The following is a 95,459-nucleotide window of genomic DNA, read 5'->3' on the forward strand; positions in this document are numbered from 1 at the left end:
CATGCGGCCGCCCCCGCGGCGCGAAGCGCCGCCTCGTCGGCGCGGGAGCGCCGGCGCGAGCACGCGAGCGGCACGGCGAAGCCGTGCCCGAGCGCGCGCAGACTCGAAAAAGCTAGTCTTCGATCAGCTCCGGGCGGAAGCCCGCGTCGCGCAGCGCCTGCAGCACGAGCTCGCGGTGCTCGGTGCCGCGCAGCTCGACCGACACCTGCAGGTTCACCTCGCTGATCTGCAGCCCCTGCCCGTGGCGCGTGTGCAACACCTCGATGACGTTGCCCCCGGCCTCGGCGATCACCTGCGAGACCTGCACGAGCTGGCCGGGGCGGTCGGGCAGCGGCACCCGCACGGTCATGTAGCGGCCCGACGCGGCCAGGCCGTGCGCGATCACCCGCTGCATGAGCAGCGGATCGATGTTCCCGCCGGTCAGCACCGCGACGGTGTGGCCCTGCGCGCGCACCTTGCCGGCCATGATGGCCGCGACGCCGACGGCCCCCGCCGGCTCCACGACGACCTTGGCGCGCTCGAGCAGGGCCAGCAGGGCGCGGGCGATGTCGTCGTCGCTGACGGTGACGACCTCGTCCACGAGCTCCCGGATGATCTCGAAGGGCACGTCGCCGGGGCGCGCGACGAGGATGCCGTCGGCGATCGTCGGCCGCGTCTCCACCGCGACCGGGCGGCCGGCCGCGAGGGACTCCGGCACGGGGGCGGCGCTCTCGGACTGCACGCCGACGATCCGCACCGTGCGCCCGGCGGCCGCCGCGCGGGCCTTCGCGGCCGCCGCGACGCCCGCGATCAGGCCTCCCCCGCCGATCCCCAGCACGATCGTCTCGACGTCGGGCGCCTCGTCCATCACCTCGAGGCCGAGCGTGGCCTGCCCCGTGACGATGTCCCGGTGGTCGAAGGGGTGGATGAGCACGGCGCCGGTGCGCTCGGCGTGCTCGGCGGCGAGGCGCAGCGGCTCGGTGACCGTCTCGCCCCTCAGCACGACCTCGGCGCCGTAGCCGCGGGTGGCCAGCAACTTGGGCACGGGCACACCGAGCGGCATGTAGATCGTGGCGTGGATGCCCAGCTCGCGCGCGGCCAGGGCCACGCCCTGCGCGTGGTTGCCGGCTGAGGCGGCGACGACCCCGCGGGCGCGCTCCTCGGGCGTGAGGCGCGAGAGCCGGTAGGTGGCGCCGCGCACCTTGAACGATCCCGTCCGCTGCAGGTTCTCGAGCTTGAGGCTCACGGGGTGGCCGAGCACCTCGGTCAGGTGCTGCGAGGGCTGCAGTGGCGTGCGCTCGATGACACCGGCGAGGCTCGCCGCGGCGGCCTCGATCTCGGCGAGCCCGGGCGTCGCGGACGTCCCCCGGGTCTGCTCGGCCATGGTCATGCCCGACTCCCTTCGTCGCCGGCCGGCGGCGCCGGCTCCGCCTCGTCGTCGGGGGCGTCGGCCTTCGGGCCGTCGTCCTTGGCCCCGTCGCCGCGGACCGATCTGGGCACGGTGCTCCAGATCACATCCGCGTCGGGCGGCGCGCCGGTGCGCCACGATCCGCTCGCCAGGGTGACGGCGACGACGTTCACGAACGCCGCCACGGGCACCGCGAACAGCGCTCCCGCGATGCCGCCGATCATCGATCCGCCCGCCACGACGAGCACGACGGCGAGCGGGTGCACCTTGACGGCCGACCCCATCAGCAGCGGCTGCAGCAGGTGGCTCTCGACCTGCTGCACGAGCAGCACGACCGCGAGCATCGCCACGGCGATCCAGATGCCGTTGTAGGCGAGCGCGATCACGACCGCGATGGCTCCCGTGACGATCGCGCCGACGAAGGGCACGAACGCGCCGAGGAACACGAGCACCGCGATGGGGATCGCCAGCGGCACGCCGAGCAGCACGGCGCCGATGCCGATGCCGACCGCGTCGATCGTGGCGACGATGATCTGCGTGCGCGCGTAGTTGATGAGGGTGCGCCAGCCGTTGCGGGCCGAGGCGTCGACCGCGGGGCGCGAGGAGCGCGGGAACAGCCGCAGCGTCCAGCGCCAGATCGAGGCGCCGTCGGCGAGCAGGCAGATGAGGATGAACAGGGCCAGCAGCAGCCCCGCACCGAGGTGGCCGACGGTGGTGCCGACGGTCAGCGCGCCGCTGAGCAGCGTCTCGGCCTGCTCGCTGAGGAAGCGGAAGCCGGTGTCGAACGCGTCGCTGATCTGGCGCTCCGTCAGCAGCCCGCTCGAGATCGCCCAGTCGCGCAGATCGACGATGCCCTGCGCGGCGCGGTCGCGCACCTCCCCCGCCTCGCGGCTCACCTGCCACACGACGAGCCAGATGAGGCCGATGACGATCGCGAGGGTGCCGAGCACCGAGACGACGATCGCGAGCACGCGCGGGACCCGCAGTCGCAGCATGAGCGTGAACCCCGGGTACAGCAGCGCCGTGATGAGGATCGCGACGAGCAGCGGGATGACGAGCAACTTGAACTGGATGACCAGCCAGACGCCCACGCCCACGGCCGCGGCGATGATCAGGAGCCGCCACGCGTAGGCCGTCGCGACGCGCAGTCCCGTCGGGACCTCCACGCCGTCCACCCCCGACGGGCTCGGCGCGGCCGCCCGCGGTCGCAGGAAGTCCCAGAACCCCCGGTTCGAATCGAGCGAGGGGCGGTTCTCGTCGCTCATCTGGCCAAGTCTAGGACCACGCCGTATGCCCGCACCGTGATGCGCGGTCTCAGCCGTCCAGGAAGTCGGCCATGAGCGGACCGGCCGTGCTCGCGCCGCCGTCGCCGCGCTCCACGAACACCGCCACGGCCAGGTCGCCGTGGAACGCGATCATCCACGCGTGGCTCGCGAGATCGCCGTTCTCGTCGGGCTCGCCGAACTCCGCCGTGCCGGTCTTGGCTCCCACGCCCGCACCCAGCCCCGCGAGGGCGCTTCCCGAGCCCTCGGTGACGACCGCCTCCATGAGGCCCCGCAGCGTCTCGGCCTCCTCGGCCGTGAGCGAGGACTCCGCCTGCTCGCCGGGGGCGACGAGGTACGGCGACACGGTGCGCCCCGCGGCGACCGAGGCGGCGACCGTCGCCATGCCGAGCGGCGTCTCGGTGACGATGCCCTGGCCGATCATGTTGGCCGCGTGCTGGGTCAGGGAGTCGGTGTCGTCCGGCCCCACGACGCCCAGGGAGGCCGCGGCGTCGCGCAGATCGGCGTCGGTCACGCGGTCGTTCAGGCCGACGAACGCCGTGTTGCAGGAGTTCGCGACGGCGGCGCGCAGGGTGATGCCGCCCAGCGCGGAGGCGGGGTACTCGCCGTAGTTGTGGAACGTGTAGCCGTCGACCGTGACCTCATCCGCGCATGCCACGGCGTCGTCCGGTGCCATTCCGGACCGCAGCAGGGCGAGCGTCGTCACGACCTTGAACGTGGAGCCCGGCGCGTACCGGCCGCTCGTGGCGGCGTCGAAGCCGCCGTTGCCGGGGCCGTTCGCGGCGGCCAGGATCTCGCCCGTGGACGGCCGGATCGCCACGAGCGCGCTCGCGGGCTCGACGCCCGCCAGCACCGCCTCGGCCCGCTGCTGCAGCGCGATGTCGAGCGTGGTCTGCAGCGGCTCGCCGTCCTCCGCCGGCCACTCGGCGAGCACGCGCGGATCCTCGTCGTCCTCGCCCGTCGACGCCGTGATGGTGACGGCCGGGGTGCCGCGCAGACGGTCGTTGTACTCGCCCTGCAGCCCCGACAGCCCGGTCTGCTCCCCGGGGGCGATCGCGCCGTCCGAGTTCTCGATGATCTCGGCCGTCGCCTCGCCGACCGTGCCGAGGATCTCGCGGGCGAACGTGCGGGTCGGCGCGAGCTGCATGGTCGTCTCGACGGCGCTCGCGCCGGGGATCTCGGCGAAGTCCGCCGGAACACGCGTGGCCGCGTCCTCGGGGCGCAGCACGATCGCCTCGACGAAGGCGAGCTCGCCCATCGCCGCGGCCCGCGCCGCGAACTCGTCGGCGTCGACCTGCAGTGCCGCGGCGATGTCGCGCGCGCTCTGGTCGACCTGGCCCGCGTCGATCCAGCTCTTGTCGAGGCCGTACCGCGTGACGGGCCGCTCCGTGACGATGGGCTCGCCGCCCGCGCCCACGATCGGCGCGCGCGGCGGATAGGCCCGTTCGACGCCGACCGTCTCGCCCTCCTCCAGGCCGTCGGCGACGAGCGCGGGCGACCACGGAAGGGCCCATTCGCCCGTCTCGCCGTCGCGGGTGAGCTCGAGCGTCTGCTCGTACGTCCACTCCCGCCCGTCGACGTCCCACGTCCACTCCGCCGGCACGGTCGCGACGTCCCCGTCCCGCTCGACCTCGCCGAGTGCGACGTCCAGCTCGTATCCGGCGAGCGGCTCGACGAGCGACGCGAAGTCGTCGCCGCCCGTCGCGCTCTCGGGCAGCTCGTGCCGCTCGAGAGCGGACTCGACGGCGGTGAGGGCCTCGTCGAGACCGTCGTCGCCCGGCGCGCAGCCGACGAGCCCGAGGGTCGTGAGGAGGACGAGGGCGGAGGCGGCGGGGATCCGAGACATCGCGGCCAGTATGGCAGGCCCCTCCGACGCGCCGGGCGCGACCGGGCCGATGCGCCGACGCGCCGCCGACCGCGCGGCGTATCGGGACGGATGGATCGTCGGGAGGCATGTCGGAGCCCCGCAGTAGCGTGGAGCGATGACGACCACGCGGATCGAGACCCTCAGCGCGGCCCAGGCGCGGCGCATCGCCCTGGGCGCGCAGGGCTTCGGCGGCGCGCGGCCCGCCGCCGCGGGGCCCGCGCGGCTGCACTCGGCGATGGAGCGGATGGGCGCGCTGCAGATCGACTCGGTGAACGTGTTCGCGCGCTCGCACTATATGCCGCACTTCGCGCGCCTCGGCGCCTACGATCGCGACGCTCTCGACCGGATGCTCTTCGGGCGCCGCGCCCGCTACGTGGAGTACGTGGCGCACGAGGCGGCGCTCGTGCCCGCGGCGGACTGGTCGCTGTGGCGGTTCCGCATGGACGCCTTCCGCGCGCGCTACGACGACTGGGCGCGCGCGCACGCGCCGACGCTCGACCGCCTGCGCGCCGAGCTCGCCGAGCGCGGTGCGGTCCGGCCGGCCGACCTCCACGACGAGTCGCCCCGCGCGCCGCGCGGCCCCTGGTGGGACTGGGACGACGTCAAGCGGGGGCTCGAGCTGATGTGGCGCTTCGGCGAGGTCGCGATCGCGGGCCGGCGCGGATTCGAGCGCAGCTATGCCCTGGCCGAGCGCGTGATCCCCGCCGACGCGCTCGCCCGCGAGGTGCCGCGCGCGGAGGCGATCCGCGAGCTCGTGCGCCGCGCCGCCCGCGCGCACGGCATCGCCACCGCGCCCGACATCGCCGACTACTACCGCCTGAAGGCGCGCGACGTCGCCCCGGCCATCGCCGATCTCGCCGACGCGGGCGAGCTGCTTCCCGTGCGCGTGGCGGGCTGGGATCGCGGCGGCAGGCCGCTGCCCGCCTGGCTGCACCGCGACGCCGCCGTGCCCCGCCGCGTCGACCGCGTCGCGCTGCTCACGCCGTTCGACCCCGTGGTGTGGTTCCGCGACCGCGCCCTGCGGATGTTCGGCTTCGACTACCGGATCGAGATCTACGTGCCGGCGCACAAGCGGCGCTTCGGCTACTACTCCCTGCCGGTGCTCGTGGGCGACCGCCTGGCGGCCCGCGTCGACCTCAAGGCCGACCGCGCGGGTTCGACTCTGCTCGTGCAGTCCGCCTGGTGGGAGCGGGACGCCCCGGCCGACGCGGCCGCGCGGATCGCCGCGGAGCTGCAGCGCGCGGCGGCGTGGCAGGGCCTCGAACGGGTCTCGGTCTCGGGGTGGGGCGACGCGGCGCACGACATCGCCGACGCGCTGCCCGGCGCCGAGCGCCACGACCACCCGCGCGCGCCGCTGGCGCCGGCGATCCCGCTGCCGCGCGCGGAGCAGACGGAGCGGGCGTCGTGACGGCCCCCGGCGACGCGGCCGCGGCGCCGGGACGCGCGCGCCGCACGCGGGCCGTGCTCGTCGCCGCCGTGGTCGTGGCGCTGCTCGCCGGCGGGATCGGCGCGTGGTGGATCGCCTCGCGCGGATCGGACCCCCGCGACACGGCGGAGCGCTACCTCACCGCGCTCGTCCGGGGCGATGCCGAGGCGCTCGACGCCGTGACCGATGCGGACGACGACGCGCTCGCGCTGTTCGCACGGGCCCGCGCCCACGTCTCGGACGCCGCCCTCGGCGCCGTCGAGACCGACGGCGACCGCGCCGAGCTGCACGCCGAGGTCACGCTCGACGGCGAGCCGCGCGAGGTCGCCGTGCCCATGGCGCGCGCCGGTGATACGTGGATCGTGCGAGCGACCACTGCCCTCACCGTGACGCCGTCCCGCGGCGACGCCTTCGCCATCGGCGACCGCGCGTTCGCGGCCGACGACACCCCGATCCTGCTGCCCGGCGCGTACGAGGTGACCGCGCTGCCGGGCGACATCCTCGACGGCGCGGCCCGCGTCGCGATCCTGCCCGGCCAGGAGTCCGCCGACGTCGAGCTCGATGCGACCGTCGCCGACGGCGCGACCGAGATCGTGCAGGAGCGGCTCGAGGGGCACGCCGAGCGCTGCGCGGCGGCGACCGACGCCGTCCCGGCCGCGTGCGGGATCGTCGTCCCCTGGGCGGCCGATCTGCGCGAGCTCGAGCGGATCGCGTTCACGATCGAGCGCTTGCCCCGGGCGTCGCTGGATGCCGACGCGGGCACGTTCCAGGCCACGGGCGGCGCGCTCGTCGCGGAGGCCTCCGGCGTCGCGCACGACGGCTCCGCGCAGAGCTTCACGTATCGCACCGACGATTGGACGATGCGCGGAACGCTCACCTTCCGCGACGCGCAGCTGATCCTGTCGGTGTTCTGACCCGTCGCACGGCGTAACACGAATCGGGCGGCCGGCATCGCGGCGATAGCGTCGGAGCATCCGCATCCCGGCCGTCACGCACTCGGAGTCCACCATGCCGTTCCCCCGCCTGCTCCCCTCGCTCGCCGCCGCCGTCGTCGTCGCGCTCGCGCTGACGGGTTGCGGCGCCGCCGCCCCCGCCGACCAGCCGGAGGACGAGAAGACGACGCTCCGGTTCGGCTTCAACCCTGGCCCCTACCGCGAGATGTTCGAGCAGGGCATCCAGCCGATCCTCGAGGAGGACGGCTACACCGTGGAGATCAGCGAGTTCACCGACGGGATCATCACGAACGTCGCGCTCGCGGACGGCGAGGTCGACGCGATCATCATGCAGCACCCGGTGTTCCAGGAGTCGGTCAATGAGCAGGAGGGGCTGCACAACGCCTCCCTCGTCCAGGTGCCGGGGCCGCCGATGGCGCTGTTCGGCGGCCAGAGCGACGCCCTGGACGATGTCGAGCCCGGCGCGACCGTCGCGGTGCCGAACCAGCCCTCGAACATGTACCGCGCCTTCCAGGTGCTCGCCGATGTCGGCTGGATCGAGCTCAGCGACTCGATCGATCCGGCGACCGCCTCCCCGGCAGACATCTCCGAGCACGTCGCCGGCATTGAGATCGTCGCGATCGAGAACGCGCAGCAGGTCGCGTCGCTGTCCGACGTGGACTACTCGGTGATCCAGGGCAACTTCGTCGTCTCGGGCGGACTGGACCTGACCGACGCCCTCGCGCTCGAGGAGCTGACGGACGAGTTCTCCGTGGTCGTGACCGTGGACGAGCCGAACCTCGAGACCGCGTGGGCGAAGGACATCAAGGCCGCCTACGAGTCGGAGGAGTTCGCCGCATACATCGCCGGCGACCCGCAGTACGCCGGTTACAACATCCCCGACGCGCTGGAGGACTGAGCGCCGGTGACCGACACAGCCTCCACCTCGCCCGAGGTCGCGGCCCTCGTCGAGTTCGAGCGCGTCTCGCGCGTCTTCCCCGGGCGCCGTGGCGCGCGGGTCACCGCCCTCGACGAGGTGACGCTGCGGGTGCCGCGCGGGAGCATCTTCGGCGTCATCGGCCACAGCGGCGCCGGCAAGTCCACGCTCGTGCGCCTCGTCAACGCGCTCGAGCGCCCCACATCGGGCGTCGTGCGCCTCGACGGGGTGGATCTGGCCGCGCTCGACGGCCGCGAGCTCCGCGCGATGCAGAAGCGCACCGGCATGGTGTTCCAGCAGTTCCACCTGCTCGAGACGATCACCGTGCGCGAGAACGTCGCCCTCCCCCTTCGCCTGGACGGCGTGCCCGCAGGCCAGGCCCGCACGCGCGCCGACGAGGCCCTCGCCTTCGTCGGGCTCGCCGCGAAGGCCGACGCCCACCCCGGTGATCTCTCGGGCGGCCAGAAGCAGCGGGTCGGGATCGCGCGGGCGATCGTGCGCAATCCCGAGATCCTGCTCTGCGACGAGGCCACGAGCGCGCTCGACCCGACGACGACGGAGCAGATCCTCGGGCTGCTGCGCCGCATCAACCGCGAGTACGGCACGACGATCCTCGTCATCACCCACGAGATGGACGTCATCAAGGATCTCTGCCACGAGGTGGCGGTGATGGAGGCCGGTCGGGTCGTGGAACAGGGGTCTGTGCTCGACGTGTTCGTGCGCCCCCGCAGCGCCACCACGTCGGCGTTCGTCGAGTCGGTCGTGCCGCAGACGCTGCCGGCGCGCGTCGTCGAGCGGATCGGCGGCGACCATCTCTGGCGACTGCTCCTGCTGGACGAGCAGGTCACGGCGCCGATCGTCGCCACGCTGATCGCGGAGATCGGCGTGGGCGTGAACATCCTGCACGCCGACATGACCGAGATCCAGCAGCACACCGTCGGCCAGCTCATCATCCAGCTGGACGGCGATCCCTCCCGGATCCGGCGGGCGCGGCAGTACCTCGAGGATGCGGTGCTCACGGTGACGGAGGTGCGTGCGGCATGAGCGCGCCCTTCACCCTGATCACGACGGAGCAGTTCTTCTCCGAGCTGGTCATGACGCTGTACATGGTGGGCGTGTCGCTCGCCATCGGCGCGGCGCTCGGCATCGTCATCGGCACGATGCTCGCGGTCACCCGTCCCGGCGGCATCCTGCCGAATCGCCCGCTGTTCCTCGTGCTGGGCACGTTCGTGAACCTGGTGCGCTCGCTGCCGTTCATCATCCTGCTCGTCGCGATCCTGCCGTTCACCCGCTTCGTCGTCGGATCGTCCATCGGTCCGGAGGCGGCGATCGTGCCGCTGGTCGTCATGATCGCGCCGTACATCGGCCGCCTCGTCGAGAACTCGATGCTCGAGGTGCCCGGCGGCATCATCGAGGCGGCGCGGTCGATGGGCGCCACCCCATGGCAGATCTTCCGCCGCTTCCTGCTGCCGGAGGCGCGGGGATCGCTGATCCTCGCGCTCACCACGGCGACGATCGGCCTCATCGACGCATCGGCGATGGCCGGCACCGTCGGGGCGGGCGGCATCGGCGATCTCGCGATCTCGTACGGCTACCAGCGCTTCGACGGATTCGCCATGCTCGTGACCGTGATCGCACTCATCGTCATCGTGCAGCTCGTGCAGGCGGCGGGCAACGCGCTCGCCCGCCGGGTGCGGAGGCGCTGAGGTGGCCGTCTTCCGCGCCGCGCAGCGGGTCGCGTCGCTGCCGCCCGGCTTCTTCGGCGAGATGGATCGGCGCATCGCGCAGGCACGCGCCCGCGGCGTCGACGTCATCGACCTGTCCAAGGGCAACCCCGACCTGCCCACGCCGCCGGCGATCGTGCGGGCGATGCAGCGCGCGGTCGCCGACCCGGTGCACCACCGCTACCCCGCCGCCACGCCGCTGCCCTCGCTCGCGCGGGCCATCGCCGCCGCGTACGCCCGCGACCACGGCGTCACGGTGGATCCCGAGGCCGAGGTGGCGGCGTTCCACGGTTCGCACGAGGCGCTGCTGGCCGCCTTCCAGGGCCTCGTCGACCCGGGGGCCACCGTGGTGCTGCCCGACCCGGGGTACCCGGCCTACCGCTCGCTCGCCGCGCTGGCCGGTGCGGGCATCGCCGAGTTGCGGCTCGACGCCGCTCGCGGGTACCGGCCGGACGCGCGCGGTTTCGCGGGCGCGGACGAGGCGGCGCTCGTCGTGCTGAACTCGCCGCACAATCCCACGGGAGCACTGGTGGACGCCGCCGAGGTCGGGGAGGTGCTCGCGCTCGCGGAGCGTCTGGGCGCTGCGCTCGTCCACGATTTCGCGTACTCCTCGCTCGGCTTCTCGGGCCGGCCGCTGTCGGCGCTCGCCGTCGACGCGTCCGGGGAGCGCACGGTCGAGATCTCCACGCTCTCGAAGACATACAGCATGGCGGGCTGGCGCCTCGGCTTCGCGGCCGGGAACGCGTCGCTGATCGCCGCGATGCGGCGCTACCAGAGCCATGCGCTCAGCACGATCTTCGGGGCGACGCAGGAGGCGGCGGCCGCCACGCTGTCCGGCGACCAGGACGCGGCCGAGGCGCTCGTCGAGGTCTACCGCGCGCGCCGCGACGCCGTCGTCGCGGCGCTGCGCGAGTCGGGGTGGCGCGTCGAGGCCCCCGGCGGCACCTTCTTCGTGTGGCTGGCGGTCCCCGGCGACGACGGGGCCTTCGCCGCCCGCCTGCTCGAGGAGCACGGCGTCGCGGTCGCGCCGGGCAGCGGCTTCGGCCCCGGCGGTGCCGGGCACGTGCGCATCGGGCTCGTGCACGACGAGGCGACGCTGCGCGCGGCCATCGCGCGCTTCCCCGCACCGGAGGCGTCGGCGTGAGCGGCCTGCGCCATCCCGGCCCCGGCGTCGTCGCGAGCGGCGAGGGCGCGCTCGATGCGCTGCCCCGCGTCCTCGACCGGATCGGGGCGCGACGGGTGCTCTCGGTGCACGGCAGGCGTGCCCGGCGCGCCGTCGCTGCGCACCTGCCCGCGCTCGACCCCGTCGAGACCGTGGACGCGGCATTCGGCGGAGAGTGCAGCCCCGCCGAGATCGCGCGCCTGGGAGCGCTCGCCCGCGACGCGGACGCGGTGCTCGGCATCGGCGGCGGGAAGGCGCTGGACACCGCGAAGGCGGTCGCGGTCGAGGCCGGCGTCCCGGTCGTCCTCGTGCCGACGCTGGCGAGCACCTGCTCGGCGTGGTCGCGCGTGAGCGTGTTCTACGACGACGACCACCGCCATCTGGGCCACGCGGAGCACGAGACGCCGACCCATGCGCTCCTCATCGAGCCTCGTGCGGTGTTCGACTCCCCGCCCGAGTTCTTCGTGTCGGGCATCGCCGACACGCTCGCGAAGTGGTTCGAGGTGCGGCCCCTGCTCGAGCGCGGCGACGCCTCCGTGCTCACCGCGATCGGCCGCGATGCCGCGCGGCGCTGCCGGGACGCGGTCCTCGTGCACGGCGTCACCGCCGTGCACGACATGAGGGCGGGCCGGCTCAGCGACGCGTGGCGCGACGTCATGGAGGCCGCGATCGTGTCGGCCGGGATCGTCGGAGCGTTCGCGGGGCCCCACGGGCGCGCGACGGCGGCGCACCCCGTCTCGGACGGGCTGAGCGCCGTCGACGGCACCCGCGACCTGCTCCACGGCGTCAAGGTCGCGTACGGGATCCTCGTGCAGCTCGCACTCGAGGCGCACTGGAACGACATCGACGCCCTCGCCGGGCTCTATGCCGACCTGGGGCTGCCGCGCTCGCTGGCCGACCTCGGCATCGACGCCGGCGACCGCGCGTCGCTGCACGCCATCGCCGCCGTGGCGGCGGACGAGCGCTCGTCGCTGCACCTGCTCCGGTCCGGGCTGCGAGCCTCGGACGTGGTCGAGGCGATGTCCGCGCTCGAACGACATCAGCTCCCGCTGCCCCGCGTCGCCCTCACGGCGGCGCCCGTTCCATCCCTCTGATCGAATCCACCACCGAAGGAGAAACCCATGGCCGACGTCGAGAGCTTCCAGCTGGATCACACCGCCGTCCTCGCGCCGTATGTGCGGCTCATCGCCGTCGAGCGCGGGCCCCGCGGCGACGCGATCTCGAACTTCGATCTGCGCTTCGTGCAGCCCAACCAGGGCGAGATCCCGACGGCCGGGCTCCACACCATCGAGCACCTGCTGGCGAGCCTGCTGCGCGACCGGATGGACGGCGTCATCGACTGCTCGCCGTTCGGCTGCCGCACCGGCTTCCACCTGATCGTGTGGGGCGAGCGCACGCTGGAGGAGATCACGCCGGTCGTCGCCGACAGCCTGCGCGCGATCGCCGAGGACGTCACCTGGGACGACGTGCCGGGGGTGAGCGCGGTCGAGTGCGGCAACTACCGCGACCACAGCCTGCACAGCGCCCGCGAGTGGGCGGCCCACATCGTGGCGCAGGGGATCAGCACGGACCCGTTCCGCCGGGTGGTCGCGTGACCTTCCCCGAGCTGCGCGGCCGGGTGGTGCTCGTCACCGGCGGCGCGAGCGGCATCGGAGAGGCGACCGTCGCGGCCTTCGCCGCCGAGGGAGCGACGGTGGTGAGCGCCGACGTCGCCCACGCCTCCGCGACGCCGACGGTCGCGCCGGACGGCGGCTGGCAGATCCGCCTCGACGTGGCCGATGAGCCCGCCGTCGACGCGGCCGTCTCGGCGATCCGCGACCGGGTCGGGCCGGTGGACGTGCTCGTCCACGCGGCCGGCACATCGACGATGGCGTACACGACCGAGACGACCCTGCCCGACTGGAACCGCAACCTCGAGGTGAACGCCACCGGCTCGTTCCTCGTCGCCCGCGCGGTGGCGCGGCAGCTCGTCGCGACGGGGCGGCAGGGCCGGCTCGTCCTCATCGCGTCGCAGGCGGGGAAGAACGGCTACCGGGGCATGAGCGGCTACGTCGCCTCGAAGCACGCCGTGCTCGGCCTCGTGCGGACGATGGCGGTCGAGCTCGCGCCGCGCGGGATCCTCGTGAACGCCATCTGCCCTGGCATCATCGAGACCCCGATGAAGCACCGGGAGCGCGAGGAGGGAGCCGTCGTGCGCGGGATGACGGCCGCCGAGATCGAGGCCGAGGACAACGCGCAGGTGCCGCTCGGGCGGACCGGTCAGCCGTCCGACGTCGCCGGCGTCGCGCTGTTCCTCGCGAGCCGACTCTCGTCGTACATGACCGGCCAGGGCATCAACGTCACGGGCGGCATGACGATGCACTGAATCCCCGATGCAGCTTGTTCAGAACTGCAGGGTGTCGATCGGCAAGTGCAGTTCTTTCAGAACTGCACGCGCGGCGGCTCGGCGATGGCGGCGCCGTCGACCACCTCGAAGAACTCCCGCTCGTGGAAACCGAGCTGGCGGGCGAAGAGGTTGTTGGGGAAGACCTTGATCTTCGTGTTCAGCTCGCGCACGCCGCCGTTGTAGAAGCGGCGCGACGCCTGGATCTTGTCCTCGGTGTCGACGAGCGACTGCTGCAGCTGCAGGTAGTTCTGGCTCGCCTGCAGCTGCGGGTACGCCTCGGCGACGGCGAACAGGCTCTTGAGCGCCTGCTCCATGTGGCCCTCGGCCACACCCGCGGCGCGCGGCGTGGTCGCCTGCAGCGTCTCGGCCCGCGCGCGCGTGACGTTCTCGAACACCGCCTTCTCGTGGGCCGCGTATCCCTTCACCGTCTCGATGAGGTTCGGGATCAGATCCGCCCGACGCTTGAGCTGCACGGTGATGTCGCTCCACGCCTCGTCCACCCGGACGTTCAGCTGCACGAGCGAGTTGTACGTCGCCCACAGGTAGATGCCGACGATCACCGCAATGGCCACGATGATCCCGACCGGAATCAGCAACTCCATGGAGAACCCCCTGTTCGCGACCCCATCCTAGAGGCCGCCCATCCGCGCCGGCAGGGAATCCCCCGGATCCCGCCCGCGCCGGTTCGGGTAGCGTCATGGCGTGACCGCCGCACGCTCGTTCCGCGCCGCCGTCCCCGCCGATGTGCCCGCCATCGTCGCGCTCGTCCAGCGCGCCTACCGTGGCGAGGCCAGCCGCGCCGGATGGACGACCGAGGCCGACCTGCTCGACGGGCAGCGCACGGACGCCGAGCAGGTGCACGCGCTGCTGAGCACGGCCGGCTCCGTCGTGCTGCTGGCCGAGCGTGACGGAGCGCTCGCGGGCTGCTGCCACCTCGAGCGCCGCGAGGGCCACGCGTACTTCGGCATGTTCGCCGTCGACCCCACCGCGCAGGGCGGCGGGATCGGCGGGGCGCTGCTGGCCGAGGCCGAGCGCAGGGCGCGCGAGGAATGGGATCTTCCCGAGCAGCGGATGACCGTGATCACGGCACGCCCCGACCTCATCGCCTGGTACGAGCGCCGCGGCTACCGCCGCACCGGCGCGCGCAGCCCGTTCCCATACGGCGACGAGCGCTTCGGCATCCCGCGCCGCGACGACCTCGAGTTCGAGACGCTCGCCAAGTCGCTCGTCGTCACGCACGCGCCGGATCGAGCGCCAGCCCGCTCGTGAACACGCGGCGTTCGCCCGTGAAGGGATCGTCGAACGCGAGGCGCTGGGCGAGCAGCTGCAGCGCGTGGCGGAAGTCGTACGGGTCGGGACCGAGGTCCTCGGGGTAGACCGGATCGCCGAGGAGCGGCAGTCCGAGGCCGTTCATGTGCACGCGCAGCTGGTGGGTCTTGCCCGTGTGCGGCCGCAGCACGAACTCCCCGGCCCAGCGGCCGGCGTGCGCGAAGGTGCGCACGAGCCGCATGGTCGTGTGCGCGTTCGGCTCGCCCGGGATCACCCGTACCGGCCGCTCCCCGTCGACCTTGAGCAGCCGGCTGCGCACATCGCGGTCCTCGCCGGTCTCGAGCCCGAGCGGCAGCGGGTCGCCGGGCGACCACCCAGGTGGCAGCCACGCGAGCGCGCGGTACGTCTTGTCGATCTCGCGCCGCTGGAACAGCACCTGGTACGCGCCACGGGTGCGGGGCCGCCGCGACAGCACGAGCAGCCCCGCCGTGACCCGGTCGAGGCGGTGGATGGCGACGAGCTCGTCCTCGCCGCGGGCCGCGCGCAGCCGCGTCACGACGCACTCGCGCACGAAGACGCCGTTCGGCGTGGAGGCGAGGAAGTGCGGCTTGTCCACGACGAGCAGGTCGTCGTCCTCGTGCACGATGCGCACCTCGAACGGCACGCGGTCCTCATACGGGATCGGCTTGTGGAACCAGTAGAAGCCGCCGGGCTCCACGGGGTCGTCGAGGCCGACGGCCGCGCCGCGCGCGTCGACGAGCGAGCCCTCCCGCACGAAGTACTCGGGCTCCAGCGGGCTCGCGCCGAAGGCCTGCTCGCGCCCCATCGTCTTCGGGATCACGGTGCCCGCCAGCCACTCGCGCACGGTGGCCGGCACGGGCAGGTGCGCCGCGGCGTGCGTCTCGCGCCCGCCCGGGGCCCGCAGCCGTGCGGCGGAGATGCCCTCGCGCGGCGGCAGTACGCCGGTCCTTCCCGATGACCTCACGAGCATCGGAGTCTACGCGGGCCCGCGTGGGCGAACCCGGGGCGTCCGATCAGAACCGGGCGAGGATGTCGGCGACGCCCTCGCGGAAGCGCGGGCACGTCGAGATGTCGTGCGCGGTGCACCGGAAGGCGTGCTCGGTCATCTCGCGCGAGCGCCTCATCTCCTCCATGCGGCGGTCCAGATCCGCCAGGTGCGCCTGCAGCACCTCGTGGCGGCCGTGGCCGTCGCCCTCCAGCAGCACGGCGATCTGCTCGAGGCTCATGCCGGCGGCCTTGCTGCGCAGGATGATCGCGATGCGCGCCACGTCGTCCTCGCCGTAGCGCCGCCGTCCGGCGGTGTCGCGCCGCGGCCGCAGCAGCCCGACCGACTCCCAGTGGCGCAGCACGTGCGTGGGCAGCTCGAACCTCGAGGCCACCTCGCCGACCGCCCAGCGCGCGCCCCGATCCTCCGCATTTGACTTCATGTCGACATGAAGTCACACACTGGCTCACGACGCAAGTCCGACGGACGGAAGGATCGACATGTACGACGTGATCGTGATCGGGGCGGGGCCCGCGGGCCTGCAGGCGGCCCTCACCCTGGGGCGGATGCACCGCACCGTGCTGCTGCTCGACTCGGGCGAGTACCGCAACGGGACGGTCGCCCACATGCACAACGTGGTCACCCACGACGGCACGCCGCCCGCAGAGTTCCGCGCCACCGCCCGCGCCCAGCTCGCGGCCTACGCGGGCGTCGAGCTGCGCGAGGCGTCCGCGCGCGACGTCTCGGGCAGCGTCGACGACTTCGCCGTGGCGCTCGATGACGGCTCCACGGCGCGGGGGCGCCGCGTGATCCTGGCCACGGGCGTGGCCGACGAGCTGCCCGACGTGCCCGGGCTGGCGGAGCTGTGGGGGCGGCGCGCCTTCGCGTGCCCGTTCTGCGACGGCCACGAGCACGCCGGCCGGCCGATCGCGCTGCTGGGCACCGCCCGGGCGGCACACCTGGTCGCACTGCTGGGCGGGATCGCCGAGAGCATCACGGTCTTCCCCATCGGCCAGCCGGCGACCGAGGACGAGCACCGGGCGCTCGAGGCCGCCGGCGCCCGCGTCCACCCCGGCCCGGCGATCGCTGTGCGGGAGGAGGGCGACGGCGTGCGCGTCGACACCGCCGAGGGCGGGACCGTCGTGGCCGGCGTGTTCATCGCGGCGGGCGGGATGCGCCAGCGGGCGCCCTTCGCGGAGCGGCTCGGGCTGCGCACGCTCTCCTCGGGAGCCATCGAGATCGACGAGTTCGGCCGCACCTCGCTGCCGGGAGTCTCGGCCGCGGGCGACCTCGCGCACCGGGCCACCCTCCCGGGCCCCGTCGCATCGGTCGTCATGGCCGCGGCCGCGGGACAGATGGCGGCGGCCGGCATCGTCCAGGAGCTGACGGCGCACTGAGCCGGGGGCGCCCGCCGGCGTCACACCATGCGCGCGGAGACGGCGGTCACGATGGGAATGACGATCGCTCCGACCGCGAGCGGGAGCACGAGCGCGATCCACTCGAAGTCGGCAAGCGTATCGCCGCCGAGAACGCAGGATCAGGCCGGCCGGGCGCCGTCGCGCCGCGCGGCCCGCTCGCGCGGGTCGAGCACGCGCAGCGCGACGTGCACGAGCGGGCCGATCAGGATCGCGAAGAGCACCGTGCCGATCCCGACCGTGCCGCCCAGCAGCCAGCCGAGCGCGAGCACGGTGAGCTCGACCGTCGCCCGCCCGCGCCAGTGCGGCCAGCCGAGGCGCTGGTGCAGCCCTGTCATGAGGCCGTCGCGGGGGCCAGGGCCCAGGTGCGCGCCGATGTAGATGCCGCTGCCCACGGCGACCACGACGATGCCGCCGAGCAGGGCGAGCAGCTGCAGCGCAAGGTGATCGGGCCGCGGCACGAGGTCGACCGTCACCTGCATCACGGTGCCGACGAGCAGCACGTTCAGCACCGCGCCGATGCCCGGGCGCTGGCGCAGGGGGATCCACAGCAGCAGCACGAGCGCGCCCAGCAGGTTGGCGACCCAGCCGATCCCGATGCCCGTGCGGCGCGCGAGGCCGTCGGCGAGCACGGTCCACGGGTCCAGGCCCAGGCCCGCGATCACCGTGAGCCCCACGCCGATGCCGAACACCGCGAGGCCCACGACCAGGCGCAGGGTGCGCCGGGCGAGCGAGACGGATCGGGGGCGTGCGGCGAGGGTCATGCCCCCAGTCCAGCGCATCGGCCGCCGAGGCGCGCGGTCCAATCCCGGGTCCGTGGCCGCGGGGCACTCGCGGCTCAGACGAGCGCGTCGACGAGCGTCGACGCGGCCGGCGCGTCGCGGGATGCGGCGACCTCGCCCCACGCCTCCGCGAGAAGCGCGGCGGCGCGGACGAGCGTGGCGGGCGCGCCCGTGAACGGCACGCGCAGGTGCCGCTCCAGCCCGCCGCCCACCGAGAAGCGCGGTCCGGCGCTCAGGAGCACGCCGCGCCGGCGCGCGGCGAGCACGAGCGCCGAGCTGCGGGCGGCGCCGAGGCCCACCCAGAGCGCGACGCCGCCGGCGACGTCCGGCACCTGCCAGCCCTCGACGCGGCGCAGCTCGGCGGTGAGGGCATCGCGCCCCGCCCGCAGCTGCGCCCGGCGCTGCGCGATGATCTCCGGCATCATGCCCACCAGCCGCTCCGCGACCGCCTGCTCCACCTCGGGGGTGCCGAGATCCGCCGCGGGCCGCGCCACCGCCAGCCGCTGGATCGTCTCCCGGTCCGCGCGGACCCAGCCCACGCGGATCCCGCCCCACACCGTCTTGCCGAGCGAGCCGAGCGTGACGATGCCGGGGCCGTCGCCCACGTCGGCGGCGAACGGCGTGGCGGGCGCGGCGCCCGAGATGTCGAGCTCCGCCGTGGTCTCGTCGACGATCAGCACGGTGCCCGTCGAGGCCGCCGCGTCCGCGAGCGCGTGCCGCTGCGCGACCGGCATCGACGCGCCCGTCGGGTTCTGGAAGTCGGGCATCAGGTAGGCCGCGACCGGCGACGCCCGCCGCAGCGCGTGCTCCGCGCGGTCGAGGTCCCACCCCTCCCCCGGCGCCACCGGCACGCCGACCAGCCGCGCGCCGGCCCGGCGGAACGCCTCGGCCGCGTGCGGGTACGTGGGGGTCTCGGTGAGCACGCGGTCGCCGCGCGACACGAGCAGCGAGGCGCACAGGGCGATGGCGCTCTGGGCGCCGTTGGTCACCATGATCTGGGCGGGATCGGTGGGCAGACCGCGCTCCGCGTAGCGCCGGGCGATCGCCTCGCGCAGGCTCGGCGAGCCGAGCATCTCGTAGCCGTGACCGCTGAACAGCCCCGCGCCCCGGCCGACGACCTCCGCGTACACCGAGGGGAGGCCGGGCCAGGGGGCCGGGCTCGCCTGGCGCAGGTCGAGCACGTCGCCGGCGCCGCCGAGCGGCGTCACGTCGCGCGTGCCGACGGGCAGCGTCTCGCTTCCCGAGCCGCGCACGCTGCGGATGTGGCCGCTCTCGCGCAGGCTGCGGTACGCGGCGGCGACCGTGGTGCGGCTCACACCGAGACGCGCGGCGAGCTCGCGCTCCGCCGGCAGCGACGTGCGCGGCGCGATCCGGTCGTCGAGGCACAGCACCCGCACCGCCTCCGCCAGCGCCTCGTACGCCGGCTCCCGCGTGCGCCACGCGCCGAGCTTCTCGACGAGGGCCCGGGCCGACAGCCGCGAGTCCACCATCCGGGCAACCTACCGCATTGGACTGCTCGGAGGAGTCCAATCCGCCTCGTGGCGCACTTAGCAATCGGTCTCGGTGGCGTCAAGCTCTTTCCTGCGCCCCGCGGCGCTCGTACCGTATTGGAGTTTTCACGCCGGCGTGGTGCCCTCGCTCGAGCGCATCGGCGGCGCCCCACCCGCACAGGACCGGTGCCTCGCGGCACCGCGCAGTACCGAACGAGGACGACCCGATGACCAACGATGTCCGGCACGTCACGCACGTGCTGTACCCGAACACGACCGACGACGACCACGGCCCGTGGGAGAACCCCGAGGCGGCGGATGAGATCTCGCGCCTGCTCGACGAGGGCTTCCGCATCGTCGACACGAGCGTCGCGCCGCTCACGTCGCCCTGGGTCCGCGCCGCCCAGCTCGTCTCCGCCACGCGGCTCGTGCTCGTGACGACGCTCGTCCGCACGGCCTGAGCGCCGACCCGTCCCCCCGCTGGGATTCGAACCCAGACTGGGCCGAGTTTAAGTCGGCTGCCTCTGCCGGTTGGGCTACAGGGGGACGCCTTCGCCGGAACGACGAAGGGCGCCCATCCACGTTAGGGGATGGGCGCCCTTTCGTCGTGCGGCGGCTACTCCGCGGAGACCTTCTCGGCCGGCTTCTCGCCGGCGGGAGCCTCGGCCTGCTTCTCCTCCGCCGGAGCCGCGGCCGGAGCGTCGGCGGGCTTCTCGGCCGGGGCCGGTGCCTCCTCGGCCGGGGGCTTCGGGCGCGAGGCGAAGGCCTCGAAGAAGCCGCGCGGGTTGGTCAGCGCGCTCAGCTGCACCTGGTCGCGGCCCAGGAAGAAGTTGTGCCACCAGCCCCACAGCACGCGCCACTTGCGCTCCCACGTGGGCATCGCGAGGCCGTGGTAGCCGCGGTGCGCGACCCAGGCGAAGAAGCCCTTGATGGCGATCTTGCCCGACTGGAACACGCCGTCGTACAGGCCGAGGCCCGCGACCGCGCCGAGGTTCTTGTGGTAGTAGTCCACGGGCTGCTCGCCGCGCAGAACCGCGACGAGGTTCTTGGCGAGGCGCTTGGCCTGGCGCACGGCGTGCTGCGCGTTCGGCACGCACGTGCCGTCGGGCAGGCCGCCGGTCTTGTCGGGCACGGCGGCGACGTCGCCCGCGGCCCACGCGCCCTCGACCACGTTCTTGTCGGCGTCGACCACGCGCAGGTCTGCCTGCGTCGTGATGCGGCCGCGCGGCTCGGTCGGCAGGTCGCTGCCGCGCACCACCTGCGGGTTGGCCATGACGCCGGCCGTCCAGATGATGAGGTCGGTCGGGTACTCCTCGCCCGTGTTGGTCTTCACGACGCCGTCCGTGGCGTCGGCGACCTGCGTGTCGAGGTGGACGTACGCGCCCTTCTTGGCGAGGTCCTTGAGCACCCACTCGGACGTCTCGAGCGAGACCTCCGGCATGATGCGGCCCATCGCCTCGATGAGGTGGAACTGCGTCTCCTCGAACGAGATCTCGGGGAACTTCTCGAGCAGCGCCGAGGCCGCCGAGCGCAGCTCGGCGAACGTCTCGATGCCGGCGAAGCCGCCGCCGACCACGACGACCGTGAGCAGTCGCTTGCGCAGCTCGCTCTCCTTCGGCAGCGCCGCGGCCTTCTCGAAGTTGGAGATCATGCGGTCGCGCACGGCCGCCGCCTCCTCGATCGACTTCATGCCGATCGCGTTGTCGGCGATGCCGGGGATCGGGAAGGTGCGCGACACCGAGCCCGCCGTGACGACCACGTGGTCGTAGTCCAGCTCGTACGGCTCGCCGCCCTCGGGCGTGATGGTCGCGGTCTTGTTCGCGTGGTCGATGCCCGTGACCTTCGCGTTCACGATCTTCGTGCGCTTGAGGTGGCGCCGGTGCGAGACGACCGCGTGGCGTGGCTCGATGGATCCGGCGGCGACCTCCGGCAGGAACGGCAGGTAGGTCATGTAGGGAAGCGGGTCGACCATGACGACCTCGGCCTCTCCCTTGCGAAGGTGCTTCTCGAGCTTCCACGCGGTGTAGAAACCGGCGTATCCGCCGCCGACGATCAGGATCCTGGGCACGACTTCACGAACTCCTTGACTGTGGATTGCCGGGCAGGCGCCGGGGCGCCGTTCGAATGCGTCGGATGACAGCGACGAGACCGAGCGTTATCAGGATACTAGCCGCGCTGGCCGCGGCGAGCGGCAGCGTGCCCTCGCGAAGGGACGCCTCCGACGGCAGCCACGGCGAACCGGCCTCGCTCGGCGCCTCGGCCGGCGGCAGCGGCGGGATCGACACCTCGACCTCCTCCGGCACCGGCGCGGGCTCCGTGTCCCCCCGCCGGTACAGGCGGATCCACTCCGCCAGCTCGACGTCGACGAGCGGGTTGTCGGCCACGGCCGGCACGCTCGCCGACACGGCCTCGGCGGCGTCGACGAGGCCGTAGCCGTACTCGGGGTCGGGCACGCTCGTGCCCGGAACCCGATCGGCCGTCGCGATGATCCGGTTGATGACGTTGTCCGCATCGAGCTCCGGATGGGCGGATCGCACCAGCGCGGCGATCCCCGCGACGATCGGCGCCGCGCCGCTCGTCCCGTCCCACCGCATCAGCTGGCCGTCCGGCGCGACGCCGAGCAGGCCCTCGCTGGGCGCGACGACGCCGATCGTGATCCCCTGCGTCGAGGCCTCGACGCTGGCCTTGCCCTCCTGGTCGACGCCGCCGACCGCGAGCACGCCGGGGATCGTGGCGGGCGCGCCGACCACGTCGGTGCCGCTGCCGCGGTTGCCCGCGGCGACGACGATCACGACATCGTTCTCGAACGCGTGCAGGAACGCGTCGTCCCACGACTCGTCCCACGTGAGGGTGTTCGTCGTCCACGACAGGTTGATGATGTCGGCGCCCTGATCGACGGCCCACGTGATCGCCTCGGGCACCTGATCGACGAAGGGCACGGCGGCCGACGCACCGAACCCCACCGAGATGGACAGCAGCTCGGCCTCGGGGGCGACGCCGATGAACCCCGTGTCCGGCCCCGTTCCGCGGGCGGCCGCCATCGATCCGACCAGCGTGCCGTGGTTGCGGTCGCGGGCGCCGACCGGGGTGCGGCCGTCGGAGCTGCCGACGCCCGACACGTCCTTGCCGTCGACGACGACGCCGTTCAGCTCGGTCGGGCCGTTCGCGATGCCGGTGTCGATGACGGCGATGGTCGTGCCCGCGCCGCGCGTGGTCGCCCACGCGTCGGTGATGCCGTAGTCCTCCAGCCAGTACTCGGCCGCGCGCACCGGATCGGACGGGGTGGGCTCGGGACTGGGGGCGGGCGTGGGCGTCGCGGCGGCGCCCGTCACCAGCAGCACGGCCACGATCGCACCGGCGAGGGCGACCGGCACCCGCACGCGCGCTCGCCTAGCCGACATCCTCTGCCCCGTCCGCGTGCTCCCGCGCCGCGCCGGGGTGCGCGCACTCGCAGCGCTCGGGCGACCACGCCGACAGCGCCAGCGCCTCGTCACCGAGCGGGTTGACGCCCGGACCGGCGGCGAGCGCGTGCCCGACGAGGGCGTGCAGGCACTTCACGCGACGCGGCATGCCGCCCGCCGAGACGCCGGAGATCTCCGGCACGTCGCCGTACGGCGCGCGATCGGCCAGGTACGCCTCATGCGCGCGTGCGTATGCGGCGCGCAGATCGTCGTCCTCCGCCAGCCGCTCGTTCATGCCGACCATGACCTGGTCGGCCTCGAGCCGCGACATCTCGGCCGTGGCGGCCGGATGCGTGAGGTAGTAGAACGTGGGGAACGGCGTCCCGTCCGGCAGCCGCGGCGCGGTCGCCACGACGGTGGGGTTGCCGCAGGCGCAGCGCGCGGCGACGCCCACGACGCCGCGTGCGGGCCGGCCGAGCTGGTCCGAGACCACCCGGAGATCGGCATCGCGGACCGGTTCGAAGGGCGGGGTCGTCACGTGGCCAGGCTATAAGGGCTTCGCTGGCAATCGGCAGACACGCCCCGTCGCGACCGGACCGTTACGCTCAGCCTTCCGGCCCCACGGCCGTCTGCGTGAGCCCCGACGCGACCACCGAGCGCAGCAGCTGGCCCATCCAGTCGGCCCGCGCCTCCTCGACCTCGTCGCTGACGGGCTCCTCATCGCGCGGCAGCTCGGACTCGTCGAGGTCGTTGTCGATGATGTAGACGACCTCGCCGGGCCGCTCGTAGTAGAGCCGCTCGCGGGCCTGCGTCGTGATGTAGGCCGGGTCCTGCCAGCGCTCCTGCTCGGCCTCGAGGTCCGCGATCTCGTCGGCCGTGAGCTGCACGGCCTCCTCGAGCGCGGCGATCTTCTGCCGCTGCTCCACGAAGGTCCCCACCGTCGGCACGAGCACGAAGGCGCCCAGCACGACGAGCCCGAGCATGATGACGGTGAATCCGGAGACGCGCAGCCCGCCGAGCCAGTCGCGGGCGCTGGTCGCGCGGGGCGTCCGCCGCCGAACGCGGGAAGGGGGAGCCGATCCGGTCATCCGCTCCCCCTTCCGATCGTCGTGTGCGCTCAGCCCTTGAATCGGGGGTAGGCGCCGCGGCCCGCGAACACCGCCGCGTCGCCGAGCTCCTCCTCGATGCGCAGAAGCTGATTGTATTTCGCGACCCGGTCGCTGCGGGCGGGCGCGCCGGACTTGATCTGACCGCAGTTCACGGCGACCGAGAGGTCGGCGATCGTCGTGTCCTCGGTCTCGCCCGAGCGGTGCGACATCATCGCGGTGTAGCCCGCGTTGTGGGCCATCGCGACGGCGTCCAGCGTCTCGGTGAGGGTGCCGATCTGGTTCACCTTGACGAGCAGCGAGTTGGCCACGCCCTGGTCGATGCCGCGCTTCAGGCGCTCGGGGTTGGTGACGAACAGGTCGTCGCCCACGAGCTGCACCTTGCCGCCGATCGCGTCGGTGAGGGCCTTCCAGCCCTCCCAGTCGTCCTCGGCGAGCGCGTCCTCGATCGTCACGAGCGGGTAGTTCGCGAGCAGCTCCTCGTAGTAGCCGATGAGCTTCTCGCTCGACCACTGCTCGCCCTCGAACGTGTAGACGCCGTCCTGGAAGAACTCGGTGGCGGCCACGTCCAGGCCCACGGCGATGTCGGTGCCGGGAGTGAAGCCGGCCTTCTCGATCGCGCCGATGAGGAAGTCCAGGCCCTCGCGGTTGCTGGGCAGGTCGGGGGCGAAGCCGCCCTCGTCGCCGAGGCCCGTGGCGAAGCCGCCCGCGAGCAGCTCCTTCTTGAGCACGTGGTAGGTCTCGGCGCCCCAGCGCAGCGCCTCGGCGAACGACTCGGCGCCGTGCGGCACGAGGAAGAACTCCTGCATGTCGATGCCGTTGTCGGCGTGCTCGCCGCCGTTGATGACGTTGAGCGCCGGCACGGGCAGCACGTGCGCGTTCGGGCCGCCGAGGTAGCGGAACAGCGGCAGGTCGGCGCTGTCGGCCGCGGCCTTGGCGACGGCCAGGCTGACGCCCAGGATGGCGTTGGCGCCGACGCGCTTCTTGTTCGGGGTGCCGTCGACCTCCTTGAGCGTCGCGTCGATGACGCGCTGGTCGCTGGCGTCGAGGCCCTCGATGGCGGGGCCGAGCTCGTCGATCACGGCGTCGACGGCCTTCTGCACGCCCTTGCCGTTGTAGCGGTCCTTGTCGCCGTCGCGCAGCTCGTACGCCTCGAAGGCGCCGGTGGACGCGCCGGACGGGACGGCCGCGCGCTGCACGATCCCGTCGTCCAGCAGCACCTCCACCTCGACCGTGGGGTTGCCGCGAGAATCGAGAATCTCGCGAGCGCCAACTGCTTCGATCTGTGCCACGGGTGACTCCTCTGCACGTGGGGATGACCGGTTCCGATCCGCGTTTCAGCCTAGTCCCGCCCGGGGCGTGCCCGTGGCCGCCGCGACGGTATTCCGTTCGCATCAGACGACGAGGGCGACCGCGATGCCGTCCCAGCCCTTCGCGCCGACCGTCTGCAGCGCCGAGGCGTCGAAACGCGGGTCGGTGCCGAGCATCTCCAGCCCCTCTCGCGTGCCGCGCACGCGGGGATCGTCGGTGCCCGCGTCGACGATGTCCCCCGAGCGCCCGATGTTGTCGACGACGACGACCGTGCCGGGGTGCCCGAGCCGTGCCGCCCAGTCGAGGTAGAGCGTGTTGCGCTCCTTGTCGGCGTCGATGAAGACGAGGTCGAATCCGGGCACGAGCGTGGGCAGCACGTCGGCCGCGGCGCCGACACGGATGTCCACCCGCTCCCCCACGCCGGCGCGGTCGACGTTCTCGCGCGCGACGGCGGCGTGGGCCGGCTCGGCCTCGATCGTCACGACCTCGCCGTCATCGGGCAGGGCCCGCGCGAGCCAGATGGTCGAGTAGCCGCCGAGCGTGCCGATCTCGAGCACACGGCGCGCTCCCGCGATGCGGGCCAGCAGGTGCAGCAGCTTGCCGGCCGGGGGCGAGACCTCGATGTCGGGCAGCCCCGCGTCGCGCTGCGCGGCGAGCGCCGCCTCGAGCGCCGGGTCGTCGCCGACGAGCGTGTCGGTGAGGTAGCGGTCGGCGGCGGCCCACGCCGCGGGCGTCGATTCGGCCATGGGGACATCTCATCGCCGCCGCGCGGCACGGTCAAGCCCCGGCGGGCTCCACCGGAAGGCGCTCCTCGCGGAACGCGCCCGCCAGCACCATCGCGACGACGATGGCGGCGATGACGACCCACGCGACGACGCCGAGCGGCCCGACCACGGCCAAGTCGATCCGCTGTCCCGCGGCGGCGAGCACGACGACGATGCCGCCGACGGCGTTCATCGCACCGTGGGCGAAGACGGCCGGCCAGATCGATCCCGTGCGCAGGCGCGTCCACCCCAGCAGCACGCCCCACGCCACGCAGCCGCCGATCATGAGCAGCACGCCCGTGGCGTCGGTGCGGCCGAAGTTGTGTCCCAGCAGCGTGACGGGCGCGTGCCACAGCCCCCAGATCACGCCGCTGAAGAGCAGCGCCGGCCAGGTGCCCCAGGGCCGCAGCGCGGCGAGCAGCCAGCCGCGCCAGCCGATCTCCTCCCCGAAGGCGAGGAGCGCGTTGGGGATCACGGCGGCGAACGGCACGGCGATCAGCTGCGTCAGCACGACCGTGCCGAGCGGCAGCGCCGACGGATCCACGCCGGCGGCGGCCAGCTGCTCCGCGAAGCCCGAGAAGTGCGCGAGGTCGAGCTCGACGAGCCCGAACCAGGCCGACACCGCGACGACGAGCAGCGTGATGACGATGGGACCCAGCAGCGCCGCGACGGCGAAGCCGATCGTGCGGCCGACGGGCCGCAGGGGCCACACGCCGAGGAAGCGCCACACGTCGCGGCGCGGCACCTTCATGACGAGCACGACGATGAGGGTCGCGAGCGCCGGCGTCCACATCATCGCCGACACGAACACGGTGGCGATCGGCTGGGACGCGAGGTCGCCGATCCACAGCGGCATGGCCACCGCCCACGCGAGCAGCAGCACGAGGGCGGTGAACAGCGCGACCGCGTTCCACGGCACGCGCGCCTGCGGGGCCTCCTGCGTGGTCATCGGTCCGTCTCCCTCGATGCGTCGCCGTTCGCGCCCTCGCGGGCGATGAGTCCGTTCAGGAGGGCGGCGCCGGTCTCGGCGTCGTCGACCGTGACCGTGAAGGCCCGCCCGTCGGTGCGCCGCACCCGGATCGCCTCCCCCGTGCGCAGGATGACGCCCCAGCCCGCGTTGACGCTGTACCGCCATCCCCAGCCGCCGTACTCGCCCATCGGGTTGACCTGCACGACGGTGGCGGAGCGGATGCGCTCGCGCGGGATCCGCACGCGCGGCCAGCCCAGGGCCGAGCGCACCTCGAGCCCCGCGTCGTCGATCCGCACGCGGAAGACCGTGTTCGTGGCGACGAGGACGGCGAGGAGGACGAGCACCGCGACGGCGATGAGGATTCCCGCATCGGCCTCGCCGCCGATCTGCGCCCACGCCACGGTGACGGTGGCGGCCAGGGCGGCCACGATCAGGCTCCAGACGAGGATCAGGCCCGTCCGGCTCATCGACACCGTCTTGAGCCAGACGGCGTGCTCGGCCTCGCCGAGCGCGAGGGGCGAGGGCTCCTGCGGCGCGGCGTCGGTGCGCGGCGGCTCCACGACGACGCGCCACGCCGCGAGCGCGAGGAGCGCCCCGACGGCGAGCCCGACGAGCGCCCACCAGCCGGGCAGCGTCGCGTCGCGGGCGTCGTCGATCCCGATCTGCGGGACGAACGTCGCGAGCATAAGGCTGCCGAGGAAGCCGGTCTCGGCCCACACGATCGCGGCGAGCAGCCGGTAGCTCATCGGGCCGCCGCGGACGAGCTGGTCCGGTGCGGCGTCGGCGAGGTAGGGCGTCAGCGCCACGAGCAGCGTCACGACGAACCCGGTTCCGCCCGTGACCAGCGGCAGCAGCCACGGCGCACTGAACCCGTCCGGCTCCCCCGACAGACCCCAGTGCGAGGCGACCGGATCGGGCAACTGCGGCAGCAGGGCGAACTGGACGGTCATCAGGACGAGGAACACGGCCAGCGGGATGCCGATCGCGATGATCGCGTAGCGGCGCCTCGCGGCCTTCCTCGTGAGCGTCGCTGTCATGATGCCCCCTCCTTCTCGTGGTCGTGGCGGCCCGCCTCGCGCACGAGCGAGGCGAGGGTGTCGCGGTCGATGCCCAGCTCGTCCGCGCGGGCGGCGAGCCGCGTGATGTGCGGCAGCAGCACGGCGACGGCGGCACCGCGCTCGGCCACGATCGCTCCCCTGCCCGGCCGCATCGAGACGAGTCCCTCGTCGCGCAGCACCTGGTAGGCGTGCAGCACCGTGTGCAGGTTGACGTCGAGCGAGGCGGCGACGTCCTTGGCGGACGGGAGCCGCTCGCCCGCGGTCACGCGGCCGGCCGCGATGTCCGCGCGGATCGACGCGGCGAGCTGGGCGTACACGGGCTCGTCGCGCGTCGGGTCGATCCTCAGCAGCATGGCGGCCTCCTCGCGCTTATTCTAGTTGCAATAGAACAATGCAGTCAAAGCGGCCCGGCCATCTCGCCCCGATACACTCCCCCGCGTGGAGACGATCGCGCGGGGGTCCTGGTGGGAGGTCGGTCGGGCGTTCCTCAAGCTCGGAGTGACGTCGTTCGGCGGCCCCGTGGCACATCTCGGGTTCTTCCGCGCCGAGTTCGTCGAGCGGCGGCGCTGGCTCGACGACCGGTCGTACGCCGACCTCGTCGCGCTGTGCCAGTTCCTGCCCGGCCCGGCATCGAGCCAGGTGGGCTTCGCGGTCGGGCTGCTGCGGGCCGGGCCGCTGGGCGCGCTGGCCGCGTTCGTCGCCTTCACGCTCCCCTCGGCGCTGCTCATGGTCGCCTTCGCCTTCGGTGCGGCGCTGTTCCGCGGGCCCGTCGGCGAGGGCCTGCTGGACGGTCTCAAGATCGTGGCGGTCGCGATCGTGGCCCAGGCGGTGTGGGGCATGGCGCGCACGCTCACCCCGGATCGCACGCGGGCGGCGATCGCCGCCGGCGCCGCCGGCATCGCGCTGCTGGCGGCGGGCGCCACCGGCCAGGTCACCGCGATCGCCCTGGGCGCCGTCGTGGGCCTGCTGCTGTGCCGCCCCGCGGAGATTTCACCGGCGAACCGGCTGCGCGTTCCCGTCTCGCGCACGGCGGGGCTCATCGCGCTCGCGGTGTTCCTCGTCCTGCTCGTCGGCCTGCCGATCGCCGCGATCGCCGGCGATCCGGCGGTCTCCCTCGCGGATGCGTTCTACCGCGCCGGCGCCCTCGTGTTCGGCGGCGGGCACGTCGTGCTCCCGCTGCTGGAGGGCGAGGTCGTGACGACCGGATGGGTCTCGCCGGAGGAGTTCCTCGCCGGCTACGGCGTGGCCCAGGCCATGCCGGGCCCGCTGTTCACCTTCGCCGCCTTCCTCGGCGCCGTGAGCGACAACGGCGCCGGCGGTGGCCTCGGCGCTCTCGTCGCGCTGCTGGCGGTGTTCCTGCCCGGCTTCCTGCTGCTGGTCGCGGCCCTGCCGTTCTGGGCCGCGCTGCGCGGCAGCGCGAACGGCCAGGGCCTCATGAACGGCGCGAACGCCGCCGTCGTGGGCATCCTCGCCGCCGCGCTCTACGATCCGGTCTTCACCACCGCCGTCACCGATCCGGCCGCCTTCACGCTGGCGCTCGTGTGCTTCGTGCTGCTCGTCGCCTTCCGGCTGCCGCCGTGGGCCGTGGTGATCGTCGGCGCGGCCGGCGGCGTGCTCATCGGGGTGCTGCCGTGACCGAGCGCTACTCCGAGGCCTACGCCGCCGCGCACGGCCGCTTCACGGTGATCCCCGCCGCCTACGTCTTCCTCCGCCGCGCCGACGAGGTCCTGCTGCAGCTGCGCGAGGGCACCGGCTACTACGACGGTCACTGGGCCGCGGGGCCGCCGGGCACGTCGAACGGGGCGAGTCGGTGCTCGAGGCGGCCGCGCGCGAGGCGCTCGAGGAGTTGGGGGTCGCGGTCGATCCCGCCGATCTGCAGTTCCTCACCGTCGAGCACCGCACGGGCAACGGCGCGGCGATCGACGAGCGCGTCGATTTCTTCTTCGCCTGCGACCGCTGGAGCGGCGACCCGGCACTGCAGGAGGACAAGGCCGCCGACCTGCGGTGGTTCCCGCTCGCCGCGCTGCCCGATCCCGTCGTCCCGCACGAGCGGATCGTGCTGGATCGACTGCGCACCGGATCCCTCGACCCGGTGACGCCCGTCGGCTTCTGACCCGCCCGCGGGCCGGGCGGGGCGCTCAGCCGAGCGGCTTGAGCTCGAGCTCGGCGCGCGTCGCCCCGGCGGCGACCGACGCGAAGGCCGTGTAGCCGTCGGCCTCGGCGCGCGCGAGCAGGCCCTTGAGGTTCTTCGTGCGCCGCTCGAGGCGCACGCGCGACCCCTCGGCGACGAGCGCCGTCTTGAGAGCGACGAGCTCGGCGACCGGCACGTCCCTGTCGTGCACGAGCACGACGGCGGGGGCGGCATCCGGGTCGGCGAGCGCGACGAGGTCGACGATCCGCTCGAACCCGATCGAGAAGCCGACCGCCGGCACATCCTGGCCGAGGAAGCGGCCGATCATGCCGTCGTAGCGGCCGCCGCCGCCGAGCGAGTAGGTCACCGACGGGTGGGCGAGCTCGAAGATCGTGCCGGTGTAGTAGCCCATGCCGCGGACGAGGAACGGATCGAACACGAGGGGAGGCACTCCCCCGCGCGCGGCGGCGACGGCCTCGCCGATGCCCACGAGGTGCGCGATCACCTCGTCCGGCACACCCTCGGGCAGGGCGGCGCGGATCGCGTCCTGGCCGAACGCGGCCTGCGCGCCGGGCGCGCGGCCGAGGAACGCCTCGAACGCGTCGACGGCCTCGGGCGTCGCGCCGCGCTCGCGCAGCTCGGCGGTGACGCCGGCGGGGCCGATCTTGTCGAGCTTGTCGATCGTGATGAGCACGCCGGGGCGCTCCTCCGCGACGAAGCCGAAGACGTCGAGCATGGCGTCGAGCGCGCGGCGGTCGTTGATCCGCACCGTCGCGCCCTCCAGACGCAGCGCGTCGAGCGTGTCGAGCGACGCGACGATGAGCTCGGCCTCGGCGCGCGCGGTGTCGTCGCCGATGATGTCGATGTCGCACTGCAGGAACTGGCGGTAGCGGCCCTTCTGCGGCCGCTCGGCGCGCCACACCGGGGCGATCTGGATCGAGCGGAACACGCTCGGCAGCTCCGCGCGGTTCGTCGCGTAGAACCGGGCCAGCGGCACCGTGAGGTCGTACCGCAGGCCGAGGTCGGTCAGTGCGGCAGGGTCGTCGGCCGCCGCCCGGATGGCGTCGCCGTCGAGCCCGCGGCGCAGGATGTTGAACGCGAGCTTCTCGTTGTCGCCGCCGATCCCGGCGTGCAGGCGCCCGTACTCCTCGACGACGGGCGTCTCGATCTCGTCGAACCCGTGCGCACCGTAGCGCTCGCGGATGACGGCGAGCACGCGCTCGCGACGGGCCTTGTCGGCGGGGAGGAAGTCGCGCATCCCGCGCGGCGCATTCACAGAAGCCATAGCCCGACCATTCTCTCAGGTCCGGATCGCTCACAAATCCGCAAGTCTGTGCCGAATCCGCGCGTCCGAACGGCCGGACTCGACACAGACTTGAGGACTCAGGAGCGAGGATGGACGGGTGAGCGGATTCGGGGATGAGCTGAAGCGGACGGCCGACACCATGCGGCAGGTGCGGGAGCGGTGCGTGTGGACGCAGCGGATGACGCACGAGGAGCTCGTGCCGTACCTCATCGAGGAGTCGGCGGAGCTCGTCGACGCCGTCGAGCGCGGCGACCGCGCGGAGATGCGCGAGGAGCTGGGCGACCTGCTGTGGCAGGTGCTGTTCCACGCGGAGCTCGCCTCGCGCGACGATGACCCCTTCGACATCGACGACGTCGCCCGCGGGCTGAACGAGAAGATGATCCGCCGCCACCCGCACGTGTTCGGCGACGAGACGGCCGAGACGCCCGAGCGCGTGCTCGAGCTGTGGAACGCGGCCAAGGCGGCCGAGAAGCGCGACCGAACGTCGGTGCTCGACGGCGTGGCCGCAGGGATGCCGTCGCTCGCCCTCGCGCAGAAGCTGCTCGGCAAGGGCGCGCAGGTCGGCGTGGGCGCCGAGCTGCTCGAGGACATCGCCGCGGCCGAGGCCATCGAGCAGGCCGAGGGCGTCGAGGCCCTGCCCGCGAGCGAGGAGGAGCTCGGCGACACGCTGCTCGGGCTCGTCGCCCTCGCCCGCACCCGCGGCTGGGATGCTGAGCGCGCGCTGCGCGGCCGCGCCCGCGCCCTGGCCGACGAGATCCGCGCCGCCGAGTAGCCCGGCGGCGCGGATCGGGCGTCAGTCCAGCTGGCCCCTGAGCTCGTGCGGGTCGGGCTCGCCGCGCTCCGGCGCGGGCTCCTCGAGCCCCTCGGCCTGCAGCCGGCGGTGGTGACGCGCGCGCATCGATACGAGCACGGCCGCCATCGCCAAGGAGATGACCGACCCGCCGAGCACGCCGAGGATCGCCTCGTCCCGCAGCAGCGCGTCGTCCGCGAACGCCAGGTTCGCCATCAGCAGCGACACCGTGAATCCGATGCCTCCCAGGGCCGCGGCGGCGAGGATGTCCGGGAACGCGATCGAGACGGGCTCGCCCTTGGGGCGGATCCGCACCGCGATCCATCCGAACAGCCCGATGCCGATGAGCTTGCCGACGGGCAGCGCCACGAGGATTCCCCACAGCGCCGGAGACAGCTCGGACGGCGACACCTGCGGGATTGCGACGAGGGCCGCGAAGAAGGCGAAGATCGGAAGGATCAGCCCGTTGATCCAGGGCTCGAGCGCGTGGCGCGCGTGCATGCCCTCGTCCTGACGGATCGCGAGTCCCAGCATGACGCCGGCGATCGTCGCGTGGATGCCGCCGAGGTACACGAACGCCCACGCCGCGAGCCCGAGCACGACCATCGCGATCGTGAGGACGACGGTGTTGCGGTCGTTGCGGAACCGGCTCAGCACCGCGAAGGCCACGACGAACAGGATGCCGATGGCGAGGCTGCCGAAGTCGATGTCGTGGGCGAACAGGACGGCGATGAAGAGGATGCCGACGATGTCGTCGATGATCGCGAGCGCCAGCAGGAACACGCGGACCTTCGAGGGAAGGCCCCGGCCGAACATGGCGAGCACGCCGAGGGCGAAGGCGATGTCGGTGGCGGTCGGCACGGGCCAGCCGTCGCGGGTGGCGGGGTCGCCCGCGGCGAAGAGCAGGTAGACGCCGATCGGCACGAGCACGCCGCCCGCCGCGGCGATCGCGGGCTGGATGGCCTTGCGGGCGCTGTTGAGCTGGCCCTTCGTGAGCTCGTACTGCAGCTCGACGGCGACGCCGAAGAAGAAGATGGCGAGCAGGAAGTCGCTCACCCAGTGGGAGATCGACAGGTCGAGGCCGGTGCCGGGGACCGCCAGGTGCGCGTGGCTGGCCTCGATCACGGCGCCGCCGAAGGGGAGGTTGGCCACGATCAGGCCCAGCGCCGCGGCGCCGAGCAGGAGGAAGGCCGGGAAACGCTCGGAACGGAGGAGCTTCATCAGGTCCTTTCGGGGTGACGGAGCCGCGCGCTGACCGCGCGCGACGCCGACCAGACTTCCCGGCACACCACGTTCCACCCTACCCGGCGGTCGTGGTCGAGCCAGTCGGGGCCCTGTCAGGCACCGGGAAGAGCGCGTCGAGCAGCTGGGCGACCCAGCCGATGAGCGCCACGTCGTCGCCCGGCTCGATCCGGGTGGGCAGGGGCACGACCATCGCCTCTCCCCCGGACAGGATCTTCGCCCCGGGATACAGCCGCTGCACGCGCACCTTCATCGAGTCCGCGAGGTTCGCCGGTGCGATGCGCAGATTCTTGCCCATCGCGACGACGTCGGCCAGCCCGGCCTGCGCCGCGCGGCGACGCAGGCGCGCCACGCGCACGAGCCCCTGCACCTCGGCCGGCGGCTCGCCGTAGCGGTCCGTCAGCTCCTCGACGACGAGGTCGATCGCGTCGTCCGGTGCCGTCACGGCGGCGGCGGCCGAGAGCTTCTGGTACGCCTCGAGGCGCAGGCGCTCGCTGTCGATGTACGACTCGGGGATGCGCGCGTCCACGGGCAGCTCGAGCCGCAGCTCGGTCGGCCCCTCGGTCTCCTCGCCACGGAACGTCGCGACCGCCTCGCCGATCATGCGCAGGTACAGGTCGAAGCCGACGCCGGCGATGTGGCCCGCCTGCTCGGCGCCCAGCAGGTTGCCGGCGCCGCGCAGCTCGAGGTCCTTCATGGCCACCTGCGTGCCCGATCCGAGGTCGTTGTGCACCGCGATGGTCTGCAGTCGGTCGGCCGCCGTCTCGCTGAGCGGCTTGTTCTCGTCGTACACGAAGTACGCGTACGCGCGCTCGCGCCCGCGCCCCACGCGGCCGCGCAGCTGGTGCAGCTGGGCGAGGCCGTACTTGTCGGCGCGGTCGATGATGATCGTGTTCGCGTTGGCGATGTCGATGCCGGTCTCGATGATCGTCGTGCACACGAGCACGTCGAACTTGCGCTCCCAGAAGTCGTCGACGACCTGCTCCAGCTGGTGTTCGCCCATCTTGCCGTGCGCCACGGCTATGCGGGCCTCGGGTACGAGCTCGGCCAGGTGGGCCGCGACGGAGTTGATCGACTGCACCCGGTTGTGCACGTAGAACACCTGGCCCTCGCGCAGCAGCTCGCGGCGGATGGCGGCGGTCAGCTGCTTGTCGTTGCGCGGGCCGACGTACGACAGGATCGGGTGCCTGTCCTCGGGCGGCGTCGCCAGCGTCGACATCTCGCGGATGCCCGTCACCGCCATCTCGAGGGTGCGCGGGATGGGCGTCGCGCTCATCGACAGGATGTCGACGTTGGTCTTGAGCTTCTTGAGGGCGTCCTTGTGCTCGACGCCGAAGCGCTGCTCCTCGTCGACGATCAGCAGGCCGAGGTCCTTGAAGGTCACGCCCTCGGTGAGGATCCGGTGGGTTCCGATCACCATGTCGACCGATCCGTCGAGGAGGCCCTGGATCGTCTCGCGCGCCTCCTTGTCGGTCTGGAAGCGGCTGAGCGCCCTGACCTTGACGGGGAAGCCGGCGAAGCGCTCGGCGAACGTCTCGAGGTGCTGCTTGACCAGCAGCGTGGTCGGCACGAGCATGGCGACCTGCTTGCCGTCCTGGATCGCCTTGAACGCGGCGCGCACGGCGACCTCGGTCTTGCCGAAGCCCACGTCGCCCGACAGCAGGCGGTCCATCGGGACCGGGCGCTCCATGTCGCGCTTGATCTCGTCGATGGTCTGCAGCTGATCGGGCGTCTCCGCGAACGGGAACGCCTCCTCCAGCTCCCGCTGCCACGGCGTGTCGGGGCCGAACGCGTGGCCCTTCGCCGCCATGCGGGCCGAGTAGAGCTTGACGAGCTCGACGGCGATGTCGCGCACCGCCCTGCGCGCCCTGCTCTTGGCCTGCGACCAGTCGCTGCCGCCCATCTTCGACAGCTGCGGGCTCTCGCCGCCCACGTACTTCGAGAGCAGGTCGAGCTGATCCGTCGGCACGAACAGCTTGTCGCCGGGGTAGCCACGCTTGGACGGTGCGTACTCGAGCACGAGGTAGTCGCGCTCGGTCTTGACGGCGTTGCGGCCGCCGCTGGAGACCTGGCGCTTGGTCATCTCCACGAAGCGGCCGATGCCGTGGGTGGAGTGGACGACGAAGTCGCCGGGCTTGAGCTGCAGCGGGTCGACGACGTTGCGGCGCCGGCTCGCGAGCTTCTTGGGACCGCGGTTCGTGCCGCCGATCGTGCGGCCGTAGAACTCGTTCTCGCTGAGGACGGCCAGCCGCGCCTCGTCCGATTCGAACCCCTGCTCGATCGCGCCGCGCACGAGCGTGACGAGCCCCGACTCGGGCGTCTCGTCCAGCCTCTCGACGACGCGTGCCGCGATCCCGCGCTCCGAGAGCACGTCCCTGGCCCGCTCGATCAGGCCCGCGCCCTCCGCCACGACGACGACGGCCCAGCCCTCGCGCACGCGCGCGGCGATGTGCTCGGTCGCGCCGTCGACATTGCCGTGGAACGACGGCACGATCGAGCCGCGGATCCGCGTGCCCTCGGCGGCCTCGTGGTCCTCGCCGGCCTCGGCGAGCTCCGCCGCGATGTCGGCCGCGCCCGAGTCGAACGGGCTGAGCGTCCACCACACGCCGCCGCCGTCGCGCACGTCCTCGCGCAGCCGCCGGATCGTGAGGAAGTCGCCGCTGGCGAGGTCGACCGGCGCGCTCGCGCCGCTCGTCGCGGCGTTCCAGGCAGCCTCGAGGAACTCGCGGTTCGTCTCGGCGAGCGACAGCGCGCGCGTGACCGCGCGCTCCGGATCGACGAGCGCCACGGCGGCGCCCGGGGGCAGATAGCTCGCGAGCGAGACGAGCGGGCCCGCCACCACCGGCGTGAGGGACTCCATGCCCTCCGTCGGAATGCCCTCCGCCATGCGCTCCAGCAGCTGGGCGATGCCGGGCAGGCTCCCCTGCAGCGAACGGGCGCGCTCGCGGATCTCGTCGGTGAGCAGCAGCTCGCGGCTCGGCACGAGCTCGACCCGGGCGACGTCGCCGGGCAGCGACCGCTGGTCGGCCACCGAGAACGCGCGGATCTGGTCGACCTCGTCGCCGAACAGCTCGATGCGATACGGGTGCTCCGCGACGGGCGGGAACACGTCGAGGATGCCGCCGCGCACCGCGAACTCGCCGCGGCGCGAGACCATGTCGACGCGCGTGTACGCACGTTCGACGAGCGCCGCGACGATCTCGTCGAGGTCGTGCCCGCGCTCGCCCGTCGCGAGCACGATCGGCTCGACGTCGGCCAGACCGGCCGCGAGCGGCTGCACCGCGGCGCGCACGGAGGCGGTGACGACGACGGGCGAGGAGCCGTCCCACGCGGCCAGCGCGCGCAGCGTCGCGAGCCGCCGGCCCACGGTCTCGGCGCTCGGGCTCAGGCGCTCGTGCGGCAGGGTCTCCCACGCGGGGAAGCTCAGGACCGTCGCCTCGGGCACGAACGACTGCAGGGCCGCGCCCAGCGCATCGGCGCGGCGCCCGGTCGGCGCGATGGCCAGCAGAGCGCCGGGCCGGCCGGAGGCGGCACGGCGTGCGAGGAGCGCCGCGAGTGCCGGGGCGTCGAGCCCGTCGACGAGCGAGAAGTCGGCATCGACGCCGGCGTTCGCGACCGCGTCGCGGAAGGACTCGGAGCGGTCGAGGGCGCGCGAGATCCCGTGCACAGTCACCGATCAAGTCTACCGGGGCGCTCTTTTATTGGATCTGCGCGCGCTCGGGCACCCGCTGCGCGGGCGCCGCTCGCGTGCTTCGCTCGCACAGTGACCGGTTGCGCGGCGGCTGCTGCGTGGTCGCGCCCCACGGTTGCTGAACTTCAGCGGCGAAGCCGCGGAGATGAAGCGACCACCGCAACACCCCGCCGTCGCGTCAGGGCTTGGGGGCGTGGACCTTCTGCTGGGCCGCGACGAGGCCCTGCTCCACGATCAGCTCCACGGCATCGGCGGCATCGGCGATGAGGATCGGCAGCGTCTTGCGCTCGGCGACGCCGAAGGGATCGAGCACCCAGTCCGCGGGATCCTGCCGGCCGGGCGGGCGACCGATGCCCACCCGCACCCGGGCGAAGTCCGGCGTGTCCAGGGCCTTCGCCACATCGCGCACGCCGTTGTGGCCGCCGTGCCCGCCGCCGGACTTCAGGCGGATGGTGTCGAAGGGGATGTCGAGCTCGTCGTGGACGACGATGACCCGATCCGGATCGATCTTGAAGAACTTCGCGAGCGACGAGACGGGCCCGCCCGACACGTTCATGAACGAGTTTGGCTTGGCCGCGATGAGCTTGGGACCGCCGATGCGCAGGCGCCCCTCCGCCACGCGCGCGTTCGCCTGCCTCTGCTGCGTGAACGACGCGCTCATGCGGTCGGCGAGCTCGTCGACGACGAGCTGGCCGACGTTGTGCCGGGTCAGCTCATAGCGCGGGCCGGGGTTGCCGAGCCCGACGACCAGCCACGTCTCGGCCATGCGTCATCCTCCAGTGGACAGCGGAAGGGGGTGCGACAGAATCGTCGCACCCCCTTCCGGCAGGATCGGAATTACTCGCCCGACTCCTCGGCGCCCTCGGCCGCCTCGGCCTCGTCGGCGACCTCGCCGCGCGGCGTCGAGACGGCGACGACGAGCGTCTCGCCATCGGTCGCGAGGCTGGCGCCCTGCGGCAGCGTGACGTCGGCGGCCGTGATGTGCGAACCGTCCTCGAGACCCTCGACCGAGACCTCGATGTGCTCCGGGATGTGCGTGGCCTCCACCTCGACGGTCAGCGATGCCGTCTCGAGCGTGTGGATCGTGCCGGGAAAGGTCTCGCCGGTGATGACGATCGGAACGTCGACCTGGATCTTCTCGCCCTGCTGCACGACGATGAGGTCGACGTGCTCGATGATCTGGCGCACCGGGTCGCGCTGCACGTCCTTCACGAGGACGAGGTGCTGGGTCCCGTCGACCGTGAGGTCGATGAGCGCGTTCGCCTGGCGGACGATCAGCGCCGTCTCGTGGCCCGGCAGGGCGACGTGGATCGGCTCGGCGCCGTGGCCGTAGACGACGGCGGGGATCTTGCCGGCGGCGCGCAGGCGGCGGGCGAAGCCCTTGCCGAACTCCGTGCGGGTCTCGGCGGTCAGGGTGGCGTTCTCGGACATTGATGTTCTCCTCATGCACACGGCGATGCGGTGGCCGTGGTGGTCTGCTTTCTCGACTCGAACGCGACGCGTGAGGAGAGCCACGAGGCCCGCATCACCGCGTCGATCACGGACTCCGGAGCGCACGCGCACGAAGATCCCTCGCCGAGGTGCCTCCATGCTACCCGAACCGGCCTCCGGAACGGCAATCGCGCTCGCGGAGCCGATAGCCTGAGGGGGCGCCCCTGGTCGGGGCGTCCGTTCCGCGAAGGAGTCACCGCATGCTCGACGCTGCCGCTTGGTCGCACGTCATCACCTGGGTCATCGGCGGCGTGTCCGTCGTCGCCGCCGTCACGATCGTCGGCGCGTTCTTCTCCCTCGGCCGCTCCGGCTACCGCAAGGACTGATCGCCATGACCACTGCAGCCAACATCGGAGTCGTCGGACTCGCCGTGATGGGGTCGAACCTCGCGCGCAACCTCGCCAGCCGCGAGGGCAACACGGTGGCGGTGTACAACCGCAGCCGCTCCAAGACCGACGAGCTCGTCGCCGCGCACCCCGAGGCCGGGTTCCTGCCCGCGTACAGCTACGAGGAGTTCGCCGCGACGCTGTCGAAGCCGCGCACGGCGATCATCATGGTCAAGGCCGGCGGCCCGACCGACGCCGTCATCGAGGAGCTCGTGAAGGTGTTCGAGCCGGGCGACATCATCGTCGACGGCGGCAACGCGCTGTTCACCGACACGATCCGCCGCGAGAAGGCGGTGCGCGAGACGGGCATCAACTTCGTCGGCGCGGGCATCTCGGGCGGCGAGGAGGGCGCGCTGAACGGCCCCTCGATCATGCCGGGCGGATCGGACGAGTCGTGGGTCACGCTCGGCCCGATCCTGAAGTCCATCGCCGCGGTCGCGGAGGGCGAGCCGTGCGTGACGCACGTGGGCCACGACGGTGCCGGGCACTTCGTGAAGATGGTGCACAACGGCATCGAGTACGCCGACATGCAGCTGATCGCCGAGGCGTACGACCTCATCCGCCGCGGCACGGGCAAGAGCCCGGCCGAGATCGCGGACGTGTTCGCCGAGTGGAACACCGGCGAACTGGAGTCGTACCTCATCGAGATCACCGCCGAGGTGCTGCGCCAGGTCGACGCCGAAACCGGCAAGCCGCTCGTGGACGTGATCCTCGATCAGGCGGGCGCCAAGGGCACGGGCGCGTGGACGGTGCAGACCGCGCTGTCGCTGGGCGTGCCGGTCTCGGGCATCGCCGAGGCCACGTTCGCCCGGTCCCTGTCGTCGCACCCCGAGCAGCGTGAAGCCGCCGCGGACCTGCCCGGCCCCGACGAAGGCTTCCGGGTGGACGACGTCGACGCGTTCATCGAGGACGTGCGCCTGGCGCTGTTCGCCTCGAAGATCGTCGCGTACTCGCAGGGCTTCGACGAGATCCGCGCCGGCGCCGCCGAGTACGGGTGGAACATCGACCTCGGCGCGATCGCGAAGATCTGGCGGGCCGGCTGCATCATCCGCGCCCAGTTCCTCAACCGCATCAGCGACGCCTACGCCGAGGCCCCTGACCTGCCCGTGCTCATGACCGCGCCGTACTTCGTCGAGGTGTTCGGCCGCGCGCAGGCCGCGTGGCGGCGCGTGGTCGTCTCCGCCGCGCAGGCAGGGATCCCCTCCCCCGCGTTCTCGTCGTCGCTGGCGTACTACGACGGCATCCGCGCCGACCGCCTGCCGGCCGCGCTCGTGCAGGGACAGCGCGACTTCTTCGGCGCGCACACCTACAAGCGCATCGACAAGCCCGGCACCTTCCACACCCTCTGGTCGGCCGACCGCACCGAGATCGAGGCGGAAGACACCCACTGACGCGGGCCCCACCCCGTCCCCGACGTCCGGTCCGCTCAGGCGGGCCGGACGTTGTGGTTGCGGCGGAAGACGTTCTGCGGATCCCACGCTGCCTTCACGCGGCGCAGCCGCGACATCGTCTCGACGGGGTAGACCTTGACGACGAGCTCCGGCTCCGTCGCGTTGAGGAAGTTGCCGTAGACGCCATGACCGAGCGCCTCGATCGCGGCCCAGTCCGCCTCGACGCGGGCGCGCTCGGCGTCGTCGAGATGCGGCCCGTCGAAGGCGCCCGCCATGGCGAACCACCCCGCCTCGCGGGCGGGGAACGCCGTGGCCTCCGGCGCGACGTCGCCGTAGGCGCCGCCGAGCGAGCGGAGGAACAGCACCGATGCCGGCTGCGCCTCGCGGAACGCCGCCAGCCGGTCGATCGCGTCGTCGCCCAGCTCGGCGAGCAGCGTGTTGCCTCCGACGAAGCCCGGCGCCGGGCGCTCGGGATCGAAGGGCGGCATGTCGGCGAGGATCTCCGGGTACGACACCGGCCCGAACGCGACCTCCGTGATGCCGGGCAAGGCGAGCACCGGCGCGAGCAGCGCGCGCGCCGCCTTCTCGTCGCCGAGCCAGCACGCCGTGAGCGACGCACCGGGAGGCGCGCTCGGATCCATCGCCGGGACGTCCATGTACGTGACGGTGAGCTCGCGGGGCGCGCCGCGCATCACGTCGCGCACGGCCCGCAGCGTCTCCCGCGCGTCGCCGGCGAGCGCGAGCTCGATCCACACGACGCCCGGCAGCGGGTGCGCCTCGAAGTCGAAGCGGGTGACGACGCCGAAGTTGCCGCCGCCGCCGCGCAGCGCCCACATCAGCTCGGGCGCGGTCTCGTCCGAGACCTCCACCACGTCTCCGGAGGCCGTGACGAGCTGCGCGCCGACGAGCTGGTCGGCCGCCAGGCCCCACGCGCGCACCATCCAGCCGATGCCGCCGCCGAGGGTCAGCCCACCCACGCCCACCGACGCGGTGTCGCCCGAGCTGATGCCGAGCCGGTGCGGCGCGAGCGCGGCGGCCACCTCGCCCCACGTGGCGCCGCCGCCGATGCTCACGCGCGTGCCGTCGACCGAGACGTCGCGCAGCGCGGAGAGGTCGATCGTCACGCCGCCGGGCACGGCACCCCACGCGCTGTGGCCGCCGCCGCGCACGGTCACCGGCAGCCCGGCGCGGGCCGCATGCGCCACGGTGGCGCGGACGTCGTCGACGTCGGCGGCGCGGACGATGAGGTCGGGCTCTCCGATGCCGGAGTGGAACAGGCGGGCCGCATCCCACTCGGGGTCGGTCGCCGTGAGCACGGTGCCGGCGAGCCCGGCGCGCAGGTCGTCGATCGTGGTCATGGCACGGACGGTAGCGCCCACCTCCGACACGCGAACGACGGGGCCGGCCCCGCATGCGTCGCGGCTCAGCGCAGGGCGACGAGCCCGAGGTTGCCGAGAATGGCGAAGGCGACGCCCCACAGGATGATCGAGACGATCTGCCAGAAGATCACCTGATTGCGGCTGGCGCCGAACGAGACCATGAGGCCCGAGGTGATCTGGCTGGGCAGCAGCGTCTGGCCGAGCAGGCTGACGCCCGGCACGCCGAAGCGGTCGAACATCTTCTTGAAGCGCTGCTTGCGCGGCGACAGCTCCGGCTCCTCCTCGCCCGCGGCGCGCCCGGCCAGCACCTTCCGGCGCGCCCCCGCCCCGACGAAGACGAAGGCGAGCATCGAGACGACGTTCCCGACGATCGCGGCGAGCACCGCGACGACGGTCGGCACGCCGGCCAGCACGCCGATGAGCGTGCCGAAGTACGACTCGACGAACGGGATGGCGGACACGAGCATGACGCCCAGCCACTGCGCCCAGACGGGCAGGGAGTCGGTGAAGGCGACGAGCGCGTCGTACATGGGATCTCTCCTCGATGGGGGTGTAAAGTGACCTTGACATGACAAGCTTGCTTGACAATCTCGATAGTGTCAAGTGGGCTTTACACATGGATTCCGAGGAGAACGTGCGAAGCAGGGTCAGAGAGCTGCGCGGCGAACGCGGGCTGTCTCAGCAGGCGCTGGGCGACGCGCTGGGCGTCTCGCGGCAGACGATCAACGCGATCGAGACGGGCCGGTACGACCCGTCGCTCACGCTCGCGGTGCACCTGGCGCGCTACTTCGGCGCGCCCGTGGAGGAGGTCTTCGATGTCGATGGATGAGCAGGGATCGCGGGATCGGGCACGCGGACGCCGCCGGTGGCCCATCTCGATCCTCAACACCGTGATCTACGGCGCGATGACGCTGTTCGGCGTCTGGCTCATCGTGGTCGACAGGATCGGGCCCGGCGTCATCCTGATCGTGGCCGCCGTGCTCGGCGCCCTCGCATCGGCCTTCGCGCGGCGGCGCGGATCGGGCGACCTGGAGCGCGTGAACGCGCTCGAGTTCGCGGACGAGCGCGATCGCGCCGCGGCCGGCAAGGCGCTCGCCACGGTCGGCGTCGCCGCGCTCCTCGCGTCGATGGCGCAGTTCGTCGTCGCGATCATCGTCGACGATCCGCTGTTCTCGCTGATGAGCGCCGCGGTACTCCTGTTCCTGGCGATCGTCTGGCTCGTCGCGAACTGGTACTTCGTCCGCCGCGGCTGAGCGCGGGGGTTCACAGCGGGGGCATAGGCGGCACCATAGGAAACCCATAGGTGCGGGCGCAGAATGGGTGCCATGACGACCCCGCAGCCCGCCCTCACCCGCGCCGACGGCTCGCCCGTCCGCGTGCTCGTCGTCGACGACGAGCAGATGCTCACCGACCTGCTCTCGATGGCGCTGAAGATGGAGGGCTGGGACGTGCGCGCCGCCTCCAGCGGGTTCGACGCGCTGCAGGCCGCCCGCGAGTTCGAGCCCGACGCGATCGTGCTCGACATCATGATGCCCGACCTCGACGGACTGGCCGTGATGCAGCGACTGCGCCAGGCGGGCGACGACGTTCCGATCCTGTTCCTCACGGCCAAGGACGCCGTCGCCGACCGGGTGGCCGGGCTGACGGCGGGCGGCGACGACTACGTGACCAAGCCGTTCAGCCTGGAGGAGGTCGTGGCGCGGCTGCGCGCGCTGATGCGGCGCGCCGGGGTGCAGACGGCGGACGCCGAGCCGATCCTGCGCGTCGCCGACCTCACGCTCAACGAGGACAGCCACGAGGTCGAGCGCGGCGGCGAGCCCATCGAGCTGACCGCCACGGAGTTCGAGCTGCTGCGCTACCTCATGCGCAACCCGCGCCGCGTGCTCTCGAAGGCGCAGATCCTGGATCGGGTGTGGCAGTACGACTTCGGCGGCAAGTCGAGCGTCGTCGAGCTGTACATCTCGTACCTGCGCAAGAAGATCGACGCCGGGCGCGAGCCGCTGATCCACACGATCCGCGGCGCCGGCTACATGATCAAGGCGCCGCAGTGACCGACGCGGCCGACGACACCCGGGCGGGGGCACCGCCCGGCCCCCCGCGGCCCGGCGACGCCGCGCTCCACGGCGCCGACGCCCCGGCGACCGGCACCGTCTCGTCCGGGCGGGCGCCTATGTCGTTCCAGACCAAGCTCATGCTCACGGTCTTCACGATCGTGGCGCTGATCCTCGTCGTCGTCTCGGCCGTCATGAGCCTCGTGCTCGGCCGCGTGCTCGAGTCGTCGCTCTCGCAGCAGGTCGAGTCGCTCGCCGACAGCGCGTCGTCGTGGGTCTCACCGGGGCAGGACGCCGCCTCGCAGCTCGCCAGTGCGCGCACCTTCCCCGGCACGATCCTCATCGTGCTCTCCACGACGAACGGGACGATCTCCGGGGCGATCAGCGACGGCCCGCGCGTGACGGGCCTCAGCACGGCTCAGCTCGCCGACGCCCGGAGCACGCGTAGCGAGACCGCGACCACGGTCACGATCGCCGGGGAGGGCGAGTTCCGGATCGCCTCCGGCCAGGTGCCCGGCGGCGTCTACCTGATCGGCGTGTCCACCTCCGGCGTGCGGGCCACCGTGGGGCAGATGCTCTCGACGATCGCGTTCGTCACGGCGGGCGGCCTGCTCGTGCTCGGCGCGGCCGTCACCGCCGTCATCCACCGCGGACTGCGTCCCCTGCGCGCCGTCGCCGACACCGCCACCCGCGTCGCCCGCCTCCCCCTGCACGCCGGCGCCGTCTCGATCGACGAGCGCGTGCCGGCGGACCAGGCCGACCCCCGCACGGAGATCGGGCAGGTCGGCGCCGCGCTCAACACGCTGCTCGATCACGTCGACTCCTCGCTCGACGAGCGCCAGCGCAACGAGGAGCGGATGCGGCGCTTCGTCGCCGACGCGAGCCACGAGCTGCGCACGCCGCTGGCGTCGATCCGGGGCTACTCCGAGCTGTCGCTGCGCGATCCGGCGCTGTCGGACACGACCGGGCAGTCGCTCGAGCGCATCCAGGCGCAGTCGATCCGCATGACGAGCCTCGTCGAGGATCTGCTGCTGCTGGCGCGGCTCGACGAGGGCACCGAGATCGTCGTGGGGGCCGTGGATCTCACACAGGTGGCGGTGGAGGCGCTCGCGGATCAGCAGGTGGCCGCGCCCGACCACGAGTGGCAGGCGGAGGTGCCCGACGATCCTGTCGTCGTCGCGGGCGATGCCGCCCGGCTGAGCCAGGTCGTCCTGAACCTGCTCGCCAACGCCCGCACCCACACGCCGGCGGGAACCGCGGTCACGCTGCGCATCGCCCGCGAGGGCAGCGGAGGCGCGACCCGCGCCGTGCTGCAGGTGCACGACGATGGCCCCGGCATCGACCCCGCGCTGCAGAAGGAGCTGTTCGCGCGCTTCGCCCGCGGCGACGTCTCCCGCGCCCGCAAGACGGGCGGCACGGGCCTGGGACTCGCGATCGCGAAGGCCATCGTCGAGGCCCACCACGGCACCATCACGGTGCGCAGCGAGCCGGGCGACACGACCTTCGAGGTGCGTCTGCCCGCCCGGCCGGCCTGAGCCGACCGAGCGCACGAGCCGGGGGCGAAAGGAAGGACTACGCCGCGCCGTCGAACATGCTCGTGACGGAGCCGTCGTCGAAGACCTCTCGGATGGCGCGGGCCAGCAGCGGGGCGCTCGAGAGCACCGTGAGCTTCTCGAAGCGGCGCTCCTCGGGCACCGGCACGGTGTCGGTCACGACCACTCGGTCGATCGCGTCGTCCTGCAGACGCTCGGAGGCGGGGTCGCTGAAGATCGCGTGCGTGGCGCCGACGATCACCTTGCGGGCGCCGTTCTCCTTCAGTGCCTGCGCGGCCTTCACGATGGTGCCGGCCGTGTCGATCATGTCGTCGACGAGCAGGCAGGTGCGGCCCGCGACCTCGCCGACGATCTCGTGCACGGTCACCTGGTTGGCGACCTTCGGGTCGCGGCGCTTGTGGATGATCGCCAGCGGCGCGTTCAGCGAGTCCGACCACTGGTCGGCCACGCGCACGCGGCCCATGTCGGGCGAGACCACCGTGAGCGTCTCGCGCTCCTCGTCGGTGATCGTCTCGCGGAAGTGGCTGAGCAGCACGGGCTTGGCGAACAGGTGGTCGACGGGACCGTCGAAGAAGCCCTGGATCTGCGAGGCGTGCAGGTCGACGCTCATGATCCGGTCGGCGCCCGCCGTGGCGATGAGATCGGTGACCAGGCGCGCCGAGATCGGCTCGCGGCCGCGCCCCTTCTTGTCCTGGCGCGAATACGGGTAGTACGGCAGCACGACCGTGACGCGCTTGGCCGAGGCGCGCTTGAGCGCGTCGAGCATGATGAGCATCTCCATGAGATCCTCGTTCACGTTCGCGCCGAACGACTGGATGAGGAACACGTCGCTGCCGCGCATCGACACCTCGAAGCGCGTGTAGATCTCACCGGAGGCGAAGGTGCGGTGCTCGGTCGGGGCGACCTGGATGCCCAACTGCGCCGCGACGGCCTGCGCGAGCTCGGGATGCGAGCGGCCGGTCACCACCACGAGACGCTTCTTCGTCTTCGCGACGACGCCCGGGGCGATGCCCCGCTCGCGGTCGAGTTCAACCTTCTTCTGCTTCTGAGCCACCGGCCGCCTCTTCTGCTTCGCGGGCCTGCCGCGCGGCGTCTGCCGCGGCGGTGCCCGCTCTGTTCTTCTCGACCCACCCCAGGGAATTGCGCTGGGGAGCCACGCTGAGCGCGAGCGCTCCGGCCGGGACGTCCTTGCGGATGACGGCCCCGGAACCCGTCTTCGCGCCGACCCCGAGTCTAACGGGCGCCACGAGGTCGTTGTGCGTGCCGGTGTGCACGTGGTCCTCGATGACCGTGCGGTGCTTTTTCACGTCGTCGTAGTTGGCGGTGATGGTGCTGGCGCCCAGGTTCACGTGCCGCCCGATGGTCGCGTCACCCACGTACGACAGGTGCGGCACCTTGCTGCCGTCGCCGATCTGCGAGTTCTTGCTCTCCACGAAGGTGCCGATCTTGCCGCCCTCGCCGAGCGTCGTGCCCGCGCGCACGTAGGCGAACGGCCCGACGGTGCTGCGCGGCCCGAAGACGGCGAGTGTGGCGTCGGAGCGGCGGATGACCGCGTCCTCGCCCACCTCGCAGTCGGCCAGCGACGTGTCGGGGCCGATCGTGGCGCCCTCGGCCACGGTCGTCGCCCCGAGCAGATGCGTGTTCGGCAGGATCGTGACGTCCTGCGCGAGCGTGACGGTGTCGTCGATCCACGTCGTCGCCGGGTCCTGGATCGTGACGCCCTCCAGCTGCCAGCGCCGCACGATCCGCTCGTTCAGGATCCGGGCCGCCTCCGACAGCTGGGCGCGGTCGTTCACGCCGAGCGCGACGCGCGCGTCGGCCGCGACACTCGCGGCGACGCTGCGACCGGCCTCGCGCAGCAGGCGCACGACGTCGGTGAGGTACAGCTCGCGCTGCGCGTTGTCGGCGCTCAGCAGCGGCAGGCTCTCGCGCAGACCCGCGGCGCGGAAGACGTACACGCCGGCGTTGATCTCGCCGATCGCGCGCTCGTCGTCGCCGGCGTCCTTGTGCTCCACGATCCGCTCGACGGTGCCGTCGGCCCCGCGCACGATCCGGCCGTATCCGGTGGCGTCCTCGAGCAGCGCGCTCAGCACCGTGGCCTCCGCCTGCGCGGTGCGGTGCTCGGCGATGAGGGCCGACAGCGCCTCGGCGTCGAGCAGCGGCACGTCACCCGAGAGCACGAGCACGTCGCCGTCGAAGTCGGCCGGCAGCGCGTCGACCGCCAGCTGCACGGCGCGACCCGTTCCGGGCACGTCGTCCTGGTCGACGACGGCGACGCCCGGGTGCGACGACACGGCCTCGACGACGAGGTCGCGCTCGTGGCGCACGACCACCTCGATCAACTGCGCGCCGAGGGCCTCGGCGGTATGCAGCACGTGCCCGACGAGGGGCCTGCCCCCGATCCGGTGGAGCACCTTCGGGGTCCGCGACTTCATGCGCGTGCCCTGCCCCGCGGCCAGCACGACGATCGCCAGATTCTCGTGGTTCATGCTCCGCCACCAGGATTCGAACCTGGTCCTCACAGCTCCAAAGGCTGTCGTGCTGCCGTTACACCATGGCGGACCCGCGGCCGCGCGGACCGCGGCAACAGTCTCTCACGGGTCATAATGACCGGATGGGCGAGGTGGATGAGGTCGACCGGATCGTCGGCGCGTGGCGCACGCAGCGACCCGACCTCGACTTCTCGCCCATGGAGGTGCTCTCGCGCGTCGACCGCCTGTCGCGCCACCTGGATCGCGCGCGCCGCGATGCGTTCGACCGGACCGAGATCGAGCCCTGGGAGTGGGACGTGCTCTCGGCGCTCCGCCGCGCGGGCGAGCCCTATCAGCTCAGCCCGAAGCAGCTGCTGCAGCAGACCCTCGTCTCCAGCGGCACGATGACCAACCGCATCGACAAGCTGCTGCGCCGCGGCCTGGTCCACCGCGAGGCCGACCCCGAGGACGGCCGCAGCGTTCTCGTCACCCTCAGCGAGCAGGGACGGATCCGTGTGGACGCGGCGATCACCCGGCTCATGGACGCCGAGGCCGAGTTGCTGAGGACCCTCTCGCACGCGGAGCGGACACGGCTGGCCGCGCTGCTTCGCCACCTGAGCCTGGGCTTCGAGACCGGCGCCTGAACGAGGGCTCCGGATCCCGCGCGAGTGCGAGGCACGGGCGCGGCCGGCGCCGCCGGAAGCACCTCTCGCCGCGGAAGCATCGCACCGGGATACTTGTGCCGATGAGCACCCGGCATCCTCTCTCCGCCTCGGCGCCTGCGCGCGGGGCGAGCGGGCGTGCCCGTGTCGTCCTGGCCGGGCTGATCATCGCGGCGGCGATCGTGCCCGTCGTCGGCGCGATCGCGATCGGCGCCGCCGCCGACGCCGACCTGCTGCCGGGGGTGCGGCTGCTCGTCGCCGCCGCCGTCTACGCGCCCGTGGCCGCCGTCTCGCTCCGCTTCCGTCGCGACGACGTCGCCGTGATCGAGGGCGCGCTCGCGGTGCTGAGCGGCTGGTTCGCCCTGCTCTCCCTGCTGCACGCCCAGTCTCCCGACGGCGCGGCCCTACGGGCCGCCGTGATCTCGCTCTCCCATCTGTGGGGGCTCGCGGAGCTGGCCGCACTCGGGCTGCTGGCGTGGCTGCTGATGCCGCGGCATGTGCGGCGTCCCCGCGCCGGCATCGCCCTCGGGGTGGCAGCGCTCGTGCTCGAGGTGCTGTCCGTGCTGGGCTCGCTCGTGGCGCCGTCCGAGGTCTGGGACGTTCCCGTGCCGCTCGCCCTCGCAATCGCGAGTCTCGGGACGGCCACTGTCGTGCTCGCGCGCGCCTGGCGGCCGTCGAGCCCACGCGAGCGGGCCGCGGCGCGGTGGTTCCTCGCGGGCGCCCTGCTCCTGCTCGCCAGCTACGCGCGCCTGCTGCCCGGGCTGCCGCCGGTTCTCGGGGGCCTCACGGACGCGATGTTCGTGCTCTCGCACGCCTTCCTCCCACTGGGCATCCTCGCCCTCAGCGGCGTCACGTCGCGCGCACGTCACACCGGCGACGTCGTCGCGCTCGCACAGTCCCTCGCCTTCGGACTGAGCGCGTACCTCGCGGTCGGGGTGGTCGCGGGCGCCCTGGGCATGGAGCCGCTGTGGAGAGGGGCGCTCGCGGCGGCCGCTCTCGCCCTCGTGTTCGGTGCGACGGTGCGCATCACGCGCGCGCGTCTCGACGCGGTGTTCACCGATCCGCCTCCCGACGCGCGCCAGGTGCTCGAACGGCTCGGCGCGCACCTGGCTCGTCCGGGCCGGGGCGGCCTCACCGACCTCGCGGCCGCGCTGCGGGACACGTGGGGCCTGTCGTCCGCGGAGGTGGATCTGGGACCGACCGGCCGGTCGGCGGTGGGCCGTCGTGTCGACCCGTCGATCACGGTGCCGCTCGTGTCGGCCGGTCGTCCGGTCGGCACGGTCACGCTGAGCGGTCCGGAGCGCCACTCGCTGCATGACGACGTCCTGCCCGTGCTGCGCCAGACCGCCGGCCTGATCGCCGTGGCCGTGCAGTTGGCCGTCGTGAACGAGGAGGTCGCGGCAACGCGTCGGCGCACGCTCGATGTGCGACGAGAGGAGCGCCGGATCCTGCACCGCGAGCTGGAGGGCGCGCTCGCTCCCGCGCTCGCGGGCGTCGGCGTGCGGCTCTCGGCCGCAGACGCCCTTCTCGCGCGCGGGGACGAGCGGTGGCGGGAGGAGCTGCGGGCGCTCCGCGCCGACACGGCGACGCTGACCGAGGACGTGCGCCGGCTGTCGCGCACGCTCCTGCCCACCGCGCTGGACCAGGGCGATCTCGAGGGCGCGCTCGATGAGCTCGCCACGGCCCTGTCCGGGCCCGGCATGCGCGTCGAGGTGGACGCGAAGGGCACCGACGTGCTGGCTTCGGACGCCCAGCTGCGCGTCTACCTCCTGCTCGCGGAATGCCTGATCATCGCGCGACGCACGGAGGGGATCAGCGTGGCACGCGGGACCGTCGCGCTCGATGCCGAGTCCACACGGGTCACCGTGCGGCCGGCGACATTCGATGAGGACGACGCGACGACCATCGCCCGGCGAGCCCGCGAGTTCGGTGCGCACACCGTCGACGTCGCCGGAGAGGCGATCGAGGCGGTGTTCCCGCGATGACGAGCGGATCGGGGATTCGCGTCGCGGCTGCCGTCGCCGTCTGGGGCATCTCCTGGCTCCTCGTGGCCTCCTCCGCCCTGCTGGCCTGGTCCGTCGGCCTGCCGTCCGATCCCCTGCCCGGGGTCTTCCTCTCGGAGGCTCCCCCGGAGATCCGGCGCCTCGCCTACCCGATCGACGTCACCGTCGCACTCGTCTACGGTCCCGCGAGCGCCCTCGTCCTCGCGCGGCGGCCTCATCCGGTGGGGATCGCCCTGGCCTGCTATGCCGTGGGGTCGGGCCTCTCGGCCTTCGCCATCCCGTACGGACTGCTCGGCGCGCGCATCGACGACCTGCCCCTGTGGGGACTGATCGCCTACGCGGCGGGCTGGGCCTTCGTGCCGGGGACCTTCCTCGCAGCCGCGGTGCCGCTTCTCGTCACGCGTGGGCGCCTGCCGCGCTGGCAGGGCGGGATCGTGGCCGTGACGGGCGGGATCGCGGCGGCCGCGACGTTCATCAGCCTCACCAACCAGGGACCGCTGCCGCCCCGGAATCCCCTCGGCATCGACGCGCCGGCCTATCAGGCGATGCTGCCTCCGCTGTACACCGCTCTCTCCGGCCTCGCCCTCGGCATCTCGCTGCTGTCGTGCGGCGTCGTGCTCGCGCGGTGGCGGCGTGCGAGACGCCGCCGGGCGCGCTTCGGCCTGGCCTGGCTGTCGATCGGCCAGCTCTTCGTCACGGCGTCGTACATCGCCCAGGCGCTGCCCGAGTACCTCGGCACGCCGCGCTGGGTGATCGACTTCGCGCTCCTCACACCCGTGATCGGGCAGATCCTGTTTCCGGCAGGCATCGTGGTGGTGATCCTCGGCGAGCGGCTGTGGGGCGTGGACATCGTCGTGAGCCGCGTGCTGCTGTGGCTCCTGCTGAGCGTGAGCGGCGTGGTGCTCTACCTCGTCGTCGTCACGGTCGTGCCGGCGACGATGGGGGCCGGCGGTGCGCTCGCGTTCGTCGCCCCGGTGGTGATCGCCCTCACGGTGCTCCCTCTGCGCGGCTGGCTGCAGCGCCGCATCGATCGTCTCGTGTACGGCGAGGGCGCGGACCCCGGCGCGCTGCTCGCCCGTCTCGGGGAGCGGATCGGCGAGCTGCCGCCGGGAGCGGACGGCATCCGGGAGCTGGCCGACACCCTGCGCCGGGTGCTCCGTCTCGGATGGGTCGAGATCCGGACTCCGCGGCTGAGCGTGGCATCGGGCGCCGGAGATGCGACGCATGCCGTGCACGCGCCACTCACGATCGGCGACGCGCGCCTCGGCGACCTGAGCGCCGGGCCGGTCGCCGGTCAGCGCCTCGATCGCCGCACCCGGACCGTGCTCGCGGATGTGGCGGGCCTGGTCGCCACGGTCGTGCGGCTGGCCGAGTCGCATGACGTGCTCGACGCGGCGCGCGCAGCTCTCGCCACCCGGCGCGCCGACGAGCGCCGTGCGATCCGCCGGGAGCTGCACGACGGCCTGGGGCCCGCGCTCGCCGGCACGGGGTTCGCGCTCGCCGCGGTCGAGAACCTCGCATCCAGCGATGCGGACCGCGCTCGCGAGCTGCTGAGCGAGCTCACCGACGACATACGAGCGCGAGCGCGCGAGGTCCGGGCCCTCGCCGACGAGGTCTCGGCGCCTCAGTTCGAGCCGGACGAGCTGCCCGAGATGCTCTCGCGCCTCGCGCGGCGGTTCTCGTCGTCTCGGCTGCGGGTGCGCAGCGAGGTGTCGGGCGCCGCCGGCCTTCCGCGGCACGTCGCGGAGACGCTGTACTTCATCGCGGCGGAGGCCGTCGCCAACGCGGTGCGGCACGCGCACGCCGGACGGATCACCGCGCGCCTGCACGCCGACGACGCGACGGCGACGCTCGAGGTGGTCGACGACGGATCCGGCATCCCCGCAAGCGCGTCGCCGGGGGTCGGGATGGCCTCGATGCGGGAGCGAGCCGCGACGCTCGGCGGCGAGCTGTCGGTCTCGACGGGCGCCTCCGGCACCTCGGTGCGCGTGCACCTCGCCCTCGACGCCGCGACGGCGGGCGAGGGGCGCGCGAGCACCGTGACGACGCCGATCCGGGACGGAGTGCTCTGATGCCCGGGACGCCGGGACGGCCAGCCTCGGCAGGAGGAGCAGCACGCGCCGCGACGAGACGACGCCGACGCGGCGGCGAGGAACGGAGGGCACGCGCATGAGCGACGAGCGCGCACGGATCGTCACGGTGGCGGTCGTCGACGACCACCCCCTCTTCCGCCGCGGCATCATCTCGCTGCTCGAGACGCTCGACGGCGTCGAGGTCGTGGGCGACGCCGCGTCGGTCGACGGTGCGCTCGCGCTCGTCGCCGAGCGGACCCCGGATGTCGTGCTGATGGATCTCGACCTCGGTCAGGAGTCGGGGCTGGATGCCACGCGGTCGATCACGCAGCGTCACCCCTCGGTGGCCGTGCTCGTGCTCTCGATGCACAGCGACGATCGCTCGCTCTTCGCCGCGATGCGCGCGGGAGCGCGCGGATACCTGTCGAAGGTCGCCGCGCCGCACGAGGTCGAGCGGGCCATCCAGGCCGTGGCCGACGGGCAGGCGCTCTTCGGCGCCGACGTCGCGGCGCGTGCAGTGGCCTACCTCAGCGGCACCGATGCCGCGGCGACGCCGGCGCGGTTCCCCGAGCTCACCGAGCGCGAGGCCGAGGTGCTCGACCTCGTGGCCCGCGGCCTCGACAACGGCTCGATCGCGCGCACCCTGGTGCTGACCAGCAAGACGGTGCGCAACTACGTGTACAGCATCGTGACGAAGCTCGGCGCCCCCGATCGCAGCGCGCTCATCGTGATGGCGCGTGAGGCGGGCTTCGGCGCGCGGCCGGGAGCCGCGTCCGCGACCGGTCCCATCCCCGATCCGGGACCCATCGGGGACATCCGTATCTGACCGCCGGGACGGCGCGTTCGTGAGGGTGGACCAGGGCCGCGACCGCGGCCTCTCCCCGCACGAAAGCGAGTCCCCATGTCATCAGCCTTTCGCCTGCCGCGCCCGGCCGCACCGATCCTCGTCGGCGCCGCCGCGGTGCTCGCGCTGACCGCCTGCGCGCCCGAAGCACCCACGACGGAGGATCCCGTGGCGCAGGATCCTGTGGCGCAGGACCCTGTGGCACAGGATCCTCCCGCCGCCTCCGATCCGTCCGGGCTCGTCGACGAGGTCTGCCTCGAGGCGTACCCGCTGTCGGCCCTCGCCCCGGCCGACATCGAGGCCCTCACCCTGATGCCGGCCGACTGGCCCGCACCGCCGGAGGACGCCGTGCTGTGCTCCACCTCCGAGAGCGGCGGCGAGGGGATCGACGGCGAGCCGTACACGATCCAGAACGCCGACTACGCCTCGAGCACCGCGATCGACGCCGTCCTCGCGCACTACGAGGGCGCGCTCGGCGGCCACGAGCTCGTGCGCAGCGACGGCGCCGAGTCCGGCACCGGCTACGCCTCCCTCGACGGCACGCTCGGCGACGTCGCCTTCCAGATCCGGGAGACCGACGGCGGCTTCACCGTGCTCTTCTCGGACGGGTACTGACGCCGCCGGCACACGAGCCGCCGGCACACGGGCCGCCGGAACACGAAGGGGGGGCGCCGATCCGACCGTCTTCACGATCGGACCGGCGCCCCCCCTTCCGTGCGCGTCAGCCGTGGCGTCTGCGCAGGATCATCCACCCACCGGCGGCGAGCAGGATCCCCGCCACGGCGAGCGCCCACGGGATGCCCGTACCGGTGACGGCGAGCACGTCAGGACCGTCGGGATCATCCGCCGCCGGGACAGGATCGCCGGGGCGCGGATCGCCCGCGGGGTCCGGATCGACAGGGTCCGGATCGACAGGGTCCGGATCGACGGGATCCTCCCCGGGATCCTCTCCCGGCTGCTCACCGGGCGCCGGCGCGGGCACGATCGCATACGCGACGACCGCCCTGGCCGTGTTGCCGGCCGCGTCGGTCGCCTCGACGACGAACTCGCGCTCGCCCGGCACGTCGGTGGGCAGCGACGCGCCCGACGCCACCGTCCCCCGGCACTCGGCGAGCCCCGACGTCTCGTCGTCGCACGCGTAGTCCGCGATCAGCTCGTCGCCCTGCCGGTACTGCCCGGGCGCGAGCACGGCCGCCGCGGGGTCGGCGCCCCGGGGCGCGCGCACGTCGATCACGGGCGGCGTGGTGTCGACCCGGAACGTCACCGTCTGCGGCAGGACTACCCGGCCGTCGCGCGTCACCGCCCAGTAGGTGAACTCGTACGCGCCGTCCTGGGGCGGGGAGAAGGCCGCGCGTGGCCCGTCCCGCTGCACCTCGACCGGCTCTCCGCCGTCGATCGCGTACCGCCAGTGCAGGCTCGCCACGTCGAGATTGCCCTCCAGCGCCTCGAGGCCGAACACCGGGCGCGAGGTATACCAGCCCTCGAAGCCCTGAGGTTCGGGCATCGAGATCCCGACCGTCGGCAGCGGGGGCTCCACCACGCGGTACGAGACGTCCCGCTGCGTGAGGTTGCCCGCCCGGTCGATCGCACTCACACGGATCGTGTACTCGCCCGGATACGTCGTGTCGAGCGGGCCGCCGTGCGGCGTCGCCGAGGTGCACTCGTAGATGCCGGACAGGTCGTCCTCGCACGCGAACGACACCGTGTGAGCGCTGCCGCGCACGTACTCGCCGCCCTCGACGGGGACCTGCACATCGATGCCGGGCGCGACGGTGTCGATCCGGATCTCCCGCGTGCGCAGACCGGTCTCGTTGCCGAGGCGGTCGACGGCGCGGTACTCGATGGTGTGCTCGCCGTGGGAGAGACCGAAGACGGCCACGGACTCGTCCGTGGTGCGCGGCTCCTCCGCGTCGACCCGCCATTCCAGCTGTGCCACGCCGGAGCCGGCGTCGCTGGCGCGGATGGTCACCTCGACATCGCGCGCGAACCATCCCCGGGCGTTCGACGCCGCCGGCACGGTGAGCAGCTCCAGCGCGGGCGGCACGCGCTCCGGCTCGCCGGCGACCACCGTGAACGCGACCGAGGAGCGCAGGCCGTCGACGTCGAACAGCGTCCGCACCACGTAGACGCCCGGCGCGGCGTCGGGGAAGTCGGCTCGCCAGTCCTGCGCGCCCTGCGCACGGTGTAGCGGAGCGCTTCTCGTGGAGCCGTCCGCGGCGGTGACGACCGCCGTCGCGAGCGTGCCGTCGGGCATCGGCTCCCCGTTCAGGAGGGCGCGCGTGCCGACCGCCAGCCCCGCCTCGGGCGGGAACCCCTGCGGGATGAGCTCGACGGCCGCCCGCTGCGACGAGATCTCGTACGCCACGCGGGCCGGCTCGTCGCCGTCGTTGTGGAACTCCACCCGCCACACGCCGGACGGCAGCAGCCGGCCCTCGTCCTCGACGAGGTGGATCGTCGTCAGCCCGCCCTGCGTCGTGAAGGTCACGTGGTCGTTCGGATCGATCGTCTGGATGCGGATGTCCGGGGCGCCGTAGCTGACGACCTGGATCATGCGCACGGCCTCGAACCGCACGTTGACGATCTGCGCCGTTCCCGGCGCGATCTCGTTCGACACGGCCTTGGGCGATCCCGGTGCGGGCGGTGCGGCCTTGCCTGGCGCCGCCCCGGCCTGGGGCGACGAGGATGCCGTCGTCCTATCCTCGGACGGCACCGTCGTCCCAGGCGCCACCGGCGATGCGCTCGCCGCGGCGTCCGCCGGCTCCCCGGCGGTGTCATCCCGCGCGACGTCTGCCGGCGGCTGCTCCGGTCCGGGCATCTCCGACTCGCTCGTCTCCGGCTCGGGCGTCTCCGGCTCGGGCGTCTCCGTCGCGGCGTGCTCCGCAGACGCTTCTGCTCCGGTCTCGGGCCCGTCGCCGCCCGCGGCGCCCGAAGTGGGCGACGGCTGGGCCCCTGGCGTGGCGGAGCCGCCCACCCCCGCGGTCTCGCCGGCCGGCGGCGCCGCGGCGGGCTGTCCGGCTCCGGTCGCCTCCGCAACGACCTCGACGGGTGCGGCGGGCTCCTCCTCGGGCGCGGCACTCGCCGCGACCGTCCCCGACAGGAGGAGCGACGACACGAGCGCCGCGGTCGCCGCCGCGGCCCCGAGCCGCCTCCCGCGCGAGAGGACCGTCGATCGGCGTACGCGCGTCACGCGGGATCCCCCGGCTCCGTGATGCGGCTGCGCCCCACCGCGAGCCACAGGCACGCGATGCCGAGCCACATCAGGCCGTAGACGCCGGGCAGCCCCGGCACGCCGGTGCCGAACGTCATCGCGAGGATGAACAGCGCGATCACCGCCGTGAAGCCGCCCAGGATGCGGGAGACGTTCCGCTCCGCGAAGGCCATCCACACGAACGCGATGGCCGCGACGACGAGGCCGAATCCGGGCAGGTACGCGCCGAAGTCGGTCAGCATGTAGTAGACGAACAGGCCCTCCTCGTCGTACAGCCCGGCCTCCGGCCCGAGGTAGTTGGCGAGCGCGCCCTTCCAGCCGTAGCCGAGCATCAGCGTCGCCGCCGTCGCGAGGATGCCCCCGGTGAAGATCCGGGCGCCCACCGATCCGGTGAACCGCTGCTCCGCGTTGCGTCGCCAGTACCCCTGGAACACGAACAGGGCGAGCACGCCGAGAAGGCCCACTGTCCAGCCCATCCGGCTGGCGACGTGGTCGAGATCCATCATGTCGGCCGAGGTGACGATGTAGTCCTCGCCGGCCTCCCAGGCGGCCATCTCGGCCGCGGGACGCACGTCGAACACGATGGTGCCGGCGAAGGCCAGGGCGGCGGCGAGCGCGCCCCACAGGGGCCAGATCGCGATGCGGAATCCGCGCTTCGCGGGTGGCGAGGCGGATGCGCGGGCAGAGACGGGAGAGAAATCGGAAGCAGTGGACATGATGAGGTCGCTTTCGTCGTGGGATCGACGCGTCCCTCGTCGAGACACGCCAGGCGACCGCCCTCGGCGGTGCGTCTCCGAGCGTCCTGTGCCCGCGTGCCCGGCTCCCAGAGGCGCGTGTCCTCGATCCGGCCGGGACTCCCGGTCGGGGACCGGAGCCCCTGACAGGTGGGACGCGCGGCCGGTCACGATGGATCGCCACCCACGGAAGGAGCACCGGATGCCCCGGAACACCGCGCGAGCCTCGCGGCTCGCCCTGGCCGTGCTCGCCTGCCTCGCCGTCGCGGGCGCCGTCGCGGGCTGCGGCGCGCAGGCCGGCTCCCCGCCGCCGCAGGGCGCCGGAGCGGGCCCCGTCTCCCCCGCCGATGCGGGAGCGAGCCCGACCCCCTCTCCCTCACCCTCCGAGACGGAGACGCCCGTGCCGACGGTCGGAGGCGCGTCATCCGAGGCGATCGATCCCCGCTGCCTTCGGCAGTTCCCCGCGGAGTCGACGTCGCCGATCCACGAGGCGCAGCTCGAGGGCCGCCCCGACTTCTGGCCGGAGGCGCCCGCGTGGGCGGCCCTGTGCTGGACCGAATGGGAGAACGAGTACACGCAGGTGGGCTGGTACGCGACCGACGAGGGCGTCAGCCGCGCCGAGATCTACCGCTACTACGAGCACGAGCTGATGGGGGTCGGCGCGACGGGCCGAGCCCAGACCGCCGAGGGCGAGGAGTTCGTCACCGGCGTCGTCCCCCCGCTGCACTCGTTCTGGCTGCTGTCGGGGAGGGATCACTACCGGGCGACCTGGTCTCTCGACGGCGAGTACGCCGACTGAGGAACGCGCGGGTCGCCCGCGCGCTTACGCTGGATGCGATGGCACATCTCCTGGGCGGCGAGAACCTGCGCATCGAGTTCCCCGCGAAGGTGATCCTCGACGGCGTCACGGTGGGGATCGCGGACGGCGACCGGGTGGGCATCGTCGGACGCAACGGCGACGGCAAGTCCACCCTCATGCGCATCCTCACGGGACGGATGGAGCCGGACGACGGCCGCGTCACGCGCCGCGGCGGCCTGCGCGTGGGCATGCTCGCACAGACCGACGAGCTCACCGAGAGCGATTCGGTGCGCCACGCCATCGTGGGCGACGCGCCCGAGCACGAGTGGCGCGGCGATGCGCGCATCCGCGACGTGCTCTCGGGCCTCACGCGGGACCTCGATCTCGAGGCCGACGTCTCCACGCTCTCGGGCGGCCAGCGCCGCCGCGTCGCGCTCGCGCGGCTGCTCGTGCAGGAGTGGGACGTCGTCGCGCTCGACGAGCCGACCAACCACCTCGACGTCGAGGGCATCGCGTGGCTGGCCGAGCACCTGCGCACCCGCTGGGCGGCGAACCAGGGCGCCCTGCTGCTCGTCACCCACGACCGCTGGTTCCTCGACGCGGTGTGCACCCGGATGTGGGAGGTGCACGACGGCATCGTCGATCCGTTCGAGGGCGGCTACGCGGCGTACGTGCTGCAGCGCGTGGAACGCCAGCGGCAGGCCGCGGTCGCCGAGGAGAAGCGCCAGAACCTCATGCGCAAGGAGCTCGCGTGGCTGCGCCGGGGCGCGCCGGCCCGCACGTCGAAGCCGAAGTTCCGGATCGAGGCGGCCAACCAGCTCATCGAGGACGAACCGCCCGTGCGCGACGCCGTGCAGCTGGCGCAGCTGGCCACCGCCCGCCTCGGCAAGGACGTCGTGGACCTGCTCGACGCGGGCGTCTCGTACGACGACCGCGACGTGCTGCGCGACGTGGAGTGGCGGATCGCGCCCGGCGAGCGCACGGGCATCCTCGGCCCGAACGGCGCGGGCAAGTCGACGCTGCTCGGCCTCGTCGCCGGCACGGTGGAGCCGACGAGCGGCCGCGTGAAGCGCGGCAAGACCGTGCGCGTGGCGTACCTCGATCAGCGCCTGGCCGAGCTCGACCCCGTGATGGACCGCCGCGTGCGCGAGATCCTGGCCGAGCAGCGGTCCACCTACGTCTCGGGCGGCAAGGAGATGACGCCGGCCCAGCTGCTCGAGCGGCTCGGCTTCCGCTCGTCGGAGCTGTCCACGCCCGTGCGCGACCTCTCGGGCGGCCAGAAGCGCCGCCTGCAGCTGCTGCTCGTGCTGCTGAACGAGCCGAACGTGCTCATCCTGGACGAGCCGAGCAACGACCTCGACACCGACATGCTCGCCGCGATGGAGGACCTGCTCGACTCGTGGCCGGGCACGCTGCTCGTCGTCTCGCACGACCGGTACCTGCTCGAGCGCGTCACCGACCAGCAGTACGCCGTGCTCGACGGCCGGCTGCGGCACCTGCCGGGCGGCGTGGACGAGTACCTGCGCCTGCGCCGCCAGGACACCGGATCGGCGCGGGCGAGCGCCCCCTCCCCCGCGCCGGCCGCGCCGGCGCCGGGCCTGTCGGGCGCCGAGCGCCGGGCGGCCGAGAAGGAGCTGGCCTCGATCGACCGCAAGCTGCAGAACCTGCAGGCGGGCATCGAGCGGATCCACGCCGACATGGCCGCGCACGATCCCGGCGACTACGACGGCCTCGCCGCGCTCGGCGCCGAGCTGCGCGCCCGTGAGGCCGAGGTCGCCGAGCTCGAGGAGCGCTGGCTGGAGCTGGGCGAGCAGCTCGACGGCTGAGCCGCCGCGCCGATCAGACCCGCGCCTCGAGGCGCGCGAACGGTCCGCCGGCGGCCCGCAGGTCGCCCGCGATGCCGGCGTCGACCGCGCGGCCCGCGTCGAGCACGAGCACGCGCGCGTCGTCGGGCACGAGGTCGACGCGGTGCGTGATCTCGATCACCGAGAGCCCCGGGCGCCGCGCGCGCAGGCGGTCGCGCACGCGGGCGGCCGTGGCGCCGTCGAGCTGGCTGAGCGCCTCGTCCAGCACGAGCACCTCGGGATCGGCGGCGAGGGCGCGCGCGAGGGCGAGGCGCTGCAGCTGGCCGCCCGAGATCGACGTGCCGCGCTCGCGCACCGGGGTGTCGAGGCCGCCGGGCAGCGCGTCGACCCACTCGTCCAGCGCGGCGTCGGCGAGGGCCTCGCGCAGCCGCTCCTCGGCGGCGTCGGGGGCGGCGAGGCGCAGGTTCTCGGCGATCGTGCCGCTCAGCATCGTCGGTCGCTGCGAGACGAGGGCGACGCGCCGCCGCAGCTCGTCGATCCGGAGCCCGCGCACGTCCGCGCCGCCCAGCAGCACGGCACCGGAATCGGCGTCGCGGCCGCGCGGCAGCAGCGACGCGAGGGTGGACTTGCCGCTGCCGGACACGCCCGCCACGATGCTCCACGCCCCCGCCGGGAACCGGGCGGAGACGGCGTCGAGCGCCGCGAAGTCGCCGTGGCGCACGGTCGCCTCGCGCAGCTCGACCGAGGCGTCGGCCGGGGCCGGCCCGGGCCTGGCGGGCTCGCGCACGGCCGGCTCGCCGTCGACGATGCGGCGCACGCGCTCGGCGGCGGCGAACGACGCATCGAGGCTCGTGGCGAACTCGTCGATGCCGCGGGCGGGTCCCCACAGCGCGACCGCGACGGCGAGTGCCACGGCGACCGTCTCGGCCGGCAGGCCCGCCGCGGCGGCGACCGCCGCGACCGCCGCGACGCCGAGGCCCTGCAGCAGCACGATCGCGCCGCCGCGCACGGCCTGCACGCGGCCGGACGTCGAGCGGGCCGCCGCCAGCGCGCGATCCGCCTGGTCCAGCTCGCGCAGCCGCTCGGGAGCGGCGCCGAGGGCGAGCACCTCGCGCACGCCCTGGATGTCGTCGCCCGCGCGGGCGGCGATCGCGCCCCGCGCCGCCGCGACCCCGCGCGCCGCACGCCACGTCGCCGAGCCCGCGGCGAGCGGGATGAGCAGCGCGCCGAGCACGAACGGCACCAGCGTCAGGGCGAGGCGCGCGTCCACGACCACGGCGAGCCACGCGAGGGCGGCGGCCGGCACGACCACGGCCGACACGGCCGGGGGCAGCGTGTGGGCGAAGAACACCTCGACGCGGTCGATGTCGCGCGTGGCGCGCTCGGTCAGCTCCGCGCCCGCACGCCCCTGCGTGGCGGCCGGAGCCTGCGGGATGAGGCGCGCGAAGAGCAGCTCGCGCAGCCGCTGCAGCGCCGTGAACGCCACCCAGTGCCCCGCGTAGTGCTCAAGGTAGCGCAGCGCGGCCTTCGCCAGCGCGATCCCCACGAGGCCGAGCACGAGCGGCAGGGTCTCGAACGGCGCCCCGCTCGCCGCCCGCACCACCGCGGTGGCCGCGAGCGCGAGCAGCGCGACCCCGAGGAGCTGATTGGCGATCCGCGCCACGACGGAGGCGGCCAGCGGCGCGAGCAGGCGGCGGGTGTGGCCGATGAGCCACCTGGTCAGGTCGATCCGGCTCATGCGCCCGCCTCCGCTCCGAGCGCGATCACGCGGTCGGCGGCGAGGATCGCCCCCGGTCGGTGGGCGATCATGAGCACGGTGCGGCCCGCCGCGAGCCGATCGAGCGCGGCGAGGATCGCGGCCTCGCCCGCCAGATCGACCTGCGACGTGGGCTCGTCCAGCACGAGGATCGGCGCGTCCCGCAGCGCGGCGCGCGCGATCGCCAGGCGCTGCGCCTGCCCGCCCGACAGCAGCGCGCCGTGCTCGCCGACGGGGGTGTCGAGCCCGCCGGGCATGCGCTCGACCTCGGCGCGCAGGCCCGCGACCTCCAGCGCGTGCCAGAGGCGCTCGTCCGGCGCGCTCGGAGCGGCCAGCCGCAGGTTCTCGGCGATCGATCCGAGGAACAGGAACGGTCGCTGTTCGACGACGGCGAGCCGCGCGCGGATCTCGTCGGCCGGCGTCTCCGAGGCGTCGAGCCCGTCGACGAGCACGGTGCCGGCGGAGGGCCGCAGGTGCGCCTGCACGAGCGCCGACACCGTGGACTTGCCGATGCCGCTCGGGCCGACGAGTGCCACCCGCTCCCCCGGCTCGACCCGCAGCGACAGACCGCGCAACACGGGCTCGCCGCCGGGGTAGCCCGCCGTGACGCGCTCGAGCACGATCGAGCCGGGCGGGGCCTGGCCTCGGCTCGCTGCGCTCGCTCGGCCCATCTCCGCTCCGGGCACTGCGCGCCCTCCGGTCGACGACCGGGGCCCGCCAGACAGGTGGCCGGCGATCTGCTGCTGCGCGGCGCGGCCGCCGATGCCGATGTAGAAGAACGAGCCGATGACGTCGACGGGCCCGATGACGAGCACGGTCATGAGCACGATCGCGACGGCCGCGCCCGCCGTGATCGCCCCGTCGGCCGCACGCGTCGCCGCGATCACGGTGGCGGCGACGACCACCGTGAGCGAGAAGGCCGCATCGACGACGAGGATGAGCAGCTGGTTGCCCGCGAGCATCCTCATGAGCCCGCGCCGGTGCTCCTCGCCGCGCGCCGCGAGGTCGTCGGCGACGCGCTCGGCCGCGCGGGCGTACACGAGCGTGTCGAGCGCCTGGATCGCCTCCAGGAACCCCGCCGTCAGTCGGCCCTGCGTGCGCCGATACGCCGCCCCGATCGGGCGGACGAGCCGGCGGAAGCCGCCGATCAGCACGGGCACGAGCAGGATGAGCAGGGCCAGCCAGCCGGCCGTCACGGCGTCCGCGGTCAGCGCCATGACGCCGAGCACGATCAGCGGCGTCGTGAGCGCGCCGAGGATCGGCCCGAGGAAGCCCGCGCGGTAGTGCGCGGTGCGCTCGACGCCGTCTGTGGCGACTGAGAGCAGCTGCCCCGACCGGCCGGCGGTGCCCGCCACGCCGAGGTCGAACACGCGGCCCACGACCGCCCGGCGCAGGCGCCCCTCGGCCTCCGATCCCGCCCACTGCGAGAACCAGGGCCCCGCTCCGGCGCAGACGGCCGCGACCGCCGCGCACGCCACGGGCACGGCCCAGCCCGGCTCGTCGCCGTCGAGCACCCGCCCGAGCCACGCGAACAGCAACGCCGTCGCGATCGCGCCGGCCCACGCGATCCCGGCCGAGACCCCCATCACCCAGGTCGGCGTCGAGGCGCGCACGGCGGCGGGCAGCGGCAGCGCGGGTCCGCCGGCGTGAGGGTGAGACATGTCCCTTCGATCGTATGACCGGCGTTGCTGGGGAATCGGTGGTGGCCGCTCGCGGGACCGGCCACCGCCGCCCAAGGTCAGACGAGCCCCTGCTCCTCCAGCCACTGCGCCGCGATGTCGGCCGGCGACATCTCGTCCTCGGTGCTCTGCACGTTCATGGCGACGAGCGCCTCGGGGGTGAGCGCGGCGCTGATCGGGTCGATGACGTCGGCGATCTCGTCCGCGATGTCGGACGAGGCGATGGGAACCACGTTCGACGCGAGGAAGAGGCCCTCCGGGTCCTCGAGCGGCACGAGGTCCTCGGTCTGGATGCGCGGGTCGGCCGTGAAGACGTTCGCGACCTGGATGGTGCCGGCCAGCAGGTCCTCGACGGTCGTGTCGCCGGTCGCCGAGAACTGCAGGTCGAGGCCGTAGACCGACTCCGCGCCGCTCGGGCCGTACGGCCGCTCCTCGAGCTCGGGCGGGCCGCCCAGCGTGAGCGGCTCGTCGACGTTCGCGAGGTCGGCGATCGTCTCGAGCCCGTGCTCCTCGGCGAACTCCGCCGTCACGGTGTACGAGTCCTGGTCGCTCGCGGTCGACTGCTCGAGCGCGGTGAGGCCCTCGGGCAGCGCCTCGACGAGGGCGTCGTACACCTCCTCGGGGGTGCGCGCCTCGGTCTCGGGGTCGTACTGCTGCTGCAGCAGGCTGCCGGTGTACTCGGGGAACAGGTCGATCTCGCCGTTCTCGAGCGAGGGCATGTACGCCTCGCGCTGCCCGATGTTGAACTGCTTCTCGACCTCGAAGCCGGCGTTCTCGAGCGCCTGCGCGTAGATCTCGGCGATGATCTCGTTCGAGTAGTAGGCCTGCGAGCCGACGACGATCGCGTTGCCGGAGCCGCCGCCGGGCTCCTCGGTCTCAGTGCCGAGGGGGTCGGAGGAGGCGCAGCCGGCCAGCGCGAGGCCGAGCAGCGCGGTCGCCGCGAGAGCGAGGGTCTTGGATGCGTTCATGTCGATCGCCTTCTTTCGTTCGGTCAGGAGGCGCGGGGCGCCGGGTCGAGGGTGCCGCGCGGGACGGACGCGCGCTGGATGAGGGCGAACACGCCGTCGAGCACGAGGGCGAGGGCCGCGACGGCGAGCGCACCGCCGAGCACCTGCTCGAAGCGGCGCAACTGGATGCCCTGGATGATGTCGTAGCCGAGGCCGCCGAGGTTGACGTACGCGGCGAGCGTGGCGGTCGCGACCACCTGCAGCACGGCGGAGCGCAGCCCGCCCACGAGCAGGGGCAGCCCGAGCGGCGCCTCGATGCGCCACAGCACCTGCCACCCCGTCATGCCCATCGCGCGACCCGCGTCGATCGTGCGCCGATCGATCGCCTCCACGCCGGTGTATGCCCCCGCCAGAATGGACGGGATGGCGAGCAGCACGAAGGCGGTGATCGCGGCCTCGGGCTTGCGCGCCACCCCGAGCAGCAGCACGAGCAGCAGGATGAGCCCGAACGACGGCAGCGCGCGAGCGGCGCCCGACAGCGCGACGGCGATCTCGCGACCCCGCCCCGTGTGCCCGATCAGCCAGCCCAGTGGGATGGCGACGACGGCGGCGATCGCGACGGAGACGAAGGTATAGAACAGGTGCGCGAGCAGCGCCGCGGGCAGCGCGTTCGAGCCGCTCAGCCGATCGGGAGAGAACAGCCACGCGAGGGCGTCCAGCAGCAGGTTCACGCGTGGCCTCCCACCGTCGCCGCCGCGGCGCGCGGCGCCCCGGCCGTCGCCGTCGTCCACGGCATCAGCACGCGGCCGGCGAGCACGAGCAGCACGTCGACCACGAGCGCCACGAGCGCCACGGCGACCACGCCCGCGAGGATCTCCTCGACGATGCGCCGCTGGAAGCCGTTCGTGAACAGGTAGCCGAGGTTGGTCACGCCGATGAGGACGCCGACCGTCGCGAGCGAGATCGTGCTCACGGCCGCGACGCGCAGCCCCGCGAGGATGACGGGACCGGCCAGCGGCAGCTCCACGGCCCAGAACCCGCGCAGCGGCCCGTACCCCACCGCGACCGCCGCGCGCCGCACGTCCTCGTCCACGGCGTCGAAGCCGTCGGCGACCGAGCGCACGAGGATCGCCACGGCGTAGATCGTGAGGGCCAGCACGAGGTTGAGCGGGCTCAGCGTGCTCGTGCCGAAGACGAGCGGCAGCAGCGGCAGCAGCGCGAGCGAGGGCAGCGTGTAGAGGATGCCCGTCACGGTGAGCACGAGGCCGCGCACGCGGCGGAAGCGGTGGGCGACCCAGCCCAGCGGCACCGCGAGCAGCAGGCCGTACAGGATCGGCGGCACGCTCTGGCGCAGGTGCTCGGCCGTGAGTGCGCCGATCAGCCCCAGGTTGTCGAGCGTCCAGCTCACGGGCCCTCGCTCCCCGCGCCGGCGGCCCCGCCCGCGGGCTCGGGGCGCAGCATGCCCTGGATCCGCCCCGATCCGTCGACCACGGCGGTGCCGTGGCGCGTCTCGCGCAGCGTCATGCCGCGCCGCCCGTCGACGAGCCCCACGAACTCGCGCACGAAGTCGTCGGCCGGGTCCTCGAGGATCTCGTCGGGCGTGCCGCGCTGCACGACGCGGCCGCCCTGCGCGAGGATGACCACCTCATCGCCCAGCAGGAACGCCTCGTCGATGTCGTGCGTGACGAACACCGTGGTCTTGCCCAGCTCGCTCTGCAGCCGCAGCAGTTCGCGCTGCAGCTCGCGACGCACGATGGGGTCGACGGCCCCGAAGGGCTCGTCCATGAGCAGGATGTTCGGATCCGAGGCGAGCGCCCTGGCCACGCCGACACGCTGCTGCTGGCCACCGGAGAGCTGCCCCGGGTACCGGCCCGCGAGCGCGCGATCGAGCCCGACGGTGTCCATGAGCTCGCGGGCGCGCTCGCGCGCCTCGCGCTTGGGCACGCCGTTCAGGATCGGCACCGTGGCGATGTTGTCGATCACGCGCAGGTGGGGCATGAGGCCGGCGCTCTGCATCACGTAGCCGATGCTGCGGCGCAGGCGCACGGGGTCGCGGTCCTTCACGTCCTCGCCGTCGATGAGCACGGCGCCGCTCGTGGGCTCGACCATGCGGTTGACCATGCGCAGCAGCGTCGTCTTGCCGGAGCCGGACGACCCGACGAGGGCGACGGTCTTGTGCGACGGCACGACGAGGTCGACGTCGGCCACGGCGACCGTGTCCCCCGCGTACTCCTTGCGGACGGAGCGGAACTCGATCATCCCGCGTCAGACCAGCGTCACCGCGGGACCGAACGCGAGGTACTGCCGCGCGTCGGTGCCGATCCGCTGGATCGCCTCCGGCGGCATCGACGGGTAGCACCACGCCGCGTCGTGCGCGACCTCGCCGTCGGCCGCGAGCGAGTAGTACTGGATGTCGCCGCGCCAGCTGCAGGTGTACGGCGTGGGCGACGCCAGCAGCAGCTCGCGGTCCACGTTGCTCGGCGGGAAGTACCACGCCCCGTCGATCCGCAGCAGCTCGTCCTCGGGTGCCTCCGCGACCACGCGGTCGCGCCACAGTGCCTTCATCGCCCCTCCAGTCGTTCGGTTTCGGGCGTTTCCCCGACGATACCGCCGGGCACGGACATCGGGGACGGATCCGTGCGAATCCGCGCCGTGGATCGCCGGCCCCTCGGATCAGCCGACGACGCGGGCGCCGGGCACGGGGCCGTGCACGTGGAGGGCGACGTGCCCGGCGGCGCTCATGGTGATCTGCAGGTCGATCGCCTCCTCCGGCCCGCCGCACAGGAACGCGAGGGTGGGGCCGGATCCCGACACGATGCCGGCGAGCGCGCCCGAGCGCTCCCCCAGCTCGAGGATCGGGGCGAGGTCGGGCCGCATCTGCAGCGTGGCGGCCTGCAGGTCGTTGCGCAGCGTCGAGGCGAGCATCGCCGCGTCGCCGGCGCGCAGGGCGTGCAGCACGTCGGCGTCCACCTGCGGCACCACCGGCACGGGGCCGATGTCCACGCGGTGGCGCTCGCGGTGCCGGTCGAGCTCGCCGTACACGGCCGGGGTCGACACGCCCTCCTCGCTCGTGACGAGCACCCAGTCGAAGCGCCCGCGGGCCAGCGCGGGGCTGAGCTGGTCGCCGCGCCCCGAGCCGATGGCCGTGCCGCCCATCAGCGCGAACGGCACGTCGGCACCGAGGCGCGCGGCCAGCCGCTGCAGCGCGGCCGTCGACAGCTCGGTGCCCCACAGCGCGTCGCAGGCCACGAGCGCCGCGGCGGCGTCGGCCGATCCGCCGCCCATGCCGCCCGCCACGGGCACCTGCTTGTGCACCTCGAGGTGCACGCCGCCCTCGTAGCCCGTCTCTGCGGCCAGCAGCCGCGCGGCGCGCAGCGCGAGGTTGCGGTCGTCGACGGGCACGCCGTCGAGCGCGACCGACCCCGTCACGGCCATCGTGAAGTCCTCGGCGTACGTGGCCACGACGTCCTCGTAGAGCGAGACGGCCTGGAACGCCGTCGCCAGCTCGTGGTAGCCGTCGTCGTCGAGGCAGCCCACCTCGAGGAACACGTTGATCTTGCCCGGCGCGCGCACGCGCACCGAGGGGAAGATCTCCGCGAGGGTCATCGGCGCCTCACTCGGTCGTGGCCGCTTCCGCCCAGAGGTCCGCGCCGGCCGCCGCGGCCAGCGCGTCGATGCGCTCGAGCTCCTCGGCGGTGAGGGCCGGACCCTCGAGGGCCGCGAGGTTCTCGTCCAGCTGCTCCACGCGCGAGGCGCCGATGAGCGCCGAGACGACCACCGGATCGCGCAGCACCCACTGGATCGCCAGCTGCGCGAGCGTCTGGCCGCGCTCGGTGGCGATCACGTCCAGGCCGCGCAGCGTGGCCAGGGCGCGCTCGGACAGGCGGGTGTTCGGCAGCGAGCGGCGCTGCTGCGCGCGCTCGGCCGTGCCGTCGCCGAGGTACTTCGCCGTGAGCAGGCCCTGCGCGAGCGGCGTGAAGGCGATGGCGCCCATCCCCTCCTGTCGCAGCACGCCCGTGAGGCCGTCCTCGATCCAGCGGTTCAGGATCGAGTACGAGGGCTGGTGGATGACGAGCGGCGTGCCCAGCGAGCGGGCGATCGCCTTCGCCTCGGCCGTGCGCTCGGCCGAGTACGACGAGATGCCCACGTACAGCGCCTTGCCCTGCCGCACGAGCGTGTCGAGCGCCCCGATCGTCTCCTCGAGGGGCGTGACCGGATCGGTGCGGTGCGAGTAGAAGATGTCGACGTAGTCGAGGCCCATGCGCGTGAGCGACTGCTCGGCGCTGGCGACGATGTACTTGCGCGATCCGAGGTCGCCGTAGGGCCCGGGCCACATGTCGAAGCCCGCCTTCGACGAGATGATGAGCTCGTCGCGATAGGGGCGCAGGTCCTCGGCGAAGATGCGGCCGAAGTTCTTCTCGGCCGAGCCGTACGGCGGGCCGTAGTTGTTGGCGAGGTCGAAGTGCGTGATACCGCGGTCGAACGCGTGGCGCAGCAGCCGGCGCTGGTTGTCGATCGGGAAGTTGTCGCCGAAGTTCCACCACAGGCCGAGCGAGAGCGGCGGCAGGTACAGGCCCGAGTCGCCCACCTGCCGGTAGTCGTTCCGCTCGTAGCGCCCCTCCGCCGCTGCATAGGGCCGATGCAGGTCGGCGATGTCGGCGGCAGTGCGGAACCGGGGGCTGTCGCTCATGGATTCACCCTACCCAGGCGCGGCGCGGCGCCGACACACGGCGTGTTCGAAGCGGATCAGAGGGCGCGCGCGATGCGGTGGAAGTCCGCGATGCCCAGCGCCTCGCCGCGCGCGGTCGGGTCGACGCCCGCGCGCTCCAGCACCTCGGAGGCCGCGGCCGCCGATCCGCCCAGCGCGCCGGCGAGCGCCTGCCGCAGCATCTTGCGGCGCTGCTGGAAGGCCGCATCGACGATGCGGAACGTCGCCTCGCGCTCGGCGTCCGATCCGCGCGGCGCGGGGTCGCGCTCGAACGCGACGAGCACGCTGTCGACGTTGGGCACCGGCCAGAACACCTGGCGCGACACGTTGCCCGCCAGCCGCCACGGCCCGTACCAGGCCGCCTTGGCGCTCGGCGCGCCGTAGACCTTGCTGCCGGGCGGGGCGGCCAGCCGCTCCCCCACCTCGGCCTGCACCATCACGACGCCGCGCTCGAGGCCGGGGAAGGTCTGCATGAAGTGCAGCAGCACGGGCACCGAGACGTTGTACGGCAGGTTGGCCACGAGCACGCGCGGGTCGCCCGGCAGCTCCGTCACGCGCAGGGCGTCGGCGTCGACGACCGCGAGCGCGCCGTCGGGCACGCCGTGGGCGCGCGCGGTGGCGGGCAGCTCGCGCGCGAGCCGGTGGTCGATCTCGACCGCCGTCACCGACGCCCCGGTCTCGAGGATCGCGAGGGTGAGCGATCCGAGCCCGGGGCCGACCTCGACCACGCGGTCCTCCGCCGACACGCGCGCGACCTGCACGATGCGGCGCACCGTGTTGGCGTCGACGACGAAGTTCTGCCCCAGCTTCTTCGTCGGCGTGACGTCGAGTCGGGCGGCCAGGGTGCGGATCTCCGACGGGCCGAGCAGCGTCACGGTCATCCCGCCATCATCCCATCCGGACCTGTCGAACCACCCCGCCTCGCCTCTCGCCGCGGCTCAGAGGCGCCCGGCCCAGGTCACGCGCACGACGGCGGCGCCCTGCTCGTCGCTGGCCGCGAGATCGACCTCGGCGCGGATGCGCCAGTCGTGATCGCGCGCGGGATCGTCCAGCGTCTGCTCCACGCGCCACATGCCCGGCTCGGAGTCGTCGATCCGACACAGCGCGGGCGAGCGCGCGGGGCCGCCGGTGAGCAGCTCGTCGTGCTCGGCGTAGTACCCGTCGAGCACCGCGGGCCAGTCGATGTGCGGATCGAGCTCGGCGAGCTCCTCGTCACGCTGGAGCGCGGCCAGCTGCACACGGCGGAACAGCTCGTTGCGCACGAGCACCGTGAAGGCGCGGCGGTTGGCCACGAGCGAGGGCGGCGCGGGCGGCAGCGCGTCGGGCTCGTCGCGCGCGTCGGCCCCCGCCGCGAGCGACTCCCACTCGTCGACGAGGCTCGAGTCCACCTGCCGCACGAGCTCGCCGAGCCAGGCGACGATGTCCTCGAGCTCCTCGGTGCGCGCGTCGGCCGGCACGGTCTGGCGGATCGCGCGGTACGCGTCGCTGAGGTAGCGCAGCACGAGGCCCTCGCTGCGGCCCAGCTGATACCAGTTCACGAACTCCGCGAAGCTCATGGCGCGCTCGTACATGTCGCGCACGACCGACTTCGGCTTCAGCGCGAAGTCGCGGATCCACGGCTGGCTCGACGCGAACACCCCGTACGCCTGCTCGAGCAGCTCCTGGAGGGGCTTGGGGTAGGTGACCTCCTCGAGCGCCTCCATGCGCTCGTCGTACTCCATGCCCTCGCGCTTCATGGCCGCGACGGCCTCGCCGCGCGCGCGGTACTCCTGCTGCGACAGGATCTGCCGCGGATCGTCCAGGGTCGCCTCGATCACGCTGACGACGTCGAGCGCGTAGTGGCCCGTGCCGGCGCCGCCCGGCGCATCGTCGGGATCGAGCAGGTCGATCGCGGCGAGCGCGAACGGCGACAGCGGCTGGTTGAGGGCGAAGTTCGGCTGCAGCTCGACGACGAGGCGGATCTCGCCTCGGTCCGTGACCTCGACGACCCCCGCCTCGCGCAGCGTACGGAAGATCGCCAGGGCCCGGCGCGCGAGCGCACAGCGCTGCGCCGCCGGCTGATGGTTGTCGAAGACGAGGGCGCGCACGTTGCCGAAGACATCGCCGCCGCGGCCGATGACGTTGATGAGCATCGCCGAGTTGATCTGCAGCTGCGGCTGCAGCGGCTCGGGCTGCGCCTGTACGATGCGCTCGAAGGTCTCCTCGCTCCAGTTCACGAAGCCGTCGGGCGCCTTCTTCCTCGTGATCTTCTTGAGCTTCTTGGGGTCGTCGCCCGCCTTGCGCCGCGCCTGCTCGTTCTCGATCTCGTGCTCGGGGGCCAGGGCGATCACGTTGCCGTACGGGTCGTATCCGGCCCGGCCGGCGCGCCCGGCGATCTGGTGGAACTCGCGCGCCGAGAGGCGGCGCATCCGCGTGCCGTCGAACTTCGACAGCGCCGTGATCAGCACGGTCCGGATCGGCACGTTGATGCCGACGCCGAGCGTGTCGGTGCCGCAGATCACCCGCATCAGGCCGCGCTGGGCGAGGGTCTCGACGAGGCGGCGGTAGCGCGGCAGCATGCCGGCGTGGTGCACGCCGATCCCGGCGCGCACGAGCCGCGAGAGCGTCTTGCCGAACGCGGTCGTGAACCGGAAGTCGCCGATGGCCTCGGCGATCGCGTCGCGCTGCTCGCGCGAGACGACCTTGACGCTCGACAGCGCCTGGGCGCGCTCCATCGCGGCCGCCTGCGAGAAGTGGACGATGTAGACGGGGACCTCGGACTCCTCCAGCAGCCGCTCGACGACGTCGTGCGCCGGGCGCTTCTCGTACGAGAAGTGCAGCGGCACGGGTCGCTCGGCGCCGGCGACGAGCGTCGTGGCGCGGCCGGTGCGGCGGGTGAGGTCCTCCTCGATCGCGGTCGTGTCGCCGAGGGTCGCCGACATCAGCAGGAACTGGGCGCCCGGCAGCAGCAGGAGCGGCACCTGCCACGCCCAGCCCCGCTCGCGGTCGCCGTAGAAGTGGAACTCGTCCATCACGACCATGTCGACCTCGGCCTCGGCGCCGCGCCGCAGCGCGATGTTCGCGAGGATCTCGGCGGTGCAGCACACGATGGGCGCGTCCGGATTCACGGAGGAGTCCCCCGTGACCATGCCGACGCTCCCCGCCCCGAAGATCTCGACGAGGGCGAAGAACTTCTCGCTCACGAGGGCCTTGATCGGCGCCGTGTAGTAGCTGCGCCCGCCGCGGGCCGTGCTCACCGCGTGCGCCGCGACCGCGACGAGCGACTTGCCGGTGCCGGTCGGGGTGGCGAGGATCACGTTCGAGCCGCTGACGAGCTCGATCACGGCCTCGTCCTGTGCCGGGTAGAGGGTCACTCCCCCATCGGCCGCCCAGCCGACGAAGGCGTCGTAGAGTCCGTCCGGGTCGCTGCCGGTGCCGGCGATCCGATCACGCAGCGAGGTATCCATCGCCTCCATCCTCGCAGGCCCGACCTTGACGGACGGCGCGGACGTGCGCGTACAATCGACGCGACCTGTCCCCGACGATCGGAACGAACCGTTGAAGCTCATCGACGTCCTCGCGTAATCCGCGCTGAACGTCGACTCCGGTTCCGGAGCATCGTGCAGCGCCTCGCGCGCTGAATCCGTCGATGCTCGTCCCGAGCTCCGCAGGCTCTCCTGCCCGGTATCAGCGCGCCCCTGCTCTGATACCCGGGAGGTCCCATGCCTGCTCTCGTCCTCGACCATCTCTCCTTCACCTGGCCCGACGGGTCCGTCGGCCTGCGTGAGCTGTGCGGCGCGTTCGGCGACCGGCGCACCGGCCTCGTGGGCCGCAACGGCGCCGGCAAGTCGACGCTGCTGCGCCTGGTGGCCGGCGAGCTCGCGCCCACGACGGGCCGCATCGCCGCCGACGGCGACGTCGCCTACCTGCCCCAGAACCTCACGCTCGACACGGCGGCGCGCGTGGCCGAGCTGCTCGGCGTGGCCGGGCCACTCGACGCCGTGCGCGCGATCGAGGCGGGCGACGTCGACCCCGCGCGCTTCGACGAGGTCGGCGACGACTGGGACATCGAGGCGCGCGCCCAAGCCGCCCTCGCCGAGGCCGGGCTCGCGCCGGGCATGCTCGATCGCCGCATCGGCGAGCTCTCCGGCGGCGAGGCGATGCTCGCGGCGCTCACCGGCATCCGGCTGCGCGGCGCCGCCATCACGCTGCTCGACGAGCCGACCAACAACCTCGACCGCGACGCCCGCGCCCGCGTGTACGACCTCGTGCGCGCGTGGCGCGGGGCGCTGATCGTCGTCTCGCACGACCTCGACCTGCTCGAGCTGATGGACGAGACCGCCGAGCTGTACGACGGCGGGCTCAGCGTGTTCGGCGGGCCGTACTCGCAGTGGCGGGCCGCGCTGGAGGCGGAACAGGAGGCCGCGCGACAGGCCGAGGTCGATGCGCGGAAGGTCCTCGCGAAGGAGAAGCGCCAGCGGATCGAGGCGGAGACGAAGATCGCGCGGCGGCAGAAGGCGGGAGCGAAGGCGGCCGAGTCGCTCCCCAAGATCCTCGCGAACGCGCGGCGCAGCGCCTCTGAGGCGACCGCCGGGCGCCTGCGCAGCGAGGCGTCAGGGAAGGAGCAGGCCGCGCGGGCGGCGCTCGATGCCGCGGGCCGGCGCATCCGCGACGACGACCTCGTGACCCTGGACCTGCCGGATCCGGCCCTCGCCGCGGGGCGACGCATCGTCACACTCGGCGACGGCACGCGGGAGTGGATCGTCCAGGGCCCCGAGCGCGTCGCGCTCACCGGCCCGAACGGGGCGGGCAAGACGTCGCTGCTCGAGGCGCTGCTCCGCGGCGCGGGGGCGTCGCAGCTGCACACGGATCGCGTTGCGTACCTGCCGCAGCGCATCGACGGCCTCGACGACGGCGCCTCGGCGTTCGACGCCGTGCAGGCGGCGGCGCCGGGCGTGCCGGCGGCACAGCTGCGCAACCGCCTCGCCCGCTTCCTCATCCGCGGGGCGGCGGCCGATCGGCCGATCGGGTCGCTGTCGGGCGGCGAGCGCTTCCGCGTCGCGATCGCGCGACTGCTGCTCGCCGATCCCCCGCCGCAGCTGCTGATCCTCGACGAGCCGACGAACAACCTCGACATCGAGACGGCCGATCAGCTGCTGGCCGCGCTGCGGGCGTTCCGCGGGGCGGTGCTCGTCGTGAGCCACGACGACGCGTTCCTGCGCCGCCTGCAGCCCGACCTCGCCCTCGAACTGCGCGACGGCGCCCTCACGGAGACGCCCCACGCCCCGTAGACGGCGACGCCGCCCCGGCCGACCCGGATGCAGTCCGGATCGGCGGGGCGGCGTCGTCCGCTCAGGCGCGGCGCAGGCGGCGGCCCGCGACGAGCCCGGCGCCGAGCAGCACCGCGAGGGCGCCGGCGACCGGGAGCACGCCGATCTCGCCGCCGGTGCGCGCGAGGCGCTGCACCTCGGCGGTGCCCGGCGCGACGACGCGCACGTCGGCCCACGCGACGACCTCGCCCGCGGCATCGACGACCACGAGCCGGTGCGCGCCGAGCGGCATGTCGTCGGGCACCTCGAAGCGCATCGTGCCGTCGGCGCCGACCACGGCGCTGCCGAGCAGCACGGGCTCGGAGTGCAGCCAGACCCACATCCGCTGACCCGCATAGGCGGCGTCGAGCTCGATCTCGAACGCGTCGCCGGCGACCAGGGTCGCTCGCACGTCGATCGTGCCGCGGCTCTGCTCGGTCAGCGCCGACTCGTCGACCGGAGTCGGGGCGGGCAGCAGCACACCGCCGCCACCGCCGTTGCCGTTGTCGCCGCCGGTGCCGGTGCCGTCGCCGTTGTCACCGTCGCCGTTGTCGCCGCCACCGTTGTCGCCGCCACCGTTGTCGCCGCCGCCGTTGTCACCGCCGCCGTTGTCGCCCCCGCCGGCCGCGCAGTTCAGCGTTCCGCTGCGCAGCGAGAAGCCGTCGGTGTCGTTGTCGTCGGTGTAGAACGTGGCGCGCGCGCCGTCGACGCACTCGCCGATCGCGAAGCCCTCGTTCGCCACGTTCGCGGCCTCGGCGGGACGCGCGTAGAGCACGCGCTCCGCGAAGGCGCCCGTCTCGTCGATGCCGAACGCCCCGATCCGGCCCTCGCAGGCCTCGTCGCAGACGACCCAGAGCGTCTCGGTCGCGGCGTCGAACTGCACGTCGGCGACGAGCTCGTAGCCCGTCTCGACGGCGGCCACGCGGTCGAACGATCCGTCGGAGCCGAGCGCGTAGGCGTACACGCCTGCGGTGCCCTCGACGCCGATGAAGAAGAGCCCGTCGCCGTGCCCGGGGTACCGCGCCGGCTGGTAGGCCTGCCCTGTGTTCTGGTCGACGAAGCCCTGCGCCGTGAGGAAGGAGTCCGGCACCCACGTCACGCCCTCAAGGCCCTGGTTGGCCCCGAGGCCGGGGAAGTCGGCGGCGAGGTTCCACTCGTGCGTCGCGACGAGCTCGCCGCCGGCGTGCGCGTCGTAGCGCAGGATCGAGGGCCGGCTCACGCCGCTGGCCTCGTTGTTGCGCTCGGTGGCCACGTACACGCCACCGGCCGATCCGGCGCCCGTCACCGTCACGCCCTCGGCGTCGGGGATGCCGCCGCCGTCCGGGTAGCGCAGCTGCGCGCCGCCCTCCCAGCCGGCCGCCCGCATCCAGGCGCCCGAACCGTCGGGCACGACCCGGAAGAGCAGGCCGTTGCCGTTCTCGACGAGCCAGAGCACGCCGTCGCCGGCCGCCTCGTAGTCGACGCCGCTCAGGTCGCCGCCGAACCAGTCCTCGCCGTCGATCGGCGTCGTGCGCGGCGAACCCGGCCACGGCGTGGTGTCGACCACCGGCTCCTCGACCACGGTCTCGCAATCGTTCGGGGCCCCCTTGGTGCTCACCGTGGTCTGCTGCAGCGAGCCGACGCCGTCGGGGCACAGCCCGTACGTGACCTTCGCGTGCGCGCCCCACGAGGCCGAGGCGACAACCGTGACGCCGTCGGGCTCGAACAGCCAGGCCTCGTCGCCGTCGCCCAGGCCGAAGTCGAAGCCGGGATCGGCACCCTGCGCCTGGTCGATGACGAAGAAGCCCTTCGCCGGCAGCAGCGAGCCGGCGGGCAGCGCGTACGGCGTGCGGCTGGCGTCGTTGTCGCGGAAGCGGAAGCCCGACAGGTCGAGGTCGGCGTCACCGGTGTTGTAGAGCTCGACCCAGTCGGTGTCGTCGCCGTTGGTCTCGACCTCGTTGATCACGACGGGCGAGGGCGCGACCGCCGGGCAGTCGTTCGCCGCGCCGAGCGTGGCCGATGCGGTGAGCACGAACTCGCCCACGCCGTCCGGGCAGCGGCCCCAGCTCGGGTTGCCGTGCGCGGTCCAGTCGTGGCGGTCGATGACCGTCTCGCCGTCGGCGGCGAACAGGATCGCGCTGTCCTCCTTGCCGAGGCCGAAGCCGAGGTCGCCCTCGCCGGGGATCGACAGAAACCCGCCGGGGGCGATGACCGAGCCGGCGGGCAGGGTGTGGATGTGGTCCTGATCGGCCGGATAGTCGGCGTCGGCGAGCTTCAGGCCCGCCACGTCCACCGGCAGGTTGCCGGTGTTCATCAGCTCGATGCCGTCGGGGGTGTCGCCGTTCGTCACGACCTCGTTGATGACGACCACCTCGGCGGCGTCGAGCGTGCACGCGTTCGCGGCGCCGGGCGTCGCGGCCGCCGTCTCGACGATCTCGCCGTCGCACAGCCCCCAGCTCGTGGCCGTGCCCGCCGCGAAGGCGAGCGCGCTCACGAGCGTGCCGTCGGGCGCGAAGAGGCGACCGGCGTCGCCCTTGCCGATGCCGAAGCCGGCGTCGCCGAGCTCGTCGAGGTTGGTGTGGATCACGAGGAAGCCGCCCGAATCGATGACCGTCCCCGCCGCGATCGGGAGGGCGTGCTCGTCGTCATCGTCCTTGACGACGTAGCCGCCGAGGTCGACGGCCGCCTCACCGGTGTTGTGGAGCTCGATCCAGTCGTCGTTCACCTCCACCTCGTTCACGACGACGGGCGGGATCTCGGCGGCCGCGGCGGGCACCGCGACGAGGGGCGCGAGCCCGGCGGCGAGGACCGCCGCGAGGGCGGCGGGCCGGGTCGCGCGGCGCCGCGCGAGGGGGATGTCTTCAGGCATGGATTCGCTCCTGGCGAGAGGGCGCACGCGTCGGCGTGCCGCGCCGCCCGGGACGGCGGCGCCGCGCTCACGCTGGCAGTGACGGAGAAACACGAGATGAACGGACGGTGTCCGATTCCCTCGCGCGTCAGAACTCCCCGTAGACCTCGAGCGTGTTGGCGGCGACCCGGGCGCACAGCTCGTCGAGGTCGGCGCCGAGCTCGGCGGCCAGGAAGCGCATCGTGAGCGGCACGAGGTACGGCGCGTTCGGGCGGCCGCGGTAGGGCACGGGCGTGAGGAACGGGGCATCGGTCTCGACGAGGATCCGCTCGCGCGGGATCACGGCGAGCGCGTCGCGCAGGTTCTGCGCGTTCTTGAACGTGGTGTTGCCCGCGAACGACAGGTAGTAGCCCTGCGCGGCGGCCTCGCGCGCCATGTCGGCGTCTCCCGAGAAGCAGTGGAACACCGTGCGCTCGGGGGCGCCGACGCGCGCGAGCGTGTCGAGCACCTCGCGGTGCGCGTCGCGGTCGTGGATCTGCATCGCGATGCCGTGCTTCTTCGCCAGCGCGATGTGCGCCTCGAACGACGCGTGCTGCGCCGGCCGGCCGTCCTCGTCGGTGCGGAAGAAGTCCAGGCCGGTCTCGCCGATCGCCCGCACCCGCGGGTGCGCCGCCAACTCGTCGATCACGGCGATCGCCTCGTCGAGCCGCCCGGCGGCCGCGTAGGCCGGGGCGTCGTTGGGGTGGATCGCCACGGCGGCGAGCACGCGCGGATGCCGCTCGGCCGCCGCCACGGCCCAGCGTGACGACTCGATGTCGCCCGAGGCCTGCACGACGCCGGCGATCCCGACCGCCTGCGCCCGCGCCAGCTGCTCATCGAGCGAGAGCGGATCGTCGCCGTCCTCGATCTCGAGGTGGCAGTGGTTGTCGTACACCGGCACCGCGAGCGGCTCGGGCGCCTCGGGGTGCGACAGGTCCTTGCGGCCCTTCGTCGACCGCTTCTCGACGTAGGTCTCGCGCGCGCCCTCCCCCACGGCGCCGTTGCCCGACACCGCTGCCCTCACTCGCTCTCGATGCGCGGGAACAGGGGCGCGAGCGTGCCCACGGCGGCGCCGGCGGGCAGGCGCCCCCACTCGCCCGCGGCGCGGACGTCCTGCGCGGCCAGCTCGCCGAGCGCGGCCTCGGCGCCCAGCGCCGTCCACAGCTTGGCGGTCGACTGCGGCATGATCGGCGAGAGCAGCACGGCGAGCGCGCGCAGCCCCTCGGCGCACGTGTACAGCACGGTGGCCAGGCGGTCGCGCTGGGTCTCGTCCTTCGCGAGCGCCCACGGCGCGGTGTCGGTGATGTAGCCGTTGAGCTCGTCGACGATCGTCCAGATCGCGTCGATCGCCTGGTCGATCCGGAACCTCTCGATCGCGGCGTCCGCGTCCGATGCCGCCTTCGCGACGATCTGCTGGATCCGCAGATCCGCCTCGGCGTACGCCGCCGGCTCGGGAACGGATCCGTCGAAGTACTTGGTGATCATCGCCACGGTGCGCGAGGCGAGGTTGCCGAAGCCGTTGGCGAGCTCCGCCTGGTAGCGGGCCGCCATGTCCTCCCACGAGAACGAGCCGTCCTGCCCGAACGCGATGGCCGAGAGGAAGTAGAAGCGGAACGCGTCGCTGCCGAAGGTGCCGACGAGCGTCTCGGGCGCGATGCCCGTGGCCTTGGACTTCGACATCTTCTCGCCGCCGACGAGCAGCCAGCCGTGCGCGAAGACGCCCTTGGGCACGTCCAGCCCCGCCGCCATGAGCATGGCGGGCCAGATGACGGCGTGGAAGCGCAGGATGTCCTTGCCCACCACGTGGTAGCCGGGCCAGCGGCGCGCGAAGTTCTCCTCGTCGGCGCCGTAGCCGACGGCGGTGGCGTAGTTGAGGAGCGCGTCGATCCACACGTACAGCACGTGCGACGAGTCCCACGGGATCGGGATGCCCCAGTCGAACGCGGAGCGCGAGATCGACAGGTCCTTGAGCCCCTGCTGCACGAACGCGACCACCTCGTTGCGGGCCGACTCGGGCTGCACGAAGTCGGGGCGCTCGCGGTACAGCTCGAGCAGGCGGTCCTGGAACTCGCTGAGCCGGAAGAAGTAGTTCTTCTCGTGCAGCAGCTCGAGCGGCTTCGAGTGGATCGCGCACACCTTCAGGCCCTCGAAGGGCCCCGTGCCGTCGACGATCTCGCTCTCGGGCTTGAACTCCTCGCAACCCACGCAGTAGAGCGCCTCGTACTCGCCCGCGTACACGTGGCCGCGGTCGTAGATCGCCTGCCAGAACTTGGCGGCGGCGGTCTCGTGGCGCTCCTGCGTGGTGCGGATGAAGTCGTCGTTGGCGACGTCCAGGGTCTGCAGCAGCGGGAACCACGCCTCGGTCACGAGCTTGTCGACCCACTCCTGCGGGGTGACGCCGTTCGCGGCCGCGGCGCGCATCATCTTCTGCCCGTGCTCGTCGGTGCCCGTGAGCATCCAGGTGTCGTCGCCCGCCTGGCGGTGCCAGCGCGCGAGCGCGTCCACCGCCACCGTCGTGTACCCGTGCCCGATGTGGGGCACATCGCTCGGGTAGTAGATCGGCGTGGTGATGTAGAAGGAGCGCCCGGAAGTCACCAGAGCAGTCTAATTGCGGTGCCGCGCCGCATTTCGCGGTCCCCTGCCGCGGGCGCCGCGGATCGGCGGATCGTCACATCCGGCTCAGCGCGCCGCGAGGGCTGCCTGGTACAGCTCCCGCGACGACAGACCCGTTGCCTCGGCCACCTCGCGGGCGGCGTCCTTGAGCCGGGTGCCGCCCTCGACGAGCGCGCGCACCTGGGCGAGCGCGTCGTCGGGCGAGACCTCGCGGGCCGCGGCGCCCGCGACGACGATCACGACCTCGCCGCGCACGCCGTCCTCGGCCCACGTCGTCAGCTCGGCGAGGGTGCCGCGCGCCACCTCCTCGTGCAGCTTGGTCAGCTCGCGACACACGGCCGCGCGCCGGTCCGCGCCGAACGCGGTCGCCATGTCGGCGAGGGTCTGGGCGACGCGGGTGGGGGCCTCGAAGAACACCATCGTGCGCGGCTCGGCGTGAAGCGCGGCGAGCGCACGCGCCCGCTCCCCCGGCTTGCGCGCGACGAAGCCCTCGAACGTGAATCGATCCGTCGGCATGCCCGCGACGGCCAGCGCCGTGAGCACGGCGCTCGGCCCCGGGATCGCCGTGACGGTCACGCCCGCCTCGGCCGCCGCCGCGACGAGGCCGTAACCGGGATCGCTCACGGTCGGCATGCCCGCGTCGGTGAGCACGACGAGGTCCTGCTCGCGGGCGCGCTCGACGAGTTCGGCCGACACCTGCTTCTCGTTGTGGTCGTGCAGCGCCACGAGACGGGGCCGGTTGGCGATGCCGAGCCCCGCGAACAGCCGCTGCGCCGTGCGGGTGTCCTCCGCCGCCACCACGGGCGCGGCCTCGAGCACCTCGACGAGACGGCGGGAGGCGTCCCCGAGGTTGCCGATGGGCGTCGCCGCGAGGATGATCACCGCTCCAGGCTACGGGGAACGCCGGACCGTCGCGCGAGGCCGGGCCGCCGGCCGCTCCGGTCCGTGGACCAGTGGACCATCCGGTTACATCCTCGTGAACGATCTGTCCGAGCGGGATCGGGCGCGCTACTTTCAGGATGGCACCGCTTCTCGGATGTCGTCCCGCCCGCACGCGCTCGCACGGCGCGTCGTCCCGAAGGAAGAGAACCTTGACTCACAGCACGTTCCCGAAGCGCGCGGCCCTCGCCCTCACCGGCGCCGCGACGCTCGCCCTCGTCCTGGCCGGCTGCGCCGGGTCGGGTGACACCGCCGGCGATGGCGGCGACACCGGCTCGGGCGAGGCGCCCACCGAGCTCGTGCTCGGCCTCGTCCCCTCGCAGGACGTCGACCAGCTCGTGCTCGACGCCGAGGAGCTCGGCGGCCTGCTCTCGGACGAGCTCGGCATCCCCGTCACCGCCGAGGTCACCACCGACTACGCCGCACTCGTGACGGCCATGCAGGCGGGCCAGGCCGACATCGGCATGTTCGGCCCGATCGCCCTCGTGCAGGCCGCCGACCAGGCCGGCGCCGTGCCGATCCTGCAGTCGGTGCGCTACGGCTCGTCGACCTACGTGACCCAGTGGTTCACGAAGGACACCGACCGCTTCTGCCTCGACGAGATCGTCGAGAAGGAGACCGAGGACGGCGTCTTCACGTTCTGCAACGGCACCGACGCCGACGAGGTCACGGGCCCGAAGGGCGAGGAGGCCATCGCGCTCATCGAGCAGGACGAGAAGATCGCGTTCGTCGACGAGGGCTCGGCCTCGGGGTACTACTACCCCGCCACGCAGCTGCAGGACGTCGCCGGCCTCGACCCGTTCGCCCTGACCGGCGCCACGTTCGCCGGCGGCCACCCCAACGCCGTGATCGCGGTCGACGACGGCGACGCGACCGTCGGCGTCAGCTTCGACGACGCGCGCGCGGAGGTCGTGGCCGAGCGCCCGACGATCGGCCAGGACCTGACGGTCTTCGCCTGGTCCGAGAACATCCCGAACGACGGCGTCGCGGTCTCCAGCGACCTGTCGGAGGAGTGGCAGCAGAAGATCACCGACGCGTTCCTCGCGATCGCCGACACCGAGGAGGGCGTCGAGGTGCTGCAGGCCGTCTACAACATCGACGGCCTCGTCGAGGCCGACCTCGATGCGCTGGACGCCGCCCGCCAGGTGGAGGCGAACTTCGGCGAGGAGTGATCCTCACGGGCCCCGGCCGCGGCCGGGGCCCGTACCCTCGTACCCATCACCCCGACCCTCGGCGATTGCAGCGACACGTGATCCGATTCGACGACGTCTCCGTCACCTACCCCACCGGCACGAAGGGCCTCGACGGCGTGAGCCTCGAGATCCCCGACGGCCAGTTCGTCGTGGTGGTGGGCCTGTCCGGGGCCGGCAAGTCCACCCTCATCCGCACCATCAACGGGATCGTGCGCACGAGTTCGGGCACGCTCGAGGTCGACGGCTTCCGCGTCGACGGCGCCTCGAACCGCGGGCTGCGCGAGCTGCGCTCGCGGGTGGGCATGATCTTCCAGTCCTTCAACCTCGTGTCGCGCTCCACCGTGCTGAACAACGTGCTCACGGGGCGCCTGCACGGCACGCCGTGGTGGCGCGCCCTGTTCGGGTGGTGGCGCCAGGCCGACACCGAGCTGGCGTTCCAGGCGCTCGAGCGCGTGGGCATCGTCGAGAAGGCCTACGACCGCGCCTCGGCGCTGTCGGGCGGCCAGCAGCAGCGCGTCGCGATCGCGCGGGCGCTGGCGCAGGAGCCGTCGGTGATCCTGGCCGACGAGCCCGTCGCGTCGCTCGATCCGCCCACTGCCAACATGGTGATGCGCGATCTGCAGCGCATCAACCGCGAGCTCGGCATCACGGTGGTCGTGAACCTGCACTTCCTCGATCTGGCCACCACGTACGCCGACCGGATCATCGGCATGCGCGCCGGCAGGGTCGTCTTCGACGGCACGGCGGCCGAGACCGACGACGCCGTCTTCGAGCAGATCTACGGCCGCTCGCTGAGCGCCGACGACGTGCTGCCCGGATCGGCGGCCGTGCAGATCGACCTCCCGGACGGCGCATGAGCGCTCCCGCCGCCCCCACCTCGGCGCGGCCGCGAAAGCCGGCCCCGAGGCCGTTCTTCATCGTCGTCGGCTTCGTCGCCGTCGCCATGACGGTGTGGTCGGCCGTCCAGATCGACTTCACGATCATGCCGTTCATCGAGGGCAATCCGCGCTCGTGGGGCATCATCCAGCAGTACCTCACCCCGAACTGGACGTACGTGCTCAAGGTGTGGCCGCAGTGGATCGAGACGCTGCTGATGGCCGTGATCGCCTCGTTCGCCGGCGCCGTGCTGGGTCTCGCGTTCGCGCTCATGGGCTCGCACACCTCGAACCGCTCGTCGTGGTTCCTGCGCGTGGTGCGCTGGTTCCTCTCGGTGCTGCGCTCGCTGCCCGAGATCGGCTGGGCCTACCTCATGGTCGCGATGGTCGGGATCGGCTCGCTGGCCGGCGTGCTCGCCCTCGTCATCTTCAACATGGGCATCATCGCCAAGCTCACGAGCGAGACGATCGACGGCATCGATCGCGGCCCCCTCGAGGCGGCCGACGCCTCCGGCGCCTCGACGATGCAGCGGATCGTCACGGCCGTGCTGCCGCAGATCTGGCCCGGCTACTTCTCGTACGTGCTCTATGTGTTCGAGATCAACCTGCGCGCCTCGGCGATCATCGGCATGGTGGGCGCCGGCGGCATCGGCCAGGCCCTGAACGTCGAGCGCGCCCGGTTCAACTACGACAACGTCTCGGCGATCGTCGTCGGCTTCATCGTCATCGTGATCGTGCTCGACGTCGTGTCCCAGTCGCTGCGGAAGAGGCTGATGTGAGCGCCGCCGTGAACACCGCCGCCAGCGCCGCGGGCGCCGCGCAGCGCCCGAAGGCGCCGTCCAAGCTGCCCGCCACGATCGCCTTCGTCGCGGTCGCGGCCGTCATCGTCGTGTGCGCCGTCGCGCTGCGGGCCGACTGGCTGGCCCTGCTCGGCCTGCCCGAGCGCGTCGTCCTCTACGCCCGCCTGCTCACCGAGGGCTTCTGGGCGAACCCGTTCGCCGATCCGCATCGCGAGTGGTGGGCCGTCGCGTTCGACTTCATGTTCGACTCGGTCTACATCGCATGGATCGGCACGCTCATCGGCGCCGTGCTGTCGGTGCCGTTCGGCTTCGCCGCCGCGCGCAATGTGGCACCGCAGTGGCTCGTGTGGATCAGCCGCACGATCCTGAACGTCATCCGCGCGATCCCCGAGTTCATCCTCGCGATCGTCTTCCTGCTGCCGCTGTTCGGCTTCCACCCCGCCGCCGGCGCCATCGCCCTCGGCGTGGGATCGGTCGGCACGCTCGGCAAGCTCACGAGCGAGGCGCTGGAGGACCTGCGGCCCGGCCCCGTCGAGGCGCTGCGCGCCACGGGCGCCTCCGGCCTGGCGGTGCTGCGCTGGGGCATGCTGCCGCAGGTGATGCCGGAGATCGTGTCGTTCTGGCTCTACCGCTTCGAGGTCAACATCCGCGCCGGCGCCATCCTCGGAATGCTGGGCCTGGGCGGCATCGGCTTCCTGTTCGACCAGCTCTTCAACGGGCGCGAGTGGGCGCGGGCCGGCATCGCGCTGCTCGTCACGGTCGTCGTCACGATCATCGTCGACCAGCTCTCGGCGGCCGTCCGCCACCGCATCATCGGCCGCGAGCAGTTCGCCCACCGCGAGGTGTTCTGACCCGCGGGTGCGAGCCCGCGCGCTCTAGGCTGGGCGGGTGAGGATCCGGGCGCGCGCGTGGGAGTGGCTCGCGCCGCTGCTCGTCGCGGTGCTCGCGGCGCTGCCCCGGCTGATCGCGCTCGGCCGGCCGGGCGAGCTCGTGTTCGACGAGACCTACTACGTCAAGGACGCGTGGTCGCTGTGGAACCTCGGCTACGAGGCGCAGTGGCCCGATGACATCGACGCGGCCTTCGCCGCCGGCGACACGCAGTCCTTCACGACCGATCCGTCGTTCGTCGTCCATCCGCCGCTCGGCAAGTGGCTGATCGGGCTCGGGATGGCGGCGTTCGGACCGGGAGACCCGACGGGATGGCGCATCGCGGTCGCGCTCGCGGGGGTCGCGACGGCCGTCGTGCTGTACGCGATCGGGCGGCGGATCTCCGGATCCGTGGCCGTCGGAGCGATCGCGGGCGGCCTGCTGGCGGTCGACGGGCTCGGGATCGCGATGAGCCGCGTCGCGATGCTCGACGGCCTCCTGGCGCTGTTCATCCTGCTCGCCGTGCTGTTCCTCGTGATCGACCACGAGGGCGCGCGGCGCCGCCTCGCATCCGCGCGCGGCACGGCACTGGGGCCCGTGATGTGGCGCCGGCCGTGGGTGCTCGCCGCCGGCATCGCCCTCGGCGCCGCGACGGCGGTGAAGTGGTCGGGGCTCTACGCGCTTGCGGGGCTCGGCCTGTGGCTCGTCGCGCGCGACGCGCTCGACCGGCGCCGGGCGCGGATCGAGGGCTGGCTGCCCTCGGCGATCGTGCGGCAGGGGCCGGCGTCGTTCCTGCTGCTCGTGCCCGTCGCGGCGCTGACCTACCTCGCGTCGTGGACCGGGTGGCTCGTCACCGCGGGCGGCTACGACCGTCAGTCCGACGCGAACCCCCTCGTCGCGCTGTGGAACTACCACCGCGCCGTCTACGGCTTCCACGTGGGGCTGAGCGCGGGCCATCCGTACGCGAGCCCCGGCTGGGAGTGGCCGCTTTTGCTGCGCCCCACGGCGATGTGGACGGATCGGCCCGACGTCGGCCACGCCTCGTGCCTCGGCAGCGACGACTGCCTGGCGGTGATCACGAGCCTGCCGAACCCCATCGCGTGGTACGCCGGCATCGCGGCGCTCGTCTTCCTGGCCGTCGCGCTCGTGCGCACGCGCCGCATCCGCTTCGCCGTGCCGCTCGTGGGCGTGGCCGTCACGTGGCTGCCGTGGCTGCTGTACCCCGAGCGCACGACGTTCCAGTTCTACTCGATCGCGATGCTGCCGTTCGTCTGCCTGGCGGTCGCGCTGGCGGTGCAGCACCTGTGCCGGGTGCGCGAGCCGGTGCTGCTGCCCGATCCGACCCCGGACGAGCGCATCCTCGCGTCGTTCGATGCCGCCCGCCGGCGCCGGGCCTGGGTCGTCGCCTCGGTCGCGTTCCTCGTGCTCGCCGGCCTGTCGGCGCTGTGGTTCCTGCCGCTGTCGACGGGCATCCTCGAGCCGTACCGGCTCTGGTACCTGCACATGTGGCTGCCCGGCTGGATCTGACGCGATCACCGCAATGCGAAGGGCCGGCCCCCGAGGGAGCCGGCCCGTGCGATCCGCAGGGATCAGTTGAACTCGAGCGGGTGCGTCGCCACGCGGCCCGAGCCGTCGCCCGGGTCGATCGCGGTGATCGCGTCCATCTCGGCGGCGGTGAGCTCGAAGCCGAAGACGTCGAAGTTCTCGGCCATGCGCTCCTTGCGCACCGACTTGGGGAACACGATGAATCCGCGCTGCAGGTGCCAGCGGATGACGACCTGGGCCGGCGTCTTGCCGTGGGCCTCGGCGGCCGCCGCCACGGCCGGGTTCTCGAAGAGCGGGTACTTGCCCTGACCCAGCGGACCCCACGACTCGATGTGCATGCCGTTCGCCTCGCCCCACGCGAGCACGTCGGACTGCTGGTGCGCCGGGTGCAGCTCGATCTGGTCGACGGCCGGCACGACGCCGGTGTCCTTGACGAGGCGGTCGAGGTGCTCGGGCAGGTGGTTCGAGACGCCGATCGAGCGCGACAGGCCCGCGTCGCGGATCTCGATGAGCTTCTGCCACGCGTTCGAGTAGGTGTCGCGCTGCGGCGTGGGCCAGTGCGTGAGGTACAGGTCGACGTACTCGAGACCGAGCTTGTCGAGGCTCTCGCGGATCGCGTCGTGCGGCTGCTCGCCCGCCTGGCGGTCGTTCCACAGCTTGGTCGTGATGAACAGCTCCTCGCGCGGGATGCCGCTCTTCGCGATGGCCGCGCCGACGCCCTCCTCGTTCTTGTAGATGGCGGCGGTGTCGATGTGGCGGTACCCGACCTCGAGCGCCTCGCTGACGGCCTTCTCGGCCTCGGCCGGCGGCACGAGGAAGACGCCGAAGCCGAGCTGGGGGATGTCGAAACCGGAGTTCAGCTTCACGGTGGGAACGGTCATGGCTCCACCCTATGACCCCCGTGCGCGCGTGCAGCGTGGTGCTCGCCGCCTCCGCGCCCGCTCACGACAGGGCGCGCACCCGCTCGCGCTCGGCCTCGACCGCGGTCACGCGCTCGAACAGCGCGTCGAACACGCTCGCGCGGTCGAACTGCAGCGCGTGCTCGCGCGCGCGCTCCTCCCACTCCGCCCGCTCCCCGGCGCCCATGCCGAGCGCGCGGTCGATCGCCGCGGCGATCTGGTCGGGAGCGTCGACGTCGATGATGATCGCGGTGTCGCCCACGGCCTCGCCCACTCCCCCGGTCAGGGTCGTGATCGACGGCCCGCCGCCCGAGAGCGCCTTCTCGGCGAGGGCGATGCCGAACGTCTCGATGAACTCCGGGCGCGGCTTGGTCGGCAGCACGTAGGCCGCCGCGCCGGCGAAGAGGAACGGCTTCTCGGCGTCGTCCACGTCGACGAGGAAGCGGATGCGATCGGCGGCGGGCGAGGCGGCCGCGATCTCGCGCAGCTCCTGCTCCTCCGGCCCGCGGCCGGCGATGATCAGCTCGCGGCCCTGGGCCTGCTCCGACGCGGCGAAGCCGGCGATGAGGTCGTCGACGCCCTTGGCCCGTGCGAGGCGCGACAGGTAGAACACGTAGCCGTCGCGCTCGAGGCCCCGTCGGGCGAGGTGGCGGTCCACCTCGTCCTGGTCCAGCCCGATGAACAGCGCCGCGTTGATCGCGGGGTACGAGATGGCCACCCGCTCCTCGCAGCGCGCCGCGTAGTTCGTGCCGTGCCGCGCGTCGAGGTGGCGCGCCTCCTCGACGATGAGGTCCTTCGTGTACTGGCTCACGGCCACGCACACGTCGCTGGCGAGGTACGACTCGAGCACGTGCGCGGCCGCGCCGAAGCGATCGGCCTCGATGCACTGGCGCACGACGTTCGTGATGTCGGATCCCACCGCCTCCGCGACCGTGATGACGTTCACGGGCAGGCCCGTGCGGCGCGCGACCTCCACGGCGTCGGTGACGGCGGTGGTGTGCGGCGAGAGGTACAGCGACATCGCGACGGTGGGCACCCCGTCGGTGAACAGCTCGACGAGGCGCCCGACGAGCCCGCCGATGTAGCGGCCGTCGACCACCTTGTAGTCGCCGACCGGCTCGGGGCGCTCCACCGTGATCCCCTCGCTGTACGGCAGCACCGTCTCGAGCGGCTTCAGCGGCAGCCCCGCGGCTTGCAGCCGCTCGATCGGCCAGGTCACGATGCGCACGTCGTCGAACCCGCGCAGCAGCGCGGCCTCGGCGAGGTTGCGGGCTTCGCCGGAGTGCCCGCAGATGACGGGATCGGCACGGACGACGATGACGAGTCGACGGGTCATCGCGCCAGTCTGCGGCTTCGAATGCGTCATGCGTGTTACGGAACCAGGAACGTCCGTTGAACGCCAGAGGCTTGCCGCGCGAGCCATAGACTGGAGGGCTATGCCCGAGCCCACCATCTCCTACCCGCCGGAGCTGCCCGTCAGCGCCGCGCGGGACGAGATCGCCGCCGCGCTGCGCGCGCACCCGGTGGTCATCGTCGCCGGCGCCACCGGTTCGGGGAAGACGACCCAGCTGCCCAAGATCGCCCTCGAGCTGGGCAGGCAGCGGATCGCGCACACGCAGCCGCGGCGCCTCGCCGCGCGCACGATCGCCGAGCGCGTGGCCGAGGAGCTGCAGGTGGAGCTCGGCGGGCTCGTCGGCTACAAGGTGCGCTTCACGGATCAGGTGTCGGATGCGACGCGGATCGCGCTCATGACCGACGGCATCCTGCTCAACGAGATCCACCGCGACCGGCTGCTGCGCCGCTACGACACGATCATCGTCGACGAGGCGCACGAGCGCTCGCTCAACGTCGACTTCCTGCTCGGCTACCTCAAGCGGCTCCTGCCCCAGCGCCCCGATCTGAAGCTCGTCATCACGTCGGCGACGATCGATCCCGAGTCCTTCGCCGCGCACTTCGCCGCCCCCGACGGCACGCCGGCCCCGATCATCGAGGTCTCGGGGCGCACGTACCCCGTGGAGATCCGCTATCGCCCGCTCGTGCCCGAGGGCGCAGCCGGCACAACGAAGGAGAAGACCCCTCCCGCGGGCGCGGACGGGGCGGATCCCGCGGATCCCGATGCGGATCTCCTTCGTTATGCAGCGGAGGACGAGGTGTCGGGCATCGTCGCGGCGTTGCGCGAGCTCGATCGCGAGGCGCCGGGCGACGTGCTCGTGTTCCTGCCCGGCGAGGCCGAGATCCGCGACGCGGCCGACGCCGTGCGCGGCGCGTTCGCGAACCAGGCCGCCCCCACCGAGGTGCTGCCGCTCTACGGCCGCCTGAGCGCGGCCGAGCAGCATCGCGTGTTCGAGCGCTCGACCGTGGCCGGCGTGCGGCGCCGCGTCGTCCTCGCCACGAACGTCGCCGAGACCTCGCTCACCGTGCCCGGCATCAAGTACGTCGTCGACACCGGCACGGCGCGCATCTCGCGCTACTCGAACCGGGCCAAGGTGCAGCGCCTGCCGATCGAGCCGGTCTCGCAGGCCTCGGCGCAGCAGCGCTCCGGGCGCGCGGGGCGCACGAGCGAGGGCATCGCGATCCGGCTCTACTCCGAGGAGGACTTCGCGCGCCGCCCGGAGTTCACCGAGCCCGAGATCCTGCGCACCTCGCTCGCCTCGGTGATCCTGCAGATGCTCTCGCTCGGCTTCGGCGACATCTCGGAGTTCCCTTTCCTCACCCCGCCCGACTCGCGCGGCGTCAAAGCCGCGCTCGACCTGCTCGTCGAGCTGGGTGCGGTGCAGCCCGGGCTCGGCGAGCCGCGGCTGACGCGGATCGGCCGCGACATCGCGCGCCTGCCGATCGACCCGCGCTTCGCCCGGATGCTCGTGGAGGCCGGCCGCACGGGCGTGCAGGAGGAGGTGCTCGCGATCGTCGCGGGCCTGTCGATCCAGGACGTGCGCGAGCGGCCGGAGGAGCAGCGCGAGCAGGCGGATCAGGCGCACGCGCGCTTCGCCGACCCGGCCAGCGACTTCCTGGGGCTGCTCAAGCTCTGGGACCACCTGCGCGAGAAGCAGCGCGAGCTCGGCTCGAGCGCCTTCCGCCGCATGTGCCGCCAGGAGTTCCTCAACTACGTGCGCGTGCGCGAATGGTTCGACGTCCACCGCCAGCTCCGCGGCATGCTCCCCAAGCCGAAGCGGGCGGATGGAGCCGACGATTCCGCGCGAGCTCCCGAAGCCGACGTGCGAGCGCGCAGCGCGAGCGTGGAGCGAAGCGACCCCGCAGCGCGAAGCGCCGCCCGAGGCGTGCGAGACGCTTCTGAAAGGAACGGTCCCGAAACCGGCCACCCCCAGGGCGAAGCGATCCACAAGGCCCTGCTCGCGGGCCTGCTGTCGCAGATCGGCACGCTCGACACCCGGGACGCGAAGCCCGCGGGCCGCGGCCGGCCTGCCCCGGCCGAGTACCGCGGCGCGCGCGGCATCCGCTTCTCGATCTTCCCCGGCTCGGCGCTGCGCAAGCAGCGGCCGCAGGCCGTCATGGCGGCCGAGCTCGTCGAGACCTCGCGCCTCTTCGCGCGCACGGTCGCCCGCATCGATCCGTCCTGGGCCGAGCCGCTCGCCGGCGACCTCGCCAAGCGGCAGGTGAGCGAGCCGCACTGGTCGAAGGACGCCGGCGCCGCCGTCGCGTACGAGAAGGTCACGCTCTACGGCGTCGAGATCGTGCCGCGCCGGCGCATCCAGTTCGCCCGCGTCGACCGACCTGCGGCGCGCGAGCTGTTCCTGCGGCACGCCCTCGTCGAGGGCGACTGGGACCCGTCGGCGCTGCCCCAGAAGGTCACCCAGTTCCTGCGTCAGAACGCCGAGCTGCGGCGCCGCCTCGAGAAGCTCGAGGAGCGCGAGCGCCGCCGCGACATCCTGGCCGGCGACGAGGCGGTGTTCGCCTTCTACGACGCGCGGATCCCGCAGGACGTGTTCGACGTGCGCTCCTTCGAGGCGTGGTGGCGCGAGGGTCTCACGCGCCAGCCGAAGCTGCTCACGATGCGCGAGGAGGATCTCGTCGACAGCGCGGCCACGGCCGACGCGCGCGACTTCCCCACCAGGTGGACGCAGGGCGATCAGACGCTGGCGCTCGCCTACCGCTTCGAGCCGGGCGCGCCGGACGACGGCGTGACGGTCGTGATCCCGCTGCCGCTGCTGGCACAGGTCGAGTCCGCCGGCTTCGACTGGCAGGTGCCCGGCATGCGCGACGAGCTCATCACGGCCATGCTCAAGGCGCTGCCGAAGGCGATGCGCCGCCACGTCGTGCCCGCGGCCGACTGGGCCGCGAAGTTCTCGGCGGAGCTCGACGGCCAGGGCCCCGAGGACCACGCCGGCCGGCCGCCGCTGCCGCTCGCGGACGCCCTCGCGCGGCTCGTGCAGCGCCAGGCGAACCAGCCCGTCACGGCGGCGGACTTCGAGCTCGACCGCGTGCCCGAGCACCTGCGCATGTCGTTCCGCGCCGTCGACGCCCGCGGCCGCGCGGTGGGTTCGGACCGCGACCTCGAGGAGCTGAAGGCGCGCCTGGCGGGCAAGGCGCGCGACAGCGTGGCGCGCCAGCTGGATCGGGCGGGCCAGCGGGCCGCGAAGGGCGCGGATCGCGTGGCGCAGGCCACGACGGTGCACGCGTCGATCGAGCGCAGCGGGATCACGGACTGGGATCTCGGCGATCTTCCCGAGGTCGTCGACACGAGGGTCGCCGGCGGCGTGGTGCGCGGCTATCCGGCGCTCGTGGACGCGAAGGACGCGGTCGCGATCCGCGTCGAGGCGACGGCCGAGGACGCACGGCGCGCGAGCCGCGCGGGCGTGCGGCGACTCGTGCTGCTGCAGGTGCCGAGCCCCGTGTCGTACATCCAGGACCACCTCACGGCGAATGAGAAGCTCGCGCTCGCGGCGTCGCCTTACCCCTCGGCGCGCGCCGTGATCGAGGACTGCCGCGCCGCGGTGGCCGACGCCGTGCTCGCCCGTCACGGCGCGGTGCGCACGCGCGCGCAGTTCGAGGCGGCGCGCGATGAGGTGAGCCGCGGATCGGTCGACGACGTGCTCGCGACGGTCTCGCTCGTCGCGCGCATCCTCACGGCCGCCCGCGAGGTCGAGAAGGCCATGAAGCGCGCGAACTCCATGACGCTGCTCGGTGCGCTGAACGACGTGCGCGGGCAGCTGGCGGGCCTCGTCCATCCCGGATTCGTGCTCGCCACCGGCGTCGACCGGCTGCGGCACCTGCCGCGCTACCTCGAGGGCGCGCGCATCCGGCTCGAGCAGCTGCCCGACAATCCGGGGCGCGATCGCGCCTGGATGACCGAGTACGAGCGCGCGGCGGCCGCCTTCGCCGAGGCGGGCGGCGCCATCCCGCTCCCCGCCGACGCGCCCGCCCGGCTCGTCACGGCCCGCTGGCTGCTCGAGGAGCTGCGCGTGAGCCTGTTCGCCCAGCGCCTCGGCACGGCCGAAGCCGTCTCGGTGCAGCGCGTGCAGAAGGCCCTGAAGGCCTGAGCCGGCCTGCGCGAGCGCCTATCGTGGGGGCATGGCCGACATCCTGATCACCGTCGACGAGCTGGCCGAGCGGATCGGGCGCGACCCGCTGCTGCGCGTGCTCGACGTGAGGTGGTGGCTCGACGCCCCCGACGGCCGCCCCGCCTTCGAGGCCGGGCACCTCCCCGGCGCGGTCTACGTCGACCTCGAGAGCGAGCTGTCGGCGCACGGCGCACCGCAGGACGGCCGCCACCCGCTGCCCGAGCCCGCCGCGCTGCAGGCGGCCGCCCGCCGCTGGGGCCTGCACGACGGCGACGAGGTCGTCGTCTACGACGACGCCCGCTCGATGGCGGCCGCGCGCGCCTGGTGGATGCTCGCCGACGCGGGCGTGAACGTGCGCATCCTCGACGGCGCCCTGTCCGCCTGGACGCGCGCGGGCCACCCGCTTGAGACGGGGCCGAGCGCCCCCGAACCGGGATCGATCACGCTCGGATCCGGCCGCCTGCCGCGCCTCACGATCGACGAGGCGGCCGAGCTCGGCCGATCCGGCACCCTGCTCGACGTGCGCGCGCCCGAGCGCTTCCGCGGCGAGACCGAGCCCATCGATCCGGTCGCCGGCCACATCCCCGGCGCCCGCAACCTGCCCACCGCCACGCTCGCGGACGAGGACGGCCGCTTCCTGCCCGCCGACGAGCTCCGCGCCCGGTTCGCCGGCGTGGGCGCGGGCGATGAGGTGGGTCTCTACTGCGGCTCGGGCGTGAGCGCCTCGCACGCCTTCGTCGCCGCCACGCTCGCGGGCCTGCGACCCGCCCTGTACCCGGGCTCGTGGTCGCAGTGGTCGAACACGCCCGGCCGCCCCGTCGCCACCGGCGACGCCTGAGCCCCACGCGGCGGCGCCGCGAGTTGCCCGCCGGGCGGCCAGCCGGGAGGATGGACGTCGGGTCCCGCGACCCGCCTCAGGTATCTTGATATCGAGATAGTTTCCCGGCACATCCCCGATCACTGGAGCGCCACCGCATGTCGAAGATCATCTACACCCACACCGACGAGGCGCCGCTGCTGGCGACGTACTCGCTGCTGCCGATCATCTCGGCGTACGCGGCGAAGGCGGGGGTGGAGTTCGAGACCCGCGACATCTCCCTCGCGGGCCGCATCATCGCGCAGTTCCCCGAGCGCCTCACCGAGGAGCAGCGGATCGGCGACGCTCTGGCCGAGCTGGGCGAGCTCGCGCTCGAGCCCACGGCCAACATCATCAAGCTGCCCAACATCTCGGCATCGGTGCCGCAGCTGAAGGCCGCGATCGCGGAGCTGCAGGCGCAGGGCTACGACGTGCCGGACCTGCCGGAGGACCCGCAGACCGCCGAGGAGAAGGACATCGCGGCCCGCTACGACAAAGTCAAGGGCTCGGCCGTCAACCCGGTGCTGCGCCAGGGCAACAGCGACCGCCGCGCGCCCGGCGCGGTGAAGGCCTACGCCAAGGCGCACCCGCACTCGATGGGCGCGTGGAGCGCCGACTCGAAGACGCGCGTGGCGACCATGGGCCACGACGACTTCGCCTCGAACGAGAAGTCGTACGTCTCCCCCGCCGACGACACGCTGCGCATCGAGCACGTGGCCGAGGACGGCACCGTCACGGTGCTCAAGGAGAAGCTGCCCGTGCTCGAGGGCGAGGTCGTCGACGCGACCTTCATGAGCGCCGCGGCCCTCGACGCGTTCCTCGCCGAGACCGTGCGCGAGGCCAAGGAGCAGGGCGTGCTGTACTCGGCCCACCTCAAGGCCACGATGATGAAGGTCAGCGACCCGATCCTGTTCGGCCACATCGTGCGCGCCTACTTCGCGCCGGTGTTCGAGCAGTACGGCGCCGATCTCGAGGCCGCGGGCCTGTCGGCCAACGACGGCCTCGGCGCCATCTACGCGGGCCTCGAGCAGCTGCCGAACGGCGCCGAGATCCGCGCCGCCTTCGACGCGCAGCTGGCCGAGGGCCCCGCCCTCGCGATGGTGAACAGCGACAAGGGCATCACCAACCTGCACGTGCCGAGCGACGTGATCGTCGACGCGTCGATGCCGGCGATGATCCGGATCGGCGGGCACATGTGGGGCCCGGACGGCAAGGAGGCAGACACCCTCGCGGTCATCCCCGACTCGTCGTACGCCGGCGTCTACCAGACGGTGATCGACGACTGCAAGGCCAACGGCGCGCTCGACCCGACGACGATGGGCACCGTGCCGAACGTGGGTCTCATGGCCCAGAAGGCCGAGGAGTACGGCTCGCACGACAAGACGTTCGAGGTCGCCGCGGCCGGCACCATCCGCGTCGTCAACGCCGCCGGCGAGGCCGTGCTGAGCCACGACGTGCAGCCGGGCGACATCTGGCGCGCCTGCCAGACCAAGGACGCCCCGATCAAGGACTGGGTCAAGCTCGCCGTCACCCGCGCCCGCCTGTCGAACACCCCCGCGGTGTTCTGGCTCGACGAGAACCGCGCCCACGACGCCAACCTCATCGCCAAGGTGAACGAGTACCTGCCCGAGTTCGACACCGAGGGCCTCGACATCCGCATCATGGCGCCGGCCGAGGCGACGAAGTTCTCGCTCGACCGCATCCGCCAGGGCCTCGACACCATCTCGGTCACGGGCAACGTGCTGCGCGACTACAACACCGACCTGTTCCCGATCCTCGAGGTCGGCACGTCGGCGAAGATGCTTTCGATCGTGCCGCTCATGGCCGGCGGCGGGCTGTTCGAGACCGGCGCGGGCGGATCGGCCCCCAAGCACGTGCAGCAGCTCGTGGAGGAGAACTACCTGCGCTGGGACTCGCTGGGCGAGTTCTTCGCGCTGGCGGCCTCGTTCGAGCACCTCGCCCAGACCGAGGACAACGCGAAGGCGCAGGTGCTCGCCGACACGCTCGACGCCGCCACCGCCTCGTTCCTCGAGAACGACCGCTCCCCCGGCCGCAAGCTGGGCACGATCGACAACCGCGGCTCGCACTTCTACCTCGCCCTGTACTGGGCGCAGGAGCTCGCGCAGCAGACGGCCGACGCCGAGCTGGCGGCGGCGTTCGCCCCGCTGGCCGAGAAGCTCGCCGCCGACGAGCAGGCGATCGTCGAGGAGCTGATCGCGGTCCAGGGCACGCCCGCCGACATCGGCGGCTACTACCGCCCCGACGCGGCGAAGACGGCGGCCGTGATGCGCCCGTCGGCCACGCTGAATGCGGCGATCGACGGTTTCTTTTCTTGATCTGCGCGCGCTCGGGCACCCGCTGCGCGGGTACCGCTCGCGTGCTCGCGCCGGCGCTCCCGCGCCGGCGAGGCGGCGCTTCGCGCCG

General features: G+C 73.1%; 82 protein-coding genes and 2 tRNA genes. 37 read left to right on the top strand and 47 right to left on the bottom strand.

The features are described from left to right. Positions 1–112: 112 nt before the first annotated feature. From ilvA to ACWDR7_RS03660, 3 genes are read right to left on the bottom strand one after another with little or no spacing between them, the layout of a single operon-like run. The gene (gene ilvA, locus ACWDR7_RS03650) at positions 113–1,363 is read right to left on the bottom strand and encodes a threonine ammonia-lyase (RefSeq protein WP_449853654.1); all 1,251 of its coding nucleotides are present in this window, start codon (positions 1,361–1,363) and stop codon (positions 113–115) included. Between the two features lie 2 nt (positions 1,364–1,365). Beyond that, a complete protein-coding gene (locus ACWDR7_RS03655) occupies positions 1,366–2,652 on the bottom strand; it encodes an AI-2E family transporter (RefSeq protein WP_449853574.1) in 1,287 nt (428 codons plus the stop codon). A 49-nt stretch (positions 2,653–2,701) separates the two neighbouring features. Next, positions 2,702–4,516, bottom strand: a complete 1,815-nt coding sequence (locus ACWDR7_RS03660) for a penicillin-binding transpeptidase domain-containing protein (protein ID WP_449853575.1) — start codon at positions 4,514–4,516, stop codon at positions 2,702–2,704. Positions 4,517–4,652: 136 nt separating this feature from the next. Here ACWDR7_RS03660 and ACWDR7_RS03665 point away from each other — a divergent pair, with 136 nt between their 5' ends. The 9 genes from ACWDR7_RS03665 (at position 4,653) to ACWDR7_RS03705 (ending at position 13,083) form a co-directional block, all read left to right on the top strand. After that, on the top strand, positions 4,653–5,945 hold the full coding sequence (locus ACWDR7_RS03665) for a winged helix-turn-helix domain-containing protein (protein WP_449853576.1): 1,293 nt from the start codon (positions 4,653–4,655) through the stop codon (positions 5,943–5,945). Then, on the top strand, positions 5,942–6,877 hold the full coding sequence (locus tag ACWDR7_RS03670; RefSeq protein ID WP_449853577.1) for a hypothetical protein: 936 nt from the start codon (positions 5,942–5,944) through the stop codon (positions 6,875–6,877). Before ACWDR7_RS03665 ends, ACWDR7_RS03670 begins: the two co-directional genes overlap by 4 nt. A gap of 94 nt (positions 6,878–6,971) precedes the next feature. Next, complete coding sequence (locus tag ACWDR7_RS03675; protein WP_449853578.1) at positions 6,972–7,814, top strand: MetQ/NlpA family ABC transporter substrate-binding protein; 843 nt, start codon at positions 6,972–6,974, stop codon at positions 7,812–7,814. A 6-nt stretch (positions 7,815–7,820) separates the two neighbouring features. Continuing rightward, complete coding sequence (locus ACWDR7_RS03680) at positions 7,821–8,876, top strand: methionine ABC transporter ATP-binding protein (RefSeq protein ID WP_449853579.1); 1,056 nt, start codon at positions 7,821–7,823, stop codon at positions 8,874–8,876. Then, a complete protein-coding gene (locus ACWDR7_RS03685; protein ID WP_449853580.1) occupies positions 8,873–9,538 on the top strand; it encodes a methionine ABC transporter permease in 666 nt (221 codons plus the stop codon). The genes ACWDR7_RS03680 and ACWDR7_RS03685 overlap by 4 nt, the downstream gene beginning before the upstream one ends. Position 9,539: 1 nt before the next feature. Beyond that, on the top strand, positions 9,540–10,700 hold the full coding sequence (locus tag ACWDR7_RS03690; protein WP_449853581.1) for an aminotransferase class I/II-fold pyridoxal phosphate-dependent enzyme: 1,161 nt from the start codon (positions 9,540–9,542) through the stop codon (positions 10,698–10,700). Next, positions 10,697–11,812 carry an iron-containing alcohol dehydrogenase family protein gene (locus ACWDR7_RS03695; protein WP_449853582.1) on the top strand — a complete coding sequence of 372 codons (1,116 nt, stop codon included), beginning with the start codon at positions 10,697–10,699 and terminating at the stop codon, positions 11,810–11,812. The genes ACWDR7_RS03690 and ACWDR7_RS03695 overlap by 4 nt, the downstream gene beginning before the upstream one ends. 27 nt (positions 11,813–11,839) lie before the next feature. Continuing rightward, positions 11,840–12,313, top strand: a complete 474-nt coding sequence (locus ACWDR7_RS03700; RefSeq protein ID WP_449853583.1) for an S-ribosylhomocysteine lyase — start codon at positions 11,840–11,842, stop codon at positions 12,311–12,313. Further along, positions 12,310–13,083: an SDR family NAD(P)-dependent oxidoreductase gene (locus ACWDR7_RS03705; RefSeq protein ID WP_449853584.1), complete on the top strand. Its 774-nt coding sequence runs from the start codon at positions 12,310–12,312 to the stop codon at positions 13,081–13,083. The genes ACWDR7_RS03700 and ACWDR7_RS03705 overlap by 4 nt, the downstream gene beginning before the upstream one ends. 56 nt (positions 13,084–13,139) lie before the next feature. Here ACWDR7_RS03705 and ACWDR7_RS03710 read toward each other — a convergent pair whose 3' ends face one another. Further along, complete coding sequence (locus ACWDR7_RS03710; RefSeq protein WP_449853585.1) at positions 13,140–13,706, bottom strand: LemA family protein; 567 nt, start codon at positions 13,704–13,706, stop codon at positions 13,140–13,142. Between the two features lie 100 nt (positions 13,707–13,806). Between ACWDR7_RS03710 and ACWDR7_RS03715 the strand changes: the two genes are divergently transcribed. Further along, positions 13,807–14,373: a GNAT family N-acetyltransferase gene (locus ACWDR7_RS03715; RefSeq protein ID WP_449853586.1), complete on the top strand. Its 567-nt coding sequence runs from the start codon at positions 13,807–13,809 to the stop codon at positions 14,371–14,373. Here ACWDR7_RS03715 and ACWDR7_RS03720 read toward each other — a convergent pair. Next, positions 14,336–15,358, bottom strand: a complete 1,023-nt coding sequence (locus ACWDR7_RS03720) for a pseudouridine synthase (RefSeq protein ID WP_449853587.1) — start codon at positions 15,356–15,358, stop codon at positions 14,336–14,338. The genes ACWDR7_RS03715 and ACWDR7_RS03720 overlap by 38 nt on opposite strands. A 49-nt stretch (positions 15,359–15,407) precedes the next feature. Then, complete coding sequence (locus ACWDR7_RS03725) at positions 15,408–15,821, bottom strand: MerR family transcriptional regulator (RefSeq protein ID WP_449853588.1); 414 nt, start codon at positions 15,819–15,821, stop codon at positions 15,408–15,410. Between the two features lie 58 nt (positions 15,822–15,879). Between ACWDR7_RS03725 and ACWDR7_RS03730 the strand changes: the two genes are divergently transcribed. After that, positions 15,880–16,776: an NAD(P)/FAD-dependent oxidoreductase gene (locus ACWDR7_RS03730; RefSeq protein ID WP_449853589.1), complete on the top strand. Its 897-nt coding sequence runs from the start codon at positions 15,880–15,882 to the stop codon at positions 16,774–16,776. A gap of 140 nt (positions 16,777–16,916) precedes the next feature. Here the strand turns inward: ACWDR7_RS03730 and yczE are convergent, their stop codons facing one another. Next, complete coding sequence (gene yczE, locus ACWDR7_RS03735) at positions 16,917–17,558, bottom strand: membrane protein YczE (protein WP_449853590.1); 642 nt, start codon at positions 17,556–17,558, stop codon at positions 16,917–16,919. Between the two features lie 74 nt (positions 17,559–17,632). Further along, complete coding sequence (gene yczR / locus ACWDR7_RS03740; protein ID WP_449853591.1) at positions 17,633–19,066, bottom strand: MocR-like transcription factor YczR; 1,434 nt, start codon at positions 19,064–19,066, stop codon at positions 17,633–17,635. A gap of 227 nt (positions 19,067–19,293) precedes the next feature. Between yczR and ACWDR7_RS03745 the strand changes: the two genes are divergently transcribed. Next, on the top strand, positions 19,294–19,527 hold the full coding sequence (locus ACWDR7_RS03745; RefSeq protein WP_449853592.1) for a hypothetical protein: 234 nt from the start codon (positions 19,294–19,296) through the stop codon (positions 19,525–19,527). 11 nt (positions 19,528–19,538) lie between these two features. Here ACWDR7_RS03745 and ACWDR7_RS03750 read toward each other — a convergent pair. The 10 genes from ACWDR7_RS03750 to ACWDR7_RS03795 all read right to left on the bottom strand — a co-directional run bounded on the left by ACWDR7_RS03750 (position 19,539) and on the right by ACWDR7_RS03795 (position 28,029). Beyond that, positions 19,539–19,612 (bottom strand) — tRNA-Leu (locus ACWDR7_RS03750). A 70-nt stretch (positions 19,613–19,682) separates the two neighbouring features. Next, on the bottom strand, positions 19,683–21,134 hold the full coding sequence (locus ACWDR7_RS03755) for an NAD(P)/FAD-dependent oxidoreductase (RefSeq protein WP_449853593.1): 1,452 nt from the start codon (positions 21,132–21,134) through the stop codon (positions 19,683–19,685). 4 nt (positions 21,135–21,138) lie between these two features. Beyond that, on the bottom strand, positions 21,139–22,467 hold the full coding sequence (locus ACWDR7_RS03760; protein WP_449853594.1) for a S8 family serine peptidase: 1,329 nt from the start codon (positions 22,465–22,467) through the stop codon (positions 21,139–21,141). Further along, positions 22,457–23,005 (bottom strand): DUF501 domain-containing protein, encoded by a 549-nt coding sequence (locus tag ACWDR7_RS03765; RefSeq protein ID WP_449853595.1) that lies wholly within the window; start codon positions 23,003–23,005, stop codon positions 22,457–22,459. Before ACWDR7_RS03765 ends, ACWDR7_RS03760 begins: the two co-directional genes overlap by 11 nt. 67 nt (positions 23,006–23,072) lie before the next feature. After that, complete coding sequence (locus ACWDR7_RS03770) at positions 23,073–23,555, bottom strand: FtsB family cell division protein (RefSeq protein ID WP_449853596.1); 483 nt, start codon at positions 23,553–23,555, stop codon at positions 23,073–23,075. Positions 23,556–23,584: 29 nt separating this feature from the next. After that, entirely contained in the window at positions 23,585–24,865 is a 1,281-nt protein-coding gene (gene eno / locus ACWDR7_RS03775) for a phosphopyruvate hydratase (RefSeq protein ID WP_449853597.1), read from the bottom strand. 102 nt (positions 24,866–24,967) lie between these two features. After that, positions 24,968–25,630, bottom strand: a complete 663-nt coding sequence (locus ACWDR7_RS03780) for an O-methyltransferase (protein ID WP_449853598.1) — start codon at positions 25,628–25,630, stop codon at positions 24,968–24,970. 31 nt (positions 25,631–25,661) lie between these two features. Next, positions 25,662–26,597, bottom strand: coding sequence for a CPBP family intramembrane glutamic endopeptidase (locus ACWDR7_RS03785; RefSeq protein WP_449853599.1), 936 nt, complete (start codon positions 26,595–26,597; stop codon positions 25,662–25,664). Then, positions 26,594–27,655 (bottom strand): DUF1648 domain-containing protein, encoded by a 1,062-nt coding sequence (locus ACWDR7_RS03790; protein WP_449853600.1) that lies wholly within the window; start codon positions 27,653–27,655, stop codon positions 26,594–26,596. The genes ACWDR7_RS03785 and ACWDR7_RS03790 overlap by 4 nt, the downstream gene beginning before the upstream one ends. Then, the gene (locus tag ACWDR7_RS03795) at positions 27,652–28,029 is read right to left on the bottom strand and encodes a GntR family transcriptional regulator (protein WP_449853601.1); all 378 of its coding nucleotides are present in this window, start codon (positions 28,027–28,029) and stop codon (positions 27,652–27,654) included. The genes ACWDR7_RS03790 and ACWDR7_RS03795 overlap by 4 nt, the downstream gene beginning before the upstream one ends. An 85-nt stretch (positions 28,030–28,114) precedes the next feature. On the opposite strand from ACWDR7_RS03795, the gene chrA reads away from it, so the two are divergent. Both chrA and ACWDR7_RS03805 read left to right on the top strand, forming a co-directional pair. Further along, complete coding sequence (gene chrA / locus ACWDR7_RS03800; protein WP_449853602.1) at positions 28,115–29,311, top strand: chromate efflux transporter; 1,197 nt, start codon at positions 28,115–28,117, stop codon at positions 29,309–29,311. Positions 29,312–29,486: 175 nt separating this feature from the next. Continuing rightward, positions 29,487–29,789 carry an NUDIX domain-containing protein gene (locus ACWDR7_RS03805; protein WP_449853603.1) on the top strand — a complete coding sequence of 101 codons (303 nt, stop codon included), beginning with the start codon at positions 29,487–29,489 and terminating at the stop codon, positions 29,787–29,789. A gap of 25 nt (positions 29,790–29,814) precedes the next feature. Here ACWDR7_RS03805 and hisS read toward each other — a convergent pair whose 3' ends face one another. Further along, positions 29,815–31,092, bottom strand: a complete 1,278-nt coding sequence (gene hisS / locus ACWDR7_RS03810; RefSeq protein WP_449853604.1) for a histidine--tRNA ligase — start codon at positions 31,090–31,092, stop codon at positions 29,815–29,817. Positions 31,093–31,252: 160 nt separating this feature from the next. Between hisS and ACWDR7_RS03815 the strand changes: the two genes are divergently transcribed. After that, positions 31,253–31,885 carry a MazG family protein gene (locus ACWDR7_RS03815; RefSeq protein ID WP_449853655.1) on the top strand — a complete coding sequence of 211 codons (633 nt, stop codon included), beginning with the start codon at positions 31,253–31,255 and terminating at the stop codon, positions 31,883–31,885. 21 nt (positions 31,886–31,906) lie between these two features. Here the strand turns inward: ACWDR7_RS03815 and nhaA are convergent, their stop codons facing one another. The 4 genes from nhaA to ACWDR7_RS03835 all read right to left on the bottom strand — a co-directional run bounded on the left by nhaA (position 31,907) and on the right by ACWDR7_RS03835 (position 38,267). Then, positions 31,907–33,124, bottom strand: coding sequence for a Na+/H+ antiporter NhaA (nhaA, locus tag ACWDR7_RS03820; RefSeq protein WP_449853605.1), 1,218 nt, complete (start codon positions 33,122–33,124; stop codon positions 31,907–31,909). Positions 33,125–33,203: 79 nt separating this feature from the next. After that, on the bottom strand, positions 33,204–36,818 hold the full coding sequence (gene mfd, locus ACWDR7_RS03825) for a transcription-repair coupling factor (RefSeq protein ID WP_449853606.1): 3,615 nt from the start codon (positions 36,816–36,818) through the stop codon (positions 33,204–33,206). A gap of 196 nt (positions 36,819–37,014) precedes the next feature. Beyond that, on the bottom strand, positions 37,015–37,602 hold the full coding sequence (gene pth, locus ACWDR7_RS03830; RefSeq protein WP_449853607.1) for an aminoacyl-tRNA hydrolase: 588 nt from the start codon (positions 37,600–37,602) through the stop codon (positions 37,015–37,017). 71 nt (positions 37,603–37,673) lie between these two features. Beyond that, a complete protein-coding gene (locus ACWDR7_RS03835) occupies positions 37,674–38,267 on the bottom strand; it encodes a 50S ribosomal protein L25/general stress protein Ctc (protein WP_449853608.1) in 594 nt (197 codons plus the stop codon). 260 nt (positions 38,268–38,527) lie between these two features. Between ACWDR7_RS03835 and ACWDR7_RS03840 the strand changes: the two genes are divergently transcribed. Next, on the top strand, positions 38,528–38,653 hold the full coding sequence (locus ACWDR7_RS03840) for a hypothetical protein (RefSeq protein WP_449853609.1): 126 nt from the start codon (positions 38,528–38,530) through the stop codon (positions 38,651–38,653). 5 nt (positions 38,654–38,658) lie between these two features. Beyond that, positions 38,659–40,104, top strand: coding sequence for an NADP-dependent phosphogluconate dehydrogenase (gene gndA / locus ACWDR7_RS03845; RefSeq protein WP_449853610.1), 1,446 nt, complete (start codon positions 38,659–38,661; stop codon positions 40,102–40,104). 35 nt (positions 40,105–40,139) lie between these two features. Here the strand turns inward: gndA and ACWDR7_RS03850 are convergent, their stop codons facing one another. Both ACWDR7_RS03850 and ACWDR7_RS03855 read right to left on the bottom strand, forming a co-directional pair. Then, positions 40,140–41,462: an FAD-binding oxidoreductase gene (locus tag ACWDR7_RS03850; protein WP_449853611.1), complete on the bottom strand. Its 1,323-nt coding sequence runs from the start codon at positions 41,460–41,462 to the stop codon at positions 40,140–40,142. Between the two features lie 65 nt (positions 41,463–41,527). After that, positions 41,528–42,013: a hypothetical protein gene (locus ACWDR7_RS03855; RefSeq protein WP_449853612.1), complete on the bottom strand. Its 486-nt coding sequence runs from the start codon at positions 42,011–42,013 to the stop codon at positions 41,528–41,530. Positions 42,014–42,099: 86 nt separating this feature from the next. Here ACWDR7_RS03855 and ACWDR7_RS03860 point away from each other — a divergent pair, with 86 nt between their 5' ends. The 4 genes from ACWDR7_RS03860 to ACWDR7_RS03875 all read left to right on the top strand — a co-directional run bounded on the left by ACWDR7_RS03860 (position 42,100) and on the right by ACWDR7_RS03875 (position 45,069). After that, the gene (locus ACWDR7_RS03860) at positions 42,100–42,312 is read left to right on the top strand and encodes a helix-turn-helix transcriptional regulator (RefSeq protein WP_449853613.1); all 213 of its coding nucleotides are present in this window, start codon (positions 42,100–42,102) and stop codon (positions 42,310–42,312) included. After that, complete coding sequence (locus ACWDR7_RS03865) at positions 42,299–42,736, top strand: hypothetical protein (RefSeq protein ID WP_449853614.1); 438 nt, start codon at positions 42,299–42,301, stop codon at positions 42,734–42,736. The genes ACWDR7_RS03860 and ACWDR7_RS03865 overlap by 14 nt, the downstream gene beginning before the upstream one ends. Before the next feature lie 72 nt (positions 42,737–42,808). Continuing rightward, entirely contained in the window at positions 42,809–43,534 is a 726-nt protein-coding gene (locus ACWDR7_RS03870; RefSeq protein WP_449853615.1) for a response regulator transcription factor, read from the top strand. Next, positions 43,531–45,069, top strand: a complete 1,539-nt coding sequence (locus tag ACWDR7_RS03875) for a sensor histidine kinase (protein ID WP_449853616.1) — start codon at positions 43,531–43,533, stop codon at positions 45,067–45,069. Before ACWDR7_RS03870 ends, ACWDR7_RS03875 begins: the two co-directional genes overlap by 4 nt. Positions 45,070–45,106: 37 nt before the next feature. On the opposite strand, the gene ACWDR7_RS03880 is transcribed toward ACWDR7_RS03875, so the two are convergent. The 3 genes from ACWDR7_RS03880 to ACWDR7_RS03890 all read right to left on the bottom strand — a co-directional run bounded on the left by ACWDR7_RS03880 (position 45,107) and on the right by ACWDR7_RS03890 (position 47,649). Continuing rightward, on the bottom strand, positions 45,107–46,141 hold the full coding sequence (locus ACWDR7_RS03880; protein WP_449853617.1) for a ribose-phosphate diphosphokinase: 1,035 nt from the start codon (positions 46,139–46,141) through the stop codon (positions 45,107–45,109). After that, positions 46,116–47,576 carry a bifunctional UDP-N-acetylglucosamine diphosphorylase/glucosamine-1-phosphate N-acetyltransferase GlmU gene (gene glmU, locus ACWDR7_RS03885; RefSeq protein WP_449853618.1) on the bottom strand — a complete coding sequence of 487 codons (1,461 nt, stop codon included), beginning with the start codon at positions 47,574–47,576 and terminating at the stop codon, positions 46,116–46,118. Before glmU ends, ACWDR7_RS03880 begins: the two co-directional genes overlap by 26 nt. 1 nt (position 47,577) lies before the next feature. Further along, a tRNA-Gln gene (locus tag ACWDR7_RS03890) sits at positions 47,578–47,649 on the bottom strand. A gap of 52 nt (positions 47,650–47,701) precedes the next feature. Between ACWDR7_RS03890 and ACWDR7_RS03895 the strand changes: the two genes are divergently transcribed. The 5 genes from ACWDR7_RS03895 to ACWDR7_RS03915 all read left to right on the top strand — a co-directional run bounded on the left by ACWDR7_RS03895 (position 47,702) and on the right by ACWDR7_RS03915 (position 53,754). Further along, complete coding sequence (locus ACWDR7_RS03895) at positions 47,702–48,202, top strand: MarR family winged helix-turn-helix transcriptional regulator (protein ID WP_449853619.1); 501 nt, start codon at positions 47,702–47,704, stop codon at positions 48,200–48,202. Between the two features lie 101 nt (positions 48,203–48,303). Further along, positions 48,304–50,205: a hypothetical protein gene (locus ACWDR7_RS03900; protein ID WP_449853620.1), complete on the top strand. Its 1,902-nt coding sequence runs from the start codon at positions 48,304–48,306 to the stop codon at positions 50,203–50,205. After that, positions 50,202–52,295 (top strand): sensor histidine kinase, encoded by a 2,094-nt coding sequence (locus ACWDR7_RS03905; RefSeq protein WP_449853621.1) that lies wholly within the window; start codon positions 50,202–50,204, stop codon positions 52,293–52,295. The genes ACWDR7_RS03900 and ACWDR7_RS03905 overlap by 4 nt, the downstream gene beginning before the upstream one ends. 97 nt (positions 52,296–52,392) lie before the next feature. Then, positions 52,393–53,121 (top strand): response regulator transcription factor, encoded by a 729-nt coding sequence (locus ACWDR7_RS03910; RefSeq protein ID WP_449853622.1) that lies wholly within the window; start codon positions 52,393–52,395, stop codon positions 53,119–53,121. A 75-nt stretch (positions 53,122–53,196) separates the two neighbouring features. Continuing rightward, positions 53,197–53,754: a hypothetical protein gene (locus ACWDR7_RS03915; protein WP_449853623.1), complete on the top strand. Its 558-nt coding sequence runs from the start codon at positions 53,197–53,199 to the stop codon at positions 53,752–53,754. A gap of 106 nt (positions 53,755–53,860) precedes the next feature. Here ACWDR7_RS03915 and ACWDR7_RS03920 read toward each other — a convergent pair whose 3' ends face one another. Both ACWDR7_RS03920 and ACWDR7_RS03925 read right to left on the bottom strand, forming a co-directional pair. Beyond that, entirely contained in the window at positions 53,861–56,326 is a 2,466-nt protein-coding gene (locus tag ACWDR7_RS03920; protein WP_449853624.1) for an OmpL47-type beta-barrel domain-containing protein, read from the bottom strand. Then, entirely contained in the window at positions 56,323–57,063 is a 741-nt protein-coding gene (locus tag ACWDR7_RS03925; RefSeq protein ID WP_449853625.1) for a hypothetical protein, read from the bottom strand. Before ACWDR7_RS03925 ends, ACWDR7_RS03920 begins: the two co-directional genes overlap by 4 nt. A 220-nt stretch (positions 57,064–57,283) precedes the next feature. On the opposite strand from ACWDR7_RS03925, the gene ACWDR7_RS03930 reads away from it, so the two are divergent. Continuing rightward, on the top strand, positions 57,284–57,880 hold the full coding sequence (locus ACWDR7_RS03930) for a hypothetical protein (protein ID WP_449853626.1): 597 nt from the start codon (positions 57,284–57,286) through the stop codon (positions 57,878–57,880). Between the two features lie 38 nt (positions 57,881–57,918). Then, positions 57,919–59,706, top strand: coding sequence for an ABC-F family ATP-binding cassette domain-containing protein (locus tag ACWDR7_RS03935; RefSeq protein WP_449853627.1), 1,788 nt, complete (start codon positions 57,919–57,921; stop codon positions 59,704–59,706). 13 nt (positions 59,707–59,719) lie between these two features. On the opposite strand, the gene ACWDR7_RS03940 is transcribed toward ACWDR7_RS03935, so the two are convergent. From ACWDR7_RS03940 to ACWDR7_RS03990, 11 genes are all read right to left on the bottom strand, one after another. After that, a complete protein-coding gene (locus ACWDR7_RS03940) occupies positions 59,720–61,423 on the bottom strand; it encodes an ATP-binding cassette domain-containing protein (RefSeq protein WP_449853628.1) in 1,704 nt (567 codons plus the stop codon). Then, positions 61,420–63,102, bottom strand: coding sequence for an ATP-binding cassette domain-containing protein (locus tag ACWDR7_RS03945; RefSeq protein WP_449853629.1), 1,683 nt, complete (start codon positions 63,100–63,102; stop codon positions 61,420–61,422). The genes ACWDR7_RS03940 and ACWDR7_RS03945 overlap by 4 nt, the downstream gene beginning before the upstream one ends. A gap of 77 nt (positions 63,103–63,179) precedes the next feature. Next, complete coding sequence (locus ACWDR7_RS03950) at positions 63,180–64,088, bottom strand: ABC transporter substrate-binding protein (protein WP_449853630.1); 909 nt, start codon at positions 64,086–64,088, stop codon at positions 63,180–63,182. A gap of 23 nt (positions 64,089–64,111) precedes the next feature. Beyond that, positions 64,112–64,798 (bottom strand): ABC transporter permease, encoded by a 687-nt coding sequence (locus ACWDR7_RS03955; RefSeq protein ID WP_449853631.1) that lies wholly within the window; start codon positions 64,796–64,798, stop codon positions 64,112–64,114. After that, the gene (locus ACWDR7_RS03960) at positions 64,795–65,475 is read right to left on the bottom strand and encodes an ABC transporter permease (protein ID WP_449853632.1); all 681 of its coding nucleotides are present in this window, start codon (positions 65,473–65,475) and stop codon (positions 64,795–64,797) included. The genes ACWDR7_RS03955 and ACWDR7_RS03960 overlap by 4 nt, the downstream gene beginning before the upstream one ends. Continuing rightward, positions 65,472–66,326: an ABC transporter ATP-binding protein gene (locus ACWDR7_RS03965; RefSeq protein ID WP_449853633.1), complete on the bottom strand. Its 855-nt coding sequence runs from the start codon at positions 66,324–66,326 to the stop codon at positions 65,472–65,474. Before ACWDR7_RS03965 ends, ACWDR7_RS03960 begins: the two co-directional genes overlap by 4 nt. Positions 66,327–66,332: 6 nt before the next feature. Continuing rightward, positions 66,333–66,632: a DUF427 domain-containing protein gene (locus tag ACWDR7_RS03970; protein WP_449853634.1), complete on the bottom strand. Its 300-nt coding sequence runs from the start codon at positions 66,630–66,632 to the stop codon at positions 66,333–66,335. A gap of 108 nt (positions 66,633–66,740) precedes the next feature. Then, positions 66,741–67,673: a 4-(cytidine 5'-diphospho)-2-C-methyl-D-erythritol kinase gene (locus tag ACWDR7_RS03975; protein WP_449853635.1), complete on the bottom strand. Its 933-nt coding sequence runs from the start codon at positions 67,671–67,673 to the stop codon at positions 66,741–66,743. 7 nt (positions 67,674–67,680) lie between these two features. Further along, on the bottom strand, positions 67,681–68,757 hold the full coding sequence (locus ACWDR7_RS03980) for an aldo/keto reductase (RefSeq protein WP_449853636.1): 1,077 nt from the start codon (positions 68,755–68,757) through the stop codon (positions 67,681–67,683). A 56-nt stretch (positions 68,758–68,813) separates the two neighbouring features. Then, positions 68,814–69,656 (bottom strand): 16S rRNA (adenine(1518)-N(6)/adenine(1519)-N(6))-dimethyltransferase RsmA, encoded by an 843-nt coding sequence (gene rsmA / locus ACWDR7_RS03985; RefSeq protein ID WP_449853637.1) that lies wholly within the window; start codon positions 69,654–69,656, stop codon positions 68,814–68,816. 57 nt (positions 69,657–69,713) lie between these two features. After that, a complete protein-coding gene (locus ACWDR7_RS03990) occupies positions 69,714–72,221 on the bottom strand; it encodes a DEAD/DEAH box helicase (protein ID WP_449853638.1) in 2,508 nt (835 codons plus the stop codon). 255 nt (positions 72,222–72,476) lie between these two features. Here ACWDR7_RS03990 and ACWDR7_RS03995 point away from each other — a divergent pair, with 255 nt between their 5' ends. Beyond that, on the top strand, positions 72,477–74,045 hold the full coding sequence (locus tag ACWDR7_RS03995; protein WP_449853639.1) for an ABC-F family ATP-binding cassette domain-containing protein: 1,569 nt from the start codon (positions 72,477–72,479) through the stop codon (positions 74,043–74,045). Positions 74,046–74,106: 61 nt separating this feature from the next. On the opposite strand, the gene ACWDR7_RS04000 is transcribed toward ACWDR7_RS03995, so the two are convergent. The 4 genes from ACWDR7_RS04000 to rsmI form a co-directional block, all read right to left on the bottom strand. After that, on the bottom strand, positions 74,107–76,911 hold the full coding sequence (locus tag ACWDR7_RS04000) for a lamin tail domain-containing protein (RefSeq protein ID WP_449853640.1): 2,805 nt from the start codon (positions 76,909–76,911) through the stop codon (positions 74,107–74,109). A 127-nt stretch (positions 76,912–77,038) separates the two neighbouring features. Continuing rightward, entirely contained in the window at positions 77,039–77,941 is a 903-nt protein-coding gene (locus ACWDR7_RS04005; protein WP_449853641.1) for a TatD family hydrolase, read from the bottom strand. 8 nt (positions 77,942–77,949) lie between these two features. Next, positions 77,950–79,524, bottom strand: coding sequence for a methionine--tRNA ligase (metG, locus tag ACWDR7_RS04010; RefSeq protein WP_449853642.1), 1,575 nt, complete (start codon positions 79,522–79,524; stop codon positions 77,950–77,952). An 84-nt stretch (positions 79,525–79,608) separates the two neighbouring features. Continuing rightward, positions 79,609–80,424: a 16S rRNA (cytidine(1402)-2'-O)-methyltransferase gene (gene rsmI, locus ACWDR7_RS04015; RefSeq protein ID WP_449853643.1), complete on the bottom strand. Its 816-nt coding sequence runs from the start codon at positions 80,422–80,424 to the stop codon at positions 79,609–79,611. A 209-nt stretch (positions 80,425–80,633) separates the two neighbouring features. Here rsmI and phnD point away from each other — a divergent pair, with 209 nt between their 5' ends. The 5 genes from phnD to ACWDR7_RS04040 all read left to right on the top strand — a co-directional run bounded on the left by phnD (position 80,634) and on the right by ACWDR7_RS04040 (position 85,743). Beyond that, positions 80,634–81,653 carry a phosphate/phosphite/phosphonate ABC transporter substrate-binding protein gene (gene phnD, locus ACWDR7_RS04020; protein ID WP_449853644.1) on the top strand — a complete coding sequence of 340 codons (1,020 nt, stop codon included), beginning with the start codon at positions 80,634–80,636 and terminating at the stop codon, positions 81,651–81,653. 77 nt (positions 81,654–81,730) lie between these two features. Beyond that, positions 81,731–82,531, top strand: coding sequence for a phosphonate ABC transporter ATP-binding protein (gene phnC / locus ACWDR7_RS04025; RefSeq protein WP_449853645.1), 801 nt, complete (start codon positions 81,731–81,733; stop codon positions 82,529–82,531). After that, positions 82,528–83,328 carry a phosphonate ABC transporter, permease protein PhnE gene (gene phnE, locus ACWDR7_RS04030; protein ID WP_449853646.1) on the top strand — a complete coding sequence of 267 codons (801 nt, stop codon included), beginning with the start codon at positions 82,528–82,530 and terminating at the stop codon, positions 83,326–83,328. The genes phnC and phnE (ACWDR7_RS04030) overlap by 4 nt, the downstream gene beginning before the upstream one ends. Then, positions 83,325–84,200, top strand: coding sequence for a phosphonate ABC transporter, permease protein PhnE (phnE, locus tag ACWDR7_RS04035; RefSeq protein WP_449853647.1), 876 nt, complete (start codon positions 83,325–83,327; stop codon positions 84,198–84,200). Before phnE (ACWDR7_RS04030) ends, phnE (ACWDR7_RS04035) begins: the two co-directional genes overlap by 4 nt. Before the next feature lie 37 nt (positions 84,201–84,237). After that, positions 84,238–85,743 (top strand): dolichyl-phosphate-mannose--protein mannosyltransferase, encoded by a 1,506-nt coding sequence (locus tag ACWDR7_RS04040; protein ID WP_449853648.1) that lies wholly within the window; start codon positions 84,238–84,240, stop codon positions 85,741–85,743. A 62-nt stretch (positions 85,744–85,805) separates the two neighbouring features. Here the strand turns inward: ACWDR7_RS04040 and ACWDR7_RS04045 are convergent, their stop codons facing one another. Next, positions 85,806–86,642: an aldo/keto reductase gene (locus tag ACWDR7_RS04045; protein ID WP_449853649.1), complete on the bottom strand. Its 837-nt coding sequence runs from the start codon at positions 86,640–86,642 to the stop codon at positions 85,806–85,808. A 61-nt stretch (positions 86,643–86,703) separates the two neighbouring features. Continuing rightward, positions 86,704–87,996, bottom strand: coding sequence for a glycosyltransferase (locus tag ACWDR7_RS04050; RefSeq protein ID WP_449853650.1), 1,293 nt, complete (start codon positions 87,994–87,996; stop codon positions 86,704–86,706). A gap of 100 nt (positions 87,997–88,096) precedes the next feature. Here ACWDR7_RS04050 and hrpA point away from each other — a divergent pair, with 100 nt between their 5' ends. From hrpA to ACWDR7_RS04065, 3 genes are all read left to right on the top strand, one after another. Further along, positions 88,097–92,158 (top strand): ATP-dependent RNA helicase HrpA, encoded by a 4,062-nt coding sequence (gene hrpA / locus ACWDR7_RS04055; RefSeq protein WP_449853651.1) that lies wholly within the window; start codon positions 88,097–88,099, stop codon positions 92,156–92,158. 31 nt (positions 92,159–92,189) lie between these two features. Further along, positions 92,190–93,017, top strand: a complete 828-nt coding sequence (locus ACWDR7_RS04060) for a sulfurtransferase (protein ID WP_449853652.1) — start codon at positions 92,190–92,192, stop codon at positions 93,015–93,017. Between the two features lie 137 nt (positions 93,018–93,154). Then, on the top strand, positions 93,155–95,371 hold the full coding sequence (locus ACWDR7_RS04065; RefSeq protein WP_449853653.1) for an NADP-dependent isocitrate dehydrogenase: 2,217 nt from the start codon (positions 93,155–93,157) through the stop codon (positions 95,369–95,371). Positions 95,372–95,459 lie beyond the last annotated feature (88 nt).

The organism is Microbacterium sp. NPDC003461 (assembly GCF_053588335.1).

Bases quoted from the DNA above. Each gene is read 5' to 3' on its own strand.
- ACWDR7_RS03925 (WP_449853625.1), bottom strand. From the start codon at position 57,063: ATGTCCACTGCTTCCGATTTCTCTCCCGTCTCTGCCCGCGCATCCGCC.
- ACWDR7_RS03785 (WP_449853599.1), bottom strand. From the start codon at position 26,597: ATGACCACGCAGGAGGCCCCGCAGGCGCGCGTGCCGTGGAACGCGGTC.
- ACWDR7_RS03815 (WP_449853655.1), top strand. From the start codon at position 31,253: ATGCGGCAGGTGCGGGAGCGGTGCGTGTGGACGCAGCGGATGACGCAC.
- ACWDR7_RS04065 (WP_449853653.1), top strand. From the start codon at position 93,155: ATGTCGAAGATCATCTACACCCACACCGACGAGGCGCCGCTGCTGGCG.
- ACWDR7_RS03975 (WP_449853635.1), bottom strand. From the start codon at position 67,673: ATGACCCTCGCGGAGATCTTCCCCTCGGTGCGCGTGCGCGCGCCGGGC.
- ACWDR7_RS03930 (WP_449853626.1), top strand. From the start codon at position 57,284: ATGCCCCGGAACACCGCGCGAGCCTCGCGGCTCGCCCTGGCCGTGCTC.
- ilvA (WP_449853654.1), bottom strand. From the start codon at position 1,363: ATGGCCGAGCAGACCCGGGGGACGTCCGCGACGCCCGGGCTCGCCGAG.
- ACWDR7_RS03945 (WP_449853629.1), bottom strand. From the start codon at position 63,102: ATGTCTCACCCTCACGCCGGCGGACCCGCGCTGCCGCTGCCCGCCGCC.
- ACWDR7_RS03660 (WP_449853575.1), bottom strand. From the start codon at position 4,516: ATGTCTCGGATCCCCGCCGCCTCCGCCCTCGTCCTCCTCACGACCCTC.
- ACWDR7_RS03725 (WP_449853588.1), bottom strand. From the start codon at position 15,821: ATGAAGTCAAATGCGGAGGATCGGGGCGCGCGCTGGGCGGTCGGCGAG.
- glmU (WP_449853618.1), bottom strand. From the start codon at position 47,576: ATGAACCACGAGAATCTGGCGATCGTCGTGCTGGCCGCGGGGCAGGGC.
- ACWDR7_RS04000 (WP_449853640.1), bottom strand. From the start codon at position 76,911: ATGCCTGAAGACATCCCCCTCGCGCGGCGCCGCGCGACCCGGCCCGCC.
- ACWDR7_RS03745 (WP_449853592.1), top strand. From the start codon at position 19,294: ATGACCAACGATGTCCGGCACGTCACGCACGTGCTGTACCCGAACACG.
- ACWDR7_RS03840 (WP_449853609.1), top strand. From the start codon at position 38,528: ATGCTCGACGCTGCCGCTTGGTCGCACGTCATCACCTGGGTCATCGGC.
- phnE (WP_449853646.1), top strand. From the start codon at position 82,528: ATGAGCGCTCCCGCCGCCCCCACCTCGGCGCGGCCGCGAAAGCCGGCC.
- nhaA (WP_449853605.1), bottom strand. From the start codon at position 33,124: ATGAAGCTCCTCCGTTCCGAGCGTTTCCCGGCCTTCCTCCTGCTCGGC.
- ACWDR7_RS04050 (WP_449853650.1), bottom strand. From the start codon at position 87,996: ATGACCCGTCGACTCGTCATCGTCGTCCGTGCCGATCCCGTCATCTGC.
- ACWDR7_RS03995 (WP_449853639.1), top strand. From the start codon at position 72,477: ATGCCTGCTCTCGTCCTCGACCATCTCTCCTTCACCTGGCCCGACGGG.
- ACWDR7_RS03790 (WP_449853600.1), bottom strand. From the start codon at position 27,655: ATGACAGCGACGCTCACGAGGAAGGCCGCGAGGCGCCGCTACGCGATC.
- ACWDR7_RS04060 (WP_449853652.1), top strand. From the start codon at position 92,190: ATGGCCGACATCCTGATCACCGTCGACGAGCTGGCCGAGCGGATCGGG.
- ACWDR7_RS03700 (WP_449853583.1), top strand. From the start codon at position 11,840: ATGGCCGACGTCGAGAGCTTCCAGCTGGATCACACCGCCGTCCTCGCG.
- gndA (WP_449853610.1), top strand. From the start codon at position 38,659: ATGACCACTGCAGCCAACATCGGAGTCGTCGGACTCGCCGTGATGGGG.
- ACWDR7_RS03685 (WP_449853580.1), top strand. From the start codon at position 8,873: ATGAGCGCGCCCTTCACCCTGATCACGACGGAGCAGTTCTTCTCCGAG.
- ACWDR7_RS03780 (WP_449853598.1), bottom strand. From the start codon at position 25,630: ATGGCCGAATCGACGCCCGCGGCGTGGGCCGCCGCCGACCGCTACCTC.
- ACWDR7_RS03770 (WP_449853596.1), bottom strand. From the start codon at position 23,555: ATGACCGGATCGGCTCCCCCTTCCCGCGTTCGGCGGCGGACGCCCCGC.
- ACWDR7_RS03870 (WP_449853615.1), top strand. From the start codon at position 42,809: ATGACGACCCCGCAGCCCGCCCTCACCCGCGCCGACGGCTCGCCCGTC.
- ACWDR7_RS03760 (WP_449853594.1), bottom strand. From the start codon at position 22,467: ATGTCGGCTAGGCGAGCGCGCGTGCGGGTGCCGGTCGCCCTCGCCGGT.
- ACWDR7_RS03655 (WP_449853574.1), bottom strand. From the start codon at position 2,652: ATGAGCGACGAGAACCGCCCCTCGCTCGATTCGAACCGGGGGTTCTGG.
- ACWDR7_RS03990 (WP_449853638.1), bottom strand. From the start codon at position 72,221: ATGGATACCTCGCTGCGTGATCGGATCGCCGGCACCGGCAGCGACCCG.
- ACWDR7_RS03730 (WP_449853589.1), top strand. From the start codon at position 15,880: ATGTACGACGTGATCGTGATCGGGGCGGGGCCCGCGGGCCTGCAGGCG.
- ACWDR7_RS03895 (WP_449853619.1), top strand. From the start codon at position 47,702: ATGGGCGAGGTGGATGAGGTCGACCGGATCGTCGGCGCGTGGCGCACG.
- yczE (WP_449853590.1), bottom strand. From the start codon at position 17,558: ATGACCCTCGCCGCACGCCCCCGATCCGTCTCGCTCGCCCGGCGCACC.
- hisS (WP_449853604.1), bottom strand. From the start codon at position 31,092: ATGGCTTCTGTGAATGCGCCGCGCGGGATGCGCGACTTCCTCCCCGCC.
- ACWDR7_RS03865 (WP_449853614.1), top strand. From the start codon at position 42,299: ATGTCGATGGATGAGCAGGGATCGCGGGATCGGGCACGCGGACGCCGC.
- ACWDR7_RS03905 (WP_449853621.1), top strand. From the start codon at position 50,202: ATGACGAGCGGATCGGGGATTCGCGTCGCGGCTGCCGTCGCCGTCTGG.
- ACWDR7_RS03675 (WP_449853578.1), top strand. From the start codon at position 6,972: ATGCCGTTCCCCCGCCTGCTCCCCTCGCTCGCCGCCGCCGTCGTCGTC.
- ACWDR7_RS03855 (WP_449853612.1), bottom strand. From the start codon at position 42,013: ATGTACGACGCGCTCGTCGCCTTCACCGACTCCCTGCCCGTCTGGGCG.
- ACWDR7_RS03915 (WP_449853623.1), top strand. From the start codon at position 53,197: ATGTCATCAGCCTTTCGCCTGCCGCGCCCGGCCGCACCGATCCTCGTC.
- ACWDR7_RS03935 (WP_449853627.1), top strand. From the start codon at position 57,919: ATGGCACATCTCCTGGGCGGCGAGAACCTGCGCATCGAGTTCCCCGCG.
- ACWDR7_RS03795 (WP_449853601.1), bottom strand. From the start codon at position 28,029: ATGCTGCTGAGGATCGACCCGACGCGCGACGAGCCCGTGTACGCCCAG.
- rsmA (WP_449853637.1), bottom strand. From the start codon at position 69,656: ATGACCGTGACGCTGCTCGGCCCGTCGGAGATCCGCACCCTGGCCGCC.
- ACWDR7_RS03970 (WP_449853634.1), bottom strand. From the start codon at position 66,632: ATGAAGGCACTGTGGCGCGACCGCGTGGTCGCGGAGGCACCCGAGGAC.
- ACWDR7_RS04045 (WP_449853649.1), bottom strand. From the start codon at position 86,642: ATGACCGTTCCCACCGTGAAGCTGAACTCCGGTTTCGACATCCCCCAG.
- ACWDR7_RS03860 (WP_449853613.1), top strand. From the start codon at position 42,100: ATGGATTCCGAGGAGAACGTGCGAAGCAGGGTCAGAGAGCTGCGCGGC.
- ACWDR7_RS03710 (WP_449853585.1), bottom strand. From the start codon at position 13,706: ATGGAGTTGCTGATTCCGGTCGGGATCATCGTGGCCATTGCGGTGATC.
- ACWDR7_RS03980 (WP_449853636.1), bottom strand. From the start codon at position 68,757: ATGAGCGACAGCCCCCGGTTCCGCACTGCCGCCGACATCGCCGACCTG.
- ACWDR7_RS03965 (WP_449853633.1), bottom strand. From the start codon at position 66,326: ATGATCGAGTTCCGCTCCGTCCGCAAGGAGTACGCGGGGGACACGGTC.
- yczR (WP_449853591.1), bottom strand. From the start codon at position 19,066: ATGGTGGACTCGCGGCTGTCGGCCCGGGCCCTCGTCGAGAAGCTCGGC.
- ACWDR7_RS03835 (WP_449853608.1), bottom strand. From the start codon at position 38,267: ATGTCCGAGAACGCCACCCTGACCGCCGAGACCCGCACGGAGTTCGGC.
- ACWDR7_RS03910 (WP_449853622.1), top strand. From the start codon at position 52,393: ATGAGCGACGAGCGCGCACGGATCGTCACGGTGGCGGTCGTCGACGAC.
- ACWDR7_RS03850 (WP_449853611.1), bottom strand. From the start codon at position 41,462: ATGACCACGATCGACGACCTGCGCGCCGGGCTCGCCGGCACCGTGCTC.
- hrpA (WP_449853651.1), top strand. From the start codon at position 88,097: ATGCCCGAGCCCACCATCTCCTACCCGCCGGAGCTGCCCGTCAGCGCC.
- pth (WP_449853607.1), bottom strand. From the start codon at position 37,602: ATGGCCGAGACGTGGCTGGTCGTCGGGCTCGGCAACCCCGGCCCGCGC.
- ACWDR7_RS03940 (WP_449853628.1), bottom strand. From the start codon at position 61,423: ATGAGCCGGATCGACCTGACCAGGTGGCTCATCGGCCACACCCGCCGC.
- ACWDR7_RS03900 (WP_449853620.1), top strand. From the start codon at position 48,304: ATGAGCACCCGGCATCCTCTCTCCGCCTCGGCGCCTGCGCGCGGGGCG.
- ACWDR7_RS03950 (WP_449853630.1), bottom strand. From the start codon at position 64,088: ATGAACGCATCCAAGACCCTCGCTCTCGCGGCGACCGCGCTGCTCGGC.
- ACWDR7_RS03665 (WP_449853576.1), top strand. From the start codon at position 4,653: ATGACGACCACGCGGATCGAGACCCTCAGCGCGGCCCAGGCGCGGCGC.